This window comes from Marivita sp. S6314 (assembly GCF_023015985.1).
GTDB lineage: Bacteria > Pseudomonadota > Alphaproteobacteria > Rhodobacterales > Rhodobacteraceae > Marivita.
The window spans coordinates 620,656-730,879 of record NZ_JALKAO010000002.1 but is presented as its reverse complement, the minus strand read 5'-3'; the positions used below and the strand labels follow the sequence as shown (position 1 = coordinate 730,879).

Here is a 110,224-nt window from a genome sequence, read left to right as displayed (position 1 = left end):
CGGGGCATTCCGATCATCGTGCTGCTTTTATACGTGGCCTTTGTGCTGGCACCGGGTCTCGTGGCGCTGCGCAATACGGTGCTGGAGCCGCTTGGGTTTGAGCCCATCCGGACGCGGGAGTTTTCCCTTCTTTGGCGGGCGATCATTGCGTTGATGATCGGGTATTCGGCGTTTATTGCCGAGGTGTTTCGCGCCGGGTTGCAATCGGTTGACGAAGGTCAGATCGAGGCCGCGAATGCCCTGGGGCTCAAGCGCTGGCACCGATTCCGGTTCATCGTGTTTCCGCAGGCGATCCGCACGATCCTGCCGCCCCTGGGCAATGATTTCGTGGCGATGATCAAGGATTCCTCGCTTGTTTCGGTGCTGGGGGTTCTGGATGTGACGCAATTGGGCAAGGTCACGGCGGCGGGCAATTTCCGGTATTTCGAGACCTACAACGTGGTGGCGCTGATCTATCTGACGATGACGATCAGCCTGTCGATTGTCTTGCGCCGGTTGGAAGTTCGGTTGCGCAACCGGCCCTGAGCGCCCGTGGTCGCGTGGCATTGGCATATTTGGAAAAAGAAGAGGCGAGGGTTGGTTGCCCTTGGTCGGTGGCGCGCCTAGGTCTTTGGGGAAGATAGGAGAGACCTTATGACCAACCCGTTGCTGGAGACCTGGGAGACACCGTTTGGCCTTGCCCCGTTCGAACGGATCTCGGACGCTGATTTTGCGCCTGCAATCGAGGCGGCGATGGCGGAAGACCTGGCCGAAGTGGAGGCAATCGCGGCGTCTGAAGACGCACCGAGTTTTGAAAACACGATCGAGGGGCTGATGCGGACGGGGGCCAAGCTCGATCAGGTGTTGGGGGTGTTCTACAACCTGGCCGGGGCGGATTCGAACCCGGCGCGGGAAGAGATCATGCGGGAGTTTTCACCGAAGCTGGCGGCGCATTCGGCGGCGATTTATGGCAACACGGCGTTGTTTGAACGGATTGAGGCGGTCTGGCAGGCGCGCGACACGCTGGAGCTGACGGATGAGCAGCAGCGGGTGCTGATGCTGACGCGGCGCGGGTTTGTGCGTGCGGGCGCGGCGCTGGAAGGGGACGCGGCCGCGCGGATGAAAGAGATCAAGGGGCGGTTGGCGATCCTTGGGACGGCGTTTGGGCAGAACCTGTTGGCGGATGAGCGCGATTGGCAGCGGGCGCTGTCCGAAGATGAGCTTGAGGGCTTGCCGGCGTTTGTAGTGGATGCGGTGCGCGCTGCGGGTGAGGAGCGCGGGGCGGATGGGCCTGTTTTGACGTTGTCGCGGTCGGTGATTGTGCCGTTTTTGCAGTTTTGTCCGAACCGGAGCTTGCGCGAGGAAGCCTGGCGCGCCTGGGCGGCACGGGGCGCAAATGGCGGGGAGACGGACAATCGCGACGTGGCGGCAGAGATTTTGCAGTTGCGATCCGAGCGGGCGCGGTTGCTGGGATATGATGATTTTGCGTCTTACAAGCTTGAGACCGAGATGGCAAAAACGCCGGACGCGGTTCGCTCTTTGTTAATGGATGTCTGGCAACCTGCCAAAGCACGGGCCGAAGCGGATGCGGCCTTGCTGGAAGAAAGGATGGTTGCGGATGGTGTAAACGGGCCGTTGCAGGCCTGGGACTGGCGGTATTATTCCGAGGCGCGGCGGCGCGAGGAATTTGCGCTGAATGAAGCGGAGCTGAAACCGTATTTTCAGCTCGACCGGATGATCGAGGCGGCGTTTGCCTGTTCCAAGCGGTTGTTCGGGCTGGAGTTCAGGGCGCTGGATGTGCCGCTCTATCATGCCGATTGCCGGGCGTGGGAGGTCACGCGGGATGGCCAGCATGTTGCCGTGTTCATCGGTGACTATTTCGCGCGGGCGTCGAAGCGGTCGGGCGCGTGGTGTTCGGCGTTTCGGTCGCAGCGCAAGTTCCCGGATGTGCAGGCCCCGGTCGTTGTGAATGTGTGCAACTTTGCCAAGGGTGATCCGGCGCTTCTGTCTTACGATGATGCGCGGACGTTGTTTCACGAGTTTGGTCATGCGCTGCACCAGATGTTGTCGAATGTGACCTATGGCATGATCTCGGGCACGTCGGTGGCGCGGGACTTTGTCGAACTGCCCAGCCAGCTTTACGAGCACTGGCTGGATGTTCCGGAGGTGTTGCAGGAATTTGCCACCCATGCCGAGACCGGGGAGGCGATGCCGCAGGCATTGCTGGACAAGGTATTGGCGGCGGCGACCTATGACATGGGGTTCCAGACGGTGGAATACGTCGCATCGGCGCTGGTCGATCTGGCGTTCCACGAAGGCGAACCGCCTGCAGACCCGATGGCAAGGCAAGCCGAGGTTCTGGCCGGGATCGGCATGCCGGAGGCGATCATCATGCGCCATGCCACACCGCATTTTGCGCATGTGTTCACCGGTGACGGGTATTCGTCGGGGTATTATTCCTACATGTGGTCCGAAGTGATGGATGCGGATGCATTCGAGGCGTTTGAAGAGGCCGGTGGCGCATTTGATCCGGGAATGGCCGAGAAACTGGAGAAATTTATCCTGTCGGCGGGCGGGTCCGAAGAGGCGGATGTGCTGTATACCAAGTTTCGCGGGCGTATGCCGGGGGTTGACGCGTTGCTGAAGGGGCGCGGACTGGCGGCTTGAGCGGGGGACCCTCCGTGGACGGAGGGTCGTAAATGCGTTGACGCATTTACCGGGGTTCCTGGGGGATGTCCTCGGATTTGAGAAAGCGTTCGAAGGCGTCCAGATGGATGGCTTCGAACTGGCCAAAGGCCTGCATCCAGATGCTGGCATCCCGAAGCGCGTCGGGTTCGAGTTTACACCATTTCACCCGACCGCGTTTTTCCTGACTGATCAGGCCTGCATTGGCGAGAATGATCAGATGTTTGGAGATCGCGGCCAGGGACATCTCGAACGGGTCTGCCACATCTGTGACAGCCATGTCGTCTTCCAGCAGCATCGATAGAATCTGTCTGCGGGTTGGATCCGCAAGGGCGGCAAAGACAGTGTCGAGCGATTTCTCCATGAGTCCTGTCCTTACCAGCCACAGTGGTCAATGAATAGACAGCACAAGACAGGTGATCGGCAGGCCAACAATCGTGGCGGCGGCAACCGCTGCCGGGTTGTCGCCAATTGGCGTGTAGGTCAGGGCAGACAGGACGGGCAGGACACCGAGCGGGGTCAGCAAGGGCTGTCGCTTTGGTGGTCTACGCGCCGTGTTGTCCGGGCAGTTGACCGGAGATGGGGCAGATCGGAGACCGTTGCCTGGCGGCACACTCAACCGAAGTGTTGAATAACGGATACTGCCCTGTTTGCGCCAACGCGGGCTTACAGCGGAGTGAGTGCTGTCTTTGGTCAGTTTAAAAATATTATTTAACAATGAGTTACGCAAACTGCCTCACCGCGCCGCTGCGCCTTGACTCGGACCGTTCTGACCAATAGCACATGGCCAAAGTTCCGACCGAGGTGGGGCGCGTGACCGAGAGTGATCCAAAGCAGCGACTGGCCGAGCTGGAAGCGCGGATCGCGGCGGCCAAGGGGGCCGAGGAGAGCACGCCACATCAGGAGGAACACTATTCGCAGGCGCAGCATGCGTGGCGGATGGTGATTGAGATGGTGTCCGGTCTTGGGATCGGATTTGGCATCGGATACGGGCTGGACGCGATCTTTGGAACGCAGCCCTGGTTGATGGTGCTGTTTACATTGCTGGGCTTTGCCGCGGGGGTCAATGTGATGATCCGCACCGCGAAAGAGCTTCAGGTGAAGAAACTGGCCGATCTGGCCGGAGAGGATAAAAGGGGCGACAATGGCTGACGCAGCAAAAGAAGGCGGTCTTGTATTCCACCCGATGGACCAATTCATCGTAAAGCCGCTTTTTGGCGACGGTGCGGTGGGTATGTTCACCTTTACCAACGTTGCGCTGTGGCTGTTGCTGGCTGTGGCCTGCGTGGTTGCCCTGATGGTCTTGGGGACGTCCAAGCGCGCAACGGTTCCGACGCGGACGCAGTCGATCGCCGAACTGGCCTATGGCTTTGTCTACAAGATGGTTGAGGATGTGACCGGCAAGGATGCGGTGAAGTACTTCCCGTATATTTTCACGCTGTTCATGTTCATTCTGTTTTCGAACTTCCTCGCGCTGATCCCGATGTCGTTTTCGCCGACATCGCACATCGCCGTGACGGCGATCCTCGGTTTTGGCGTGTTCTTTGCGGTCACGATCCTGGGCTTTGTCAAGAACGGTGTCGGGTTCCTGGGCTTGTTCTGGGTGTCGAGCGCGCCATTGGCGCTGCGTCCGATCCTGGCGCTGATCGAGGTGATCTCGTATTTCGTGCGCCCGGTCAGCCACTCCATTCGTCTGGCGGGCAACATCATGGCGGGTCACGCGGTTCTCAAGGTGTTTGCGGGCTTTGCCGCGATCACGGTGGTTGCGCCGCTGTCCGTTCTTGGCATCACCGCGATCTACGCGCTTGAGGTGCTGGTCTCTGCGATCCAGGCCTACGTGTTTACCATTTTGACCTGCGTGTATCTGAAAGATGCACTGCACCCGTCTCACTAACGAACGGTGCGTGAAATTACGCACCCTACGCACTAACGCTAACTTCCAATCGTAAGGAGAATTCACATGGAAGGCGATCTCGCACACATCGGCGCAGGCCTGGCAGCAATCGGTTCCGGCGCAGCCGCCATCGGGGTGGGTAATGTTGCAGGTAACTACCTTGCAGGCGCTCTGCGCAACCCGTCCGCTGCTGCATCGCAGACAGCAACGCTCTTCATCGGTATCGCGTTTGCAGAAGCGCTGGGGATCTTCGCGTTCCTCGTCTCGCTCCTGCTGATGTTCGCCGTCTAAGCTTCGGACCAAATCCTTACGCGCGGGCGGTGCTGCAGTAACGCGGCCCGCCCGATGTAACGACACGTTCCGACGGAGGACGACATGGCAACCGAAACAACAGGCACAGCCAGTGCATGTGTTGGACCCGATGGCAGCGCCATTGGCATGCCACAGCTTTGCGCCGACTGGATGCCGAACCAGATTTTCTGGCTTCTGATCGCGCTCATCGCGATTTACTTTGTCCTGTCCCGCATCGCTTTGCCGCGCATTGCGGCGGTTCTGGCGGAACGGCAAGGCACGATTACAAACGACCTCGCAGCTGCTGAAGATCTCAAGCAGAAGGCTGTGGAGGCGGAAGAGGCCTACAACAAGGCTCTGTCCGATGCGCGCGCCGAGGCGCAGACGATCATCGCCCAGAACAAAGCCGAGATGCAGGCAGAACTGGATAAAGCCATCGCAAAGGCGGATGCCGAGATTGCTGCGAAAGCGGCGGAGTCTGAAAAGGCGATTTCGGATATTCGGGCCTCTGCGGTTGAGTCCGTTGAAGCTGTGGCAAAAGACACGGCCGGGAGTATCGTTGCGGCCCTGGGTGGGTCGGCTGACGACGCCACGGTTGCTGCGGCTGTTGACGCACAGATGAAAGGGTGAGCGCCATGCAACGTATCATGACCATTGCTGCCGCCACCCTGATGGCGGGCCCCGCATTCGCGGCAGGCGACAAGCCGTTTTTCTCGCTGGCCAATACAGACTTTGTTGTCACGATTGGTTTTCTCGTCTTCATCGGCGTGTTGCTGTATTTCAAGGTGCCATCGACATTGATGGGGCTTCTGGACAAGCGCGCCGAGGGCATCCAGTCCGAACTGGACGAGGCGAAATCGCTGCGTGACGAAGCGCAGGCGTTGTTGGCCTCGTACGAGCGTCGCCAGCGTGAAGTTCAGGAACAGGCCGACCGCATCATTGCGCATGCGAAAGAAGAAGCGGCGCTTGCCGGTGAGCAGGCCAAGGCGGATCTTGAGAAGTCGATCCAGCGCCGTCTGGCTGCTGCAGAGGACCAGATTGCGTCGGCGCAGGCCGGGGCGGTGAAAGAGGTCCGGGACCGGGCGATTGTGGTGGCGATCAAGGCTGCACAGGATGTCGTGGCCAAGCAGATGACGGCCAAGGCTGCGGCCAAGACCATCGACGACGCGATTGCCGAAGTGGGGCAGAAGCTGCACTGAGCGATGCTACACCCGAGTTAAGAAAAGCTCTGGCGATTGCCGGGGCTTTTTTCGTTGGGGGCGTTGCCCCCGCGCCTTTGGCGCTCCCCCAAGGTATTTGGGGCAAGAGGAAGATCAGGCGGTGGGCTGTGCCGGGACGCGTGCGCCAAACAGGGCAGAGCCGACGCGGATATGGGTGGCCCCGAAGGCGATGGCCTGTTCGAAATCGTCGCTCATTCCCATGGAGAGTTGGTCCAGCCCGTTGCGCTCTGCCAGTTTGCGGAGCAGCGAGAAATGCAGGGACGGGGTTTCGTCGACCGGGGGAATGCACATCAGGCCGTGCACCGGCAGGTCCAGCGCGCGGCATTCGGCGATGAAACTGTCGGTGTCGACGGGGGCAATGCCTGCCTTTTGCGGCTCTTCCCCGGTGTTGACCTGAATGAAGAGCGGCGGGCAGGTGCCGGTTTCCTGTGCCAGGCGGGCCAGGGTTTTGGCCAGTTTGGGGCGGTCGACCGTGTGGATCGCATCGAAGAGTTCAAAGGCCTGGCGGGCCTTGTTGGTTTGCAACGGGCCGATGAGATGCAGGTCAATGCCGTCATAGGTTTCCCGGAAGGCGGGCCATTTGCCAGCGGCTTCCTGCACGCGGTTTTCGCCGAAGCAGCGTTGGCCTTCCTGCAGCACGGCCTCGACCCGTTCGTTGGGTTGGACCTTGGAGACGGCAATGAGCCTGATCGTGGACGGGTCCCGGTCTGCGTCCTGTGCCGCCTTGGCGATGCGCGCTGTGATGTCGGTCAATCCCATGGTGTGTCTCCCCATGCGTCAAAGAAGGGTTTCAGATCGGCTTCGTAGCGCCGCCAGGCCTGAGCTGAGCTTTGGTAAATGGGCTGGCGGACCTGATGCAGGCTGAGTGTGTTTACGGTGCCGCCGGATTTGTGGAAGTCCAGACATTGGTCTTCCCAGTCAAGTCCCGCGGCGCGGATCAGGGTTTGTGAGCCTTTGACCGGATCGGCGACAAGATCCTCGTAGTGGATCTCTGCGAAGCGGTCGGGCAGCGTGTCGCGCCAATGCGCGATGACCTGTCGGAAGGCTTTGATGACGTCGGCAATGGCGGCGAGGTCATTGGCGTAGCGGTGGGTGCCGCCTTTGAAGTGGTTCTTGTAGATCGACACGGCGATATCGCGCGGATCGCGATGCACCACGATGAAGCGGGCGTTGGGCAGCGTGGCGTGCAGCAACCCGTAGATCATGAATGCCATGATGGATTTGTCGGTGAGCCACGGCGTGCCTTGGGTGGCGTGAGAGCTGTTGGCGGCGGAGAGCTGGTCGACAAAGGCCGTGAGCTGGGCGGGCGTGGCAGACGAGAGCGGACGCATGGCTGCGCCATCGCCGAACGTTTTATAGGCGCATTTGAGCGCGGTGGCCATTTCGCCCCCGGCTTGAACCTGGCTGTGGCTGGCGATGATCTGTTCGGCGAGCGTGGTGCCGGAGCGGGGCAGGCCGGTCACGAAGATCAGGCCCGGATCAGTGCCTTTTGCGTCGGGGATGGGGGTGATCTTGTCCTGCGCCTTGAGCACGGCCTGGCGTTCCTGCGCGCGGTCGCCCGGATCATCGGGCCAGACGGCCGCCTGGGCGGCATTGGCCTGACGCAGATGGGCGAAGACCTTGTCGGTCTGGCCGGTGTCTTCCATCACCTTGGCGAGCGCGAAATGGATGTGCAATTTGCCCTGCTGGGACAGCTTGGGATGTTTGGACAGGCGGCGCATGGCGGCGATCAAGGGATCGCCCGGTTTGAATTTCAGCGTGGCGGCCAGCATGCGATAGAGTTCGGCGTCATGCGGGTGCTTTTTGATCAGCTTTCGAAACAGCTTTTCAGAGGCGGCGAACTGTCCGGTGCGTTGCAGGTACAGCGCTTTTTCGGCCTGGTGTTTGATCGCGGTGGGGTTCTGCGCGATCTGGCGATCGAGCAGCATCAGGACTTGATCGTGATCTTCCAGCGCCGTGTAGGTTGCGATGGCTTCCGTCAGGATGACGGGGTCATCGGGGCGCAGGGACAGGGCGGCATCAATGGCGGTGCGGCGTTTGTCGGGATGGCCCATGCGCGCGGCGAGTCGCGCACGCTGAATGTGGATTTCGGGGCTTTTGGGGGCTTGCAGGGCGAGCCCGTCCAAGAGTGTGGACGCCTCTTTCCACTGTCCGGCCTGCGCCAGCCGCAGCGCTTTTTCATAGGTGATTTTCAAGGACTGCTGTGGCGGGACGTGCATCGTTGCCTCGTGCGTTTGCCACTAGCTAACGGGATGGCTCACAAAAGAAAAGAGCGGGCACATGGCCCGCTCTTCCCTTAACCAAGTCTGGTTATGAGCTATTAGAAGCTCATGGACAGACCGAGCGAGTAGCTGTCGCTGTCGCCGCCGCCGTCGAAGTCGCTGTTGCCATAGCCGAGGTGTGCAGCAAGACCGCCACCCAGGTCGTATGTTGCAGCTACACCGAAGCCGGAGCAGTCGCCACAACCCAGTGTCCAGTCTGTGTATTCACCGTAGTTCACACCAACGGACAGAGCGTTCATGGAGTAGCCTACGCCGATCGCCATGTGTGTCGCGTCGTCTGGGCCACCTTCGATGTCAGCCTGTGTGTAGTTGATCGCTGCGGAGAAACCGCCGCCGAACTTGGCGTCGAGGCTTACACCGACGAGATCAGCTGTGTCTTCCTGAGACTGGTAACCAAGACCAACACCGAGTGTTGTGCCACCCAGGTCCGCGGAGTAGCGAACACCGAGACCCCAAACTGGGTCGAGGGTGCCTGTGTCGTCGATTTCAGCGGAGAGACCGGCTGTGAAGCCAGCTGCGGAGTAGGATACGCGTGCGATCTGACCGTCGAACGTGCCGTCGAGGCCGGAGTTGCCGTTGTAGCCAGCGTGGGATGTTTCGTCATCCGCGATGGATGCACCCGCGAGAGCAACTTCCTGCAGAGCCGCGTCAAACGCGCCGTCTGTGTCGCCCATGTCGAGGCGCAGGTTGCCGTAGGACAGGAAGTATGTTTCGCCGCCCTGAGTTGTGTTGTCGAACGCGCCGTTTTCGTCGAGGTCAACCTTGGCACCGAATGCCAGGCCGCCGTCGGATTCGCCTGTCATGGAGAATGTGACGTCGATGTCTGTGTGCCACTGGTCAGTCGCATACTTGTCGCCACCGATGATACCGATTTCGGCATAACCTGTGATTGCGACTTCGGCCGCTGCGATCCCAGCAGTTGCTACCAGCGCGGTGGAAGCGAGAAGAAGAGTTTTCATGTTTTCCCTCATATGTACGTAAGGCCATATCGTTCCAGATGGGCCGGTTTAACGAAGCCTCTATGCTCCCGCCGGGGGGTTGTTTGCAAGTCAAGCAGAAGGCGGTCCGGGAACTTGGCGATCTGTGATGCTGTTTTGCCACAAGAATCGCGATGCGGTTTCCGCCTTAAAGAACACAGCCTTACGCGTGACCGCCAAGTTCGGCTTGTCGTGCATGGGTTCGGCTTGTATGCAAAGCGTGAGGCACACACGTAAACGAGGGCAAACTCCCATGGACCTTACACGTTTCAGGACAGGCTTTGCCATTGCTTTTATTGGAGCTTTTGCCTCTGGCTGTGGGATCTTCGGCGGAAATTCCGACCGCGAACCGGTCGAGACGCGCCCCGCCAATGACATCATGGACGAGATAATCGAGCAGCAGCGACCCAATCGGGCGCAGTCATCGTTGTTCGATTTCTTCCGGAATCGGAACGATGCCGGACAGGTCGGCGCGGTAAACAAATACATCTGGAATGCGGCGCTTGAGACGCTGGATTTCCTGCCTGTTCAGTCGGTCGATCCGTTCACCGGTGTAATCACCACGGGATTCGGCACTCCGCCGGGTGGCGGGCGTGCCTATCGGGCGACGATTCTTGTCAATGACCCGGCGCTGGATGCGCGGTCGCTGAACATCGCGTTGATGACGCGGTCCGGTCCGGTGAGCGCGTCGACTGTGCGTGCCGTAGAGGACGCGATCCTGACGCGGGCGCGGCAACTGCGACAGCAGGACAGCGGTTTCTAAGACCACTCCTTTCAGATTTGAGCGGTTGCCGGCGGCAGGGTCTAGTCCTGTGGCATGCGTACGGGATGTGCCTTGGCCAGGTCATCCACCCATTTCAGTTGCCGTGGCAGGCAAATGCGTTTGAGGTCGTAACGTTCGCGCACGACGCGTCGCGCCTGCGTTCCCAGAAGATCGCGCCGTTCCGGGGCATCAAGCAGGCTGCAGATGCTCTGTACGAGCGCGGTCCGGTCAAAGAAATCGACCAGAAGCCCGGTCTGCCCGTCGCTGAGCACCTCGCGCACGGGGGCCGTATCAGAGGCGACGATGGCGCATTTGGCGCTCATCGCTTCGAGCAGCGACCAGGACAGGACAAACGGGTAGGTCAGGTAGACATGCACTGTGCTGACCTGCAGGAGCGACAGGAAGGTCGGATAGGGCACGCGGCCAAGGAAATGCACGCGGGACCAGTCCACATCTGGGATCTGGTTGCGCGCCTCGTCGATGAAGATCTGTTTCCAGCTTTTGCCGTCGGGCGGCTTTGCGCCGTAGCTGGTGTCATCGCCGCCCAGCAGCACGACCTGCGCCTGCGGGCGTTGGCGCAGGAGATCGGGCAGCGCGCGCATGAACACGTGATATCCGCGGTAGGGTTCGAGATTGCGGTTCACAAAGGTGATGATTTCATGCGCCGGCGTGAGATTTCGCCCGTCCGGCAGGGTGAGAGTGGCATCGGGATTTGGCGTGACGTGATCGGTGTCGATGCCGTCATGACTGACCGTGATGCGGTTTTGATAATGTTCTGGATAGGTGCCGGCTTGGAATTGGGTCGGGCTGAGCCCGGCATCCATCACCTCTTCGTGCAGGCGGTTGTTGATGTTCTTCAGGCGCAATCGCAGGGCGTCACGGTCCGGGGTGGGGCTGGGAAATTCGGGGTCGAACCCGGTCTCGTCCCGGCCTGAGCGGTGATAGAGTTCGCAGTAGAGGCCGAGGCGCGCATCGGGCCAGACATCCTTGAGAAACAGGCTTTCGCCCCAGCCGTGATGGGCCAGGATCACATCGGGGCTGTAGCCCTGTTTTTTGAGCGCCATCGCCGCATCAAAGCAGCTGGTGCCGCGCAGAATCTTGGTTTCGAGATCAATCAGCCACGGGTGAATGCCGCGCGTGCTGGACCCGGTGACGGCATAGGGCAGGACGGTGATGCCCTGCCACTTGGTGGGTTCTTTAACCTTTGGGGTCAGGACAACCACCTGATCGCCCCGTGCGGCAAGCGCGGGACCAAGATGTTTGAACTGGGCGGGAAAATTCTGGTGGATCAATAATATGTTCATAGTCACCGAATACACACATGGGATGTCACAGGTATGCCTTGAAAAATGCGGTGTCACAACGGTTTGGCGGCAGGTTGCGACCCGCTTGTGCCAGATATGGGTGTGGTTCGGATATGTCTGGTCCGGGCGGCGGGCCTATTGTTCCCACTCGGCGGTTGCGCTGCGCCAAAGGGATGCGTCGGCGTCCCAGATACTGGCCGTCACGCAGGGGGTCGGGTTGATGCCGCCGCATTGTGTGCCGTGCACATCGGTCAGAAGCACACGGTCAGGGCCGCTGTTGGTAACACGCCAACCACGGTTGAGAATCGCGCCGACATGGTCGCCGATCAGGAAATGGGTCAGGCATCCGCCGGTGCCGCAATAAAGGGAGACGGCGGAAGAACAAAGAAAGCGCGCTTCGTCGAGGACCCAGTCAAGCTCGGGGTCACCATCAAGATCAACGCGGGAGACAGCGCCCCAATCAAGCGTAAAGGTTCCGTTTTCAAACGCTGCGCAGGCCGTGTCTGCGTCGGCGACCTTTGCCGCCAAGGCTGGAGGCAGGGTTTGCAGGTCTGTCGCCGCTGCGGCGATTGGACAGAACGCGGCGGCCAGGGCAGTCACGATTGATGCAAGCCGTTTCATGTTGCGGTCCTTTCGGGGCAGTCTGACAGGTGTGAGACATCGAGGCATGCCGGATGGAGTTTGTCCAGCTCTCCGGTGGTGTGCGTGAGTGGCAGGACTGGACCATCACGCAGCATCAGCCTATCACGCTGCCCAACATGAAGCCCACCACAAGGACACACCCCATGTCGCGTTACGAACCCTCGGCCATTGAACCGAAATGGCAGGCCGCCTGGGAAGAGCAGGGAACCTTCCGCGCTGTGCGCTCTGAGGACAAGCCGAAATACTATGTGCTTGAGATGTTCCCGTACCCGTCCGGACGCATACATATCGGCCATGTGCGCAACTATACGATGGGCGACGTGATCGCGCGCTACAAGCTGGCGACCGGGCATAATGTGCTGCATCCGATGGGGTTTGATGCGTTTGGCATGCCAGCAGAAAACGCGGCGATGGCGTCTGGCGGGCATCCGAAGGATTGGACCTATTCCAATATCGACACGATGGTCAGCCAGATGAAACCGCTGGGGTTTGGCCTTGACTGGTCGCGCATGTTTGCCACCTGTGATCCGGAATATTACGGCCAGCAGCAGGCGCTGTTTCTGGATTTCCTTGAGGCGGGTCTGGTCTATCGCAAGAACGCGGTGGTGAACTGGGATCCGGTCGATATGACCGTGCTTGCCAACGAACAGGTGATCGACGGCAAGGGCTGGCGCTCGGGCGCTGAGGTGGAACGGCGCGAGCTGACGCAGTGGTTCTTCAAGATCTCCGATATGTCCGAGGAACTGCTGGACGCGCTTGACAGGCTCGATGACTGGCCGGCCAAGGTGAAGCTGATGCAGGCCAACTGGATCGGCAAATCGCGCGGGCTTCAGTTTGCGTTCTCGACCATTGATGGCCCGGATGGGCATGACCGGATCGAGGTTTACACGACCCGTCCCGATACGCTCATGGGCGCGTCTTTTGTGGGCATTTCGCCGGACCATCCGCTGGCCAAACATCTTGAAAAGGACAATGCGGAACTGGCGGCGTTCAATGCCGAGTGCCGCAAAGGTGGGACCACGGAAGAGGCGCTGGAGAAGGCCGAGAAGAAAGGCTTTGATACCGGGCTGCGGGTGCGGCATCCGTTTGATACGGCGTGGGAATTGCCGGTCTATGTGGCGAACTTTATCCTGATGGATTACGGCACTGGCGCGATTTTTGGCTGCCCGGCCCATGACCAGCGCGATCTGGACTTTGCGCGGAAGTATGACCTGCCGGTGGTGTCGACCTATGCGCCGGTCTCGGACGAGGGCACGGATTTGCCCGAGGATGGCGGGGATGCCTATGTGCCGGCCAAGACCGAACGCGTGATCTATGTGCGCGGGTTCGCGGGCGAGACAGAGCAGACCGGGAATGAGGGCATCGACGCGGCGATTGCGTTTTGTGAAAAGAATGGCGTCGGCCATGGAGTGACCAAGTTCCGCCTGCGCGACTGGGGGTTGAGCCGCCAGCGTTATTGGGGCTGTCCGATCCCGGTGGTGCATTGCGATGCCTGCGGTGTGGTGCCCGAAAAGAAAGAGAACCTGCCGATTGCGTTGCCCTATGACGAGGACGGGAAAGCGATTGATTTCTCGGTCCCGGGCAATCCGCTGGACCGGCACCCGTCCTGGCGCAATGTGCCGTGCCCATCTTGCGGCAAGCCCGCACAGCGGGAGACCGACACGATGGATACCTTCGTGGATTCGTCGTGGTATTTTGCCCGTTTCACCGCCCCGCGCGCCGGGACGCCGACGAACATGGACGATGCGGCCTACTGGATGAATGTGGACCAGTATATCGGCGGGATTGAACACGCGATTCTGCATTTGCTGTATGCGCGGTTCTTTGCGCGCGGGATGCACCAGACAGGGCATTTGCCCGAAAGCGCGAAAGAGCCGTTTGATGCGCTGTTTACCCAAGGGATGGTGACGCACGCGATTTACCAGACGACGGGCAAGGATGGGCGGCCGGTCTATCATTACCCCGAGGACGTGGAATTGCGCGATGGCACGGGGTTTCTGAAGGACGGGACCGCGGTTCAGATCATTCCGTCGGCCAAGATGTCCAAGTCCAAGAACAACGTGGTCGATCCGGTGGCCATCATCGAGCAATACGGCGCTGACACCGCGCGGTGGTTCGTGTTGTCGGATTCGCCCCCCGAACGGGATGTGGAATGGACAGCCTCGGGCGCCGAGGCCGCGGCGAAGCATTTGAACCGGGTGTACCGGATTGCCGCTGAGGTGGCCGAGGCGAACGAGCCTGCGAACGATGCGGATGAAGCGCTGCTGCGCGAGATGCACAAGGCCATCCATGATGTGACCGGCGGGGTCGAGAGCTTTGGGTTTAATGCCTCTATTGCAAAGCTTTACGCGTTCACCAATGTGCTGGCCAAGTCAAAGGCCGGGTCAGACGCCAAGCGCCAGGCGACGCGGGTATTGGCGCAGCTGATGTCTCCCATGACGCCGCATCTGTCCGAGGAAGTCTGGGCGCTTTTGGGCGGTGAAGGTCTGATCGCCAACGCGCCATGGCCGGTGGCGGACGAGGCGATGCTGGTCGAAGATACCGTCACGATGCCCATTCAGGTGAACGGCAAGCGCCGGGACGAGATCTCCGTGCCCAAGGACATGGGCAAGGATGAGGTTGAAAAGCTGGCGCTGGCGACCGATGGTGTGGTGCGGGCGCTGGATGGGGCCGCGCCGAAAAAGGTGATCGTGGTGCCGGGTCGGATCGTGAATGTTGTGGCATAGACGCCAAACGCTTGTTGCCCTGTCCGCGCTGGTTGCGGCGGCGGGGTGCGGGTTTGCGCCCGCCTATGGACCGCAGGGCGGTGCGGCGGTGTTGCAGGACAATCTGCGCGTCACCGCCCCCAAGCGCCGGGACGGGTTCCTGATTGCGCAGCGGTTGGAAGACCGGTTCGGGCGCAATGATGGCGGGCGGTATGAGCTGACCGTCAGGCCCGAGATCCGGCGGCAGGGCTTGGCGACGTCGGTTGAAGGCACGACCAACCGGTTCCGGCTGACCGGGTTTGCCGATTACGCCTTGCGCGACACCGAGACCGGCACCGATGTGCGGCGCGGGCGGGTGACGAACTTCACCGGGTTTTCCGCCACCGGGTCCACCGTTGCGACCTTGGCGGCTGAGCGGGACGCAGCTGCGCGGTTGATGGTGATCTTGGCCGACGAGATCGTGGATCGGCTTGTCCTGTCTGCTGCGGGATTGCCGGCATGAAGCTGCCTCCACGCGAGGCGTCGGGATATTTTGCAAAACCCGATCCGACGAAGACCGGCATTCTGATCTACGGCGAAGACGCGATGCGGTTGGCGCTGAAGCGGCAGGAATTGATTTCTGCCCTGATTGGCCCCGAGGGTGAGGCCGAAATGCGGCTGACGCGCATTCCGGCGGCGGAACTGCGCAAGGAGCCCGCACTTCTGGGGGATGCGATCAAGGCGGTGGGGTTTTTTCCCGGCCCGCGCGTGGCATTTGTGGAAGACGCGAACGACACGGTCGCGCAGATCATTGCCGGTGCGGTTGAGGATTGGGCACCCGGCGATGCGCAGATCGTGGTGACGGGGGGGCAGTTGCCCGCGAAATCCAAACTGCGCAAGCTGTTTGAGGGGCATGCGAATGCCTATGCGGCGGCGCTTTATAATGATCCGCCGTCGCGCGCCGAGATCGAGGCAGAGCTGACGCGGGCCGGTCTGGCGCGACCTGACGGCGCGGCGATGGAGATGCTGACGTCTTTGTCGCGCGAGATTGATCCGGGGGATTTCCGGCAAACGCTTGAGAAGATTGCCTTGTACAAGCTGGGGGATGAGACACCGTTGACGCCGGACGAGGTGACGGTGTGCGCGCCGGGATCGACCGAGGCGGATCTGGATGATGTGCTCAATATCGTGGCCGAGGGGCGCACCGGCGAGATCGGGCCGGTGATGTCGCGCTTGGGGGCGCAGGGCACGGCGGCGGTGACCTTGTTGATCATGGCCACCCGGCATTTCCGGGCATTGCACACAGCGGCGTCTGATCCCGGTGGCGTGGGACAGGGCATGGGGCGATTGCGTCCGCCTGTGTTCGGGCCGCGCCGGGACCGGATGTCACGGCAGGCGTCGGGCTGGGGGATGCACCGGTTGGAACAAGCGTTGCACATGCTGCTGGAGACCGACCTGTCCTTGCGCTCTGCTGGGCAGCACGGACCTGCGCTGGCGATCGTGGAACGGTCGTTTATCCGCCTGTCGATGTTGGCGCGACGGTAGCGGGTGCCGGGCAGATGCCCGGCCTACGGAGGAGGGGATATGTACAAGCTGGTTGGTCTTCGCATGACGCGGGCGTTTCGCGCGCTTTGGATGCTGGAAGAGCTGGGCGTGCCCTATGAGCATGTGCCCGCAGCGCCGCGGTCCGACGAGGTGCGGGCGGTCAGCCCCCTGGGCAAAGTGCCGGTGCTGGTGGATGGCGACGTCGTGATCCCGGATTCGATGGCGATCCTGACATATCTCGCGGACAAGCACGGGGCGTTTACCCATCCGGCGGGCTCGGCGGCGCGGGCGCAGCAGGATGCCTGGACCTTTCGCATTCTGGACGAGGTGGATGCGGTTCTCTGGACCGCGGCGCGGCACAGTTTCGTTTTGCCGGACGCGGAGCGTGTGCCTGCGGTGAAAGACAGTCTGAAGGCCGAATTCGCGCGCAATATGGGGCAGATCGCGTCGGAAATGACATCGGAGTGCCTGATGGGGGCCGATCCTTTGGTACCGGATTTCCTGTTGGCGCACTGCCTGGGCTGGGCGCGCAACGCGGATTTCCCGGATGCGCCGGAGGTGTTGGTGGCGTATCTGCGGCGGTTGCGGGCGCGGCCGGCTTTCCAGCGGGCGGCGGCCTTGTAAAGGCTTTGGGCCTTGGAAAAAGGAGCGCTTGCGCGCGCTTGATGTCTCGGCGTCGGGCTGCGCCCTTTGGCCTCGGGCTGAGCGGCGACGCGACGCATCCGGCAGCGGCGCGCTGCGGCAGCGGATGCGTGTGCATATTTGGAAAAAGAAGATGAGAGGGCTTTATGCTTCCCATTCAACCCGACCGATTTCTGGCAGATCTTCACAGGTTGCGTGGCTTCGGCGCGTCGGGCGTGGGCAAAGGCGTTGTGCGCCCGGCCTATTCGGACGCGGATATCGCCGCACGCGCGTGGCTTGCCGAACGGATGCGGGAGGCAGGGCTGACGGTCCAGGTGGATCCGGTTGGATCGGTTTTCGGATTGGCGGAGGGGCGGTCTTTGCTGGTCGGATCGCATACCGACAGCCAGCCGGAAGGGGGCTGGCTGGATGGGGCATTGGGGGTGATCGCGGGATTGGAAATTGCGCGCGCCAGTGGTGAGGCCGGAGGGCCGCCGGTGTCGGTTGTGTCGTTTCAGGATGAAGAAGGGCGGTTTGGCGTGACCACCGGGTCGGCGGTGTGGTCCGGGACGGTCTCGCTTGAGGAGGCGGATGGGTTCGTGGATCGCGATGGTGTGCGATTCGGGGCTGCGCGCGCCGGGATGCCGGGACGGTCGGACAGGTTTGTGGACCCGGCGCGGTTTTCCGGGTTTCTGGAAATGCATATCGAACAGGGGCCGGTGTTGGACCGTGACGGCGAGGTGATTGGCGTGGTGGATGCCATTGTCGGGATCCGGGATATGGCGATCACCATTGACGGGGCGCAGAACCATGCGGGCACGACGCCGATGGCGCTGCGCAAGGACGCGTTTCAGGCCCTGGCGCGGTTCAACGCGCTGATCGCGGAGCGGTTTTGCAATGTCGTGACGCCGCAGACCGTCTGGACGATTGGCCATGTGGCCCTGCATCCGAATGCGGCGTCGATTGTGCCGGGGCGGGTGCGGTTTTCGATGCAATGGCGCGACGGGGATGCCGATCGGCTGAACCGGATGGCGGCGATTGTGCGGGATACGGCGTTGGAGGTGGCCGCGTCGGGCGGGTTCGAGGTTGGCTTTGGGCCGCTTTTGGCGCTTGAGCCGGTGACGATGGAGGCTGGGCTTCGCGGAGCGCTGGAGCAGGCGGCGGAGGCGGACGTGGCAGGGCGGTGGCGCGTGATGCCGTCCGGTGCGTTACATGACGCGACAAACATGGCGCGGTTGATGCCGGTGGGGATGTTGTTTGTGCCGTCGATCAACGGCATCAGCCATGCGTTTGCCGAAGACACGAACGAGGCAGACCTGGTGACCGGATTGCGCGTGATGGCGCGGGCGGTTGAGGCTTTGGGGAAATCGGCTCATCCGTGATAGGGTTGTGCAAGCGATGGGAGGGCGTGCAAATGGATGTCACCGCTTTGGCGTTTTACGCACTTGTGTGCGGGGTTCTTGGATGGGCCGCGCCACGATTGGGGGTGCCGCTGGTGCGGTTCGGGATCGGGGCGTTGGTCGGGATCATCGCGGCGTCCATTTTGCCGGTCGTGCGGGCGGTGATGGGGGGTTAATCCCAGTCGACTTCGCCCAGAAAGATGTAACCCGCCCCGTAGATCGTTTTGATCAGCCGCGGATTTTTCGGATCTTCCTTGAGCTTGGTGCGCAGCCGCGAGATGCGCACATCCATCGCGCGGTCAAAGCTGTCCCCGGCGGCTCCGCCCAGGGTATCTTGCATGTAATCGCGCGTGATCAGGCGGTTGGGGCGTTCCAGGAATAGCCGCAGCACCTCGCCTTCGGCATGCGAAAAGGGGGTTTCCGTGCCATCGGCGTTTTGCAGGGAGTAGCGGTCGAAATGCGCGGTCCAGCCGTTGAAGCGGGCGGTCTGGCGAGACGGTGTCGGGGCGCTGCGGGTGCGCAGACGGGCGCGGACGCGGGCGACGACCTCGGCCGGATCGAAGGGTTTGATGATGTAGTCATCGGCCCCGAGTTCAAGCCCGGTGATCTTGTCCTGCACCTGCGCGCGGCCCGAGATGATGATGACCGTGGCCCCCTGTTCAAGCGCCAGGCGGTGCACCAGGCTGAGCCCGTCGCGGTCGGGCAGGCCCAGATCAACGAGGCACACATCCGGCGTGGTGCGGCGCAGGTCGGTTTCGAAGTCTGCGGCGCGCGCGTAGGTTTTTGTATCAAAGCCCGCGTCCTGCAGGGCTTCGGACAACATCGCGCGGATGGCCGGTTCGTCATCGAGGATGGTGATCAACGGTTTGTTCATGTGTCTGTGATGTTGTGGCCGAGAAACGTGGCCAGATCCTGTTTCGTAAACGGTTTGGGCAGCACGGACGCGATGGTCAAGGCATGACGGTGACGCGGGTCCGTGGCAGGAAGAGAGGTTGTCAGATAAACAGGTCGGTCCGGCAGGGCCGCAACAAGATCGGTTCCGGGGGCGTCGCCTTCGATCGAGATGTCCGACAGGACAAATGCGATATCCGGCACACCCTGGGCCAAGGCGCGCGCTTCGGCCACGGAGGTGGCTTCGATCACGCTATGGCCCAGGCTGGTGAGCATCTCGCGGATGGTTGTGCGCAGATCGGGGCTGTCCTCGACCAGCAGAACAAGATCGTTGGCGTCATGCTGGGCCGCGTGGCGCAGCGGCAGCCGAAGGGTCACGCTGGCGCCACTGTCGGTATTGGCGAGCTTTAGCTGACCGCCGGCCAGCTTGGCGGTGTCGTAGACCATGGACAGGCCCAGACCGGAGCCCTTGTCGCCCTTGGTGGTGAAAAATGGATCCAGCGCATGTTGTAGCGCGTCTGGTGAAAACCCGGTGCCGGTATCGGTGACGGTGAAATCGATCCACGTGTCGCGGACATGCTGTGCTGTCAGCGTGATGCGGCCGGTGTCGCCGCAGGCGTCGCGTGCGTTCAGGATCAGATTGAGCAAGCTATCTTGCAACTGTCCCGGATCCAGCCGCGCCCGCCGGGTGATCGGGGTGGTGACATCAAGTTGGATCGACGGCGGCAAGGAGGGAGATGCGATGGTTTGAAGATCGTTCAGGAACCCCGCGATGTTCATGGGTTCGGGACGCCACTCTCTGTGCGAGGTGATATCGGCAATGCGGTTGAGCAGATCACCACCGCGGCGGGCCGCCTGGAGCGTGGCGGTGATCAGGGGTTCGGCGCTGTCGGGCAGCGGCATGCGGGCAAGCTTTGACTGCATCCCGAGGATGATCGTCAACAGGTTCGAGAAATCATGCGCCAGCCCGGAGGTCAGTTGCGCCGCCATTTCCCGACGGCGGGTCTGTTGCAGGGCGGCGCGGGCCTGGGTTTCTTCGGTGACGTCCATCGACAGAATATAGACGCCGTTTTCGGATTCGTCGGGGGTAAAGGCGACCCTGATGCGCCGGGAACTCAGGCTGTCGGTAAACTCGAATGTCGATGGATCACCGGACAGGGCCATCTGCAGATGAGGCAGGACGCGGGCATAGGCATCCTGGCCAAGCGCCTCGGAAATGTGCAGGCCATTGATCTGGGAGGGACGCCCCGGCATGACAGAGGACAGTTTTCGGTTGGAAAACGTGTATCGCCCGGAGCTGTCAACATGGGCGATATGGGCAGGCATCATTTCGGTTGTCAGTCGGGTGCGGGCCTCCATGTCCGTCAATTCGCGCTGGGCTTCTTCGAGCGCGGAGACGGTTGCGGCCAGCTTGCGGTTGGTTGCGGCGAGCTCTTCCGAGCGGGCGAGCACTTCTTCGGACAGAAGTTCGGACCGGGTGCGGAGCAATTGTTCCTGAGATTTGACCTCGGTGATGTCGGTATAAACCGTGACCCAGCCGCCTTGCGGCAACGGCGCGCCTTCGACGCTGATCGTGCGGCCATTGGCGCGGGGGCGTTCCATGTAATGGGGCTGAAAGGCCCGGGCCTGATCGACGCGGGTTCTGATGAACGTGTCGAGGTCATCTACGGTGCCGTATTCGCCTTGTTTCGCGAGGTGCAAAAGTGTTTCGGCGAAATCCGCGCCTGGCGTGGTCAGGTGGGTCGGCAGGTCGAACATTTCTGCAAATCGGGTGTTGCAGGCGGCCAGCTTGAGATCGCTGTCATAGATCGAAATCGCCTGACCGATCAGGTTGAGCCCGGCCTGGATCAGCGCGTCTGTGTTGTATGGCACGGTCTGTCCTCCCGGGTCCTTGGCTAACACTCTGCCTCATCGGCGCAAAGAGGCGCTGGGCGGCTGTTACAATTCGTTGGGATTGAGAAAACTTCAGGAAAAAGTTGACCCCCAGCCTAGGACCTGTCCAATCTTGACGCAGAATCGCGGCAACAGCGATCCGTTCGGGGCGACCCGGGCTATGGGAGGAAAAGTTTTGGCACATTTGACCGAGGGCGTAGAGGGTCTGCGCTCAATTCCCGCGTTATTGGCGCGCAATGTCTCGCAATTCGGGTCGTCACCGGCCTATCGCGAGAAGGAATATGGTATCTGGCAAAGCTGGACCTGGGCCGAGACTGCGAAAGAGATCGAAGCGCTGGCGCTCGGGTTGCTGAACCTTGGTGTGGAAGAAGGCGATTTCATTGCGATCATCGGGCGCAACCGTCCGTACCTGTACTGGTCCATGGTGGCGGCGCAGTCGGTGGGGGCCATTCCGGTGCCGCTTTACCAGGACGCGGTTGCGGAAGAGATGGAATACGTGCTGGACCATTGCGGTGCGCGGTTTGCGATCGTCAGTGATCAGGAACAGGTCGACAAGGTCATCGAGATCCAGGACGACCTGCACCAGTTCGAGCACATGATCTACCTCGATCCGCGGGGGTTGCGGAAATACGATCACCGGCGCCTGCACGAGTTTTCCCATGTTCAGGACCAAGGCCGCGCGGCGCGGGACGAGTTTACCGCCGAACTTGAGGCGCGGATTGCGAAGCTGGATTACGACAGCACCTGCGTGATGCTCTATACATCGGGGACGACGGGCAAACCCAAGGGTGTTGTGCTGTCGAACCGAAACATTATCGAGACTGCGAAATCCTCGTCCGAGTTTGACCACCTGAAGGTGGATGACGAAGTTCTGGCCTATTTGCCGATGGCCTGGGTGGGGGATTTCATCTTTTCGATCGGACAGGCGTATTGGTCGGGCTTCTGCGTGAATTGCCCCGAGAGTCCCGAGACAATGATGACCGACCTGCGCGAGATCGCGCCGTCCTATTACTTTGCGCCGCCTCGGGTGTTTGAGACGCAGCTGACGCAGATCATGATCCGGATGGAAGACAGTGGAGCCTTCAAGAAGAAGGTCTTTGACTACTTTATGGAGCACGCGCGCAAGGTGGGACCGTCCATCCTTGACGGGGAAAGCGTGAGCACGTTCGATCGGCTGAAATATCGCTTGGGCGAGATGATGGTGTACGGCCCGCTGAAAAACGCGCTGGGCTTTTCCAAAGTGCGCGTCGGCTATACGGCGGGTGAGGCGATCGGGCCGGAAATCTTTGATTTCTATCGGTCTTTGGGCATCAATCTCAAACAGCTTTACGGCCAGACCGAAGCGTCCGTGTTTATCACGCAACAACCCGATGGGGAGGTGCGGTCGGACACGGTTGGGGTGCCGTCGCCGGGTGTGGAGATCCGGATCGCCGAGAATGGCGAGGTGTTTTACCGCTCTCCGGGGGTGTTCGTTGAATACTATAAAAACGCGGATTCCACCGCCGATACGAAAGACGCGGAAGGCTGGGTTGCAACTGGGGACGCTGGATTTATCGAGGAATCCAGTGGCCATCTGCGGATCATCGACCGCGCCAAGGATGTGGGCACGATGGCGGATGGGGCGATGTTTGCCCCGAAATATGTCGAGAACAAGCTGAAATTCTATCCCAACATCCTTGAGGCGGTTGTGTTTGGTGCAGAACGTGACCGGTGTACCGCCTTCATCAATATCGACCTGACCGCCGTGGGCAATTGGGCGGAGCGCAACAACATCGCGTATGCGTCCTACCAGGAATTGGCCGGGCACCCCCAGGTTCTTGAGACGATCCAGGGGCATATTGAAGAGGTGAATGCCTCGGTTGCGCAGGATGAGATGTTGTCGGGGTGCCAGGTGCATCGGTTCCTTGTGCTGCACAAGGAGCTGGACGCGGATGATGGCGAATTGACCCGGACACGCAAGGTGCGGCGCAAGATCATCGGTGAGAAGTTCGAGGACTTGGTGAACGCGCTCTACGATGGGTCGCCTTCGGTGTATACGGAGACGGAAGTCACCTACGAAGATGGGCGCAAGGGCAAGATTAAGGCAACGCTGGAAATTCGCGATGCCAAGGTTGTGTCGGTGCCATCGCGGCAGATGGCTGCAGAATGAGTGGCATGCAGAACATGGCCGCTTGGTGTCAGCCCCCAGAATTTACTAGGCACGGTGAAGAATCTTCGTACGAAGATTCTTTGCAAACCCTAATAAATTGTGGAGCGCCGACTGGAAAATGGCAGGAGGTGCCTTGTGAAAGACACTGAAGGTTACGTCACCGCAGACGGGCGGCAAATCGGCGGCACCCTGATGGAGATGAAGAACATCACGCTTCGGTTTGGCGGCGTGGTGGCCATCCAGGACATTTCGTTCGACATCCGTGAAGGCGAAGTGCGTGCAATCATTGGGCCGAATGGCGCCGGTAAGTCGTCGATGCTGAACGTTATTTCGGGCTTTTACACGCCGTCCGAAGGGGAGGTCTGGTACAAAGGATCCAAGCGTCCGCCGATGAAGCCGTTCGAGGTTGCCCGTCAGGGTGTCGCGCGCACGTTTCAGAACATTGCGTTGTTTGAAGGCATGACCGTGCTCGACAACGTCATGACCGGGCGTCTCACCCACATGAACGCCGGGCTTGCGAGCCAGGCGCTGTGGTGGGGTAAGGCCCGGACGGAGGAAATGGAAAACCGCGAAAAAGTTGAGCGGGTGATTGATTTTCTTGAAATTCAGAACATTCGGAAAACCCCGGTCGGGCGCTTGCCATACGGGTTGAAGAAACGGGTGGAACTGGCGCGCGCGTTGGCGGCGGAGCCATCGCTGCTGCTGTTGGATGAACCGATGGCCGGGATGAACGTCGAGGAGAAAGAGGACATGAGCCGCTTTGTTCTTGATGTGAATGACGAATTCGGCACCACGATCTGCCTGATCGAGCACGATATGGGCGTGGTGATGGATCTGTCTGACCGGGTGGTCGTGATGGATTACGGCAAGAAAATCGGCGACGGCACGCCGGACGAGGTGCGCAACAATCAGGATGTGATCGATGCTTATCTGGGGGTGTCGCATGACTGATGTGTTGGCTTTGATGCGGGTAGGGGACCAAAAACATGTTTGCTGACATCTTTATCAATCCGTGGGTGGACATGTTCACCGCGCCGGATTTCCTGATGCAGGTGCTGTGGGAAGGTCTGGTCTCGGGCATTCTGTACGCGCTGATTGCACTGGGGTTCGTTCTGATTTTCCGGTCCAGCCGCATCTTCAACTTTGCGCAGGGCATCATGGTGGTGTTTGCGGCGTTGACGCTTGTCGGGCTGTTCTCGCTGGGCATTCCGGCCTGGATCAGCGTGGGGCTCACGCTGGCGGTGATGTTTGTCCTGGCGGTGACGATCGAGCGGGTTGTGTTGCGGCCGTTGGTGGGTCAGCCGGATATCATCCTGTTTATGGCAACCATCGGGATCACGCTGTTCCTGATTGGCTTTGGTGAGACGATTTTCGGCGGCGAAAACAAGGTGATGATCACCGAAGAGCTGGGCATTCCCACGGGGGATACGGTTCTTGAACCATTTGGCGGACTGCTGATCCTGCAGCATCTGGACATCACCGTTGTTGTGGTGGCGACGCTGCTGGTTCTGGGGCTGCTCGCGTTCCTGAACTATACGCAGATGGGCCGGGCGATCCGGGCGTTGGGTGATGACCATCAGGCGGCGCTGTCGGTTGGGATCTCACTACAGACGATCTGGGTGCTGGTCTGGTTCATCGCAGGCATCATCGCGCTGGTCACGGGCATCGCCTGGGGCGCGCGGGCCGGTGTGAGTTTTGCACTGGAGGTTATCGCGTACAAAGCGTTGCCGGTTCTGATGCTCGGTGGATTGGAATCAATCACCGGGGCCATCGTGGGTGGCTTGATGATCGGCATCCTTGAAAAGCTGTTCGAGATTTACTGGGGGCAACCGCTTTTGGGCGGCAATACCGAAACCTGGTTTGCATTTGTGCTGGCGTTGATTGTGCTTCTCTTCCGTCCGCAGGGGCTGTTCGGGGAGCGCATCATCGAAAGGGTCTAGCGCAGCGCGGGGCGCGCTGTTTGCAAGGCTGCCGGGCAGGATGCCCGGCCTACGAATACCGATGAAAGACGAGACAATGGCCAAATTGATCGCACTTCTGAACGTTATTGCCTGGTCCGGGTTCTGGGCCTTTGGCTATCTCGCCCTGTCCAGCGGGACAGAGGCGGGTGGTCAAACCGTGATCGCGATATTGCTCGCGGCGGCCGGGGGGGCGGCCGGGTTGTGGGCGTATTTCTGGCTGATCCGCCATTCCGAACTGACTGGCTATGCCAAACCGCGCAACAGGGCGGTGATCCATGAGGAGGAGACTGTCTGATGCTTTATCGCACGGCTGGACAATTCAAGACGAGCTACGTTGCGGATCAGGCGCTGTTCCCGGTGAAGCAGGATGCCGTGTTGCTGTGGCTGTTCCTGTTGCTGGGCTGGGTCATCTTTCCGCTGACCGCGTCGGAATTCGCCTTTCAGGCGTTGCTGATCCCGATCCTGATCTATGCGCTGGCGGCGATGGGATTGAACATCCTGACCGGGTTTGCCGGTCAGCTGTCGCTGGGGACAGGGGCGTTCATGGGGGTTGGCGCGTATGCGTGCTACAAGATGGTTACCATCTTTCCGGAACTGAACCCGATCATCGCAATCCTGCTGTCGGGGTTCTTCAGCGCCGGGATTGGTGTCGTGTTCGGCATTCCAAGCCTGCGGATCAAAGGGTTCTACCTTGCTATTGCAACGCTTGCCGCGCAGTTCTTCCTGGTCTGGCTGTTTGAAAAATGGTCGTGGCTTTACAATTACAACGCGTCCGGCGCGATCCAGGTGCCGAACCTTGAAATGTTCGGGATCTTTGTATCCGGCCCGCAGGCGTCGTCTGTGACGGAATACTATATCGTTCTGTTTGTTGTGACACTGCTGACCATTCTGTGCATCAACCTGACCCGGGGCAATCTTGGCCGGACGTGGAAAGCCACGCGCGACATGGACATCGCGGCGGAATTAATCGGCATCAATCTGATGAAGTCCAAGCTGACGGCCTTTGCGGTGTCATCTTACGTGGTTGGTGTTGCCGGTGCGCTGTACGTCTTTTCCTGGAAAGGCGCGGCAGAGCCGAACGTGTTCGACATTCCGCTGTCGTTCCAGGTGCTGTTCATCGCGATTATTGGCGGGCTGGGGTCGATCCTTGGCAATTACCTTGGCGCGATCCTGATTGTCGGTCTGCCGGTGATGCTGAACGTGATTGCAGGCACGCAGGTGTTCGAGATGTCGACGACGTCTTCGCTTTTGCTGGCGGCCTTGGTGGCGGGCGCAACCTTCCTGTTCTGGATTGCCCGCAGCATGTGGGGCATGGGGGCCGCAATTGGCTTTGGTGCCGTCACGCTGATCTACGGGTATGCGCAGCTTCAGGGCTTCCGCATCGAGTCTGCCTTGATCGAACATATCAATGTGATGATTATCGGCGCACTCATCGTCTTTTTCCTGATCATCGAACCACATGGGTTGAACCAGCTGTGGCGGTTGATCCGGGAAAAACTCATCATCTGGCCGTTCCCGCACTGATGCGGGGTGGCCCAAGACCAAGAAGCACATAGAAATACTTCGTTCCAATGGGAGGACACCAATGAAACACTTCACCAAACTGGCAGCCGCAGCGGCGCTGGGTACCGTTCTGGGAACGGCAGCCGTCGCACAAGAGCTGTACACGCCGAACCTTGCGTACCGGACCGGGCCTTTCGCGGCGACGGGCATTCCGCTGATGAACGGTCAGGCCGATTACATGACCCTGCTGAATGAACGCGATGGCGGCGTTGGCGGCATTCGGATCAATGCTGAAGAATGTGAAACCGGGTATTCCACCGAAAAAGGCGTGGAATGCTACGAAAAGACAAAGGGCAAAGCGATTGTGACGCAGCCCTGGTCCACAGGTATCACGCTGCAGGTTCTGCCGAAGACCAATGTTGACGAAATTCCGATCCTCGCACCGGGCTACGGCTTCTCTCCGATGGCAGACGGCAAGGTCTTCCAGTGGGCGTTCAACATGCCGGCCGGTTACTGGGATGCCGCGGATATGATCGTTCAGTTCCTGGAACAGGAAGGATCGCTTGAAGGCAAGAAGATCGCCTTTCTCCACCTGGACCACCCCTATGGCAAAGAGCCGCTTCCGTTGCTTGAAAAGCTGGCGGCTGACAAGGGCTTTGAGCTTCTGCCGATCCCGGTTGGCCTGAAAGAGATGCAGAACCAGTCGGCACAGTGGCTGCAGATCCGTCGTGAGCGTCCGGACAATGTTGTGATGTGGGGCTGGGGTGCGATGAACGCCGGGGCCATCACCGAAGCCGTGAAGACCAAGTTCCCGATGGAGAACATGATCGGCGTCTGGTGGGCGGGTCACGATGCGGACCTCAAGCTGGTTGGTGACGAAGGCAAAGGCTACAAGTCGATTTCCTGGTCCTTCCCGAACCCGGATGCGCCTGTGATGCAGCAGGTCAAGGAAATGGTCTTTGACAAGGGTCTGAGCCAGTCCAACGAAGAAGAGATGCAGGGCGTGTTCTATGGCCGTGGTTTGGTCATGTCGATGATCCTCGCAGAGGGCATCAAGAACGCGCAGGACAATTTCGGCACCACCGAAATTGACGCAACACAGTTGCGTTGGGGCCTTGAGAACATCAACCTCACCGAAGAGCGTATTGCTGAGCTGGGCATGGAGGGCATGGTGCCGCCATTCTCCACATCCTGTGCAAACCACACCGGCCATGCCGGTGGCTGGATGCTCGAATGGGACGGCGCGAAGTTCGTCAAAGCGTCTGACCTTCTCACGCCGAATGTCGACAGCTACGCGGACCTGATTGCGTCTGCCTCTGCGGAATACGCGACGTCGAACGCGCCGTGGGCGATGAACGAAGAGTGCTCGGCCACCAACTAAGGCCGACAGATCCCCGGCGGTTTCCCAAGACGCCGCCGGGGGCATTTGCATATTTGTAAAAAGAAGAAGAGCCATGCTGGACGCCGGACGCACCGACGAGACGCTTCTTGAAGTGAACAACATCGAAGTGATCTACAATCACGTCATCCTTGTTCTGAAAGGGGTGAGCCTGACCGTGCGCAAAGGCGGGATTACCGCTTTGCTGGGCGGCAACGGGGCTGGCAAGACCACAACGCTCAAGGCCATTTCCAACCTGCTGCATTCCGAGCGCGGCGAAGTGACCAAGGGGTCCATCCTTTACAAGGGTGACACGGTGCAGGGGCTGGACCCTGCGTCGCTGGTCAAGCGGGGGGTGATCCAGGTGATGGAAGGGCGGCACTGTTTTGAGCATCTGACGGTCGAGGAGAACCTGCTCACCGGAGCCTATACGCGCCGCGACGGCAAAGCCGCGATCGAGCAGGATCTTGAGATGGTCTATACCTATTTCCCACGTTTGAGAGAGCGTCGGAAAAGCCAGGCGGGCTATACCTCGGGTGGGGAACAACAGATGACCGCGATTGGCCGTGCGCTGATGTCCCGGCCAGAGACGATTTTGCTGGACGAGCCGTCCATGGGTCTGGCTCCGCAGTTGGTTGAACAGATTTTCGAGATCGTGAAATCAGTGAACGAGAATGAAGGTGTGTCGTTCCTGCTGGCCGAACAGAACACCAACGTCGCGCTGCGATATGCGCATCAGGGATATATCCTTGAGAGCGGGCGTGTGGTGATGGAAGGTCCGGCGGCGGATCTGCGCGAGAACCCGGATGTGAAGGAGTTCTATCTGGGGATGTCGGATGAAGGTCGCAAATCGTTCCGCGATGTGCGGTCTTATCGGCGGCGGAAAAGATGGCTCGCGTAGCGACCGAAGACAAGGTTGGCTGCCGCACCCCGGCAGAGGGCCGCGACGGTGTGACAAACATCCCAAAGTGGAAATTCGACGTGTTGCGGGACGCGATCCTGACCGTGCTGCGTGACGGGGATATCCGGTTCTCGGATCTGAAACCGCGACTTGAGGCGGTGTTGCCGGAGGATGTTCTGAACCGGCTTGGATCGCTTGGATGGCACGCGACATGCGTGAAACTTGAAATGGAAGTGCGCGGCGAGGTGGCCCGCGTCGAAGCGAAAGGGCCGCAGATCATGATGCTGGGCCGGAACGCGCCGAAAGGACAGTGAGATGAGCCAGTATTTCGATGCGCTTGAGACACGCAGCGCAGATGAGCGCCATGCCGCCCAGAGCGCGGCGTTTCTGGAGCAGGTCGCGCGGGCCAAGGCCGCGCCGGGGTCGTGTCTGGAGGCCGATGCGGAGGTGACGTCGCTGGAGGACATCACCAAGCTGCCGGTTTTGCGGAAATCGCAATTGGTGACGTGGCAGAAGGAAAACCCACCCTTTGGGGGGATGGCGGTCAGCAATATGGCCCATGTGTTCCAGTCGCCCGGCCCGATTTACGAACCCGGTGGCGTCAGCCATGACTGGTGGCGCATGGGGCGGTTTTTGCATGCCTGTGGTATTGGCAGCGGGGACATTGTTCAGAACTGTTTTGGCTATCACCTCACGCCTGCGGGAATGATTTTTGAAAACGGGGCCCGCGCGGTGGGGGCGGCCGTGTTGCCCGCCGGGACGGGGCAGACGGAGCTTCAGGCGCAGGCGGCGTTTGACATTGGCATCACAGCCTATGCGGGCACGCCGGATTATCTCAAGATCATTCTGGAAAAAGCCGACGAAATGGGCCTGCCGCTGAAGATCAGCAAGGCGGCTGTCGGAGGGGGCGCCTTGTTCCCGTCGCTGCGGCAATACTACGTGGATCGCGGGATTTCCTGTCGCCAGTGCTATGCGACGGCGGATCTTGGGAACATTGCCTATGAAAGCGATGCCGAAGAGGGGATGATTCTGGATGAAGGGGTCATCGTCGAGATCGTGACACCGGGCACCGGGGATCCCGTGCCCGAAGGCGAAGTTGGCGAGGTTGTCGTCACGACGCTGAACCCGGACTATCCGTTGATCCGGTTCGCCACCGGGGATCTGAGCGCGATTCTGCCGGGCCAATCGCCCTGCGGGCGGACCAATGCGCGGATCAAGGGCTGGATGGGTCGGGCGGATCAGACCACCAAGATCAAGGGGATGTTTGTGCGTCCCGAACAGGTTGCGGCCCTAGTGGCCCGCCATGCTGAAATTGACCGTGCGCGCGTTGTGGCCAGCCGGGATGGCGAGGTGGATGTGATGACGGTGCAGATCGAAACCTCGGCACAGGATGCCGCAAGTTTTGAGCCCAGCATTGTCGAGACACTGAAACTCAAGGGCAAAGTCGAACTGGTGCCGCCGGGCGCTTTGCCACGTGACGGGTTGGTGATCGAGGACGTGCGCAGCTACGACTGATCGTGAAGATGGGGTGTGTGCCGCGGTTTTTTTGCGCCGATATTGGATAACATACCCTGTTCATGCGTTACTGTGTTCAAAGACCAAAGGAACACAGCATGACCCGATTGCTTTTTACGATCCCTCTGATGCTTGGAATGAGCGTGCCGGCCTGGGCCGATGGCAGCAGCGTTCTGGTGATTGGCAACGGAGACGCGCGCGTTTTGCAGCGCGAAACCGGCAGCCGCGACCTAGGCGAGTTGCGCCAGTCATTTTCCGAAATCGCGACGCGGGTGAACACCGTTGCCGGGGCCAATCAACGCGGCATGCGCACGGCATTTCTGGCCTTTGCGCGCAACCTTGATGCCCGCACCGAAGATGTGACGCTGGTGTTGACGGGGCGCTTCGTGTCGACCGTGGCGGGCACCTACCTGATGCCTGCCGATGCTGACGGCGATGTCGGGTTGGTTCGGGTGCTGAACGAGGGATTCCCGCTGGATTCGGTCTACGCTGTTGCGGCGCAGTTTCCGGGGCGGGCGCTGATCGTGCTGGGCCAGACGGACGGGCGCGGTGATCTGGCCAGCGGGCTGTCGTCAGATATCCCGCATCAGGACATTCCGCAGGGGGTGACCGTGGCCACGGGCAATCTGCGCAATGCCATGCGGGTGGCGCATCGGTTGTCCGAAGGGGACACAGACAACGTTTTGTCGGTGATCCGGTCGGAGGACATGGCCCTGCATGGGTTTGTGCCGGACCGGCTTGCCCTGTTGCAGGGCGGGTCCGGTGATCTGCCGGTTGTGGTAGATCCCCCCCGGCAGGATCAGATCGCCGAGGATCGCGCCGCGTGGCAGGATGCGGTGCGGGCGGATTCCGAGGCCGGGTACCAGGCCTATATTCGGGCATTCCCCAGGGGCGAGAAGACCGCCGAGGCGCGGCAACGACTGACGGCCATTCAATCCGAGCCTTTCCACCGTGAAAAACGCGCCGAGGAGTCGCTCGAGCTGTCGCGCGATGCGCGGCGGGATATTCAGCGCGATCTGTCGCTGCTGGGGCACAACACGCGTGGCATTGACGGGATATTCGGGCGTGGCACGCGGGGTGCGATTTCGACCTGGCAGGAAGCCAACGGGCACACGGCATCGGGATACCTGACGGCGACGCAGATCGTGATGCTGGACCGGCAAGCGGACAAACGCGCGGCAGAGCTTGAGGAAGAGGCGCGGGAACGGCAGGCGGCGCTGGAGCGGGAAGACCGCGCGTATTGGGCCGAAACCGGATCGCGCGGGTCGGAAGGCGGATACCGCGCCTATCTTGAACGGTTCCCGGACGGTTTTTTTGCCGAGGTGGCGCAGGAGCGACTTGAAGAGATCGAGGCAGAGCGCAATGCGCTGGCCGAGGATCGCGACAAGGCGAGATGGCAGGTCGCGCGCCGTGAGGACACTGCCCAGTCGTATCGCGCGTATCTGTCCGAACGCCCGAACGGCGCGTTTGCCGGAGAAGCGCGGGCGCGGATCAACTGGCTGCAGCGAAATTCGGGCGCGCGCGAGATAGAACGGGCGGCAAAGGCGGCAGAAGATGCGCTGCGTCTGAATGCGGCGGGACGCCGTTTGGCCGAAGGGCGTCTGGAAGCGATTGGGCTCAAGCCCGGAGCCGTTGACGGCGTGTTCGATAAGGCCACACGTCGCGCAATCCGGCGCTACCAGAACGCGCGCAAGCTGCGGGTGACGGGTTATCTGGATCAGGCGACGATGGTGCGGCTGATGGCAGATTCGATCCTTCGGTGACTTAGTCCAGATCGGTCCACGGCCAGGGTTTCACATTGCTGGCCGCGGTTTGGTATCGCGCGGCCTTGGCCATCCAGATGCCAAGGTCGGTGCCGAAATCCGCCAGCCGTTCATTGGGCTGCTTGTTGTTCACCAGCATGACCACGAACTGGATGATCGTCATCGCCCCCAGCACCGTCTGCGCCAGCGAGATCATGATCGCGATCAGAATCATGTAGACCAACCGCAGGACAAGGGATTCGGATTTGTCTGGTTCGATCTGTTCGCCGTGCAGGCGGCCCGAAACCTTGTCGTCATCGGGAGGTGTCATTGCGCCGCTCCTTTGGTGTCACGCTGGATGTCGCGAGTGTATGCCGGTTTTGCTTGTGCCGCCAACGGGCTTTGCATCGTGGTCTCATGCCCCCGATGATCGACGGGTAGCGTCTGGGTGTCGGTCTGTGTCATGTCCGCGTCTTCGTGTGCTCTTCGATCATCGCCTTGTACAGTTGGCGGATCCTTTGGGTGACAGGCCGTTCACCGGTGCCAATGGGCTTTCCGTCGATACTGGACACAGGGGTCTGCGCGCCGAACGTGCCGGTCAGAAAGGCCTCATCCGCGCCGTAGGCTTCGTAAAGCGAGTAATTCTTTTCGAACACGGGAATATCATTGGCGCGGCACAGGTCGATCACCTTTTGCCGGGTCACGCCGTTCATGCAGTAATCCCCGGTCGAGGTCCAAACCTCGCCCTTGCGCACGATGAAGAAATTGCAGGCGTTTGTCGTATTCACAAACCCATGCGGGTCAAGCATCAAGCCTTCGTCTGCACCGGCCTGTTCGGCCTGAAGGCAGGCGATCACACAATTGAGCTTGGAATGGCTGTTGTACTTTGCGTCCTGGCTCATCGGCAATCCGCGCACCTGTGGCACCGTGGCAAGGCGAATGCCTTTGGATTGCAGCCCCTCGGCTGGTTTTGAGTGCTCCATGATGATCACCAGTGTCGGGCCGCTCTGGCTCAGGCTGGGATGCTGGAACGGTTTGACCTTTATCCCGCGCGTCAGCATCAACCGACAATGCACGTCTGTCGTCATACCGTTGGCGTCTGCGGTGCGGGTGAGGGCGTCCATGATGCCTGCGCGGTCCATGCCAACATCAAGCGACACCGCTTTGCAGGAATCGAAAAATCGATCCATGTGTTCGTCAAAGAACGCCCATGTGCCGTTGTAAAGCCGCATCCCTTCCCACATGCCGTCCCCCAGCATGAAGCCACTGTCATAGACCGACACTTTGGCGTCGTCCCGGTGAACAAGGTCGCCGTTCACGTAGATCTTGATATCGCGGTTGCGGGCGTCTTCTTCGGCGGTGTGCGTGGTATGCGAGTCTTCGGTCATGGAATTGCCTTTGAATGTAGAGCGGTCTTGCGGGGCATGATTTTGCGGGCGTCCTGACATCCTGTGTATCGCGGATCGCGGGGCAGAGACCATCCGCTCGTGGTGGGTGGTCCGGATTTGATACTGTCTGCACTAACGAAAAAAGCCACCCGAAGCGGGTGGCCTTTTCCATCATACTGCGGTTTCCGCTTAGCCCTGGCGGGCTTTGAACCGGCGCTGCGTCTTGTTGATGACGTAGACGCGGCCCTTGCGGCGCACAACGCGGCAGTCGCGATGGCGGTTCTTGAGCGAACGAAGCGAGTTCTTGACCTTCATGGGGTCTCTCCTCTTATCGCGGCGCGCGAGCGCCTTTGTGGTTGCGGATGCCCTGACCCGAAGGCCAAAGCGGCGAATTCAATGGTGGGCGATACAAGGTTCGAACTTGTGACCCCTTCGATGTCAACGAAGTGCTCTACCACTGAGCTAATCGCCCGTTTACCCTTGCGAAACCCGTGCCCCAATAAAAAGGGGCGCGAAATCGCGCGCCGGTGGGCCGGTCTATAAAAGGAGTCGGAACGGGGATCAAGGGCTTTTGGTCATAGAAAAAATCGGTCTATGTTGAGCGTACCGGAGGGCCTATGCCGAAAGTCGCCTACCATCTTGTTCAACCCGAAGCACACACCTCGCGTGTGGTGTTTGCGTCACCGCATTCGGGGCGCGACTATAGCTGGTCTTTCCTGCGTCATACGGCGTTGGACGAGGTCACGATCCGATCATCTGAGGATGCGTTTGTGGACCGGTTGTTTGACTGTGCGCCACAATTCGGAGCCGCGTTTATCAAGGCCGGTGCGCCACGTGCCTATATTGATCTGAACCGCAGTGCCGAAGAGCTGGACCCTGCGCTGATCGAAGGGGTGCGTCGGCAGACACACAACCCGCGTGTTGCGTCTGGTTTGGGGGTCGTGCCCCGCGTGGTGGCCAATGGGCGGCCGATTTACCATGGAAAACTGCCCTTTGCAGAGGCGGAACGGCGCATTGCGCAGTTTTGGCGCCCCTATCACGATCAATTGCGCAAGTTGATCAACACGGCACATGCGCGGTTCGGCGAAGCGATTCTGGTGGATTGCCATTCGATGCCGCATGAGGCGCTGGACGGTGTTGCCAAATCCGCGGCGCGGCGTCCGCAGATCGTGTTGGGGGACCGCTTTGGTGCGTCCGCCAGCCAGACGGTGGTCGATCAGATCGAAGCGGCATTTGTGGATGCGGGTTTCGTGGTGGCGCGCAATACGCCCTTTGCGGGGGCCTACATCACGCAGGCCTATGGACGCCCGTCGCGCGGTCAGCACGCAGTTCAGATTGAGATTGACCGGTCGATCTACATGGACGAGCGCGAGGTGCGGCCAAACGCGAATTTCCACAATTTTCGGAAACTCTTACGCAGCGTCATCGCGGAAATCGCCGCAACAGGGCAGGCCGACGAGATGCCGTTGGCGGCGGAATAGGCCTTATTCGACCAAAGCGATAAGCGCGTCTTTCAGCGATTGATCGTTGTCCAGGGAAAGCCGCACCGGCACGGTGAGCACTTTCATCCGAAAACTGTCGGGAAGGCGCACCGCATCTTTTTCGGTTGTGACCAACTGTGCGCCTGCTGCCTTGGCGTCATGTTCCAGACGGGTCATCAGAGAGGCTGTCAGCGGTTGGTGATCGTCCAGTGCCTCGGCGCGGACCAGATCAACGCCAAGCGTGCGCAGGGTGGCAAAGAACTTTTCCGGATGCCCGATGCCAGCAAAGGCGAGGCAGCGCAGGCCCTCCCACTCCATTCCGGTTTGCAGCGGGGCAAGATGGCCGGTGATATGCGGGATCGGGATCTGCGCCTGCCACTGATCTGCGAATCCGGCTTGCGCCGCCGGGTCGCCAATGGACAGCACGACCTGCGCGCGTGTCATGGCGTTCTGCACCGGTTCACGTAGGGGACCTGCCGGGATGCAGCGCCCGTTGCCGAAGCCTTTGTTGGCATCCACAACGATGATCGAGAGATCTTTGTGCAGGCTTGGGTTCTGCAACCCGTCATCCAGCAGGATCGCCTGAGCGCCGCTTTGCACCGCAGCGCGGGCGCCGGCGGCGCGATCTTTGGACACCCAGACCGGGCCAAACGCGGCCAGCAGCAGCGGTTCGTCCCCCACCTGTTCGGCGGTATGCTGTTTCGGGTCCACTTGCACCGGCCCGTCAAGCGACCCCCCATACCCCCGCGACACGACATGCGCGGTGATGCCCAGATCCGACAGCATCTGCATAAGCGCAATCACCGTTGGTGTCTTACCGGTGCCACCCGCGTTGACGTTGCCAACGCAGATCACCGGGACCGGCAATTTGGCCGGGTCGGTTGTGCGCAGGCGGCGGGCGGTCAGGGCGGCGTAGAGCGCACCAAGCGGCGACAGCAGGCGCGGCATCAGCCCGGGGCGGTCGGGCGGGGTGTCCCAGAAGGCGGGGGGCCTCATGGTTGGGCCTCCATCGCGTCAAGCCATTCATCCACCTGAGTCAGAACCAGATCGGCGGTTTCCGCACCCGAGGATACCACGTTCCATCCGGCATGTGCCATCGCCGCGGCGCGGTCCGGTGCGATCAGTTGTGACACTGCGGCGCTGAGCGTTTCCATGTCCTTGACGATGCGCGCGGCCCCGGCGCTGACAAGGCGCGAATAGGCGTCCAGATGCTTGCCCACATTTGGCCCGTACAGGATCGCCGAGCCCAATGCGGCGGCCATCATGGGCGATTGACCACCCGCTCCCGGTGTCAGCGAACCGCCGAGGAAACACAAAGGTGCCAATCGGTACCACAGACCCAGTTCACTGTCGTCGCCAGCCAGAAGCACCTGGGTGTTCTCGTCTGGCATATCCCCCTGTTCCCATCGCGCGAGTCGCAGGCCGACCTCTTCGCACAGCGCGGCCATCGCGGCTTCGTCCTGCGGGTTTTGCGGGCTGATGATCAGCAACAGCCGATGGGCCAAGCGCGCGGCACGGCGGTGCGCGCGCAGCACCGCGTCTGCTTCGCCCAGCAGGATATCGGCCGCCAGCCAGACCGGACGCCCCGCCAGAAGGTCGGTCATTTCCTCGTGCAGCCCGTCATGGCTGGTCAGCGGGAAGATCTCGGGCTCCAGGACAGAGGCGACCTCGATCTTGCTGTCCGGGATACCCAGCCGTCGAAGCCTCTGCGCTGCGGCTGCGTCTTGTGCGATGATGCTGTGAAACAGATTAAGCGCTGCGGCACTGGCATCGGGTACGAACCGCTTGGACGGTTGCCGCCACGGCGCGTCCGCGGCATCCACCAGCAACATGTGCGTTTTGGTGTTCGCGGTTTCGTGGATCAACGCCGGGCGCAGGCCGTTCCCGGCCCAGATCAGGATGTCGGGACACCAGTGTTGCAGAAAGCGCTGGATGTCGCTGAGCGATTCTGACGGGGGCGGGCCGACGGGCAGACCGGACATGTCAAAGCTGTCAGCCTCTGCCGCGTCACAGGTCAGCAAGAGCGAAAAGTCATCGCGCTGGGTGTGGAGGCGTTTTGTCAGGGTGGCCAGTGTTTCAAGACGCATCCGGGTGTCGCAGTGCAGCCATAGCAGCGGCCCTTCGGGGCGCGCGGGCCATGCGGCGGCGTCTACGATCAGCCGGTCCGGCCCTCGGGCCAGTGCCAGATAGGCGGTCAGACTGAACGGTCTGCGCACCAAATGGTTAGTCCTGCGCCTCGGGGGCGCTGGTGCTGGCATCGATCAACTGCTGAAGATCGCCCAGAAAATAGCGCATATGCGCGTTGTCTACGGTGCGTTGTGCCTCGTTTTTCCAGGCGTCATAGGCCGCGTCGCGGTCTGCGAAAATGCCGACGACATGGATGTTCTCAGGGTCTTTGAACACGTTTTCCGAGGGGGTCACCAGCTCTCCGCCAAAGACGATATGCAGATGTTGGCTCATGAAACGTTCCTTCATTGATATGTTGCGGTCAGCCTACGGGGCTGCGGGGGCGGGTCAAGCGGATCAGGGCAGGCTTTGTGCAATCAGGCCCTTGATGGACCGCGCATGGTCCGGGGTGGCGGAGCAGACATCCTCGGCCAGGGATTTGGCGTGGTCGAGCAGGTCTGCAGGCTCCACGATCCGGTCGATCAGACCCCAGGTCAGGGCGTCTTCGGTTGGGATCTTCTGGCCGGCCATCAGGATCATCTTGGCGCGTGATGGCCCGACAAGCTGGGCAAGGCGGGCGGGATCCGAAGGCTGTGGCAGAAACCCGAGTTTCATCACCGGGTAAAACACCTTTGTGCCTGGCACCGCGATGCGCAGATCGCAGGCCAGAACCATCCCCATCGCCCCGCCCGCCACGGTGCCGTTCAGGGCAGCAATTGTCAGGCCGGGATGACGCGACAGCGCGCCGGACAGGCGTTCCCAAAGCGGGCTCAGCGCCAGACCAGCCTTTGCCGCCTCAAGATCAGCCCCGGCAGAAAACACCTTTCCGATCCCGGTCAGAATGATGGCGCGTGCCGAACGGGCCTCTTCGACCCCGACACAGAGCTGTTCCAGCATCTCTGCGGTCAGCGAATTGGCTTTGTCCGGACGATTGATAGTTAGAACGCAAAGCGTGCCATCGTTGGAGACCTCGATCATACAAGGCCGACCTTTTTGCGAATGTTCTCATCCCGCAGCGAAATCTCTTCGCCCAGAAACCCGTCTGCCTCGGGGCCGCACATCCAGAGCAGGGCTTTGGCAGGCCAATCGGCGGGAATGTGATCAGACCAGTCCAGCTGGCTGACCGGGTTGATGCCGCTGGCCTTGATCTCCTTTTGCATCTGTGTGGCCACGGTGCCGGGTGACAGGCCCATGGCGCGGATGCCTTTGTCGGCCATTTCCTTGTGCAGGCACATCGTCAGCATCGCAGCACCCGCCTTGGAGGCGCAATAATGCGACCACGCTTCGACTGGCCCATGCGCCGCCCCGGAACTGATGGTCAAGACGGTGCCGCCCCCGGCGCGTTCCATTTCCGGCAGCGCGGCGCGCATGCCGTGGAACACGCCTTTGAGGTTGATGTCGATCACCTGTCCCCAGCCGTCGGGATCGGCGTCTTCCATGCGGGCAATCGGTTCGATGACGCCCGCGTTGTTGATCAGGATGTCCAGCCCGCCAAACGCGGTGACGCAGTTTTCGACGGCTTTTTCCATTTCCCAATAGCGGCTTATGTCGCAGGGGATCGCAACCGCCGCATTGCCGATTTCGCCAGCCAGTTCGGCGATGTCGTCAGCGGACCGGGCGATCAAAGCGACATTTGCGCCCGCGTTGGCGAAAACCCGCGCAGCTTCGGCTCCGATTCCGCGGCTCGCCCCGGTAATCAGCACTGTTTTTCCCGTTAAATCGGTCATGCGTGGTCCTCCTTGATCTGAACTGCAGTGCTACTGCGGTCCGGGCGCAGGGTCCAGCCACTTGACCCTGCCGTGCAGGAGGTCGAAGCTACGGTCGGGAATTTGAGGATAAGGAATTTGGACATGTCACGTTTCACGAAGCTCTCGACTTGCTCTGCCCTTGCGCTGGGCGTAGCGGCCGGTCCGGCGTTTGCCGATTTGACGGCGCAGGACGTCTGGGACGGTATGGAATCGGCGATGACGGGCTTTGGGTACACCGTGACCGCGACAGAGACGCCGACCTCTGACGGGCTTGATGTGACAGATGTGATGCTGACCTTCGATGTGCCGGACGAAAACAGCAAAGTGTCCTTTGGTGTGTCGTCGATTGACCTGGTGAACAATGGGGACGGGTCCGTGACGATGACCTTTCCGGCGTCGATGCCGATCATGATTGATGCCGCACCAGAGGGTGAAGACGATGTCAGCATGGTTCTTGAATACAACAATTCCGGGCTTGAGATCGTGGTCTCGGGCGACCCGTCCGCGTTAAACTATGCATACACCGCTGACTCGTTGTCCATGTCCCTGGCCGAGCTGATCGTCAACGATGAGGTCGTCGGGCGTGATGAGGCGCGGTTTGACTTTGCGCTGACCGGCATGACCGGCACCGCACAGACGGCGTTCGGAAACGGCACGCGGATCGAACAGGAGGTACGGGCGGAGTCGGCCCGGTATGAGATGGCCTTTAACGACCCCGAAAGCACTGACACCGCGCTGATTTCGGGGTCGATGCAAGGGTTGAGCATCGACAGCGCGACAACGCTGCCCGAAGGTTTTGATGCGTCCGCACCCGAAAGCCTGCTGACGGGTGACTTCCTTGCGCGCGGTAAATTTGATTACACGGACGGGGAAATGCAATTTGCCGGCACCGCGCCGGAGGGCACATCGAGCGGCACGACCCGTTCGGGAGCGGTGTCCCTTGAGTTCTCGATGGATGGGTCGCTCATCGCATATAACTTGTCCGCAACGGATCAGGCGGTCACAGTGACGGGCACCGAATTGCCGGTGCCGGTGTCTGTCAACGTCGCAGAAAGCGCGTTTAACGTGACGATGCCGATTGCTGCGTCTGATACGCCGGAAGACATGGCGCTCGGGATGACCTTTGGCGGGTTCGAAATGTCGGACGTGTTGTGGAACATGGTGGACCCGGCCGCTGCTTTGCCGCGTGACCCGGTCACCATTGCGCTGGACCTGACCGGAAAGGTGACACCGTTTGTCAGCCTGTTTGACCCGGTCGCTATGGCGCAACTGGAGGCCACCGGCGGCATGCCCGGAGAGTTGAACGCGTTGACGCTAAACGACCTGACGATCGAGGCCGCCGGGGCCAAGTTGGGGGGAACGGGGGCGTTCACCTTTGACAATACGGATTTGCAGACGTTTGGTGGGTTCCCACGCCCGAGCGGGGGTGTGGACTTTTCGCTGGAAGGGGCCAACAGCCTGATCGACAAACTGATCGGGATGGGCCTGATCACCAACGAAGACGCGATGGGCGCGCGTATGATGATGAGCATGTTTGCCGTGCCGGGGACCGGACCGGACAGCCTGAAATCGTCGATCCAGATCAATGATCAGGGACATGTTCTGGCGAACGGGATGCGCATTCAGTAGGCGTCCCGTCACGCGAACCATCTGGCACGAAGCGGTCTTTTACTCCCAGTAGCTAGGACCTGAGGGCGGGGAGGCCCACGCCTGTGGACTCGAACCCGCCATCGGCCGCGATGATCTGACCAGTCACGTAGGACGCCTTGTCCGAGGCCAAAAAGGTGATGACCTCGGCGATCTCTTGCTCTGACCCGTAGCGGTTCAGCGGGATGGCATCGTGGTAGGCGTCGATGATGTCCTGGCTGTGCACCGCCATGGCAAGTTTGGTGCGCACCGGGCCGGGGCAGACGCAATTGACGCGGATATTGTGTTCCCCGAGTTCCGCCGCGTGCTGCTTGGTCAACTGGATCACAGCTGCCTTGGATGTGCCGTAAGCGACGCGCAAGGTGGACGCGCGCAAGCCGCTGATCGAGGCGATGTTCACAACGCTGCCTTGCGTTTCCTTCAACGCGGCTGTTGCCGCTTGGGTGCAGAGGAACGTGCCGTCCAGATTGGTCGCCATCACGCGCCGCCACATGTCGAAGGTGCAATCGCCCGCGGGCCCGAACTCAGCAACTCCGGCATTGTTGATCAGCGCGTCGATGCGGCCGGACCAGCCAAGCGTCTGGTCCACGATGCGGGTGACATCTTCGGGAATGGAAATGTCGAGCGGCAGCAACAACGCGTTGTCCATGTCGCTGTGCAGTTCCAGCTCTGCCGTGTCACGGTCCACCATTGCAACGCGCCAGCCCCGTCCGAGGAAGAGCTTGGTGGTTGCCAGCCCGATGCCGCGCGCGGCCCCGGTGACGATTGCGCATTTCTGATCCATTCCGACCTCCCGTTTTCGGGGTTGTCGCATGGCGGGTAGCAGATGTCATCCGTGACCGGGTGCGGTGGTCCTAACCGGTTACCCGGCCATCAGGTCTGGTAGGTCGCCGTTTAACCCCGCCGCTTCGCGGATGAATCCGCGCCGGGCGGACGGGATCGCATTGATCACGGACATGCCAAGATCGCGTCCGGCGCGCAGGATCGGGTTGTCGTTGGAAAACAGCCGGTTGAACGTGTCTGTCGCGGTCAGAAGCGACGCGGTGTCAAACTTGCGCCATTGCTCGTACCGCATCAGAACCTGCGGGCTTGCAAAATCTTCGCCGCGTCGGTTGGCGTGTGAGATCACGTGCGCCAGCGCCGCAACGTCGCGCAGGCCTGCGTTCAGGCCTTGCCCGGCAATCGGGTGCATGCCGTGGGCTGCGTCGCCGATCAGGGCAAGACGATCATCCACGAACCGGTTCGCCACGGTCAGTCCCAGAGGGTAGGTGAACCGTTCTCCTGCCAGAGAGATCTTGCCCAGGAAATCGCCGAACCGGGGGCGCAGCACGGTCAGGTAATCGTCTTCGGACAATGCGTTGATGTCTTCCGCCAGATCGCTGCGTTCGCTCCAGACAATCGAGGAGCGGTTGCCAGTCAGCGGAAGGATCGCAAGCGGTCCCGATGGCATGAACAACTGATGCGCGACGCCGTTATGTGGCTTTTCATGTGCGATGGCACACACCAGCGCGGTCTGCGGGTAGTTCCATTCGGTGCGCTGGATCCCGGCGCGCAAGCTCGTGCCGCTTTTGCGCCCGTCAGCACCGACGATCAGGCGGCCCGACAGGGCCTTTCCGGAGGCGAGTGTGACGGTTGCGCCTGTCGGGGAGACGGTCTGGTCAACCACCGTTTCACCGGACAGGTGTGTCACCAAATCGTTTTGCGCCATCGCTTCCAGCAAGCTGCGGCGCAGGTAGCGGTCTTCGAGCATGTGACCCATCGGGCCTTCCTCGATTTCCGCACTGTTGAAATGCAGGCCAAGAAACACGTCGGCATCCCCGGCGCGCCCGTCGCTGACCTTGATTTCATGCATCGGTTGGGCATTGGCCTTGAGCCCGTCCCACAGATCCAGCGCGGCCAGCATGCGGACGGACGCTAGCGCAAGCGCATAGGACCGACCGTCGAAATTGTCACTGCGCCGCACAGCGTCCGGCCGGGCGTCGATCACGGTGCTGCTGAGACCGGCACGGGCGGCGGCAAGGGCCAGCGCTGACCCGTTTAACCCACCGCCAACAATCAGAATATCCGAAACGTTTGTCATGCCTTGTGATATGGACGCCCGGGCGGGATTGTCCATGCGCCTCTGTGCCGCTACCGTCCCGAAAACCGGGGGAGGGAGTTCGGACATGAGCGATTGGCACACAATGAGCGCGGCGGATCTGGGCCGCGGGATTGGTCGGGGCGAGATTGATCCGGTAGAGCTGACCCGAACGTTTCTGGACGCCATTGACGCGCATGAATTCGGAGACCGGATTTATGCCCGACTGACCCCGGATCGCGCCATTGCTGAAGCAACGGCCGCGCAAGAACGCGCGCGTCTCAATTTGCGGCGGTCGCCCTTGGACGGCGTGCCGATTTCATGGAAAGACCTGTTCGATACAGCCGGCGTGGTGACCGAGGCGGGCACGAAACTGCTTGAGAACCGGACACCCGACGCTGATGCGGAGGTGCTGGCCAATGCAACCCGTCAGGGGTTGGTGTGTCTTGGCAAAACGCATCTGAGCGAATTGGCGTTCTCGGGTCTTGGATTGAACCCGAAAACCGCGACATCGCCCAACGTGCATGATCCCGACAATGCGCCGGGGGGATCGTCTTCGGGGGCGGCGACCTCTGTGGCGTTTGGGCTGGCCCCTGCTGCCATCGGGTCGGACACCGGCGGGTCCGTGCGGGTGCCTTCGGCGTGGAACGACCTTGTTGGTCTGAAAACCACCTCGGGTGTTCTGAGCCTGAAAGGGGCGGTTCCGCTGGCGTCGCGGTTTGATACGGTTGGTCCGCTGTGCCGAACGGTGGAAGACGCGGCGCTGTTGTTCGCCGCTATGAAAGGTGACGCGCCCGTTGATCTGAATGCATCAACGTTAAGGGGTGCGCGGCTGGCGGTTCTGACAACAACCGCCTTTGACGATATCCGCGATGCGCCGAAAGCCGCGTTTGATCATGCGGTTGCGCGGTTCCGCGATGCCGGGGCAGAGATTGTCGAGGTCGCGGTGCCGGATGTGGAAGACGCGATGGCGCTGGCCCCGGTGCTGTATGGTTGTGAAACCTATGGGACCTGGCGCGATGTTATCGAGGCCAACCCAGACGCGATGTTTCACGAGATTCTTGCGCGCTTCCGGTCGGGCAAGGATTTTACCGGGGCTGATTATGTTGCGGCGTGGCGCAAACTGGACGCGTATCGCGCGGCCTATCTTGAGGCGACGGCGTCGTTTGACGCGGTGCTGTGTGCAACAAGCCCGATCACGCCACCGAATGTCGACCGGCTGCTGACGGACAGTGAGTACTACGTCACCGAGAACCTGTTGACGTTACGGAATACGCGGATTGGCAACCTGATGGGGCTGTCCGTTCTGACGCTTCCGACCGGAACACCGGCCTGTGGCGTGTCTTTGATGGCCAATCCACACGCAGAACGGCGGCTTTTGCGGCTTGGACAGGCGGCAGAAGAGGCGTTGGCCTGAAAGCCACAACTGCCTGACTCCCGTGTGCTTTTTCTGGACGCGCTGCCTCTGGCTATGTAATTTGGCTTCAAACAGGGCGCCAATGACCCTGAACTTGAGGCAGTAATGGTCATGTTTCCCGAGCGGTTCTCGAACCTACCGGCTTATGCGTTCCCGCGTCTGCGCGCCCTTTTGGACGTGCACGAACCGGGTGGTCCGGTGATCCACATGACCATCGGAGAGCCGAAACATGCCTTTCCGGCATGGATTGCGGATATCATCGCGCAGAATATGGCGGGCTTTAACAGCTACCCGCCGAACGAAGGCACACCTGAACTGCGCGCGGCCATCCGTGATTGGGTCACGCGACGCTATGGTGTGACGCTGGATGCCGACACGCAGATCATGCCGCTGAACGGCACGCGTGAGGGGTTGTACAATGTTGGCATGGCCTTGTGTCCCGAGACGAAGAACGGACAGAAGCCTGTCGTTCTGATGCCGAACCCGTTTTATCAGGTGTACCTGATTTCGGCGATTTCGGTGGCGGCAGAGCCGGTGTTTGTGAATGCAACCGAAGCGACGGGGCATCTGCCGGATTTCGAGAGCCTTCCGGATGATGTTCTGGACCGGACGACCATGGCCTATATCTGTTCCCCAGCAAACCCACAGGGGGCCGTGGCCGATCAGGATTATTGGGAACGCTTGATCACCTTGGCCGAAAAGCATGATTTCCGCGTTCTGGCGGATGAGTGCTATTCCGAGATTTACCGCGACGCACCGCCCGTTGGCGCGTTGCAGGTGGCGCGGGATATGGGCGCCGATCCTGAACGGGTTCTGGTGTTTCATTCCCTGTCTAAGCGCTCCAACCTGCCGGGCCTGCGGTCCGGATTTGTGGCAGGCGGGCCGGAGTCGATGAAGCGCATCCAGCAGTTGCGGAATTACGCCGGAACACCACTGCCCTTGCCGTTGCAGAAAGTGGCTGAAGCGGTGTGGGCGGATGAAGCACATGTCGACGAGAACCGGGCGCTTTATCAGGAAAAATTCGCTCTGGCGGATCGCATTTTTGGCAATGTGCCGGGATACCGGTCGCCAGACGCCGGGTTTTTCCTGTGGCTGCCTGTCGAGGATGGCGAGGCTGCGGCGCTGAAGCTTTGGACCGAGACGGGGGTGCGGGTGCTGCCCGGGGCGTACCTGTCGCAGGACACTGACGCCGGGAACCCCGGCAAAGGCTATATCCGGGTCGCCATGGTGGCCCCAATAACAGAAACCGAACGTGGCCTGACGCAGATCAGGGACTGCCTGTTTGGCAGCGAAGACCAATAAAGAGGCGAGCAATGGCATACCAGGCGCGGGGGCGAGACCCTCTTTTTGACAGCAATATGCAGGCCGCGATTGAAAAACGCGGCAAAGAGCTTGCGGGCTTTGTGCTCATGGCGCTGGGCGCGATGGCGGCGATGATGATCTATTCCTATTCGCCGCAAGACCCGAGCTGGCTGTCTGCGACCGATGCGCCGGTGCAGAATTGGCTGGGTCGCCCGGGGGCCTCGGTTGCGGCGCCTTTGTTCATGATCGTTGGCTGGGCAAGCTGGGGTCTGGCGCTTGTGCTGTTGGTCTGGGGTGCGCGGTTTGCGCTGCACAAGGGCGAAGAGCGCGCGCTGACCTGTCTGATCTTTGCGCCGATCTGGGTGGCGCTGGCGGCGGTTTACGCGGCTGGCGTGCCGGAAAGCAGCGCCTGGACCCATAGTTTTGGTCTGGGCGGCCTTTTTGGCGACATGATGATGGGATCGGTGCTGACGATCCTGCCCTTGGGCACGACGCTGGCGCTGAAGCTGATGATGGTGCTGCTGGGCGGCATTGTTCTGGTCATGGGGGCGTTTGTCCTTGGGTTCACCCGGGTCGAGCTGGCCCGTTTGGCCCGTTTCCTGCTGGTGGGCGTGATCATGGTTTACGCCACGCTCTTGTCGCTCTTGGGCAAAGGGGCCTCTGGGGCGGTTGGGGCCGCACGTCAGATGCAGGCCAAAAATGCCGAGCGCCGAGCCATTCGCGCGCAGGAAGAGGCGGAAGCCGCTGAATGGGCGGCCGCACAGGACGCTGTTGTGGCAGAGCCACGCGTGACACGTGTTGCTCCGCCTGTCGCATCGCCGGTTCAGCCAGAGGACAGTTTCGCAGACGCACCCGAACCCCAGGTCCAGCCGCAAAAAACCGGCTTTCTGGCCAAGATGCCATCCCTGATCCGTCGGGCCGATCCCGAGCCGGAATTGGTGGAAACCTATCCGGGGGGGGAATTGCCCGAAGCCTTGCCGGGGGATGATCGCGTGCGCGCCAAGATTGCCGATGCGATCAAGACCCGGGTTCGCCAAAGCACAGCCGTGACCTCGGCGGCGCACGCGCCGCTGACCAAGGGGCGGGGTCGTGGCCCTGATCCGTTGATCGTGCCGCCAAAACCAGCCTTGCCACCCGAACCGCCAGTGACCGCGCGTGCCGCTGCGCCGCTTCGGGCGGAACCACCGGTGACAGCGCAGCCGCAGACTGTGCGGACACCTGCCGCGCCGCAGATGGTGGATGAGCCCGAAGAGAACATCTTTGAAGACATGGCTGACTGGGATGATTACGGCGATGACGCACAGGCGTTTACACCGACGTCCCCCAGCCCGGCCCCTGTGCCGCAGCCGCAGGCCAAGAAGGTGGTGCAACAACCGACGCGCAAGCCGCTGCAACCGTCGAAACGCGCGCAGCAGGAAGCGCAGCCGCAATTGCAGTTTGAAGACCGGGATGCCGATTACGAACTGCCGCCGCTGGGCCTGTTGATGGATCCGGCAAATATCGAACGGCATCATCTGAGTGATGAAGCGTTGGAAGAAAACGCGCGGATGCTGGAGGCGGTTCTGGATGACTACGGGGTGAAGGGCGAGATCGTGTCGGTCCGCCCCGGTCCGGTGGTCACGATGTACGAACTCGAACCCGCGCCGGGTTTGAAAGCGTCGCGTGTGATCGGCCTTGCCGACGACATCGCGCGGTCGATGTCAGCGCTGTCGGCGCGTGTGTCGACGGTGCCCGGACGGTCGGTGATCGGCATCGAACTGCCCAATGAAAACCGCGAAATGGTGTCGTTCCGCGAAATCCTGTCGGCGCGGGACTATGGCGATGGCACGCAGAAACTGCCGCTTGCGCTGGGCAAGGATATCGGCGGTGATCCGGTTGTCGCCAATCTTGCCAAGATGCCCCACCTGCTGATCGCGGGGACCACCGGGTCCGGTAAATCCGTGGCCATCAACACGATGATCCTGTCGCTGCTCTACAAGCTGACCCCTGCGGATCTGCGGCTTGTGATGATCGACCCAAAGATGCTGGAACTTAGTGTCTATGATGGCATCCCGCATTTGCTGTCGCCGGTTGTGACCGACCCGAAAAAAGCGGTTGTCGCGCTGAAATGGGTCGTGGGCGAGATGGAAGACCGCTATCGCAAGATGTCCAAGATGGGCGTGCGGAACATTGACGGGTATAACGGCCGCGTTGCTGACGCGCTGGCCAGGAACGAGATGTTCGAACGGACGGTCCAGACCGGGTTTGACGACGAAACCGGGGAACCGATTTTCGAGACCGAGGAAATCCAGCCCGTCAAGATGCCTTATATCGTGGTTATCGTCGACGAGATGGCCGACCTGATGATGGTTGCGGGCAAAGAGATCGAAGCGTGTATCCAGCGACTTGCCCAGATGGCGCGGGCGTCGGGCATCCACTTGATCATGGCCACGCAGCGTCCGTCGGTGGATGTGATCACCGGCACGATCAAAGCGAACTTCCCGACGCGGATCAGTTTCCAGGTCACCTCCAAGATCGACAGCCGCACGATCCTTGGCGAAATGGGCGCGGAGCAGCTGCTGGGGCAGGGCGATATGCTCTATATGGCGGGTGGTGCCAAGATCACGCGCTGTCACGGGCCATTTGTGTCGGATGAAGAGGTCGAGGAAATCGTCACGCACCTCAAGGCATTCGGCCCACCCGAATACGTGAGTGGCGTGGTGCAAGGCCCGGATGACGAAAAGGCCGAAAACATCGACGCTGTGCTGGGCTTGAACACCGGGGGGAATACCGACGGCGAAGATGCCCTCTACGATCAGGCGGTTGGTATCGTGATCCGGGATCGCAAGTGCTCCACCTCCTATATCCAGCGCAAGCTGGCGATCGGCTACAACAAGGCCGCGCGTCTGGTGGAACAGATGGAAGATCAGGGTGTCGTGTCCGCCGCCAACCATGTGGGCAAACGCGAAATTCTGGTGCCGGAGCAATAAACGCGTGCTGGGCTGAAGCCCGGCCTACGCTATGCGCGTCGGTAGGCCGGCTGTAGGCCGGGCTTCAGCCCGGCACACGCGGATCTGATCGGCAAAAATCCCCGGTGCTATCGCATAACATCCGGTCCGCTGCCATATAGGGTCCAAGAGTTCCGAGCAGACAGGACCACACTCATGCGTTTTCTTGCCCTTCTGGCCACCCTTGTGCTGACCGCCGCTCCGGCCATGGCGCAACAAATCCCGCTCAACAGCCTTTCGACTTACCTCAACCAGCTGACCAGCGCTGAGGGCAGTTTCACCCAGATCAACGCGGATGGCACGATTTCAACCGGCACCATCTACCTACGGCGTCCCGGCAAGGTGCGGTTTGAATACAATCCGCCCGAACAGGCGCTGGTGATGGCCAACAACAATGCGGTTGTGGTGTTTGACAAGAAACTGGGGGGCGATCCGGAATCCTATCCGTTGAACCGGACGCCGTTGGGCTTGATCCTTGCGCGCAACGTGGATCTGTCGCGCGCGAACATGGTTACGGCGCATGGCTATGACGGCACCGCAACGACAGTGACCGCGCAAGACCCCGACCATCCGGAATATGGCAGTATCCAGCTGAAGTTTACCGGCAATCCGATTGAATTGCGCCAGTGGATCATCACCGATGACGGTGGCAGCCAGACAACCGTTATTCTGGGCGCGCTGGAGCGCAAGCAGCTTCCGAACCGCTTGTTCAATATCGAAGCAGAGCGGCTGGCAAACCAGTAGTGGTTTTGACGGCGCGCCGGGGTTATTCCCGGCGCACCGATGTCAGCCACCAGAAGCGCGCGGGCAGGGCAATGGCCGCGACGACCAGTCCCAGAGTGTAGCCCAACCATATGCCGACCGCGCCAAGATCAAGGATAAAGCCCAAAAGGTAACAGGCGGGCAAGGCAAGCGGCCAATAGGCTATCAGGGTGATTGCCGTGGGCGTGTTCATATCCGACATGCCGCGCAATGCGCCGAGGGCCGTGCCCTGAATGCCGTCTGCCACCTGCAGCAGGGCGACCATCAGGAACAGCAAAACGGCCAGTTCGATCACTGCGGGGTCGGTCGACATTGTTTCTGCCAACGTCCGTCCGGCCAATATGAACAATGCGGCCGACAGGGCCTGCCAGACCGTCACGATCAGGATCGAGGCCTTCAGGATGGATCGCAATCGGTCGCGTTGATCGCCTCCGACCGCGAGACCGATGCGGATAGAGGCCGCTCCGGCCATGCCGAGGGGGATCATATAGGCCACCCCGGCCAGCGCGTTGACGATCTGGTGGGCGGCCAGGGCTTCCGCGCCAAGCCATCCCATCATCAAACCGACAACAGCATACGCTCCGCCTTCGCCGGCATAGCCCAGACACAGGGGAAGCGCGTCCTTGAACTGGGTCCAGACGTCGGACCACGCCACCGACACCGTTTGACGGAAAGAGGCCATCGCCGGGGCGCGAACAAGAACGACACCTGCCGCGACCAGCGACAGGGTTTGCGACAGGATGCTGGCCAGGCCAGCCCCAAGGATGCCCCACCCAAACACATGGATAAACGCGTAATTCGCCGGGATATTGATCACCACCCCCACGTAGGACAGGGCCACCGCAGTCCAGGGGCGCCCCACCGCGTCGAACAGGGATTTCAGGCCGAAGAACAGGGTGAAGGGCACCATCCAGACCGCCATCGACACCCAGTATGGCAGCAGGATCGCCAGCACTTCGTCGGGCTGACCAAGCGGGCCGAGCAATGGATAGATGGCCAGCATCAACAGCATTCCGCTGCTGCCCCCCAGCAGGCACAGCACCAACCCGCTGCGCAGCGCGAGGGCCACGCGTTTGGGATCACGTGCGCCTTCGGCCTGGCTGATCTGCACTGAGATCACCGTGATCACGCCCCAGAGCGCCGAGATCACGACGATCAGCACAGCGGTTGTGATCCCCGCCGCGGCCAAAGGCACGGTGCCCAGCGGAGAGATCATCGCGGTGTCGACCACACCGATCAGCAATGCGGCGGCCAGCCCGACCATCAGGGGCACGGACAGGCGGATAAGGGGCCAGATTTCGGCGCGCGTGGACGCCGGAAGCGTGTTGGATTGGAATGTCATGGGTCACCTGCCCGGCCATTGCCCGGCACAAAGTCCAGAAAGAGAGCGTCAGGCTCTAGTTGTTCAGCGGGCATTCAGCCCTTGGACGGGGTCACCATGGGTCTGTCCTCAAAGACGGATCAAGTCCGGACTATGTACGGGAAGACGCGCCTTGCGTCCAGTCAGACGGCACCGCGCTCCGATCCGGTGCGGCGCGCTGGGTAGACGGCGGCTTATCGCAGACGCCGACACGCGGCGAGTTGGCTTTGATAGGTGATGGACCGCGCCGCCACCTCGTCGGCCACGCGCAAGAGCCATGCTTTGCGGTTGTAGCTGCCACGGGAAAAGCCGGTGCGGCCCTCGTGATAGGCAAGGTACTGGTTGCGGGCGTCGTTCAACGAGATACCAAGACGACGGTTTGATTCGGCCATGTACCATCCCATGAAGTCCGCCGCGTCGCGAATGTTGTTGCGCCGGGCGCTGCGCCGTCCCTGATCGTCCTTGTATTCCTGCCATGTGCCATCAAGCGCCTGACTGTAACCGTAGGCGGAGCTTTGCCGACCCATCGGGATCACGCCCAGTGTGTAGCGAAATGGCGTGCGCGCATCCGACTTGAATTTGCTCTCTTGATACATGGAGGCCATCTGCACATGCACCGGCACACCCCATTTGCGTTCCGCCGCGCGGAAGGCCGTTATATAGCCGGGGCGCTGTTGGAGGATGGAACACGCATTATCCAAGTTTCTAGGCGCCGACGTGCCGCCGCCGCCCCCACAAGAGGCCGCCAGCAAAACAATCACCAAGGCGCGAAAGAGTCTGCTCATCTGCCTCTCGCTTATCATTCGAAGGCAGTTTTTCTGCCTTTCGGGTTGCCGTGAGTGTAACGCAAACTCGGGCAGGGGGAAATCACATTTCCCGTCATTTCAGCGTCGGCGTTTCTCCGCTTGTCACCCTGTCTCAATTTATTACACAAACTGTTTCCCGGATTCGCGGCGCGTTAATTGGACAATTAGACGAAAATCGGGCAGGTATGTGGCAACGGACAGGACTCATGATCAGACAACGCGCAAAATACAATATTGGACAGGTCGTACGCCACCGCAGACATCCCTTTCGGGGCGTGGTGTTTGATGTCGACCCGGAATTCAACAACACCGAGGAATGGTACGAAGCCATCCCGGCGGACAGTCGGCCTGCAAAAGAGCAGCCGTTTTATCACCTTCTGGCTGAAAATGATCAGAGCTTCTACGTGGCCTACGTGTCAGAGCAGAACCTGATCGCGGACTATTCCGGTGAGCCTGTGGAACACCCCGACGTGCCCGACCTGTTCGGCGCGTTCGAAGATGGCAGCTATGCGCTGCATTTCCAGTACAATTAACGTCTCTCTTAGTTTCTCACGATACGGTAACCAGTAAGGGCTCCTCCTCGGGAGCCCTTTTTCATTGACGGTCCAGATGGTTAAGAAATCGGTCGATGTCCTGTTTGGGCAACCCCCAGTCACAGACAAACCGCCCCAGCAACAGCATTTCTGAGGGACCGGTGTGAAGGTCGCCGCCTTGCACGTCGTAGTCGAGGCCTTCGGCTTGCAGCGATTGATGGAGCGCGCGGGGCGCTTCGAAATAGATCATGTTTGCCTGCACCGCGTTGACGATGTGAATGTCAGCGCGTTTTGTCAGGCCGTTCAGAAGATACTGCGCATTGTCATTGGCGGCGCGCGCCAGCCTGCGCCAGAGATCATTGGTGAGGTAGGCGTGCATCTGGGCCGATAGGTAGCGGTGTTTTGACAGCAGATGCCCGCCGCGTTTGCGGCGCAGTTCAAATTCGCGTGCCTTGGTTTTGTCAAAAAGCACAACCGCTTCGACCCCGAGCAGTCCGTTCTTGGTGCCGCCAAAACTGACCGCGTCGACGCCAAGCTTCCACGACATCTCGGCCGCCGTACAGTCCAGCGCGACCGCCGCATTGGCAAACCGGGCCCCGTCAAGATGCACGGGAAGGCCATAGGATTTGGCGGTCTGGCACAGGGCGCTAAGTTCCGCGAGGCTGTAGACATTGCCACGTTCGGTCACTTGCGTGATGGTCACGGCCCCCCGTTGTGGCCCGTGCACACCCCGGTTTTCTTCCTCTTCGATCGCGTGTTTCAACGCTTCCGGCGTGAGTTTGTCACCGTCGCCCACGAGGGTCAGCTTTGCACCGCCGGTGAAAAACTCGGGTGCGTTGCATTCGTCCATATGCACATGGGCCAGCTTTGAGCAAAACACCGTGTCATAAGGATCAACGAGCGTGGCCAGTGCCAACGCATTGGCGGCCGTGCCGGTGGTGACCAGAAACACCTCGGCGTCAGGGGCTTCAAAGACATCCCGCACCTGCTGGCGCACGGTGGTCATCAGATCTTCGCTGCCATAGCCGCCCGTGTAGCCGGTATTTGCCGCAGTCAGCGCATCAAGAATTTCCTGCGGAACCGGTCCGCGATTGTCAGAGGCGAAATACATCAGATGGGCTCCTCGATGATGTGATCTTCCCAATCATCTTCGTGGACTTCGAATTCCGGCACGGTCTGGTCTTTGACCGACACGCCTGCGTCATGCACCGATTGCGGCGTGCCCGAGATCAGCGGATGCCAGTCAAACAGCGGTTTGCCTTCCCAGAGCAGCCGGTAGGCGCAGGTTTGGGGCATCCAATAGGCGTGATCATCAATATTGGTGGGTTTCAGCACGATGCATTCGGGCACGAACTGGTGGCGGATCTCGTATTGCGCGCATCGGCAGGTGCTGTCGTCAAACAATCGGCAGGCCACGCGGGTGAGTTCGACATGCCCGGTGTCTTCGTCTTCCAGCTTGTTCAGGCAGCATTTGCCGCAACCATCGCAAAGCGCTTCCCATTCGGCTTGCGACAGATCCTTGAGCGCCTTGCGTTCCCAGAATCTTGGGGCAAGCCCGGCGCGGTCGATTGGATCCTTGCTCATAACGCGCTCAGAATGCTCCGGGCCTTGGCGCAGTCGGCATCCATCTGGGTGATCAGCGCTTCAAGGCTGTCGAACTTGAGCTCAGGGCGCAAAAATTCCACCAGCGCGACCGAGACCGTCGCGCCGTAAAGATCACCGCTGAAATCGAAGATGAACGTTTCCAGGTTGGCGCGGTTTTCGCCGAACATCGGACGTACCCCAAGTGAAGCCGCACCGTGATAAGACCCGGCATGGGGGCCGTCCAGCACATCGACAAGCACCGCATAGACGCCGAATTTCGGAGGGTGCAAGCCGTCGATGGACATGTTGGCGGTCGGATAGCCCAAATCGCGCCCGCGCTGTTCGCCACTGATCACGGGGCCTTCAATGCGATGCCAGTGCCCCAGCATTTCTGCGGCAAGATGCGGATTGCCCTCGGACAACGCGGTGCGGATCGCGGTCGACGACACTGGCCCCGCCGGTGAGGCGACAAGATCCGCCACGGTCACGCCAAAGCCAAGGTCTTTGCCGAAGGCAACAAGATCCTCCACCGTGCCGGCACGGGCCTTGCCAAAGCAGAAATCGGCACCAACGACGACGTGGCGCAACCCAAGCCCGTCCGCGATCACCGTGCGCGCAAACTCCTGTGGTGACAGTTCGGCCAGCTGGGTGTTGAAGGTCAGCTCATACAGGATATCGACACCCAGTTTGCGCAGCCGGGTCGTGCGGGCTTCGGCGCTCATCAAGCGGAAGGCGGGGGCGTCGGGGGCAAAATATTCGCGCGGGTGCGGCTCGAACGTCAGGACACCCAATGGCGCGTCGGGTGCGGCGGCGCGGGCCTGCGCGATGACAGCCTGATGGCCGCAATGAACGCCATCGAAATTGCCGATCGCGACGGTGGCCCCTTTGTCGCTGGGCGACACGAATTGATAATCCCGGACGATTTTCATGCGGGCAGGACTAGCGGGGGCATTCGGTCAGTGCAATCCCAAGACCGGACTGCCGGGGGATTTTCCGATGTCGGAAAATCGAAGACGCGTCGACGCGTCTTCGCGCGCCGAAAACTCAGTCGAATTTGCGGGAAGGGGCCAGAACCTTGGCTTCGCCGATCAACACCTTTTTGCCATCGACCGAGCAGTGACAATCCAGCGTCACGCGGCGTTTGGCAATGTCGATGTCGACCACCTTGACCTCGGCATAGACAACGTCGCCCGGGCGCACGGGGGCCAGGAATTTCAGCGACTGACCCAGATAGACAGCACCATGTCCGGGCAGTTGTTCCCCGATCACAGCCGAGATCAGCCCCGCCGTCAGCATGCCGTGCGCAATGCGGCCTTCGAAGATCGTGTCCTGCGCGTAATCATCGTCAAGATGCACAGGGTTCCGATCGGTCGAGATTTGAGCAAACATCTCGATATCCATGTCCGTCACCTCTTTGCGCAGGTAACGGGACATGCCCATTTCGATGTCTTCGATGCAGATCGTTCCGCGTGGCAGGTTATCCAACATATTCACTCCACTCCCGGGCCGTAGAGTAATAAAAGATATCTCAAGCGCCCTGATTGGAAACTTTATTACTTTGCGACTGCAGAAAATCAAGTGTCGGATTGCCGCGTCCCGGAGTTTTCTGGCGAATCCGCAACGGTTTTTGCGGGTTGGGGCTGAAAAGCTGTGGGGTCACGCCACACATCCGCCGATTTGCGCCGCTGTGTGGCTGGTGCAAATCGTCACGAGAAGAGGATCGAAAGGGCTTTGCCGCAATGCGCAAACCGTCCGCCGCCCACCGTTTCGGTGGAGGTGGGATCAGCGCAGGAAGCCGATGCTGAACTGCGGTGAGATGCGTTCCTTGACAAGATACGCATCCAGCAATGCCGGGTCCGGTTGTGTGACTGTTCCGGTTTCGCGCGCCGCAAGACCGCCTGTGATGAACAGCGCGTCGATGTCTTCGCCCATCGCCCCGTCAATATCGGTGTGCGGGCCATCGCCGATGGCCAGGATCCGGGACGGATCCACGTCTTTGCCCAGCTCGGACAACCGCCTGCGTGCCAGATCATAGATCGGCGGATGCGGCTTGCCAAAATAGAGGCTTTCGCCGCCCATTTCCGTGTAAAGCTGCGCCAACGCGCCGGCGCACCACTCACGGGTGTCGCCACGGTCGACGACGATGTCCGGATTGGCGCAGAGCAGTTTCAGCCCTTTTTGCTTGGCATAAAGGAACTGCGGGCGATTGACGGCGGGATCGGCATGGGGGTCGAAGGGGCCGCAACACACGATGCCTTCGGCGTCTTCCAGATCGACCCGTTCGATTTTCACCGGATCCTTGATGAGTTCGAGTTCCTTGAAGAAGGATTCGTCAAAGGGTTGCCCCATGAACCAGACCTTTTCGCCCACTGCGCCCTGAAACATCGCCGCCCGCGCGCTGTCGCCACTTGTGGCGATGGTGTCATATGCCTCTTCGGGAACGTTGAGACGGACCAGCTGTTTGGCGACTTCGTGCCGTGAGCGAGGCGCGTTGGTCAGCAGGACAACAGTGCCGCCGCCGCGGCGGAACCCTTTGAGCGCGGCGACGGCTTCGTCATAAGCGCGAACGCCGTTGTGCACGCAGCCCCATAAGTCGACCAGAAGCACGTCATAGCGGTTGGCGATGTCAGCGAGCGAGTTGATGATCTGGGTCACGGGCGGTCTCCTGCAATCCTCTTGGCATACCGCAGCGACGGCTGTTCGCAACCCCCTGCTGTTGTTCAGTCACCAGATTTGGCGCAGGATCGGACGATGGCACTCATCTGGCATCTTCGCGTGTTTGTGGGTCTGGGCGCAATTTTCGCAGCGCTGTCAGAGCTTTGGTTTTACCCGATTGCGGATCTGCAAGGATTGCCAGTGCTTGTGGTGTTCTATGCGATTGCGGCGCATGCGGCGTTTTTAAGTGTTGCGCGGCTGGGCGGAGGTGGTGCACTCGGGGCGTATCTTGCTGCGGTGCTGCTGGGGTTTGCCATTGAAGGCATCCCGGTGTTCGAACTCTATTCCGCCCTTCCATTCACGCTGATCTGGACGAGCATGGCATGGCACGGGGTGGTGTCCGGCCTGATCGGCTTGTGGCTCTACCGCTATTTCTGGGCGCGCGGTGTGCCGTCATTTGTTGTCATGAACCTGTGTCTGGGGGCCTTTCTTGGGCTGTGGGGGGCATATTTCTGGGGCAGCGATCAGGACGGTCCGCGGTTTTTCGACCAAGTGCCGTTTGCCTTTGCGCTGTTTGCGGGTGGGCATCTGATCCTTGCCAATGCGCAACTGCCAAAGCCAACGGGTGACCTGATCATGTGGGGTATGGTCGGGATTGTGGTGGTCGGGTTTGGAGCCGGTGCGCTCTGGGTGATGTTCCCGATGTCCCTTGTGCTCCCCTTGGCCTGTGCGATTACGGTGATCGCGGTTCTTGGGGCCCGGTCTGCACAGTCTATGTGGGCACGTGTCCCGTGGCGTCGCAGTTGGGTGATGCTGCTGATGCCCGGTGCTGCGGCTGCAGTGTTTGCTGCATCGTCCGGTGCCGTTTGGGTGACTGAGCTCAATGCATATGTGATCCTGATCTTCGGACCGGTGTCGGTGGGTCTGCTTTTGTGGTGTCTGGGACGGGCTTTGTCTGCGCGCCTGTCAACCTCTGGTCAGCCACCAGGTCGCGGCGGCGCTTAGCAGCCAAAGCACGGGGATCTGGTTCAGCCGTGTGCGAAACGGTTCTTTCCGGGTTTTGTGCCGAAACCGGCGTTGCGCCAGCTTTGCGCCGAACCAGCCTCCGATAAAGGCATAGAACAAGAGAAGCCGTTCGGAGGCGCGCCATTCATTGGCAATGGCGCGCCGTTTGTCGAAAAGAAACAGCAGATAGGTCGCGCCGTTGATCAGAATCAAGACGGCAAGGGCGATCCCTGCCAATTCCGGACCAAGGCGGAGTTCCATCTGAAGTCAGATCAGACCTTCAGGTTTGGAATGATCTGTTTCTTGCGGCTGACCACGCCGGGCAGCACAACCGTGTCACCGGATACCGACGCGTCAAAGCTCTTCTCGGCCACGGTCTTGACCAGATCGTTGGGCACCAGCAGCGTGGCTTCTTCGTTCAGGATATCGACGACAAAGAGCAGCACCTGATCAACGCCGTCTTCTGCAGCGACATCAGACATGGTGGCCATCAGGCTGTCCTTGCGGTCGAGAACGGTCGCCGGGCTGGTGGTTTCCAGTACCGAGACACGGAACTTGGTGCCGTCGACCGGGTATTCCTTGCTGTCCATGCGCAGGAGTTCGGCATCAGAAAAGGCCGAGACGTCGGATTTCGCGGCGAACATGTCAGCGGCGAAATCGGGGATCGACACGCCGAGATCTTCGGCCAGCGCATGCGCAATGGCTTTGTCTTCCTGCGTTGTGGTCGGGGACCGGAATTCAAGCGTATCGGACAGGATGCAGGACAGCATGGCACCCTTGACGCCTTTTGGCGCTTGCGCGAGATCGTCGCCGATCATCTTCCACATGATCGTTGCGGTGCAGGCCAGCGGTTCGATGCGGATGTCGATTGGGCCTTTTGTTTCCAGACCGCCGACCAGCTTGTGATGGTCGATGATGCCGCGGATATCGGCGCTGTTGATCGCGTCAGGAAGTTCCGCCGGATTGTTGGTGTCGACGATGACAACGGGCTGGTCTGCCGCGACATCCGTGATGATTTCCGGCTTATCAAGACCCCAGTGCTTGAGCACAAACGCGGCTTCGGTGTTGGGTTCGCCAAGAAGCACTGGCTTGGCGTCTTCGCCTTTGATCTGGTTGAGGTACCAGGCCCAGATAATCGGGCTGCCGGTGCTGTCGGTGTCGGGGGATTTGTGTCCAAAAACGAGGGTGGTCATGTCGATCCTCTGATCTGTCATAGGCGAAGTCGCGCGCCTTATATGGCGCGCGATCCGGGATGTCACCTGTGTCAGTTTGTGCTTAGTTTGCGACCTGTTCCCGCAGGATGGATGCGGTCAGCGAGATCAGCAGGTAGATGCCTGAGAACACAAGGAAGGTCAGCAAGGTGTTTTCGAACGACCTTGGATAACTCGGGTCTTGCGAAGGTAGCGGATACACAGACGTGGTCAGATAGCGTGCCTGGCTGTCCGCGTCGCGGCGGGCTTGATCAAGCCGTTCAAGCGCTGCTGCCAGCATCATGTCCCGGGTGGCCAGATCTGCCTCGGCCAACTGGATCTGGACCGCGGTTTCCGCAAGGGATCCGACACCTTCGGTTGCCTGCGTCATCTCGGTGTTGATCTCGTCGCGCAGCGCTTCGAGCCGCCGGATGTCGGCCTCGACACCTTCAACGCGGCTCCGGTTTGGACGGGCGTTGTCCATCAGGGCCTGCAATTGCAGGTTCTTGTCTTGAATCTGTGTCTCGACCGTTTCGATCCGGCTCTGCAGTGCCGAAATCCGGGCGCGCGGGTCCAGAACGGTGCCTTCTTGTTGCAGACGGACAAGCCGTTCCTGCGCGTCGCGGCGGGCCGCTTCGGCATCTTGCAGGCCGAGTTGGGCGTCCTTGACGGCATTTTCCCGTTTTCGGGCCGACAGGTTATCGACCCGTTCCTCGGCATAGCCGATCAGCGCGGTCGAGAAATTGGTGGCAATCTGCGGGTTTGCCGCAGCGACTTCCATGCGGATCACACCTTCGGTCGGATCGTACCCGATCTGTACGTATTTCTTGTACAGTTTGAACATGTCTTCCGCCGTCGCATCGGGCTCAAGCCGGTGCAGCGGATCTATGTCGGGTTGCGAGAAATGCGCTTTGAAGCCCTCATCGCCGTCCAGACGCAGCATCGCGTCCTTCGAGGTCAGGTAGCTTTGAACCGCAATCGCGTCTTGATTGGTGGCAAACTGGGTGCCGGAAAACAGCCCACCCATCGCGCCGCCGGCGGTTTCTGCCTTGAGGATCAGAAACTCGGACTTGGAGGCGTACATCGGTGTGGCCACGGAAAAGAAGTACCAGCCTGCAATCACTGTGGGCAGGAACACAAATGCAGCCAGCCGGGTGAACAGCATGCGCAGACGCCGGTTCCGACGGCGCGCCATGTCTTTCTGAATGGCCGTGATTTCCTGTGCGCGGCGTTCCGCCGGGCTTCGGCTGTCCGTGGCGGGCAGGGTGTTTGCGTCCGTCTTGACGGTTTGCGGCAATTGCGGCTGAACCGCCAGCGGTTGTGACGGGTCTTTCGCCTTGGCCTTGGCCTTGGCCTTGGGCTTGGCGGCGTCCGGCACCATCAGATCAAGCGCGTTTTCCCGCTGGAAGGGATCAATGCCCTTCAGGCGCAACAGGTAGACCGCTTCGAAGTCCGAATTCGGGTTGAGGCCGTTTTTCTGCGCGATCCGGCGGGCCATGCGCAACTGGCGGCCGGTCAGCCCTTCTTCGCGGATCGCGGCAAGGGCCTTTTCAACACCGCCATCCGCAGGCCGTGCAACGCGTTCGGGTTCGACCCGCGAGGCGGACTGCGATGGGGAATGCCCCGCTGCAGCCACCTGACCGTTTCCCGGCCCGGAGGTGGGGGCGGTCGCGCTGCGACGAATGCGGAAGCGTTTAGCTTTGGGTTTCATAGTCATAGAGCTGTTTCGCTTCTTCCAGGGTGTCGAACATGTGCAACTGGCCGTCGCGCAGGACGGCGGCGCGGTTGGCGAACCGCGCCAGCGTTTCGGGTTGGTGCGAGACGATGATCATCGTCGTTGTGCGCAGGCGTTCGGCAAGGATGTCACCGGCCTTGCGGTTAAACTCGACATCCGTGTAGGTCGGCATGCCTTCATCCACGAGGTAGATGTCAAATTCCAGCGCCAGCATCAGGGCAAAGCTGAACCGCGCCCGCATACCGGATGAATATGTGCCCAGCGGTTGGTCGAAGTATTCACCAAGATCGCAGAGCCAGCGACAATAGGCTTCGACGTAATCCGGATCGATCCCGTACAGCCGGGCGATAAAACGCGAGTTTTCCATCGCAGTGTGCTTGGTCACGACGCCGCCCATGAAGCCCAACGGGAACGACACGCGGCTGGTCTTGCGGATCTGGCCCTCGTCAGGTTTTTCGAGCCCCGCCATCATTTTGATCAGCGTGGTTTTTCCTGTCCCGTTCGGGGCCAGAATGCCCAGCGACTGCCCGATGTCGACACGGAACGACGCCCGGTCGAGAATCACCTTGCGGTGCGAGCCCGTCCAGAACGACTTGCTGACGTTATCGAATTCCAGCATCGAAACCCCGATTCACATCCGTACAGGAATTGCACGGTATGGTTTCCGAAGGGTTTAGATTTCGACTTTGACTGGATTGTGGCCAATCCCTGCCAATTTCCGGGTATTGTCTCTGATCCGGGCGAGGCTGCCGCAACGGAATGCAGGGCAGGCGCGAAAGGTCAGTTGTTTGATCGTTGCGCCAGGTGGTGCAGGGTCAGATCGGTCGCGAAATACTCTTCCAGACGCGCCCGAAGGCCGGGCGGAAGAAAGCTTTCGATGCTGAGCGTTTTTGCATTGGGCAAGTCCGCTGGCCGCGCGTCAGGTGCATATTTGTGATACACGGGTTCGCTGGTTTTTTCGCGGGATACATTCATGCGCGGGAGTTCGATGTCCTGACCGATATGGGCCCGAAGGTCATCGGCAAGCCTGTCCAGCTGTTTGACGTCATACACATGCGTAAAGGGAATGTGACCGAAGTATTCCGATTGCGGACGCCAATGCGCGTTCAGTCGCTCGGGCTGTTCGGCAAGGATGTATTCGGCAAATTCCCGGAAGGTCAGGCCTGTATCGAAATCCTCGGGGGTCAGGTCGTCTTTCTGCAAAACCGCCTGATAGACGGGGCCGATTGTCGGCGCCTGTCCGGGGATATTCCGGTTATAGACAAACTTTTCGACATAGACGCTGACCAGCCGGTCCAGAGGGTTCCGGATCGCCACAAAACGCATCCAGGACGGGTCGGACAGGGCCAGTCTGATCTCGTGGTCAGGGCGATCTTCGAACTGTAACCCGGTGTTGTTCGCGTCCAGTTTGTGGTGAATGTCCTCGCCCGGTTCCGGTTCGACACCGCCCAGGCTGGCCACCATCCGCTTGAGCGAGGAACACGCGTTCTTGGCGATGGGCAGGTAGATCAGCTTGTGATCATCCACCATCATCGCCTGACAGGTGGGCGGGCGTTTCAAGGGCGACGGGATGTGGCTAAAATCGTAGGGATGCGCAGGCTGGTGGGGTGCGTTCGGTGGCGTCGGGGACGCGGAACGCGGCGCGAGTGTCTGGCGCAATTTATCGATCAACGATTGTGCCAAAACCCGATCCTCCCAATTGGCGCGGCGTTATCTGCGCAGGGTTGCGACCTACTGAACTTTAGCGGGCCGTAAGGTCAAGACATAAACGATTTGCGCGATTGACCATGGGCCATGCCGCGGGCGTCTTTCCACGCCGTGCGAGAGCGGGATTGTGATTGGAACGGACCGATTCGATGGCCTTAAGGGTGTCGGTTGAATGAGAGGCGTGACGCCAGAGCGTTGCGCGACCCACTGCGCTTGTTGCATTGGTCGGTCGTTGTTAGCGTCGCAATGGTCGCAAATATTCCGGAAAGCGACGTAAGCGCGGGCGGTTGAGACCGCTTTGTGGCGGATTAAGACGCGAGACTTCGGCGGGCAACCGCTGCAATGTAAATCTGGCTATTCGTGTTGCAATGTCTGACGCAACGCGTTTTAGTTTCGTCGATAAGCGGAAAACATCCGCAGACTAAACAGGGGGTGCGTTTTTTGCCTGACTCGTCAAACACTGACGCGTTCGTCGAATTCGAACGGGTGCAAAAAAGTTACGACGGCGTTCAGCTGGTCGTGAAAGATCTTAACCTCACCATGCCAAAGGGCGAGTTTCTGACGATGCTCGGACCCTCGGGTTCGGGCAAGACAACCTGCCTGATGATGCTGGCGGGTTTTGAAACCGCCACACATGGTGACATTCGGCTGGATGGCCGACCGATCAACAACATTCCGCCGCACAAGCGCGGCATCGGGATGGTGTTCCAGAACTACGCGCTGTTCCCGCATATGACGATTGCCGAGAACCTCAGCTTCCCGCTGGAAGTGCGGAAGATGGGCAAGTCGGACCGCGAAGCCAAGGTCAAGCGAGCGCTTGATATGGTCGAGATGGGCGCCTTTGGCGGTCGTCGCCCGGCGCAATTGTCCGGCGGTCAGCAGCAGCGGATCGCGCTTGCCCGCGCGCTGGTGTTCGAGCCGGAGCTGGTTCTGATGGATGAACCGCTGGGCGCGCTTGACAAGCAGCTGCGCGAAAAGATGCAGTTCGAAATCACGCATCTGGCGCACCGTCTGGGTATCACCGTGGTTTACGTGACGCACGACCAGACAGAGGCATTGACCATGTCGGACCGCGTTGCCGTTTTCGATGATGGACGTATTCAGCAGCTGGCGCCGCCAGATGAGCTGTACGAAAAGCCGCAAAACAGCTTTGTCGCGCAATTTATCGGTGAAAACAACACGTTGGAAGGCGTGGTCCGCGAAATCAAGGGCAACCAGTGTCTGGTTCAGCTGGATGGTGGCGAACTGATTGATGCGGTTCCCGTCAATGTCAGCGAAGTGGGGGAACGCACCCGCGTGTCGATCCGCCCCGAACGGGTCGAGTTCAACAAGGACCGTCTGCAGGAGGGTGTTCACACGCTCAAGGCCGAGGTGCTGGAATTCATCTACATGGGCGACATTTTCCGCACGCGGCTCAAAGTGGCGGGCAATGATGAGTTCGTCATCAAAACCCGGAACGCGCCGGATCAGGTGCGTCTGGAGCCGGGTGCGCAGATCGAGATCGGCTGGCTGCCGGAAGATTGCCGCGCACTGGATGCCGCAAAGTAAGTTGTTCTGTCGTTCGGGCGCTGGTCGCCCGGATGCCATCACAGGTGTTGTTTGGTCGATCCGACGAACAGCACCGATCGTCATAAACGGATCGAATGGGAGACTATGAATGAAACTGACAAAAACACTTTTGGCAACCAGCGCACTCACCGTTGCTGCCGCAGGTGCGTATGCAGCAGGCCACGGCATGTCCGACAGCATGACTCTGGTCAGCTGGGGCGGCGCATATCAGGAAAGCCAGGATAAGGCGTATCTTCAGCCGTATCTCGCGATGAACGAAGGCGTGTCCGCATCCTGGGACGAAAGCTCTGCTGAAGCGGTGGCCAAGCTGCGCGCGATGAACGAAGCAGGCAACATCACCTGGGATCTGGTGGACGTCGTGGCGTCTGACGCCATGCGTCTGTGCGACGAAGGTCTGGCGATGGAAATCGACCACGACGAAATGCTGGCCGCCGCGCCGGATGGCACATCGGCGTCTGACGATTTCGGCGACCTGATCGTTTCCGACTGCTTCGTCCCGCAAATCGTGTACTCCACGACCTTCGGCTACCGCACAGACATGGTTGGTGACACACCGCCGTCGACTGTCTGTGACGTGTTCGATCTTGAAGCCTATCCGGGCAAGCGTGCGCTGCAGAAGCGTCCGATCGACAACATGGAGTGGGCTCTGTACTGCGATGGCGTCGAAAAGGACGCGATCTATGACACGCTGAGCACAGACGAAGGCGTTGACCGCGCCCTTGCCAAGCTTGACACGATCAAGAGCGAAGTCGTCTGGTGGACCGCTGGTGCGGAAACACCGCAGCTTCTGGCCGACGGCGAAGTCGTGATGGGTTCGACCTTCAACGGCCGTCTCTTCTCGGCGATTGCAGAGCAGAACCAGCCGATTGGTATGCTGTGGGACATGCAGTCATTCGACCTTGACGGCTGGATCATTCCTGCCGGTCTGTCCGATGAGCGCAAGGCGCGCGCGCTGGACTTCCTGAAATTCGCAACAGACACGCAGCGTCTGGCGGATCAGGCCAAGTACATCTCTTACGGTCCGGCACGCGCCTCTTCGGCACCGCTGGTCGGCAAGCATGAAACGCTTGGCATCGACATGGCGCCACATATGCCAACCGATCCGGCCAACGCATCCAACGTTCACATCTATGACTACGAATGGTGGGCCGACAACCGCGACGATCTGGATGCAAAATTCCAGGCGTGGCTGGCACAATAAGCGCTGCGAGGCGGGGTTAACCCGCCCGACGCAACCGGGGCAGACCAGTGGTCTGCCCCAATCAGACGGGGACAGCATTCATGCCGAAAGGCGATATCATTGACCGGATCAAGGATGGCGGGTCAGACGCTTACACGGACAAACCTGCGCGTCGCGCAAGGGGTCAGTCCGGTGCGCGCATCCGCGTTTTGAAGCCGACCAGTCAGTCCCCAACGTTCAAAGGCCACGCAGTACACTGCCGGGTCGATATGGAAATTTCCGAAACACCCCTCGCGCAGCGCGCGTTTGACGCCCCTGATTTCCAGGGCATCGCCAGTCTTCGCCGCAGCAGCGCAACATGCACCAGACTTTTTGTGGAAGGTACGCCATGACGGACGCAACAAGCTCCCAGACCCCCGGAGGGGCGGCACCAAATGACGGCAGGGATGCATCAGGCCAGATGATCGCCGCTGATGGTCGTCCGCTCAAGAAAAGCCTGGCACGGGCACTGCGTGCACAGAAGCTGCGCGCGCTGGCGCTGATTGCCCCGCTTTTGCTGTTCGTGCTCATCACGTTTATCGCGCCGATTGCGGACATGCTGTTCCGGTCGGTCGAGAACCAGATCGTGTCCGACACGATGCCGCGCGCCACCGAAGCCTTGCAGGACTGGGACGCAAATGCCGGTGAATTGCCGCCGGAAGAGGTGTTTGAAGCGGCCTATTACGATCTTTTCATTGCCGCTGAAAACAAGGCACACACACGGCTTGGGTCGCGTTTGAACTACGAAGAGTCCGGTATGTCCTCGATGTTCCGCCGCGCGGGTCGTGGTCTGGATGACATCGGTGAGGTGTATCAGGACCAGTTCAAGGACCTGAACGGGGATTGGGACGAAGCGCGCCCCTGGGCCGAGTTGATGGGGGATGCGACTTGGATTTCACAACTTGAATCCTGGGATGGCGAAAGCACCGCGCCCCGCGTGGCGTTGCGGGACGATATCGAGGCCCTTCTGCCGCGCACCGCTGAGGCCTATCAGATCTTTGCGGAGTTCGTTCAAACAGTGGATGAAGACAATCCGCTGGAAGAAGAGCCGTGGACCATGGTGCACACCGCGCTCTATCAGGATCTGCTGGACGTCGATGTGTCGGGGTATTCCGGGCCACGCGCGGACATGCTCAAGGCCGCGGATGCTTTGGTTGCCGATCCGACGTTCGAGACGATCACCTTCAAGGACGGTTTTGAAGAGATCGACGAAGACTGGCTGCTTCTGGAAAACTGGCGGGTCATCAAGGCGTACAGCCCGGATTACACGATCGGGTATTTTGCGACCGCCGCCGACTTGGAAAAGACACCGGACGGGATTTCGCTCCGGGATGAAGATGAGCGCATCTACGCGAAGCTGTTTCAGCGCACGTTGTTCATGAGCCTTGTCATCACGGCGTCTTGCATCTTGCTGGGCTATCCGATTGCATACCTTCTATCGAACCTGCCCATGCGGACGGCCAACCTGTTGATGATCCTTGTTCTGCTGCCGTTCTGGACGTCTTTGCTTGTGCGGACGTCTGCGTGGAAGGTGATGTTGCAGAATCAGGGTGTGATCAACGACACGTTGGTGTGGCTGGGCATGGTGGCCGATGACGGGCGCTTGCAGATGATCAACAACCAGTTCGGCACGATTGTTGCGATGACGCATATCCTGCTGCCGTTCATGATCCTGCCGATGTACTCGGTTATGTCGACCATTCCGCCCTCTTATGTGCGTGCGGCCAAGTCTTTGGGGGCGACCAACTGGACAACGTTCTGGCGGGTCTATTTCCCACAGTCTGTGCCGGGCATTGGTGCGGGATCGATCCTCGTGTTCATCCTGTCGATTGGCTACTACATCACGCCGGAAATCGTCGGCGGGACATCGGGTATCTTTATCTCGAACCGGATTGCCTATCACATTTCCAGTTCACTCAACTGGGGCCTTGCTGCCGCCTTGGGGTCAATCCTGCTGGTGGTCGTGTTGGCGCTCTACTGGGCCTACGACCGGATCGTCGGCATCGACAACGTGAAATTGGGGGGCTGAGCCATGTCGGAAGCCATACTCACACCGATTGAGAAAAAGCCGATCGGCTTCACGATGGGCACGCTGGCGGCAGCCGGGGCATTCCTGGGGCTCTTTGTCGGTACCGCGCAGGGGTCGGGATTGCTTGGCATTGTTGTCGGGGCGATCCTTATGGCCGCACTGGCGTTCCTGGCGATGCAGGTGCTGGGCGAAGAGATGGAAAAGCCCGTGCGCTGGACGCTTATTGGCGTGGCAGGTCTTGCCGGGTTCTTCCTCAGTGGCGTTCCGGGCGCTATTCTTGGTGCGCTGTTCGGCTGGTTCTTTGGCTGGTTTATCTACTGGATAGGCATGGGCCGCTACCGCGCGCATCTGGTGCCGTATCTGACCGGTGGCCAGGTGTTGTGGCACTATAGTTTCCGGGTGCTGTGCGGCGTGATCTTCTTTTTCCTGATCACGCCCATCGTGGTGGTGATGCCACTGTCGTTCAACGCGCAGGACTTCTTTACCTTCACGCCTGAAATGCTGCGGTTCGATCCCGAAGGCTATTCGCTAAAGCACTACCGCGACTTCCTGACGAACACGGAATGGACGAGCGCGGTGAAAAACTCGCTGATGATCGCACCGGTCGCGACGTTTATCTCGGTCACGCTCGGCACTCTGGCCGCCATCGGACTGAGCCAGTCTCATGTGCCGGGCAAACGGGCGATCATGGCCATTCTGATCTCTCCGATGATCGTGCCGCTGATCATTTCGGCAACCGGCATGTACTTTTTCTATTCCAAGATCGGGATTGTCGGCACCTATTGGGGCGTCGTTCTGGCCCACGCTGTGCTGGGTATTCCCTTTGTGATCATCACCGTAACCGCAACGCTGGTGGGCTTTGACAAGTCCCTGACGCGGGCGGCTGCGAATATGGGTGCGAACCCGGTGACGACCTTCTTCAAGGTGCAGATGCCGCTGATCCTGCCGGGTGTGATTTCGGGTGGATTGTTCGCGTTCATCACGTCGTTTGACGAAGTTGTGGTGGTTCTGTTCATCGGCTCTGCCGAATTGCAGACGCTGCCATGGCAGATGTTCACCGGCCTGCGCGAACAGATCTCGCCAACGATCCTGGCGGCGGCCACGATCCTTGTTGCGATCTCGATCTGTTTGCTGACAGCGGTGGAGATTCTGCGCCGTCGGTCCGAACGGCTTCGCGGGATGTCGCCGGGCTAACCCGCGCGGATCAAGTCTATGACACGACCGTCGCGGTGTTCGCTCACCGCGACGGTTTTCTTTTGCGAGGGGAAGGGATTGCGTGGGGTCATGTCGGCAAACACGTCCGTGGCCGAGATCATCGGCACTCCCGCCGTTCGTAGCGCCGGTTTCAACCAATCCCACTTGTCGGAGGCAAAGGTCACTCCGGCTTCGGTGACAACCAGATCCACCGACGATCCGGGCGTTGTTCGGTGCAAAACCGACGGAACAGCCTTTGGCCCGCCGCGCGCACGGGTGGGTGTGGTCACGATGGTCAGGCGGGCGTCCTGTGCCACGTCGCTGTGTCCGCCTGATCCCCCGATGATGCGTCCGTCGCTGGTTGTTGTGACGTTGACATTGAAGGCGCGGTCAACCTCTGTGGCCCCCAGAACGGCGCAGGCCAATTGTCTGGAAACCGCATCCGTACGGGCCGGGCTGGCATACTCGGACGCTGATATCCCCATATGATCAGGATCGGTGGCATAGGATCGGGCCGAGACCAGATCAAAGGCTTGCACGTCTTGTAGCCGGGTAAACAACCCCGCATGGTGCATGTCGACCAGGGGCGCCGTGATCCCGCCGCTTGCGAAATCGCCTTTCATCTGTGCCGCGTGCATCAAGGGGGCCAGGGCGTTTGCGGTGGCCAAAGAGGTCGCGCCCGCGCCGGTTTGAAAGCTGAAGGCAGGATCGTTCCGGAAGGCTTCGAACACCACGCGCGCGGTCATCTCTGCGATCTTCTGACCTTGGGCATTGGGCGGCTTGGCAGTTGTTCCCGACGTGATTTGGGTCGCGTCGCCAAGGCTGTCGACCTGTGTGATCTGGTCAATCCGCAGCGCTGGAATGCAGATGCGCGGAAGCGGTGTGCGCGAGGCGTCGGTGACGGCGATCACGTAACGGGCGTGGGCTGCATCGACCATCGCATACCCCAACGGACCACAGGCCGACCGTCCGATTGCACCGGTGATATTGCCTGCATCGTCAACGGCGGGGGCGGCGATTATAGCCAGATCAATCGGCAGTCGCCCGTCTTCGATTGCCGCGGCCCGCCCGCCATGGGTTTGCAGAACGGCAGGCGTCGCAAGGTGGCCTGCGCGCACCGCATCTGCCACCGGGCCGTTCATGTAGCTGGTTGTGATCCGCGTGATTACGCCGCGCTGGATCAACGGCACCAAGGCAGCGTGGCAGGGGAAAATTGACGATGGCGCGATGTGCAAATTGCGCAGGCCCATCTTCGCGCAAAGCTGAAGCGCATGGGCCATTAGAGCGTCGCCGTTGCGCAAATGGTGGTGAAACGACAGGACCGCGCCGTCGTGCAGATCGGCACGCTCTAGTGCAGTAAGCAGGTTCGGGACTGTTTTGGGCTGGGTAGCAGGACGCGCCATGCGCCGGGGCGGCAAGGCAAGCGGCGCGTTCGTCCAGGGGGTGACCGGGCCATAGCCTTCGAGAAAGGCAGGCAGGCCCGGTCGGGGCTCCATTAAAGGCGAACCAGCTTTTCGTAGCTTTCCGCGATATCGCGGGTCAGGGCGCCGACGTCGAATGTATAGTCGCCAATCTGGCCAACCGGGGTGACCTCAGCGGCGGTGCCCGTCAGCCAGCACTGTTCGAAGCTTTCCAGCTCTTCCGGCATGATGTGGCGCTCATGAACGGTCACGCCGCGTTCTTTGAGCATGCCAATCACGGTCTGGCGGGTGATCCCGTTGAGGAAGCAATCGGGGTCAGGCGTGTGCACTTCACCGTCTTTGACGAAGAAAATGTTCGCCCCTGTCGCTTCGGCCACGTAGCCGCGATAGTCGAACATCATGGCGTCGGAACAGCCTTTGGCCTCGGCCGCGTGCTTGGACATGGTGCAGATCATGTAAAGACCGGCTGCCTTGGCGTGGCTGGGGATCGTTTCGGGCGACGGGCGCTTCCATTTGGAAATGTCGAGCTTTGCGCCCTTCATCTTGGCGTCACCGTAATAGGCACCCCATTCCCACGTCGCGATGGCCAGACGGACCGGGTTGCGCGCAGAGGCGACACCCATGTCTTCGCCGGCACCGCGCCACGCCATGGCGCGCACATAGGCGTCGGTTTGACCGTTGGCTTCCAAAACCGCCTTCTTGGCCGCTTCGATTTCGTCCACCGAATAGGGGATTTCGAAATCAATCATCTGGGCCGAGCGCTTCAGTCGTTCGGAATGTTCCCGCGATTTGAAGATCTTGCCGTTATACGCGCGTTCGCCTTCGAAAACCGAACTTGCATAATGCATGGCGTGGGTCAGAATGTGGACATTGGCCTCGCGCCAATCGACCATCTGGCCATCCATCCAGATTGTTCCATCGCGATCATCATATGTTCCGGCCATGTCATCTCTCCCTACCCGGATTTTCAAAAATTGCGCAAGATAGGTCCGGATCGGACATAAAGTTGCGCCAAAACTGGGATTCGCTACCATTTGGTCCTTGGAATGTCAACAAGACTGACGTATTTTCGGGAGCAACGAAAAGACCGATGGGACGCAAAAAGACCATGGCAGAGGGACATCCCCCCAGCGCCGCGAGCGGACAGGCCTTGCTTTATCTCACCGATGAGCAATTGCGGCAGGGCATTGAGGCGATGTTCTTTGCCTATCGCGGGTTCACCGCCGATCCTGACCGTATCCTTGAGGGCATGTCTTACGGGCGCGCGCATCACCGTGCGCTGCATTTCATCCATTGCGCGCCGATGACAACGGTGAACAACCTGCTGGCCATTCTGGGGGTCACCAAGCAATCGCTGAACCGTGTGTTGCGGACCCTGATCGAAGATGGTCTTGTCGAAAGCCATGTAGGTCGCAGCGATAAGAGAGAACGGCATTTGACATTGACCGAAGCGGGACAGGCCCTTGAACGGCAATTGTCGGACGCCCAGCGTGCCCGGATGCGGGACGCGTTCCGCAAAGCCGGACCAGAGGCCGTCGCAGGGTTCAAAACGGTGCTGGAAGCGATGATGGATGACGATATGCGCCGCGCGTATCTGGCTTTGAGGGAAGGTCGTTAAGAGTATGGATCCAGACGCACATCTGCTGATTGTCGATGATGATGAGCGTATTCGTGGGCTGTTGCAGAAGTTTCTCATCCGGAACGGGTTCCTGGTCAGTGCCGCGCGCGATGCCGCGCATGCGCGCCGTATCCTGTCGGGGCTCGATTTCGATCTGATCGTGCTGGATGTGATGATGCCGGGTGAGGACGGGATCAGCCTGACGAAGGGCATTCGGGAAACGTCGACGACGCCGATCCTTTTGTTGACAGCGCGGGCCGAAACCGAAGATCGCATCGCAGGGCTTGAGGCCGGGGCTGACGATTATCTGGCAAAACCGTTCGAGCCCAAGGAACTGCTGTTGCGGATCAATGCCATTCTGCGCCGGATGCCCGAACAGATTGCCGATGATGGTGCACCGAAATACCTGAGCCTAGGCCCCATCCGCTATGACACCGAGCGCGCCGAGATGTGGCGTGGTGAAGATCTTGTGCGGCTGACCTCGACCGAGATCCAGTTGATGAAAGTGTTTGCGGCCAAGCCCGGTGAGGCACTGAGCCGGTCGCAACTGGTCGAAGAACTGGGCCGGGATCGCGGCCAAAGCCAGGAACGTGCGGTCGATGTTCAGATCACCCGCCTGCGGCGCAAGCTTGAGGACAACCCGAAACAGCCGCGCTATTTGCAGACGGTGCGCGGTGCCGGGTATATGTTGGCACCCGACTGATCCGTCGGATTGAGATACTATTAAGAAAAAAGCAGGGGGGCTGCGCATGGCGACGGCGTTGATCACACATGCAGATTGTCTGGAACACGTGACACCGGATGGGCATCCGGAACGCGTGGCGCGGCTGGAGCATGTTCTTCATGTGCTTCAGGATCTGGACCTACAGCGCGAAACGGCCCCCGAGGTGGACGACGCCCATCTGCGCTATGTCCATCCGCAATCCTATATCGACGGGATCCGGGCATCGCTGCCCTCCGAAGGGCGGCACCAGATTGATGCCGACACCTGGGCGTCACCGGGAACCGGACGCGCGGCATCGCGTGCGGCAGGAGCCGTGGTCAAAGCCGTGAACATGGTTCTGGATCAGGAGGTCAGAAACGCCTTTTGTGCCATTCGGCCGCCGGGCCATCATGCGGAAAAGTCGACGGCGATGGGGTTCTGCCTGTTCGGGAATGCCGCGATCGGGGCGAAACATGCACTTGAAGCGCATGGATTGTCTCGTGTGGCCGTTGTGGATTTTGATGTCCATCACGGCAACGGGACGCAGGACCTTCTGTGGGACGAAGTCCGCGCGCTGATCATCACAAGCCAGCAAATGCCGCTTTGGCCCGGAACTGGTGACCCATCGGAACGTGGTGCGCATGACAACGTGCTGAATGTTCCTTTGCCGCCGCGCTCTGGCGGGGCCGAGATGCGGGCGGCTTATGAAACGCAGGTGTTTCCCCGCCTGCGGGAGTTCGCGCCCGAGCTGATCATCCTTTCGGCGGGCTTTGATGCGCATCAGGACGATCCCCTGGCCGAATTGCAGTGGTCGACCGAGGATTTCCGCTGGCTGACGCAAGAGCTTTGCGCATTGGCGGCCGAGATTTGCGACGGGCGGGTCGTCTCGACTCTGGAAGGGGGGTATGATTTGTCTGCCCTCGCCGCGAGTGCCCGCGTGCATGTGGAAGAATTGATGGAGGCCGCAAAGTGAGCGACACGCCTGTAGATGAAATGAGCTTCGAAGCGGCGATGGCCGAGCTTGAAAAGGTTGTCGGGCAACTGGAACGCGGCGATGTCGCGCTTGAGGAATCCATCGCGCTTTATGAACGTGGCGCGGCGTTGAAAAAACGCTGTGAGGCCAAGCTGAACGAAGCGCAGGAAAAGGTCGCCGCGATCACACTGGACGCTGACGGACAACCGACCGGAACGACGCCCGTCGATCCCCAATAGGGTGCGGCGTGTTCAAGGACGTTCTGACATCTGACGCGGCCCGGGTTCAGGCGCATTTGCAAACCGTTCTCGCGGGACAGACGACGCTGCCGGTGATCGAGGGCATGCGCTATGCTGTGGCCGGTGGCAAAAGGCTGCGGGGCTTTCTGGTGATGGAAAGTGCGCGGCTGCATGGGGTGCCCGAGGCGCAATCGGTTTGGGCCGCGTCTGCGATCGAAGCAATCCACGCCTATAGCCTTGTGCATGACGACTTGCCCTGCATGGATGATGACGACCTGCGGCGCGGGCAACCCACCGTGCATCGCAAATGGGACGAAGGCACAGCAGTGCTTGTCGGGGACGCGCTTCAGACGCTTGGGTTCGAACTTGTGCTTGACCCTGCATGCCATGGCGATGCGTCTGTACGCGCCGATCTTGCGCTGAGCCTTGCTCAGGCGTCGGGTCGCGCGGGGATGGTGATGGGCCAGGCCCTTGATATCGCCGCCGAAAGCGCGGATGCGCCGCTGACGCTGGCGCAGATCACCGATCTTCAGGCGGGTAAAACCGGCGCGCTGATAGTCTGGTCCGCCGAAGCGGGGGCGCGGCTGGCGCAGGCGGACCGGGCCCCACTGACCCGATACGCAACCGCGCTTGGCCTTGCCTTTCAAATTGCGGACGACATCTTGGATATTGAAGGTGACGAAACGACGGTCGGAAAGGCGGTTGGCAAAGACGCGGATCGCGGCAAAGCCACGTTTGTCTCCTTGTTGGGCCTCGACGGCGCAAAGCGACGTGCGCGCGACTTGGTCGCCGAAGCCTGTGATGCCTTGTCGCCCTATGGGGCGCGGGCGAATACCTTGAATGACGCGGCGCAGTTCGTTATCTCGCGCGACACCTAACGCGACCCGGAGGCGCGGATCATGTCCCTGAATTCAGATACGCCGCTGCTTGATACCGTCACATCCCCCGCTGGTCTCAAGCGGTTCTCGGATGCGCAGCTGGAACAGCTGGCCGATGAGCTGCGCCGCGACACCATCGCTGCGGTGTCCCGTACCGGGGGGCATCTGGGGGCGGGTCTTGGCGTTGTGGAACTGACGGTTGCGCTGCACGCGATTTTCGACGCGCCGCGCGACAAGATCATCTGGGATGTGTCGCACCAGTGCTATCCGCACAAGATCCTCACCGGACGCCGCAATCGGATGGATACATTGCGCCAGGAAGACGGTCTGAGCGGTTTTACCAAACGGTCAGAATCTCCGTATGATCCGTTCGGGGCGGCCCATAGCTCAACATCCATCTCTGCGGCGCTGGGGTTTGCCGTGGCGCGCGATCTGGGCGGGGCGTGTGACACCGGGCATGGCGATGCCATTGCAGTGATTGGCGATGGCGCGATGAGCGCAGGTATGGCCTATGAGGCGATGAACAATGCCGGGCACCTGAAAAAACGCCTGATTGTCATCCTCAACGACAACGAAATGAGCATCGCGGCACCCACCGGGGCGCTGTCGTCCTATCTGACCCAGCTTTATGCAGGTGCGCCGTTCCAGGATCTCAAGGATGCCGCCAAGGGTGCGGTCAGCTTCCTGCCCGAGCCGTTCCGCGAGGGCGCCAAGCGGGCGAAGGACATGCTCAAGGGAATGGCGATTGGCGGGACGCTGTTCGAAGCGCTTGGGTTTTCCTATGTGGGCCCCATCGACGGGCATGATCTGGACCAGCTGCTGCCGGTCCTGCGGACGATCAAGGATCGCGCGGACGGGCCCATTCTGCTGCACGTGGTGACCAAGAAGGGCAAGGGCTATGCCCCTGCGGAAGACGCGGCGGACCGGGGCCATGCGCGGGCGAAATTTGATGTTCTGACCGGCGAACAGAAAAAAGCACCATCCAACGCGCCAAGCTATACCAAGGTGTTCGCACAGGCGCTGATGGAAGAGGCGGCGGACGACCAGATGATTTGCGCGATCACGGCGGCGATGCCGGACGGCACGGGTCTTGATCTGTTTGCAGAGCGGTACCCATCGCGGACGTTCGACGTTGGTATCGCCGAACAGCATGGCGTGACGTTTTGTGCCGGATTGGCGGCCGGGGGGCTAAAGCCGTTCTGCGCGATGTATTCGACGTTTCTGCAGCGCGGTTATGATCAGGTTGTGCATGACGTGGCAATTCAGCGGTTGCCGGTGCGCTTTGCCATCGACCGGGCCGGTCTTGTCGGGGCGGACGGGGCGACCCATGCGGGCAGCTTTGATATCGGCTATCTTGCCAACCTGCCCGGTTTTGTCGTCATGGCGGCAGCGGATGAGGCCGAACTGAAACACATGGTTGCAACCGCCGTGGCGCATAATGATGGCCCCATCGCATTCCGTTATCCGCGCGGCGAAGGGCAGGGGGTTGAGATGCCCGACCGTGGCCGGGTGCTTGAGATCGGCAAGGGTCGGATGATCCGCGACGGCCAACAGGTGGCGATTCTGTCGTTTGGAACGCGGCTTGGTGAAGTGCTGACCGCATGTGAGGCGTTGCAGGCCAGGGGGATCACTCCAACGGTTGCGGATGCGCGCTTTGCCAAACCGCTGGATCGGGATTTGATCCTGAAACTGGCGGCAGAGCACGAGGCGCTGATCACCATCGAAGAAGGCGCTGTTGGCGGGTTTGGCAGCCATGTGGCGCAGCTTTTGTCGGATGAAGCGGTCTTTGATGACGGTCTGAAATTCCGCTCCATGGTGTTGCCGGATATCTTTATTGATCAGGCCAGCCCGGCGGCGATGTATAGTGTCGCGCAGCTGAATGCCGAACATATCGAGGCAAAAGTGCTGGAGGTCATGGGTGTGGCGACGATGGGCAAGCGGGCCTAGAACAGGCCCGTGATCAGCCGCAGCACGAAGACCAATGTGCCGGCCAGCACGCTGTAGCCGGCAATCAGGACAAATCCATCGCGCACCATCAGCGCAAAGGCGACAAGCGCGACACCCCCGGCGCTGATGGAGGTGAACATCGGCACGATTTCCAGAAACGGCCATGTCGCGGCGACCGTCATTACCGCCAGCAGGGCGATCCTGTCGAACGGGGGGGCTGTCAAAAGGATCAACCGATTGCGACTGTGCCGGTCAAGCCAAGCCGCCGGTTTGCGCAGGTAGCCCACCGCGCGCTGCAACTGTTCCGGGCGCAAGGTGCGCTTGGCCAGAAACTGCGGCAGCCAGATATGCCGACGTCCGAAAAACGCCTGTGTGGCAATCGTCAGGATGATCAGCCCGCCGAAGGTCGGCATGAAAGGGATGATCGACAGCGGTGAGACAAGGATCAAAGAGGGGACCAGCAGGATGGCCCCGAAAGACCGTGGTCCGACGCGGTTCAGCATCTCCTGAAAACTGAGCGACAGGGCCGGATCGTTCTCCACATCCCGCACCCCGGTGTCTGCATGCTCGGGGTCCAGAACGTCCAGCACCGCGCTTAACGTCCTTGGCGCGTCTGCCTCGGTGGTCACGCCGGCGAGCCTTCCGCGGCAAGAACGGCGGCAAGCCCCTGCTTGTAGTCCGGGTACTTCAGTTCGACCCCCAGATCCTGCTTGATCCGATCGTTTCGAACGCGTTTGCTTTCGGCATAGAAACTGCGGGCCATGGGGGTGAACTCTGCCTCTTCGTACGGAATTTCCGGTGGCGGATTGACGCCAAGCAAATGTGCCGCGTATTCGATAACGTCCTGTGGCGGCGCCGGGTCATTGTCGCAGACGTTATAGACCGTTCCTGGCGCGGGATGGGTCATGGAGGCCTCAAGCACCTGTGCGATGTCCTCGACATGGGTGCGGCTAAAGACCTGACCTTCCTTGATGATACGCCGGGCGGTGCCGTTTCTGACCTTTGAAAATGGCCCGCGACCGGGTCCGTATATCCCGGCAAGCCGGAAGATATGAAGCGGCAGATCGGGAATATCTGACCAAGCCGCCTCTGCCGCAACGCGACGGCGTCCGCGTTCGGTGGCTGGCGTCAAAGGTGAGGTTTCATCCACCCAAGCGCCCTGGACATCGCCGTAGACGCCAGTTGTGGACAGATACCCCACCCAATCCAGTCGCGCGGCCTGCGCGGCAACATCGGATCCGATCAGGGCCAGCGTTGGATCGCCGGTTTCGTCGGGTCCAGCAGAGATCAGAACGTGGCTTGCATGCTCCAGCCACGGCAGGATCGCGTTGCGGTCCCATAGGATCGGCGTGATGCCTTGAGCGCGTAGCCTGTCGAACTTGTCGGGGTCGCGCGTGGTGCCAGCGATGCGCCATCCCTTCGGAACAAGTCGTTTTGCGAGATAGGCCGCGCTGTATCCGTGGCCCAGCGAAAGGAGAGTGTTTTCCATGGCTCAGAAGGTGGGGAGATACACGGAAAATACAAGCCGCTTTCCCATCCCCGAAACCGGATCACGCCGCGTAGTCAGACCCTTCGTCATCCAGGATGCATTTCAGTTCCGCCAGGTGTCGCAGATCCTGCTCCGGATAGGTTTCAAGCTCTTGCGCCGTTTTTTCCGCGATCTCGTCCGACAACACCTTGAGCGGCAGTCCGGTTTGCAGCGCGCGGATATAGGTCTCGGCCGCGCGTTCGAAATAATACAGGCGATTGAACGTGTCAGCGACGCTGTCCCCGATCACCATCACACCGTGGTTGCCCATGATCATGACTTTCTGCTTAGGATCGGTCAGCAATTGCGCGCAGCGTTCGCCCTCGTCTTCGAAGGCCAGGCCGCCGTAATGGCTGTCGATGACATAACGGTTGAAGAAGGTGGCACAGTTCTGGTCGATGGGCGGCAGGCGGGGGTCCTCCAGGCAGGCCAGCACGGTGGCATGGATGGAATGCACATGCATCGCGCAGCGGGCATGCGGGCAGTGCCGGTGCAGGCCGCCATGCAGGCCCCATGCTGTGGGATCGGGCGCATTGGGCCCTTCAAGCGTTTCGGGATCATTGGCATCCACAACGATCAGATCGCTGGCCTTGATCCGTGAAAAGTGCATCTGGTTCGGGTTCATCAGGAACTTGGTGCCGTCGTCGTTGATCGACAGGCTGAAATGGTTGGCCACGCCTTCGTGCATGTTCAGCCGTGCGGTCCAGCGAAAAGCGGCGGCCATGTCCACCCGCTCTGTCCAGTGGTCCATATTGGGGGCGAATTGGGCAACAGTCATCGGTGAACTCCTTAGCGAATACGCTTGTCAAAGCGGGCGAGACGGCACCCAGGCATAGCCATCGGGGCACAACAGATAGCATTCCCGCAGGCCATGCGGCTTGTCCGTTGGGGGCTGCAGGACTGTGAAACCCGCAGCGTCGGCTTTGTCAAAAGCCTCGTCGGGATCCGTGTCGTAAAGCCGGATTTCCACACCCGCCCCGCGAGGCGGGTTTTCGGGCAAGAGCCCAAGCAGCGGATTTGCCCCATAGGTGCCGTCGGAATGCAATTGGAACACCTCGGCCCCGTAGCGCATGATTGCGAAATCGGCTGACACCCGGTGGGCCGTCATGCCAAAGACCTGCACCAAGCGGCCTGACATGGCCTGCACATCGCGGGTCAGGATGTTAAGCCCGATGCCCCGCAGGCTTGCGCCAAACGCCTCTGCCGATACCGTTTCGTAATCCATCAGCGCTCTTATGCCCCCCGCCGTTCTACGCAGCTTGATCCCCGGCCATGGACCTGTCAACCTGCCGCGATAACACGCAAAGACCTAGAAAGGCAGCGCATGCAGGACCGTTCAATCAATCTGGAAATTCACAGTCCCGAGGCCCCGACACCAGAGCGGTTTGATGATGCAAAACAGGCGGTGGATCGGTTGTGCGACCTATACCGCCTTGCGACGGATTTTCTGAGCAGCACCTTCCAGACCGCAATGGAACAGGGGCATCCCGGCGTGCGGTACCGGGCGTATTATCCCGAGGTGCGGATCACCACGACCACCTTTGCGCAGGTCGACAGCCGCCTGAGCTTTGGGCACGTGTCGCAACCCGGAACACATGCGGCCACCATCACGCGCCCGGATTTGTTTCGCTGCTATCTGGAGCAGCAGATCGGCCTTTTGATCGAAAACCATGGCGTGCCGGTGGAAATCCAAGTGTCCGACACGCCCATGCCGGTGCACTTTGCAGTGGCCAATGAGGCGTCTGTTAATGTGCCGCAGGACGGTGCGGCGGACTTTATCCTGCGCGATGTGTTCGATGTGCCCGATCTGGCCACGACAAACGACGACATCGTCAACGGCGTTGCAAAGCCTACTTTGGACGGAGCGGAACCGCTTGCACCATTCACAGCGCAACGGATTGATTATTCGCTGGCGCGTCTGGCGCATTATACGGCAACCGACCCGGAGCATTTCCAGAACCACGTTCTTTTCACCAACTACCAGTTCTATGTCGCCGAGTTTGAAGCCTATGCGCGGGCACAGCTGGCTGATCCGGACAGCGGTTACACGGCTTTTGTCAGCACCGGGAATGTCGAGATCACCGATCCCAACACACCCATTCCCGCAACCGAAAAAATGCCGCAAATGCCGACCTATCACCTGAAACGGGACGGCGGCGCAGGGATCACGCTGGTCAATATCGGCGTTGGTCCGTCGAACGCGAAAACGGCCACGGATCACATCGCTGTCCTGCGTCCCCATGCATGGCTGATGGTGGGCCATTGCGCCGGGCTGCGCAATTCGCAAAGCCTTGGCGATTTCGTGCTGGCGCATGCGTATCTGCGCGAAGACCGGGTGCTGGATGACGACCTGCCGGTCTGGGTGCCGATCCCCGCGCTGGCGGAAATCCAGATCGCGCTGGAGCGGGCGGTTGCCGCCGAAACGCAGCTTGAGGGCTATGATCTCAAGCGGATCATGCGAACGGGCACGGTGGCCAGCGTCGACAACCGAAACTGGGAATTGCGAGACCAGCACGGACCGGTGCAACGGCTGAGCCAAAGCCGGGCGATCGCGCTCGACATGGAAAGCGCGACCATTGCGGCCAACGGATTTCGCTTCCGGGTGCCTTATGGCACCCTGCTGTGCGTCAGTGACAAGCCCTTGCACGGCGAACTGAAGCTGCCCGGAATGGCGTCGGATTTCTACAAAACGCAGGTCGCGCGGCACCTGATGATTGGCATTCACGCGATGGAACAGCTGCGAGAGATGCCGCTGGAACGCATCCACAGCCGGAAATTGCGCAGTTTTGAAGAGACGGCGTTCCTCTGACCGATTCTTGTTTTGGCCAATCGCAGCGCCCCTTTCCCTAGCGTCACTCCTTGAATCCTGTGGATAAGGGCTAAAAATAGCCGAAATCCCTTGTTTTTATGCTACCAGCCGTTGTGTTACCTACCAATATACGGTTAGTTTTTGGCGGTGAGGCCCTACATCGGGCAGTGAAGGAGACCACGAAATGGCGAAACCAATGACTAAGACCCAGCTTGTGGCCGCTTTGGCCGAAGAAATGGGCAGCGACAAGAAATCCGCAAGCGCGGCGCTGGATGCCATCACAGGCATCATCACCAAGGAAGTGTCTGGCGGCGGTGCCGTGACCCTTCCCGGCGTTGGCAAGATCTACTGCCGCGAGCGTCCAGAGCGTATGGTGCGCAACCCGGCGACAGGTGAACAGTTCAAGAAGGAAGCGGACAAGGTGGTCAAGATGACCATTGCGAAAGCTCTCAAGGACAGCGTGAACGGCTAATTCCCGTTTTCATCTGCGAAGAAAAAAGGCCGCGTCAAAGCGGCCTTTTTTGTGCCTAACCGGTTTTGTCGGTTCCCGGCGTATCGTGCATCAGGCTGTTGATTTTGGACGCGGGGATGTCTTCGTTTTTCCAAAGCGGGACACCCGTTGCTAGAACCGACCGTCCCATCATATGCGCGCCAATGGGGGCGGTGAGCAGGATAAACAGCACAATCGCGATGACGCGGATGATGATGTCGGATGTGCCGAACACGACCGCACACCCGGCAAGGATCAGCCCTGTCGACAGGGTTCCGATCTTGGTCGAGGCGTGCATGCGGATCAGGACATCCGGCATCCGCACAAGGCCAAGCGCGCCGATGACAGCAAAGACGCCGCCAAGAATGATCAGGATGCCTGCAATCGTCTCACTCATTGCGGTTCTCCTCTTGATTGCGGAACGTGTTGCGTTCGGCGAAGCGCGCCAGCGCGACCGTGGCCAGAAAGCCGACCAGCGCCAGCACCAGCGCGACGTCCAGAAACGCAGCCGTGTCATAGCGCACGGCCGCCAGACCGCAGAAGGCGACAATCGCAACCGTCATGAAATCCAGCGCCACCACCCTGTCCTGAAGGCTTGGCCCCTTGACCATGCGGATAAAGGCAAGAACGACCGACGCGACGACGCACATAAAGCCGATCTCAAGGCTCAGTTCCAGAAACCCATCCATTATGCGCCCTCCACAGCGTCAATCACCCAGCGCTCCATGCCGTTTTTCATGCTGGCCACCAGCGCGTCCTTGTCATCTGCAAACATTGCATGAACGATCAGTGTCTTGCGGTCTTCGCTGACATCAATGCTGAGCGTCCCGGGCGTGAGCGAGATCAGGTTGGTCACCAGCAAAATACCGGTGTCGGTTTTGACATCCAGCGGCATCTCGATGATCGCGGGGTTTGACCGGTGTTTTGGCGTCAGCACGTCCATCGCCACTGCAAGGCTTGAAACGATCAGTTCGTAGTGGAACATGATGATCAGCTTGATCCACGCCGTAACCCGTTTGAAATAGGTGCTGTTGCCGATCAGGGGTTGGATCATCCACAGCGCGAAATAGCCGATGATGAAGCCGACGATCAGCGCGCTGAGCGATACGGTGCCGGTAAAGGCCACCCAGCAGATCGCCAGAACAAGGTTCAGTCCAAACGCGTTCATGACGGGTCTCCCAGCACGGCGGTGATGTAAGCGGTTGGATCAAGCAACTGGGCGGCAGAGCGTTCGGCAAACTGCACAAAGGCTTCTGGCATGGTGCCAATGATCACCGTCAGCATGGCAAGTCCCGCAATCGGGATCAGGAACGCCGCGCGGTCGCGGGTCGACAAGCGCGACAGCTTTGGTTCGATCCCGTCCGGATGTGGTTCCCAAAACGCTTGAGCCCAGATCTTGGTCATCGAATAGATCGTCAGCAAGCCAACGGCGAGGGCGACAAAAGCGATGAACCACGCCTGAACATCCAGCGCCGCCTTGACCAGAAGGAACTTTGCCCAGAAGCCGGACAAAGGCGGGAAGCCGGCCAGCGAAAATGCGGGCACCACGAACAGGATGGCAAGCAGAGGTGCGGATTTATAAAGCCCGCCAATGCGCCCCAGCTCGGTTCCGCCAGCAATCCGCTGTGCGACCCCCGCGATCAGGAACAGGTTTGCTTTGACCACGATGTGGTGCACCAGGTAGAACACCGCGCCGACCAGCGCCAAGGGGGTCAGCAGGGCCAAGCCGAGGATCATGTATCCGATCTGGCTGACGATGTGGAATGACAGGATCTTGCGCATATCGCTTTGCGCGGCGGCGCCCAGAACGCCAACCACCATCGTCAGCACGGCCACCCACAGCAGGATCGTATGGGTGAAGGCAGTGTCGTGGTCGAACACCAGCGTGAACATCCGAATGAGCGCATAGACCCCTACCTTGGTCAACAAACCGGCAAACACCGCAGAGACCGAAAACGCGGGGGTGTGGTAAGACGCCGGAAGCCAGAAGAAGAGCGGGAACACCGCCGCCTTGACCCCGAAGGCGATCATGAACAGCACCGCGACAATGGTCAGCAACCGCTGATCCGCAGTGTCGACGGCCGACGCCAGGTCCGCCATGTTGAGCGTCCCGGTCATGCCATAGAGCAGGCCGATGCCGGTCAGGAACATGATGGTGGAGATGAGGTTCAGCGCCACGTATTTCACGCCACCGTCGATCTGCTCGGGCCGCCCGCCGAGCACCAGAAGGCCGAAGGACGCGATCAGCATAACTTCGAACCAGACGTAGAGGTTGAACAGATCGCCTGTCACAAACGCACCGACCACACCGGCGATCAGCATGTTGAACAGTGCGTGGTAGCCGAGGCGCTCCATCTTTTCGTCGACATCGGCCAGCGCATAGATGGATACGGCAACCGCCACGATGGCGGTGATCAGGACCATGACCGCAGACAGCAGATCGGCAACCAGCGTGATACCGAATGGTGCCGCCCAGCCGCCCATCTGGCCTGCCACGACCCCGTCTCGCAGGACGGTGTTCATCAGGACAATCGACGCACACAGCAGAATGGCGGAGCCGATGATCGAAATCCACCGCCCCACTGGCATGTTGCGCGTCAGAAAGGCCGCGACCGCAGTCAGGAACGGGATCGCGATGGGAAGTGCTAGAAGCCAGCTCACTTAGGCGTCTCTTCAGGTTCGGCGAGACGCATCTCGTCGGGTGTCAGGGAATTGAGCGAGGTCCACGCGCGGAAGACGAGGACAATCGCAAAGGCGAAGAGACCAAAGCCAATCACGATGGCGGTCAGCACAAGCGCCTGTGGCAGCGCGTTGGCCGCGATGACCGGAGCATCGGCCCCTACCGGGATCAGCGGCGGTGCACCATCGGTCAGACGGCCCGCAACAAAGATCGTCAGGTTCGCGGCGTTCGAAATCAGGACCAGCCCGAAGATAAAGCGCAGGAGATGGTTGGACAGCATCAGATAAACTGACGCGGCCACCAGCACCCCGATGGTTATGGCGAAAAGAACCTCCATCAGATTTCCTCCTCCATCGCAAAGACAAGCGTGAGGACGGACCCGAACACCACGAGATACACACCGATGTCGAAGACCAGAACCGACGACAAGGGCAGGCCCTTGTCGTCTTCGGTTGCCCCGATGAACAGCCATTGTCCGGTAAACAGCGCGTCTCCGAACACCGCGGCGAACAATCCGGCGGCAAGGGCGATGCCCAGACCCCAGACAGCGATGGTCTGTGGCAGCACACGCAGCGCTTTGCGGGCCTCTCCAACGCTGCAGCCGATGGCATAGAGCACAAAGCCTGTGGCCCCCGTCAGCCCGCCGATGAACCCGCCACCGGGTTCGTTATGACCGCGCAGCATCATGTAGACCGAGAAGACAAGCAAAAGCCCGGCAAGGTAGGAGGTTCCGGCCCTGAGGATCACAGAGTTCATTTCTCATCTCCTTTGCGGGTGGTGCGCAAAAGGGCGTAAGCCGAGAGCGCGGCAATCACGACCACGGCTATTTCGCCAAAGGTGTCGAGTGCGCGGAAATCCACGAGGATGACGTTGACGATGTTGCGCCCATACGCTTCGGGCCAGCTTGTGACCTCGAAATACTCGGTCAGGCGCAGATCAAGCGGGGACGACACAACCGAGATCAGGATCAGGCTGACCGCAGCGCCCACCGCGACGGACAGGACCGCGTGGTTAAGACGGAATTCCATCTTCGGCAGCAGCGGCAGCCGCAGCATGACAACAGCAACCAGAACGACGATCAGGGTCTCAACAAGCAATTGCGTGATCGCCACGTCGGGTGCGCTGAACACAATAAAGATCAACGCGATGCCGATCCCCACGACGCCGAGTGCCGCAATCGCCGCGATGCGGGAATTGGTGAACAGGGTCAACAGGGCACCCGCCGCGATCAGCAGCGCGATAGAGGTGTGCTTCCATTCGACATCCGACAGATCGACGGTGATCGCGGGCAGGCCGGTATAGAGGAACGTCAGGAATATCCCGGCCGCGATGGTAAGGAACGTGACGTAGGTATAGCTGGACAGCCTGCCGTTCTGGACAATGTTGGTCTGCCACTTCGCAAAGGCCTTGAGCGCGTCCAGAAAGCGATCCCACCCACGATCAAGGTTTGGCAGCGCACTGAACACACGTTCGATCACGGCGCGGACCTGCACATGGAAGGCATAGATGATCAGACCCAGCACAAAGGTCGCGATGCTCAGAACCAGCGGGATGTTCACACCGGCCCACAGCTTCAGCTCTTTGGCTTCTTCGATCTGGCCTGTCAGGGACAGTACGGTCGGGTCGATCAGCGCGGTTTGCAGAAGGTCAGGGTAGATGCCGAACAACGCCCCCAGACTGGCAAGGATCACCGGACCCGCCAGCATTTGCCACGGCGCTTCCTTGGGGGACTGGGTCGACGGCACTGTGCCGCGCCAGAACGGGCGGAAGGCGACAACGCCTGCGACCGCAAGCATCAACGAGTTCGCAAGCAGCGCAGCACCGGCCACCAGCACAGGCTCGGACGTGACTGCAATTGCACCCGCGTATTTCAATTCTTTGCCAATGAACCCAAGGAAGGGGGGGAAGCCTGCCATCGACATGGCGGCCAGTGCCGCGGCGACGGTGGTGACCGGCATCAACCGGGCCAAACCGCCAAGCTGGTCGGTTTCGCGTGTGCCGGTGGATTTGTCGATACAGCCGACAATCAGGAACAACGACGCTTTGTAGAGCGAATGCACAATCAGAAAGGCGGCGAAGGCTGTCATGGCGTAGCCGGACTCTTGCCCCAGAAACAGCGTCAGCGTTCCAAGCGCCATCAGCGTGGTGTAGGCCAGCGCTTGTTTCAGGTCGGTCTGCCGCAGCGAGAGGAAGCTGGCAAATACAGCCGTGACAGCACCGAAAATCGTCAGCGTCCAAAGCCAGATATCGGTGCCCGACATGGCCGGGTGCATCCGGGCCATGACGTAAACTCCTGCCTTGACCATGGTGGCGGAGTGCAGAAATGCGCTGACCGGGGTCGGCGCGGCCATCGCATTGGGCAGCCAGAAGTGAAAGGGCACCTGCGCCGATTTGGTGAATGTGCCCGCCAGCAGCAGGATCAGGATCGGCACATAAAGTGCATGTGCCTTGAGCGCCTCGCCCATGGTCAGGATTTCGGAAATGCTGGACGTGCCGGTGATGGCCCCCAACATGATCAGGCCCGCAAGAAACGCCAACCCGCCTGCACCTGTGACAAACAACGCCTGAAGCGCGTTGCGGCGGCTTTTTTCGCTGTCATGCGAAAAGCCGATCAGCATGTAGGATGTAAAGGTCGTGAGTTCCCAGAAGACGAACAGCAAAATCAGATCGTCCGCCAGCACGAGTCCCAGCATCGACACCATGAACGCCGTCAGAAACAGCGCAAAACGGGCGTATTGCGGATGCCCCGCCAGGTAGGTGTTGGAGTAAAGCAGCACAAGCGTCCCGATACCGGAGATCAGAAGCGCGAAGGTCAGGCTTAACCCGTCGACCAGAAACGCAAATTCAATCCCAAGCGACGGAATCCAAGGCGCTGCAAAACGGATCGCTTCAAGCCCGGCGATGGTGGGCATCAGCGAAACAAAATACGTGAAAAGCGCGGCGGCAAAGAGAACCGGAACGATGCCGACCCATCCATTACCGCGCGCGTTATGTGCTACACCGTCAGCCATCAGTTTGTCCGTTCTTCAGTGCCGGGTTCAATCGGTGATACAAAGCCGTGCGCTTTGACCGTCAGAACCGAACAGGTCACGTTGTTAAGGATTGTTTCAGCGGTGTTGCCAATGAACAGCCCGGCCACACCGGTGCGCGCCAAAGTTCCCATGACAATCGTATCAATACCTTCTGCCGCCACATGTTCGGTAATCACGTCCGCCGCAATCCCTTTGATATGCAGCACGCGCATAAAGTCATCCGCGTCCGTGAAATCCGCGATCAGGGTCTGCAGCCGATCTTCGCTTTGCTTTTGTTCCTGCGCGACCAGCCGGTTGATGTCATCTGCCGGGATCTTCGCCAAACCGTGGCGCAGCGCGGCTTCCTCTTTCAGCGTCCAGGCATTGACCACGTCCAGTTTGGCCCCGTCATTGCGGGCCAGCGATGTCGCCAGTTCAAGAATGGTGTGGTTCAGCCGATTGCGCGCCTCGTCCGACGGGTGCGGATCGACGGCGGCCATGATGCGTCTTGCCCGTGGTTCAGATGCCGAATTCAAAACCCAAACGGGGCAGGGGCATTTGCGCAGCAGATGCATGTCCGCCCCGGGAAAGAAGGGCCGACCCGCAGCGCGATGCGCGCCCTTGATCACCAGATCGTGCTTGTGGCGCAAAACCTGGCGAATGATCTCGATAAACGGTGTGCCGATCAGAACGGAGGTTGTCACCTTGACGCCCTTGCTGCGCAGGTCGTCGGCGCGGGTTTCCAGCTTGCTGCGATGCACAGAGATTACGGTGTTGCCAATCTCGTCACTGCCAAGGCCGGGGATCATCGTATACAGCTTGGACAGGTCACTTGCCCCACCGCTGTCAATCGTATCGACAAGGGTGACGCGCGCGTCGTTGGCCTTGGCCAGCCAGCACACGCGGTCCAACGCCTGTTCATATGCGCTTTGTTCATCGCACACGAACAATATGTTTTTGAATCGCCGCATCGCGCGCTCTCCCTCACCCACTGCACGAGATAGGGTTGCGCGGGTCATTGACCAAATCGAAAGTGAACGTATTCTTGATAGAAGTTTTCTATTACGGGGCGGGCCATGCCGACACTCCAACAATTGCGCTACCTTGTAGCCGTGTCAGAGCATCTGCATTTTCGGCGCGCCGCTGAAGCCTGCAATGTCACGCAACCGACGCTGAGCGCGCAGATCAAGGATCTGGAAGCGCGTCTGGGGACAGCCTTGGTGGAGCGCAGCCGTACCAAGGTCTTGATGACCCCGACAGGGAAAGAGGTGGCCGAACGCGGTCGGCGTATTCTGCGCGAGGTCGCGGAAATCCATGTTATCGCCAAGGCCGGTCAAAGCGTGTTGTCGTCGGTGATCCGCATCGGGGTGGTGCAGTCCGTTGGGTCCTATTTCCTGCCATTGGTCATCCCGGATTTGCACGCGCAGTACCCCAAGCTGGGCTTGTATGTGCGCGAAGGGTTGCCGGATGTTCTACTGTCCAGCATCGAAGACGGATCGCTGGATCTGCTGTTCTTCCCGCTGCCTGTGAGCCGCGCGGAATTGGAAACGCAATCGCTGTTCCGCGAGCCGATTCAGGTGGTTATGCCCGTGGATCACAGACTGGCGCCAGAGCCGGAAATTGACCCGGCCATGCTCAAAGGAGAAACGATTCTGTCGTTGGAGCCGGGGCACAAGCTGTATGAACTGGTTCGAAAAATCTCGGAAGACTACGGCGTTGACCTGTCACATGATTACGAAGGCACCAGCCTTGATACATTGCGCCAGATGGTGGCGACGGGGATGGGCGTTTCCCTTATGCCCGCGCTTTACGTGAAATCCGAAGTGGCGCATCAGGATCTGGTCGTCGCAAGACCGTTCCGAGGCACCGCGCCGTCGCGCACAATCGGGATGATCTGGCGCAAAGGCACATCGCGACAAGACGAATTCCGGCTGCTCGCAGACATCATCTGCGCCACGCTCAGCGATCGCGCGCCAGAGATCACGGTGCTTGGGAACGTGTCGCGCCGCTAACGCGCAGAACATCGCGACAATTCGGGCGGTCTCGTAAACGACGCGCTTTGAGCGGGCTGATGTTAAAAAAGGGAATTTGGTGGAGCCTAGGGGGATCGAACCCCTGACCTCTTGCATGCCATGCAAGCGCTCTCCCAGCTGAGCTAAGGCCCCGTGATGCGCGTTGGATTACGCAAAGCCGGGGGCGGGATCAAGCGTGATTCCGCCCCCATGCAAAAATTAATCGTCGTCTTCGCTGGCAACGTCCGCAATCTCGTCCAGCGAGACGTTGTCATCCTCGTCGTCGTCCAGAACATCGTCGTCTTCGAGTTCGACATCGACATCATCATCGTCCAGAACATCCACCTCTTCGGTTTCTTCAGCTTTCGCTTTGCTCTGACGGTCGGCTGCGTCGGCAGCAATCATGCGTGTCTTGCCTGTCTCAACCTCAACAACCTCACCGGTATATGGGCTGATGATCGGGTCGTTGTTCAGGTCATAGAACCGCTTGCCAGTGGTCGGGCAAACGCGCTTGGTGCCCCATTCTTCTTTTGGCATGGGTCATCCCCTTCAATTGCGTGGTCATATCGACAATCTGCGCCAACTGCCATAACACCGAACCAGTGTCAAAGGCTTTGCGGCACGGATTTGATCGAGCGGCATATGGGCCTCAGAACTCTCCCCGGCAACCCTGAAATTCCTCTTAAGCTGCGCAAGAACGCGCGGGCGCGTCGCATGACGTTGCGGATTTCGCGTGTTGATGGATCCGTGACCCTGACGGTTCCGCGCGGCGTGTCCGAACGAGAGGCGCTGGCCTTTGCAGCCGAGCAACAGGATTGGGTGCGGGGGCATCTGGCCAAACAGGCCGCACAGGTGCTGGTCTCGCCGGGACATGATCTGACGGTTGCGGGCCAGCGGTTCGCGTTGGTGCAGGGTACATCCAAACGGTTGCGCGCGGGCAACGGCGTCATTGAACTGCCGGAGCCGGTGGAAAAAGGACGCCGCCACCTTCTGGCATGGCTTAAAGAGCAGGCCCGCGCCGAACTAAGCCGGGCGTCGGACAGGTATTCAGCACAGCTGGGCAAACCCTATACCCGCCTGACCTTGCGCGACACGCGGTCACGATGGGGGTCGTGTTCGTCGGCGGGCGCGCTGATGTATTCTTGGCGACTGGTTCTCGCGCCGCCTCGGGTGCTGGACTACGTCGCGGCGCATGAAGTTGCGCATTTGGCAGAGATGAACCATTCACCGGCCTTCTGGCGTGTGGTCGAACAGCTTTATGGTCCGCACAAAGACGCGCGCGTTTGGCTGCGGCATGAAGGCCCACATCTGCACCGCTTTAGGTTTGAGGCTTGACGGGTCGCAGTGCTGTGATCACGTTTCAGTATGAGTGTTCTGCAACGCCCCACCGAACCCAAGCTGTCGGCCCATGATCGCGTGTATCGCGGTCTTCGAAACCGGATCATGCTGGGCCAGATGTCTCCGGGTGAACCGTTGACCCTGCGCGGGATAGGCCGCGAATTTGATGTTTCGATGACACCTGCGCGCGAATCGATCCAGCGGCTGGTGGCGGAAGGGGCCTTGTCGATGTCGGCATCGGGACGCGTGTCGACGCCTGAATTGTCGAACGACAGGATCGAAGAACTGGCCGCCTTGCGCGCGTTGATCGAGGTGGAACTGGCAAGCCGCGCGCTGCCGCGGGCGCATCTGGCGCTGATTGATCGGCTGCAGGCGATCAATGGAACGATTGCTGACGCCGTGTCCAATCGGGATGCGGTTGGCTACATCCGGACCAATCTGGATTTCCACCGTACATTATACCTGCGCGCGCAGGCCCCCGCGATGCTGGCTATGGCGGAAACCGTCTGGTTGCAATTGGGGCCGACCATGCGGGCGCTTTACGGGCGTTTGCGGCGGACCGAAGCGCCACAATTCCATCGCCTGATCATCTCTGCGCTGAAGGCCGGGGATGAACCCGGCCTTCGTTTGGCTGTCCGGTCTGATGTGACACAAGGCCTGCGTCTGCTGACCGGGTAAGTCGGACAGTGCTGTCCGACCGTCTGGGTTAGTGCGCCATGAGAACCGGCACTTCGGAGGTTTCCAGCATGTTGCGTGTCGCGCCGCCAAGGATCGCTTCGCGGAAGCGCGAATGCCCGTAAGCCCCCATGATGACCATATCTGCGTTCATGTCCGACACATGACGCCGCATCACGTCGGACACGCGGGGCAGGGTTTTGGACAGCACGTCAATTTCAACCTTCACACCGTGCCGCGCCAGGTATTGCGACAACTGCCCGCCGGGATCGGACCGGTTCGGTCCGTGCGTCGGCGGATCGATCACAACGATATGCGCGCATTGGGCGGTCTTCAGGAAGGGCAGCGCAGCCCGGACCGCGCGCAGGGCCTCTGCGCTTTCGTTCCACCCGATTGCTACGCGCTCCGGAACTTTTAATTCCGGTCCGCTGATCGGAAGTACCACCACAGGTGATTGCCCTTCGAACAGCGCGCCTTCGACAACCGGTTCGAGTTCGATGCCACGGTCGTCGCCATACGGGCGCGGCACAATCGTCAAATCCGAGAATCGGGCATGTGACGCCACGAACCGGGCGATATCCGCCAGTTGGCACACTGCATCTGTTACGCGATACAGGACGCCCTGACCCTCAAGCTGCCCCTCGGCGGCCTTGCACATCTCTTCGGCTTCGCCGCGCGCCTGATTGAGCGTTTCCTGCAGAACCGCCGCGTTCATGCCGGCGTAGTAGTAGCCCGTTTGGGTCCGGTCCACGCCCAGACACACAACATCCAGATGTGCGTCCACCGCCTTGGCCATGCTCACCGCCTGACCAATCGTATCCTGAAGGTGTGCTTTATCCGTGACAACAGCGAGAATTGTTTTGAAAGACATCATTGGTCCCCTCGTCTGAAAAAGTCTTCAAATAACAGCTTCTACGCTTCTGAATCGCTCTGCTTTGATACCCATCAAGAAACTGCGCAAAATCTATTGATGCAGATCAAGGATACGTTTGATCGGATTCCGCATTAAGGCCCCAGTCTAAAAACCGCCCGCATGGCTGTCGAATCGTGTGGGTATGACGAAGGGACGAAAAATGTTGAACTATATCAAGCTGATCGCGCTTGGTTTGATCACGCTCTTTGCGATGATCGCGGCCAGTTACGCGCGCGATTTAGCCTATCAGGTTCATGCCATATTGATCATGGCTGTATCTGCTGGGCTTTTCCTCTGGACACTGCGGCAAACGGATGAACCGGTGCCTGCGGCGGTCCTCGAAGCAAGTTACATGGACGACGTGGTCCGCTACGGCGTGGTCGCGACGGCATTCTGGGGTGTGATCGGGTTCCTGGCGGGAACCTTTATCGCGTTTCAGCTGGCCTTTCCGGGGCTCAATTTTGATTGGGCGCAAGGATACATGAACTTTGGGCGCTTGCGTCCCTTGCACACCTCGGCGGTGATTTTTGCGTTTGGCGGCAATGCCTTGATCGCAACATCGTTCTATATTGTGCAGCGGACCAGTGCTGCACGGCTTTGGGGCGGGAACCTCGCCTGGTTCGTGTTCTGGGGATACAACTTGTTCATCGTCCTTGCGGCGACCGGCTATGTGCTGGGCGGAACGCAGTCCAAGGAATACGCCGAGCCTGAATGGTACGTTGACCTGTGGTTGACCATTGTCTGGCTGGCCTATCTGGCCGTCTTCCTTGGCACGATCATCAAGCGCAAAGAGCCGCATATCTATGTGGCCAACTGGTTCTTCCTTTCGTTCATTGTCACGGTTGCGATGCTGCACGTGTTCAACAACCTGAGCATTCCGGTGTCGATCTTCGGCTCCAAGTCGGTTCAGGTGTTTGCCGGCGTACAGGATGCGATGGTGCAGTGGTGGTATGGCCACAACGCTGTGGGCTTCTTCCTCACTGCGGGCTTCCTGGGCATGATGTACTACTTCATTCCGAAGCAGGCTGAACGTCCGGTCTTTAGCTACAAGCTGTCGATCATCCACTTCTGGGCACTGATCTTCCTCTATATCTGGGCCGGTCCGCACCACTTGCACTACACCGCGTTGCCGGATTGGGCCTCGACCCTCGGCATGGTGTTCTCGATCGTGCTCTGGATGCCCTCATGGGGTGGCATGATCAACGGTCTGATGACGCTGTCTGGCGCATGGGACAAGCTGCGCACCGATCCGGTGATCCGGATGATGGTGATCTCGCTTGGCTTCTACGGCATGTCCACGTTCGAAGGCCCGATGATGTCGATCCGTGCGGTGAACTCGCTGTCGCACTACACCGACTGGACCATTGGTCACGTGCACTCTGGTGCTCTTGGCTGGAACGGGATGATCACCTTCGGGGCGCTCTACTTCCTCGTGCCGAAGCTCTGGAACAAGCAGCGGCTCTATAGCCTCAGCATGGTCAGCTGGCACTTCTGGCTCGCCACCATCGGCATCATTCTCTACGCGGCCTCGATGTGGGTCACGGGGATCATGGAAGGCCTGATGTGGCGTGAAGTCGACGCAAACGGGTTCCTCGTGAACAGCTTTGCCGACACCGTAAGCGCCAAGTTCCCGATGTACGTTGTGCGTGGCTTGGGTGGGGTGATGTACGTCGCCGGTGCTCTGATCATGTGCTACAACCTGTGGATGACTGCGACACGTGGCCCGGCGAAAGACACCGCCGCGTCGCCCGCAGCCGTCGCAGCCGAATAAGGAGGGCTGAGACAATGGGTATCCTTGATAAACACAAGGTTCTTGAAACCAACGCGACGCTCTTGCTGATCTTCAGCTTCCTTGTCGTGACCATCGGGGGGTTGGTGCAGATCGTGCCACTCTTCTACCTCGAAAACACCATCGAAGAGGTGGACGGGATGCGTCCCTATACGCCGCTCGAACTCGCTGGCCGTGACATCTATATCCGCGAGGGTTGCTATGTCTGCCACAGCCAGATGATCCGCCCCATGCGGGACGAGGTTGAGCGGTATGGCCACTACTCACTGGCGGCAGAGTCGATGTATGACCACCCGTTCCAGTGGGGCTCCAAGCGGACAGGGCCTGACCTGGCCCGCGTCGGTGGCCGCTATTCGGATGACTGGCACGTTGATCACCTGCGGGATCCGCAATCGGTTGTGCCGGAATCGATCATGCCGAAATACGGCTACCTGGAGGCAACGCTTCTGGAAGGTGAACATATCGGTGACCTGTTGGCGACCAACGCATTTGTTGGCGTGCCTTACAGCGAAGAGATGATCGACGCGGCGCAGGCGGATTTCCGGGCGCAAGCTGATCCGGACAGTGACTTTGACGGTCTGCTTGAGCGGTACGGCGAAAACACCAATGTGCGCAATTTCGACGGGCAGCCGGGTGTCTCTGAAGCCGACGCTTTGATCGCCTATCTGCAGATGCTGGGCACCTTGGTCGATTTCTCGACCTTCACGCCTGACGCAAGCCGTTAAGAGGAGGGCTGATCATGGAAACATATTCATTCCTCCGCGAATTCGCCGATAGCTGGATGCTTCTTGTGTTGTTCTGTTTCTTCGTGGCGGTGATCCTTTGGGTCATCCGTCCCGGCAGCAACACAACGCACCGCGACACCGCAGGCATCCCGTTTCGCAACGAAGACAAACCCGCCGCATCCAAGGAGGCGAGGCCATGAGTGATAAAAAAGACGACGACCTTGATTATGAAACCACCGGTCACGAGTGGGACGGGATCAAGGAATACAACAAGCCTCTGCCGCGCTGGTGGCTGTGGACCTTCTACGCCACGATTGTCTGGGGGGTGATCTACACCATCGCTTATCCGGCATGGCCGGGAATCAGCGCCGCAACGCCGGGTCTTCTCGGATACTCGACGCGCGCGGAAGTGGCTGAAGACATCGCACGGTTCGAAGACGCCAATTCCGGGATCAACGCCCAGCTGGCATCTGTTGAACTAACCGCGATTGCCGATGATCCAGAGCTGGTTCAATACGCCCAAAACGCCGGTGCAGCTGTGTTCCGCACGTGGTGTGCCCAATGTCACGGCTCGGGCGCGGCTGGGGCCAAGGCCTCGGGGTATCCGAACCTGCTGGACGACGACTGGCTTTGGGGCGGTGACATCGAGGCGATCCACGAAACCATTGCTCACGGCATTCGCAACGAAAACGATCCCGACGCCCGGTATTCGGAAATGCCCGCGTTCGGTGACATGCTCGAAGGCGAAGAGATTGCGCAGGTGGTGAACTACGTGATGTCGCTGTCCGGCGAGCCACAGGATGCGTCGATGGTTGAAGCGGGTGAAACCGTGTACCTCGACAACTGTGCCGCCTGTCACATGGACGACGGCACGGGTGACCGTTGGCAGGGCGCGCCGAACCTGACGGATGCGATTTGGCTCTATGGCGGGGATTACGACACCTTGCATGAAACCGTGACCTATTCCCGGTTTGGCGTGATGCCCTCATGGGCGGATCGTCTGAGCGAAGCCGAAGTGCGCGCCGTCGCTGTATATGTGCACGGCTTGGGCGGCGGCGAAGCCACCGAGTAAACAACACCTTGTGACAGCCCGGCCATATTGGGCCGGGCTGTCACGCTTTGTCGCGTTGGTTTGACCACAGGATTGACGAGACCATCGCCTCACCCTTTTGACATCCGCCATCGCTGACCGCGCCAAGGCCATCGCGCCGCGCGGTTTTTTTGCGTCTGCCCGTACCAGATCGACGGGGGCTGGTAGACAATCGGATCAATCATTTCCAATCCTCCCACCGCCGCGGAACAGAGTTCGCGCCAAGCTCTTCGCCATACCAAGAGCGGTGTGTGTCGCGGTGGGGCCGCTTGGTGGGAATGCCCGTTGCGCGGAAGTAGGTTTTTGCAAGAACACCGTACATGTCTGTCTCCGATCGTTTGATGTGGACTGTCTGTAAACTTGCCAATTTTCCGATTTCATGCGAGTCAGCGAATTATCCATTATGTAAGTTTGAATTACATGTTGAATTGGTCCCAACTGCCGTCGCTATCCGCTCTTCGGGCGTTTTGCGCCTTTGTACAGCGCGGATCGGTGGCAGACGCCGGCGCGGCGCTGAATGTCAGCCACGCGGCCATTTCCCAACAATTGCGCGCGCTTGAGACCCATCTGGGCACTCCGCTGTTTGACCGATCAAACCGGGCGCTGGAGCTCACCCCCGAAGGTCAGGATCTGGCGCGGGCCTTGGAAGACGGGTTTGGCCGGATTGCGGCAGGGGTCGAAGCGCTGTCTCACACCGAGGCGCATCGGCCGCTCAACATTGGCTGCACGCCGACCTTTGCCAGCGCGTGGCTGATGCCGCGGCTTGCCGGGTTTCAGGCAGACCATCCGGGCATCGACATGGTGATGTCGCCCAGCCCGTCGCTTGTTGATCCCGCACCCGGCGGTATCGACGTTGCGATCCGGTATGGCACCGGGGATTGGAAGGGGCTGGACAGCGTTGAACTGATGGCATCGCCCGTCGTGGTTGTGGGCGCGCCAGCCTTGTTCAAAGGGGATACCCCGAAAACACCGGCCGATCTGATCCGGTATCCTTGGCTGGAAGAGCTGGGCACCCATGAATCATCCTCGTGGTTGGCCGGACAAGGCCTTCAAAACGAACGTGTTTTGTCCCGCACCGAGGTGCCCGGAAACCTGATGATCGACGGAGCGCGCAATGGGCAGGGCATTGCGGTGACGACGCGAATCGCGGTGGCGGAAGACATCGAGGCGGGTCGGCTTGTCGCGGTTTTCGAAGAACGACGCGACGCGGGGTACCATCTGGTCACCAAACCCGGTGTGCATCGCCCGCCGCTGAAGGCGTTTTTACGGTGGATTTTGCGCGAAGTCAGAAAAACGTGACTTAAAGATACAGTATTTGATGCAGGTCAAAGTCTGGCACCGGACGGGCTGAGAAAAGACACTCAAGCCAATCCGTTGTAGGAGCCAACCGTCTCGTGTCGCAGTCAGAAAACCAGACGCCGCCAAGCCTTTACGCAGCGCGCGAACCGATCTTTCCCAAAAAAGTGTCGGGCAGTTTCAGAAGCCTGAAGTGGATCATCATGATCGTCGCTTTGGGCATCTATTACATCACCCCCTGGATTCGCTGGGATCGTGGCCCGCAATTGCCGGATCAGGCGGTTCTGGTGGACCTTGCGCATCGCCGGTTCTTTTTCTTCTGGATCGAAATCTGGCCGCATGAATTTTACTTCGTCGCCGGTCTTCTGATCATGGCCGGGTTGGGGCTGTTCCTGTTCACCTCGGCCCTGGGCCGGGTCTGGTGTGGTTATGCCTGCCCGCAAACGGTCTGGACTGACCTGTTCATCGCCGTTGAGCGCTGGATCGAAGGGGACCGGAACGCGCGGTTGCGCCTGCATCGCCAGAAAAAGATGGATGTCCGAAAGATTCGCTTGCGGCTGACGAAATGGGCCGCCTGGTTCCTGATCGCACTGGCAACCGGGGGCGCGTGGGTGTTCTATTTCGCTGATGCGCCAACCCTGCTGGTCCAACTGGTCACATTCCAGGCGCATCCCGTGGCCTACACCACGGTGCTCTTGCTGACGGCGACAACCTTTTTCTTTGGTGGGTTTGCCCGCGAACAGATCTGTATTTACGCCTGCCCCTGGCCCCGCATTCAGGCGGCGATGATGGATGAAGACACCCTGACCATCGGCTACCGCGAATGGCGTGGCGAACCGCGCGGCAAGCATCGCAAGGGCGAAAACGCCGATCAGCTGGGCGATTGTATCGACTGCATGGCCTGCGTGAACGTCTGCCCCATGGGGATCGACATTCGCGACGGGCAGCAGATGGAATGTATCACCTGCGGTCTGTGCATTGATGCCTGTGACGACATCATGGAAAAAATCGGCAAACCGCGTGGTCTGGTTGACTACCTTGCACTGTCGGACGAGCCACGCGAACGGGCCGGAGAGAAGCCGCGCACACCATGGTTCCATATCTTCCGTGTGCGGACGATGATGTATACCGGCCTGTGGGCGCTGGTGGGTGTCGGGCTTGTCTTTGCCCTGTTCATCCGCCCCGAAATCGAACTGAGCGTGGCACCTGTCCGCAATCCGACCTTTGTGACCCTTTCTGACGGGTCAATCCGCAACACATACGACGTGCGTTTGCTGAACAAGCATGGCGAAGACCGTCCGTTCCGTGTCTCGATCACCGGGCATCCGGCGCTGCGGGTCCAACTCGAAGGGACACCGTACGAGACCGTCAACGTGACCGCGAACCAGATGCATCTGCAACGCGTCTATATCGTGGCGCCACCCAACTCTGTTCCGGCCCGCGACGAACGGACGGATGTGCGCGTCTGGGTCGAGGACCTGACAAGCGGCGCCCGCGCCCATAGCGACACGATCTTCAACGGGAGTTCAAACTGATGGCAAAAGAACGCAAATTAACCGGCTGGCACGCGCTTGCCATCTTCGGGGGCTGCTTTGCCGTGATTATCACGGTCAACCTGTTCCTCGCCTACTCTGCCGTTTCGACCTTTCCGGGGCTGGAAGTGAAGAACTCTTATGTCGCCTCGCAAAACTTCGATGATCGCCGCGCCGATCAGGAAGCGTTGGGGTGGACGGTCTATGCAGAGGCCAAGGGCGGGCTGCTGATCCTGAGCATCAAGGATGCCGAAGGCCGTCCTGTTCAGGCCGGCACGCTTGACGCTGTTCTGGGGCGGGCCACCCATGTGCAGGATGACCGCAGCCCGGATTTTGCCTTTGATGGCAAAGCCTACGTGGCCCGCGAAACCCTGCGCCCCGGCAACTGGAATATCCGGATGAAAGCCACCGCATTGGACGGCACCCCGTTCGAACAGCGCGTCATTCTGCACGTCGAGAGTTGATCCATGACGGTTGCGATGCGCCCCCCAACCTCGGCATGTCCCGCATGTTCTGCCGCACCCGCCGCAGAGGCTCTGGCCGAAGCGGCGCAGCCCAAGGACGTGAACATTGTCCTGTCGCTGCCGTCGATCCATTGCGCGGCCTGTATCTCGGGTGTTGAACGGGCGTTGAATGCCCAAGACGGCGTGCTGGGCGCGCGGGTGAACCTGACGTTGAAACGGGCGCAGGTCGAGGCGCGGCCCGACCTGACCGCAGAGGATCTTGTGCGCGTTCTGGAAGCGTCCGGATATGAGGCGCATGAACTGGATGCAACCGCACTGCGGGCGACCGAAACCGACAAGGCGGGCCGGGATCTGCTGATGCGGCTGGCGGTTGCCGGGTTTGCCGCCATGAACGTGATGCTTTTATCGGTCGCCGTGTGGTCCGGGGCGGATGGCCCGACGCGGGATATGTTCCACTGGATTTCCGCAGCGATTGCTTTGCCGACCATCGCCTTTTCTGCGCAGCCGTTCTTCAAACACGCCTGGACCGCGCTCAGGGCAGGGCGGCTGAACATGGATGTGCCGATTTCGCTGGCGATCCTGCTGGCTGTTGCCACGTCGCTTTGGGAAACCTCCCTGTCGGGCGAACACGCCTATTTTGACGCCGCCATCACGCTGACGTTTTTCCTGCTGGCCGGTCGTTATCTGGATCACCGCACCCGGGCCGCCGCCCGGTCTGCGGCCGAGGAACTGGCCGCACTGGAAGTGCCCCGCGTTGCGCGGGTGACGGCAGAGGGCGACGAAGAACAGGTCGCCATGTCGGACCTGGTGATCGGCGATTTGGTTCGCGTGCGTCCCGGCGGACGGATGCCCGTTGACGGAGAGATCGTGGACGGACACTCCGAATTGGACCGATCGCTTCTGACCGGCGAAACACGCCCTGTCTACGCGTGCCCCGGACAGGTGGTCAGCGCGGGTGAGGTCAATCTCACGGGTCCCTTGACCATTCGGGCCACCGCAGTGGGGCGCGACACGTCATTGCACCGGATGGCCGACCTCGTGGCGGTGGCGGAATCCGGGCGCTCTCGGTACACGTCGCTCGCCGACAAGGCCGCCAAGCTGTACGCGCCCGGGGTGCATATCCTGTCGGCCTTGGCCTTTGTCGGATGGTATGTCTACACCTTTGATCTGCGCACCGCGCTGAATATCGCCGCTGCCGTCCTGATCATCACCTGCCCTTGTGCGCTGGGCCTTGCGGTGCCTGCTGTGACAACCGCTGCTTCGGGTCGTCTGTTCCGCAAGGGCTTGCTGATCAAGGATTCCACCGCGCTTGAACGGATGGCGCAGGTGGACACCGTTGTGTTCGACAAGACGGGAACGCTGACCGCGGGAACACCCGAAGTCACCAATATCGGCGATCATTCGCGCCGCAATCTGGGCATCGCGCTTGCCTTGGCCGAAGGCTCGTCTCACCCGCTGTCGCAGTCCTTGGCGCAGGCGATCCTGTCCGCCGGGGTCAAGCCCGAGACAGTCACCAACCTGACCGAGATCCCCGGACACGGGGCGCAAGGGGTTTGGAAAGGGCAGACCGTGCGACTGGGGCGCGCAAGCTGGGTTGGCGGGGGCGACAGCAACGTCACCTCTGCATGGCTGCGTATCGGAGAGGTCGCTGCCGAACCGTTCTACTTCGAAGACCAGATCCGCGACGGGGCAGAAGCCGTGGTGTCGCAATTGCAAAAAGACGGCTACGACGTTGTTCTGATGTCAGGTGACACAACGCCTGCCGTCGAAGCCTTTGCACATCGTTTGGGTATCCGGAAATGGATCGCCGAGGCTTTGCCACAGGACAAGGCCGCCAAGATTGACGAGATGACAGATGCAGGCGCGCATGTGCTGATGGTGGGGGATGGTCTGAATGACACCGCTGCCTTGGCGGGTGCCCATGTGTCGATCTCTCCGGCCTCTGCGCTGGATGCGGCGCGTGTGGCGTCGGATGTTGTTCTGCTGGGCAACTCACTTGAGCCAATTTCCGACGCGGTGGCGACATCGCAAACCGCTATCAAACGCATCCGTCAGAACTTCACCATCGCAACATGGTACAACATCATTGCGGTGCCACTGGCGATTGCCGGTCTGTGCTCGCCCCTGATTGCCGCCTTGGCGATGTCGACCTCCTCGATTACGGTGTCGTTGAACGCTCTACGTCTTAAGTGATCGGACCTGACAATGAATGTGCTTGCCTACCTCATTCCGGTATCCCTGATCTTGGGAGGCATCGGGCTTGTGGCGTTTGTCTTTACCGTCAAAGCCCGGCAATACGATGACCCGGACGGGGCCGCCGAACGTATTCTATCCGATGATTACGATGATCGTCCGAAACCCTGATACCGGGATCAGCCGGGTCCAATCATGAAACAGGTGACCTGACGCGCCTGAAGTCGGCGACAGGCCAGATCCGCGCTTTCGCGGGTCAGCCCCATGAAATTCGCATCAAACCCGCGCGCGCCGTTCACGACCTTGCGCAATGATCCGTCCAGCGTCGCCATTTCCGAAAGCGCGGTCTTGAGCAACGCCTTTTCGGCGGCAAAGCGGCTTGGGTAGCGTCCGACATTGATCCCCCAATGCCGCCCGCCAGAGGTCGAGATCCGCGTCACAACTTCGCTTTCGCGCGCGACGACGGGCTGCGCGGGTTGCCGGGTAGAGGCCGACGCCAACACTATGGTGCGGGGTCGCACGACGGGCTTTACAGAGGCGCTGGGCGCTGTCTTTGCCGCCGCCGCGGTCGCGCTGGCGGCTGTTGCGGCTTTGGCTGAGGCCACGGGCAGGGCGGCCTGTGCAGAGGTTGCCGCGACTTCCTGAACCTCTTCGGTCTGCACTTCGGCCAGCACTGATTGAATGTCTTCCTTCAACTCGGCCACAAGCGCGTCCGGCAAGACCGGTTCGGCCACGGGCCGGGCGGTCGGGCGCAGGCTTTTTGTCACGGCTGCCGCGACAACCCGAATGGATTTGGCGCGCGTGTTGGTCGACGGAGTCTGGCTTTTGGCGATGACGGTTTCAGTTGTGCTTTTGCCGACGCGCCCCATATAGGGCGGCTTGCGCGGCGTGCGCAGCGCCATCCGCGTTGGTGCGCGGTTGAACCCGAGATCCATCAGCTTGGCCACCTGCGCGTTGCGCGATGCGGTAGAGTTGCCCCCGAACACGGTCACGATGATGCGCTCGGACCCGCGCTCGGCAGAGGCTGTCAGGTTGAACCCCGCGGCGCGTGTGTAGCCTGTCTTGATCCCGTCTGCGCCACGGTAGCTGTTCAGGAAACGACGGTTTGTGTGCGCGACGCGCTTGATGCCGGCATCCGCGCTGCGGCGTGAAAACAGATTGTAATACTGCGGGTAGTCATAAAGCACATGGCGACCCAGGATTGTCATGTCGCGTGCCGTGGACATGTGACCACTTTCGGTCAGGCCATGCGCGTTTTTGAACGTGGTGCGGCTCATACCCAGGGCTTTGGCCGTGCGGTTCATCCGGCGCGCGAACGCCGCTTCCGACCCCGAGATAGCTTCGGCGATCGCGGTCGAAGCGTCATTGGCCGATTTGATGGCCGCCGCCCGCACAAGATAGCGCAACTGAATCCGCGACCCGGGACGCAGGCCCAGCTTGGAGGGAGGCTCTGCCGCCGCCTTCTTTGAGATGCGCACCTTGGTGTCCATGCTGATCTCGCCGTTCTGGACGGCTTCGAACACAATGTAGAGCGTCATCATCTTGGTCAGCGATGCCGGATGCAGTCGCGTATCCGCGTTCCGCGCGTGCAGAACTTCGCCATTGCGCGCGTCCATCACCAACGCCGCATAAGGCGCAGCCATGGCGCTGATCGGCACCAGAATGGCCAACCAAATTGCAGTGATTACGTACAGGCCCAATCGGCCCGGCAATTTATGCCGTCCCGTCACTATATCCGCCTCTTCTGCCTCATGCCGCCGGATTTTTCCGGTCAGCTTTATTATTGCGAGTAGGCTAACACATGAGGTGAGGCCGATAAAGGTCTTATTTTTATACCTTTTCTGACGAAATTGGAGCGGCATCCCGCAACATCTAGGGGGTTCTTTTTCGGCACTTACTAGTGAAGCCAATGTGGCAGGAATGTGGCAAAGGTCTTCAGCCGATTTCCGCCACCAGATCGGGCAATGCCCCCAGATTCTCTATCGCGTGAAACCGTGGGCTGTCGGGCGGATCGGCCTTTTCCAGATCCCATACCAGATCATGCGGAACAAAAACGCCCCAACTGCCGGCCTGAACCGCAGGAACCACATCTGACTTCATCGAATTGCCCACCATCATGGCGCCCTCGATGCCGCCCTGCAGCGGCGCAAAGACCGTTTGATACGTGGTGACCGATTTGTCCGAGACGATCGAGACATCGTCGAACAGCTCTCCCAGGCCCGATTGCGCGAGCTTGCGTTCCTGATGGAGCAGGTCGCCCTTGGTGATCAACACCAGCCGGTGCGTTGACGACAGGGTTTCAACCGTGTGCTGAACATGCGGCAAAAGCTCGATCGGGTGCGCAAGCATGTCTTGCCCGGCATCCAGAAGCTGTTGGATCACGTGCCCGGGAACCGCGCCGTCCGTGACGTCAATAGCGGTTTCGATCATCGAAAGCACAAAACCTTTCACACCGAAACCATAGTGACCGATATTGCGTCTCTCGGCGGCCACCAACCGGTCGTGCAGCAAGGATTTGTCTGTATAATCAGACAGTAAATCTTCAAACCGGTCCTGCGTCAGCTTGAAGAAACGCTCATTGTGCCAGAGCGTGTCATCCGCATCGAACCCTATGGTTTTCAGCTTCTGCGCCATAACCGTGCCACGCCCCTCTTTTCTCACCGTCAGGACAGGTTATATAGTGGCGTCAGGATAAGGAACCCAAGGTAACCAACTCCGCATGACCCAGATGACACCCGTGATCGCGTCCACCAGCCCCAAGGCTGGGCCTCCGTCGAACGAGGACAACGACACCGGTGTCGTTGTCGAAACGCGTGCCAAGACGAAACGGCCACCGCTTTATAAGGTGATGCTGCTGAATGACGACTACACGCCGATGGAATTCGTCGTCCATGTTCTTGAGCGGTTTTTCGGCATGACCCATGCGCAGGCGTTTGAAATCATGCTGACGGTTCACAAGAAAGGTGTCGCCGTCGTCGGGGTCTTCAGCCACGAAATCGCGGAAACCAAAGTCGGACAGGTGATGGATTTTGCGCGGCGTCACCAGCACCCATTGCAATGCACGATGGAAAAGGAATAACCGGGCCTTTTCCCGGACTTTGCCATGACCCTTCCCAGACTTGACCACGCGTTGCAGACAGCCGCGCTTGAGCTGCCGCCGGACGCACGGCTGGCGTTTCTAGAACCTAATGCTGAGTTTGACGTCACCGCCTTCGAGGGCGCGTCCGTGCAGGTTCAGCAAAATGACAAGCCCGGTTACGACAGGTTCGCAGCGCTTGGTGCAACGGTGGCCACGCATGTCGACGGTCCTGTGGATGTGGTGCATGTCACCCTGCCACGCAGCCGTGAACTGGCGCGGGGGCTGATCGCACAGGCCCAGGAGATTGCGCCGGAGGGTCTCGTGATCGTTGACGGCGCGAAAACCGATGGGATTGACCCGGCGCTCAAGGCCGTGAAAGCGCGCACCGAAATTGACGGGCAATTGTCCAAGGCGCATGGCAAGCTGTTCTGGTTCCGCGCAAGCGACGCGTTTTCCGACTGGACCCTGCCCGCACCCGCGCCGGTGACAGAGGGCTGGATCACTCAACCGGGCGTCTTTTCCGCCGACGGTCCGGACGCGGGGTCACAGGCGCTTGTCGCGGCGCTGCCGCCATCGCTCAAGGGGCAGGGGGCTGATCTTGGCGGTGGATGGGGGTTCCTCACGCGGCATCTGCTCGCGCTGCCGAAGGTGACACATGTGGAGTTCGTCGAAGCCGACCACCGCGCCCTGACCTGTGCGAAACTCAATCTGGACGATGACCGTGTCGCCTTTCACTGGGCAGATGCCACCACATGGGGTGCGCCTGCCAGTCTGGACTGGGTGGTGACCAACCCTCCGTTCCACACGTCCCGAACGCCGGACGCATCGCTGGGACAGGCGTTCATCGCCTCGGCGGCGCGGCTGTTGAAACCCAAGGGCCAGCTGATCCTGGTGGCCAACCGCCACCTGCCATATGAAACGACGCTGGCAGCGCGGTTTGTACATGTGAAGGAATTGGAGGGAGACGCGCGCTTCAAAATCCTGCATGCTGAGCAACCAAGATCCCCCGACCGGTCAGGCGCAAGCAGACGGCGTTGAAGGAGGCTTAGGCCCAATGTCATTTTCGATCGAAGGCAAAACCGCCATCGTCACCGGGGCCGCAAACGGCGTTGGTCTGGCCATCGCGCGGCATTTCGTGGATCAGGGGGCAAACGTCATGTTTGCCGATATGGACGAGGCGCGCCTTTGCCATGAATGTGGGGATATCGCCGAAGATGACGGCAATATCCGCTACTTTGCCGGGGATTTGCGGGAACGTCTGACGCTGGCCAACCTGCTGTCGGCGACCATCGATTCCTTTGACCGGGTCGACATCCTGATCAATGGCAGCCGTCAGGTGCTGCCCTCCGATCCCCTTGATCTGGACGACACGTCGTTCGAGACGCTGATGATGCAGAACGTGACGAACACTTACCGCCTGTCCCAGATGGTGGCCAAACGCATGATCAAGCAGGCCGCCGGCAAGGAAGAGGGGCAGGCGGGGGCGATTGTGAACCTGTCTTCGATTGCCGCCCGTCGCACTCTGCCGCAATTGTTGTCTTATTCGGTCTCAACCGCCGCGCTGGACCAGTTGACGCGGTCGCTTGCCGTGGCCTTTGCCGAGTACCGCATCCGGGTGAATTCCGTGGCGCTTGGGTCCGTGATGTCGGCCAGCCTTCAGGACGCTTTGAAGCATAACGGCGATTACCGCGAAGAGATCGAAGAAAACACGCCTCTGGGTCGGATCGCCAGTCCTTCTGAATTGGCAGAAGCGGTGCAGTTTCTGGCCTCTGACGGAGCCGGATTTGTCACCGGGCAAATCATGACCGTTGATGGTGGCCGCACCTTGCTTGATCCGGTGGGGGCGCCGGCGCACTAAAGCCGGGCGCAACGTCGCAAGGTGTTGCTCTGCCTTGTGATTCCGGACGGAGTATAGTGTTCTGCCGAAAACACAGGACAGTGCTATGACGGATTCCTTTGACGCTCAGAAAACCCGCGCCTCGGCGTGGTTCCGGGACCTTCGCGATCAGATCGTCGCGTCTTTTGAAGGGCTGGAAGACAGCCACGATACCGGCCCACTCAGCGATGCTGCTGCGGGACGGTTCGAGGTCACGGAAACCAAGCGCACCTCCGAGGACGGCTCGGACGCGGGCGGCGGATTGATGAGCGTGATGCGCGGCGGTCGGGTGTTCGAAAAAATCGGGGTGAACGTTTCGACGGTGTACGGAACGCTGGGCGAACGCGCGCAGATGGCGATGGCAGCGCGCAAGGGCATTCCCGGCATGAAGGACGATCCGCGCTTCTGGGCCTCCGGGATCAGCCTTGTTGCGCATATGCAGAACCCGCATTGCCCGGCGGTGCATATGAACACCCGCATGTTCTGGACACCGCATGCTTGGTGGTTCGGTGGCGGCTCGGACCTCAATCCCTGCATCGAATACGATGAAGACACGGCGCATTTCCACGCGACGCAAAAATCGCATCTCGATCCGCATGGCTCGGCGCATTACCCGAAACTGAAAGACTGGGCCGACGAATATTTTTACGTCCCGCACCGGGGCCGGGCCCGTGGCGTTGGCGGTATCTTCATGGACGATCACAACACCGGTGATTGGGAAAACGACTTTGCCCTGACGCAGGATATCGGCCGTGCCTTCCTGCCAGCGTTTGTGCCACTGGTCGAAAAGCGCCGGGTGCAGGATTGGTCGGATGCCGACAAGGATGCGCAGCTGGTGCATCGCGGGCTCTATGCGGAATACAATCTGGTCTATGACCGGGGCACCAAATTCGGGCTGGAAACCGGGCATGATGCCAATGCGGTTCTGATGAGCCTGCCTCCGCTGGCCAAATGGGTGTGAAGCCCTCGGACCGGATCAATCGCCTGACCTACGCGTCCCGCCACGCGCCGGACGCAAGGCCGTCCAGCGACCATTCACCAACCGACCACCGCACCAGCCTGAGGCACGGTAACCCGACATGCGCCGTCATGCGCCGCACCTGGCGATTGCGGCCTTCGGTGATCGTCAGTTTGATCCAGGCGTCTGGCACGGTTTTCCGAAACCGGACCGGAGGCACCCGTTCCCAAAGATCCGGAGGGTCGATCCGCGCAACCTCTGCCGGTCGCGTGGCCCCGTCTTTCAACGTCACCCCCTTGCGCAACTGATCAAGCTGGGCGTCGGTCGGCGTGCCCTCGACCTGCGCAAGATAGGTTTTGGGGGAACGGAATTTCGGGTTGCTGATCCTGGCTTGCAGCTTGCCGTTATCGGTCAGAACTAGCAGGCCCTCGCTGTCGCGATCCAGCCGCCCTGCCGGGTACACGCCGGGAACTTTCACGAAATCCGAAAGCGTTCGGCGGGGTGACCCTTCCGTGCCTTTGTCGGTGAATTGCGACAGCACATCGAACGGTTTGTTGAACAGGATGATGCGCGTCATGCGCCCGCACCGCGTTTTGATGCGAAAAACTCTTTCAACAGCTGTTCTGCCTCGTCCGCGCACAACCCGTCATAAATCTCGGGTCGGTGGTGGCATTGGGCATGCGAAAACACTCTTGCGCCATGCGCTGTGCCGCCCGATTTTGGGTCACCGGCCCCGTAATAAAGCCGCCTGATCCGGGCATTTGAAATAGCGCCCGCACACATCGGGCAGGGCTCAAGCGTCACGTACAGATCATGTGTGCCCAGCCGTTCCACTCCCAGCGCGTCACATGCGGCACGTATGGCCAGTATTTCGGCATGGGCCGTCGGATCGTTGAGTTCCCGCGTCCGGTTGCCAGCCGAGGCCACCACTGTGCCGTCTGCCGCAACCACGACCGCACCGACGGGAACCTCCCCCCGTGCCGCCGCAAGGCGCGCCTCGTCCAACGCAAGGTCCATATTTGACCGAAACACCATTCCCGCGTCATAGACCGCGCAATCACCTTTCCCAAGGCTCTTATTTCGACTAAGCCGCAGGTCATGACCGACAAAACGCCCCCCGGTGATCGCATCGCCAAAGTTATCGCCCGTGCCGGGCTTGCCAGCCGTCGTGAAGCCGAACGGATGATCGAAGAAGGCCGCGTGACCGTAAACGGCAAAAAGATCGACCGCGCGGCGTTGAATGTCACGGCAGACGACAAGATCACGGTAAACGGGAAACTGGTCGGTGCCCCGGACGAGCCGCGCCTGTGGCTGTATCACAAGCCAACCGGCTTGGTGACGACCAACAAGGACGAACAGGGCCGCGCCACCATTTATGACGAACTGCCCGATACGCTTCCCCGGGTCCTGAGCGTCGGACGGCTCGATCTCAATTCTGAAGGCCTGCTGTTGCTGACCAATGATGGCGAGGTGAAGCGCAAACTGGAATTGCCATCGACCGGCTGGTTGCGAAAGTACCGCGTGCGCGTCAAGGGCCGTCCCACGGACGAAAGCCTGGAACCGTTGCGCAAGGGTCTGGTGATCGAGGGCGAGAAATTCCAACCGATGACGGTCTCTCTGGATCGCCAGCAGGGGGCCAACGCCTGGCTGACCATCGGCCTGCGCGAAGGCAAGAACCGCGAGGTGCGCCGTGCCGTGGCGGACCTGGGCCTGACGGTGAACCGGCTGATCCGCGTATCTTACGGGCCGTTCCAACTGGGGCAACTCAAACCCGGTCAGGTCGAAGAGGTCCGTCGCAAGATCATGCGCGACCAGTTGGGCCTTGATGCGCCGTCTGCGGATAAGGGCGGTACTGCTCTGAAATCAAAGAAAAATACCGTGCGCAGAAATACGCGCCCGGCACGGCCGAAAAAGTCTCCCTGAACTTTCCCTGATCGCGCCCATATTCCGCCCGGATTCGCAGTGATTTTGGCGGCATGGTTATAACGTTTCTGACATCGATGATCCTTGTCATCTCGGTTCTGTTGGTTCTGTCGAACCTTGGAACGGTTGTTGATGACACGGCCAAGGCCGTGCGTGGCGCGATGCAGCGGTTGCGGGTGCATGGCGGGCTGGCGTCATTTGTCGCCTTTGGCGTGCTCTGGATCACCATCTTTGGATTGGGGTTCGTGTGATGGACGTGCAGGCCAATTCCCTTGTGGATTACAACAACAGCGCGGCTCTTGGAAAATCCGCGCCGGTGCACAACGTGCCGGTGGGGTTCATGGTGCTGGCAACCTGCCCGCTGATCCTGTGGCTTCTGGACGGTACGGTCGCGGGCTTTGCCTCTGCGATCCTGATTATCGGTCTGTTTGCGGTTGGCATGGTCTTCTTGTCCATCGGTCAGAAAAATCACCTCGCCTACGATCAGGCCGAGGTCGCCGCCCGTCCGCGCGTGCCCTTCAAGCTTTTGGGCAGCGCCATCGTGGCGCTGGTTGTCGGCTTGCTGGCCACCGCGAAAATCGGGCTGCCGACCGTGCCAGTGTTGATCGGTTGCGCCACATTCATTCTTTGCCTGGTGTCGTTCGGCCTTGATCCGATGCGGGACAAGGGCCTGAACAACCCGGTTGTGCGCCTGCGCCTTGCCAATCAGAGATTGTACCAGAACTGCGAAGACCGGTTCGAGGCGATTCTGGCCGATTTGCATGCACTACAAGACGATGACCTGTCTGGTCGTGCGCGCACAATTTCGGACACGATTCTTGGGCTTCTGGCGACGGTCGATTTCGAAACGCGGACGTTGCAGAAGATGTCGGGACCGCTGGAAAAGCTGCTGTCCAAGATGGAGGCAGAGACCGACGCCTTGCTGGAACGCGAATTGTCCCTGTTCGAACGGCGCAAGTACCAAACCAAGATGCAGGCGCTTGCCGACGCGTTCGAGGCCCGTGCCCGAAAAAGCGGCATTGCCCATGGGCGCAACAGCTTTGAACTGCAGGCGGATCTGCTTTTCGACCGGATGCAGCGCAATCGGAGCGCATGAGCGGATCTGCGCCGACTTCCCCCTAGTAAGCCCCAAGCACATCCCCTAAGTTTCTATCGAGACTAGGGAAAGGGTGTTTGATGTCCGGTGCCGGCCTGCAACGCGTCAGCTATGTGTTGCTCATTATCCTGCTGTTTGGCGTCACCAGCGGTTGGCTGGGGGGGCTTTAACCGTGGCACAACGCTATGGCGGCAAATACAGCCCGGATGGCGCGTCTGACAGCGCGCCCACACCGCCCTCAAAGGGGTTCAAAGGCGCGACCGTCAATCCGGTTGGGGCGCGGTCCAACATCCTGTTTATTCCCCCGATTGTTCTGGCGGCGACATCGCTGAACGAAGGCGCCATTGGGCTGGGTCTTGGCCTGCTCGGTGCCGGTGTCCTGCTTCTGGGGGCATGGCTGTTGCGGAGTGGCCTGACGGCCGAGGCCGAATACAACGCCCGCAAAGTGGCCCGGCGTCCCGCCTTTCCGCGTAAGGCCGCATCGGGCGTCCTGACCGGGCTTGGTGTGGCAATTGCGGCGTATGCCAACGAACCCGGCCTGATCGCGCCGGTGATTTTCGGCACAGCCGCAGCCGCCCTGCATTTCGGGGCGTTTGGATTTGACCCGATGCGCGACAAGGGCATGGAAGGAATCGACACCTTCCAGCAGGATCGCGTTGCGCGCGCCGTGGACGAGGCCGAAGGATATCTCAACGCGATGCGCGATGCGATCAAACGATCCGGAAATCGCAGAATGATTGCGCGCGTCGAACAATTCCAGGTCACGGCGAAAGACCTGTTTCGCACGGTCGAGGAAGACCCCCGCGATCTGACAGGTGCCAAGAAATACCTGAGCGTCTATCTGATGGGCGCGCGGGACGCGACGATCAAGTTTGCCGACGTTTATGCCAAGACAAACGATCGCAAGGCGCTCACGGATTATGAGGCGCTGCTTGATGATCTGGAAACCAATTTTTCGGCGCGCACACGCAAAATGCTGTTGGATGACCGGTCGGATCTGACCGTGGAAATCGACGTCTTGCGCGACCGGCTTCAGCAAGAAGGCGTTCGCATTGAACGCACCAGCCAATAACGCACACAATAAGTTTTAGGGGAACCATCCATGTCCGACACAGTCCGCGCAAAAGCCCAAGACGCGCTTGCTTTGGTTGAAGAGGTCAACGCCGTTATTCTGCCCGAACCCAAAC

General features: G+C 60.3%; 117 protein-coding genes and 2 tRNA genes (2 of these 119 running past the window's edge). 65 read left to right on the top strand and 54 right to left on the bottom strand.

The annotated features are described in order from the left end of the window. Positions 1 to 525, top strand: partial view of an amino acid ABC transporter permease gene (locus MWU54_RS08110; RefSeq protein WP_247082017.1) — the 3' portion only. The gene continues 267 nt to the left of window position 1, outside the view; only the last 525 of its 792 coding nucleotides appear in the window; its start codon lies beyond the left edge, outside the window; it ends in the stop codon at positions 523 to 525. Positions 526 to 633: 108 nt separating this feature from the next. Further along, positions 634 to 2,646 (top strand): M3 family metallopeptidase, encoded by a 2,013-nt coding sequence (locus tag MWU54_RS08105; RefSeq protein WP_247082016.1) that lies wholly within the window; start codon positions 634 to 636, stop codon positions 2,644 to 2,646. A gap of 46 nt (positions 2,647 to 2,692) precedes the next feature. Here MWU54_RS08105 and MWU54_RS08100 read toward each other — a convergent pair whose 3' ends face one another. Continuing rightward, complete coding sequence (locus tag MWU54_RS08100) at positions 2,693 to 3,028, bottom strand: metalloregulator ArsR/SmtB family transcription factor (RefSeq protein ID WP_247082015.1); 336 nt, start codon at positions 3,026 to 3,028, stop codon at positions 2,693 to 2,695. Between the two features lie 27 nt (positions 3,029 to 3,055). After that, the gene (locus tag MWU54_RS18730) at positions 3,056 to 3,190 is read right to left on the bottom strand and encodes a hypothetical protein (RefSeq protein WP_281496005.1); all 135 of its coding nucleotides are present in this window, start codon (positions 3,188 to 3,190) and stop codon (positions 3,056 to 3,058) included. 257 nt (positions 3,191 to 3,447) lie between these two features. On the opposite strand from MWU54_RS18730, the gene MWU54_RS08095 reads away from it, so the two are divergent. From MWU54_RS08095 to MWU54_RS08075, 5 genes are all read left to right on the top strand, one after another. Next, entirely contained in the window at positions 3,448 to 3,816 is a 369-nt protein-coding gene (locus MWU54_RS08095) for an AtpZ/AtpI family protein (RefSeq protein ID WP_247082014.1), read from the top strand. Continuing rightward, positions 3,809 to 4,558: a F0F1 ATP synthase subunit A gene (locus MWU54_RS08090; protein ID WP_247082013.1), complete on the top strand. Its 750-nt coding sequence runs from the start codon at positions 3,809 to 3,811 to the stop codon at positions 4,556 to 4,558. Before MWU54_RS08095 ends, MWU54_RS08090 begins: the two co-directional genes overlap by 8 nt. Positions 4,559 to 4,624: 66 nt before the next feature. Then, positions 4,625 to 4,849 carry a F0F1 ATP synthase subunit C gene (locus tag MWU54_RS08085; protein ID WP_072775827.1) on the top strand — a complete coding sequence of 75 codons (225 nt, stop codon included), beginning with the start codon at positions 4,625 to 4,627 and terminating at the stop codon, positions 4,847 to 4,849. An 84-nt stretch (positions 4,850 to 4,933) separates the two neighbouring features. Continuing rightward, positions 4,934 to 5,479: a F0F1 ATP synthase subunit B' gene (locus MWU54_RS08080; protein WP_247082012.1), complete on the top strand. Its 546-nt coding sequence runs from the start codon at positions 4,934 to 4,936 to the stop codon at positions 5,477 to 5,479. Beyond that, positions 5,476 to 6,048, top strand: coding sequence for a F0F1 ATP synthase subunit B (locus tag MWU54_RS08075; protein ID WP_247082010.1), 573 nt, complete (start codon positions 5,476 to 5,478; stop codon positions 6,046 to 6,048). Before MWU54_RS08080 ends, MWU54_RS08075 begins: the two co-directional genes overlap by 4 nt. A 114-nt stretch (positions 6,049 to 6,162) precedes the next feature. Here the strand turns inward: MWU54_RS08075 and MWU54_RS08070 are convergent, their stop codons facing one another. The 3 genes from MWU54_RS08070 to MWU54_RS08060 form a co-directional block, all read right to left on the bottom strand. Continuing rightward, positions 6,163 to 6,828 (bottom strand): YggS family pyridoxal phosphate-dependent enzyme, encoded by a 666-nt coding sequence (locus MWU54_RS08070; protein WP_247082008.1) that lies wholly within the window; start codon positions 6,826 to 6,828, stop codon positions 6,163 to 6,165. Continuing rightward, positions 6,819 to 8,288 (bottom strand): sulfotransferase, encoded by a 1,470-nt coding sequence (locus tag MWU54_RS08065; protein WP_247082006.1) that lies wholly within the window; start codon positions 8,286 to 8,288, stop codon positions 6,819 to 6,821. Before MWU54_RS08065 ends, MWU54_RS08070 begins: the two co-directional genes overlap by 10 nt. A gap of 101 nt (positions 8,289 to 8,389) precedes the next feature. Further along, a complete protein-coding gene (locus MWU54_RS08060) occupies positions 8,390 to 9,310 on the bottom strand; it encodes a porin (protein ID WP_247082004.1) in 921 nt (306 codons plus the stop codon). Positions 9,311 to 9,707: 397 nt separating this feature from the next. On the opposite strand from MWU54_RS08060, the gene MWU54_RS08055 reads away from it, so the two are divergent. Next, positions 9,708 to 10,091 (top strand): DUF3576 domain-containing protein, encoded by a 384-nt coding sequence (locus MWU54_RS08055; RefSeq protein ID WP_247082218.1) that lies wholly within the window; start codon positions 9,708 to 9,710, stop codon positions 10,089 to 10,091. Positions 10,092 to 10,132: 41 nt separating this feature from the next. On the opposite strand, the gene MWU54_RS08050 is transcribed toward MWU54_RS08055, so the two are convergent. Both MWU54_RS08050 and MWU54_RS08045 read right to left on the bottom strand, forming a co-directional pair. Next, positions 10,133 to 11,395: a glycosyltransferase family 4 protein gene (locus MWU54_RS08050; protein WP_247082003.1), complete on the bottom strand. Its 1,263-nt coding sequence runs from the start codon at positions 11,393 to 11,395 to the stop codon at positions 10,133 to 10,135. A gap of 135 nt (positions 11,396 to 11,530) precedes the next feature. Then, positions 11,531 to 12,016 (bottom strand): hypothetical protein, encoded by a 486-nt coding sequence (locus MWU54_RS08045; protein ID WP_247082002.1) that lies wholly within the window; start codon positions 12,014 to 12,016, stop codon positions 11,531 to 11,533. A gap of 164 nt (positions 12,017 to 12,180) precedes the next feature. Here MWU54_RS08045 and leuS point away from each other — a divergent pair, with 164 nt between their 5' ends. The 6 genes from leuS (at position 12,181) to MWU54_RS08015 (ending at position 18,463) form a co-directional block, all read left to right on the top strand. Beyond that, positions 12,181 to 14,763, top strand: a complete 2,583-nt coding sequence (gene leuS / locus MWU54_RS08040; RefSeq protein ID WP_247082001.1) for a leucine--tRNA ligase — start codon at positions 12,181 to 12,183, stop codon at positions 14,761 to 14,763. After that, positions 14,750 to 15,244: an LPS assembly lipoprotein LptE gene (gene lptE / locus MWU54_RS08035; protein WP_247082000.1), complete on the top strand. Its 495-nt coding sequence runs from the start codon at positions 14,750 to 14,752 to the stop codon at positions 15,242 to 15,244. The genes leuS and lptE overlap by 14 nt, the downstream gene beginning before the upstream one ends. Beyond that, positions 15,241 to 16,266: a DNA polymerase III subunit delta gene (gene holA / locus MWU54_RS08030; RefSeq protein ID WP_247081999.1), complete on the top strand. Its 1,026-nt coding sequence runs from the start codon at positions 15,241 to 15,243 to the stop codon at positions 16,264 to 16,266. The genes lptE and holA overlap by 4 nt, the downstream gene beginning before the upstream one ends. 39 nt (positions 16,267 to 16,305) lie before the next feature. Then, positions 16,306 to 16,890 (top strand): glutathione S-transferase, encoded by a 585-nt coding sequence (locus MWU54_RS08025; protein WP_247081998.1) that lies wholly within the window; start codon positions 16,306 to 16,308, stop codon positions 16,888 to 16,890. Between the two features lie 164 nt (positions 16,891 to 17,054). Continuing rightward, positions 17,055 to 18,269, top strand: coding sequence for a hydantoinase/carbamoylase family amidase (locus MWU54_RS08020; protein ID WP_247081996.1), 1,215 nt, complete (start codon positions 17,055 to 17,057; stop codon positions 18,267 to 18,269). Positions 18,270 to 18,301: 32 nt separating this feature from the next. Beyond that, on the top strand, positions 18,302 to 18,463 hold the full coding sequence (locus MWU54_RS08015) for a hypothetical protein (protein ID WP_247081994.1): 162 nt from the start codon (positions 18,302 to 18,304) through the stop codon (positions 18,461 to 18,463). Here the strand turns inward: MWU54_RS08015 and MWU54_RS08010 are convergent. Beyond that, positions 18,460 to 19,161, bottom strand: a complete 702-nt coding sequence (locus tag MWU54_RS08010) for a response regulator transcription factor (RefSeq protein WP_247081993.1) — start codon at positions 19,159 to 19,161, stop codon at positions 18,460 to 18,462. The genes MWU54_RS08015 and MWU54_RS08010 overlap by 4 nt on opposite strands. Continuing rightward, complete coding sequence (locus MWU54_RS08005) at positions 19,158 to 21,050, bottom strand: PAS-domain containing protein (RefSeq protein WP_247081992.1); 1,893 nt, start codon at positions 21,048 to 21,050, stop codon at positions 19,158 to 19,160. Before MWU54_RS08005 ends, MWU54_RS08010 begins: the two co-directional genes overlap by 4 nt. A gap of 205 nt (positions 21,051 to 21,255) precedes the next feature. Here MWU54_RS08005 and MWU54_RS08000 point away from each other — a divergent pair, with 205 nt between their 5' ends. The 10 genes from MWU54_RS08000 to MWU54_RS07955 all read left to right on the top strand — a co-directional run bounded on the left by MWU54_RS08000 (position 21,256) and on the right by MWU54_RS07955 (position 32,241). Beyond that, a complete protein-coding gene (locus tag MWU54_RS08000) occupies positions 21,256 to 23,220 on the top strand; it encodes an AMP-binding protein (RefSeq protein WP_247082217.1) in 1,965 nt (654 codons plus the stop codon). Positions 23,221 to 23,412: 192 nt separating this feature from the next. Continuing rightward, complete coding sequence (locus tag MWU54_RS07995; RefSeq protein WP_247082216.1) at positions 23,413 to 24,171, top strand: ABC transporter ATP-binding protein; 759 nt, start codon at positions 23,413 to 23,415, stop codon at positions 24,169 to 24,171. A gap of 35 nt (positions 24,172 to 24,206) precedes the next feature. Next, positions 24,207 to 25,160 (top strand): branched-chain amino acid ABC transporter permease, encoded by a 954-nt coding sequence (locus tag MWU54_RS07990; protein WP_247081991.1) that lies wholly within the window; start codon positions 24,207 to 24,209, stop codon positions 25,158 to 25,160. A gap of 76 nt (positions 25,161 to 25,236) precedes the next feature. Continuing rightward, entirely contained in the window at positions 25,237 to 25,476 is a 240-nt protein-coding gene (locus MWU54_RS07985) for a hypothetical protein (RefSeq protein ID WP_247081990.1), read from the top strand. After that, entirely contained in the window at positions 25,476 to 26,705 is a 1,230-nt protein-coding gene (locus tag MWU54_RS07980; RefSeq protein ID WP_247081989.1) for a branched-chain amino acid ABC transporter permease, read from the top strand. Before MWU54_RS07985 ends, MWU54_RS07980 begins: the two co-directional genes overlap by 1 nt. Positions 26,706 to 26,766: 61 nt before the next feature. Next, positions 26,767 to 28,065, top strand: coding sequence for an ABC transporter substrate-binding protein (locus tag MWU54_RS07975; protein WP_247081988.1), 1,299 nt, complete (start codon positions 26,767 to 26,769; stop codon positions 28,063 to 28,065). Positions 28,066 to 28,138: 73 nt separating this feature from the next. Continuing rightward, complete coding sequence (locus tag MWU54_RS07970; RefSeq protein WP_247081987.1) at positions 28,139 to 28,963, top strand: ABC transporter ATP-binding protein; 825 nt, start codon at positions 28,139 to 28,141, stop codon at positions 28,961 to 28,963. Then, positions 28,951 to 29,277 carry a hypothetical protein gene (locus tag MWU54_RS07965; RefSeq protein WP_247081985.1) on the top strand — a complete coding sequence of 109 codons (327 nt, stop codon included), beginning with the start codon at positions 28,951 to 28,953 and terminating at the stop codon, positions 29,275 to 29,277. Before MWU54_RS07970 ends, MWU54_RS07965 begins: the two co-directional genes overlap by 13 nt. A gap of 1 nt (position 29,278) precedes the next feature. Beyond that, positions 29,279 to 30,478, top strand: coding sequence for a phenylacetate--CoA ligase family protein (locus tag MWU54_RS07960; protein ID WP_247081984.1), 1,200 nt, complete (start codon positions 29,279 to 29,281; stop codon positions 30,476 to 30,478). A gap of 98 nt (positions 30,479 to 30,576) precedes the next feature. Beyond that, on the top strand, positions 30,577 to 32,241 hold the full coding sequence (locus tag MWU54_RS07955) for a peptidoglycan-binding domain-containing protein (RefSeq protein ID WP_247081982.1): 1,665 nt from the start codon (positions 30,577 to 30,579) through the stop codon (positions 32,239 to 32,241). Between the two features lies 1 nt (position 32,242). On the opposite strand, the gene MWU54_RS07950 is transcribed toward MWU54_RS07955, so the two are convergent. The 4 genes from MWU54_RS07950 to MWU54_RS07935 all read right to left on the bottom strand — a co-directional run bounded on the left by MWU54_RS07950 (position 32,243) and on the right by MWU54_RS07935 (position 34,080). Continuing rightward, positions 32,243 to 32,551, bottom strand: coding sequence for a DUF4389 domain-containing protein (locus MWU54_RS07950; RefSeq protein ID WP_247081980.1), 309 nt, complete (start codon positions 32,549 to 32,551; stop codon positions 32,243 to 32,245). A gap of 130 nt (positions 32,552 to 32,681) precedes the next feature. Beyond that, entirely contained in the window at positions 32,682 to 33,608 is a 927-nt protein-coding gene (locus MWU54_RS07945) for an aminotransferase class IV (protein ID WP_247081979.1), read from the bottom strand. A 189-nt stretch (positions 33,609 to 33,797) separates the two neighbouring features. Then, on the bottom strand, positions 33,798 to 33,923 hold the full coding sequence (ykgO, locus tag MWU54_RS07940; RefSeq protein ID WP_008562923.1) for a type B 50S ribosomal protein L36: 126 nt from the start codon (positions 33,921 to 33,923) through the stop codon (positions 33,798 to 33,800). 82 nt (positions 33,924 to 34,005) lie between these two features. After that, a tRNA-Val gene (locus MWU54_RS07935) sits at positions 34,006 to 34,080 on the bottom strand. Between the two features lie 145 nt (positions 34,081 to 34,225). Between MWU54_RS07935 and MWU54_RS07930 the strand changes: the two genes are divergently transcribed. Beyond that, positions 34,226 to 35,089, top strand: coding sequence for an N-formylglutamate amidohydrolase (locus tag MWU54_RS07930; protein WP_247081977.1), 864 nt, complete (start codon positions 34,226 to 34,228; stop codon positions 35,087 to 35,089). A gap of 3 nt (positions 35,090 to 35,092) precedes the next feature. Here the strand turns inward: MWU54_RS07930 and lpxK are convergent, their stop codons facing one another. The 5 genes from lpxK to MWU54_RS07905 all read right to left on the bottom strand — a co-directional run bounded on the left by lpxK (position 35,093) and on the right by MWU54_RS07905 (position 38,982). Further along, entirely contained in the window at positions 35,093 to 36,085 is a 993-nt protein-coding gene (gene lpxK, locus MWU54_RS07925) for a tetraacyldisaccharide 4'-kinase (protein WP_247081976.1), read from the bottom strand. Continuing rightward, on the bottom strand, positions 36,082 to 37,305 hold the full coding sequence (locus MWU54_RS07920; protein WP_247081974.1) for a glycosyltransferase N-terminal domain-containing protein: 1,224 nt from the start codon (positions 37,303 to 37,305) through the stop codon (positions 36,082 to 36,084). The genes lpxK and MWU54_RS07920 overlap by 4 nt, the downstream gene beginning before the upstream one ends. A gap of 7 nt (positions 37,306 to 37,312) precedes the next feature. Continuing rightward, a complete protein-coding gene (locus MWU54_RS07915; protein WP_247081972.1) occupies positions 37,313 to 37,549 on the bottom strand; it encodes a DUF4170 domain-containing protein in 237 nt (78 codons plus the stop codon). Between the two features lie 63 nt (positions 37,550 to 37,612). Beyond that, positions 37,613 to 38,233, bottom strand: a complete 621-nt coding sequence (locus MWU54_RS07910) for an enoyl-CoA hydratase/isomerase family protein (RefSeq protein ID WP_247081970.1) — start codon at positions 38,231 to 38,233, stop codon at positions 37,613 to 37,615. Next, entirely contained in the window at positions 38,230 to 38,982 is a 753-nt protein-coding gene (locus MWU54_RS07905; RefSeq protein WP_247081968.1) for an SDR family oxidoreductase, read from the bottom strand. The genes MWU54_RS07910 and MWU54_RS07905 overlap by 4 nt, the downstream gene beginning before the upstream one ends. A gap of 123 nt (positions 38,983 to 39,105) precedes the next feature. Between MWU54_RS07905 and MWU54_RS07900 the strand changes: the two genes are divergently transcribed. Next, positions 39,106 to 40,632, top strand: coding sequence for a DUF2125 domain-containing protein (locus MWU54_RS07900; protein ID WP_247081966.1), 1,527 nt, complete (start codon positions 39,106 to 39,108; stop codon positions 40,630 to 40,632). A gap of 52 nt (positions 40,633 to 40,684) precedes the next feature. Here MWU54_RS07900 and MWU54_RS07895 read toward each other — a convergent pair whose 3' ends face one another. Both MWU54_RS07895 and MWU54_RS07890 read right to left on the bottom strand, forming a co-directional pair. Next, entirely contained in the window at positions 40,685 to 41,434 is a 750-nt protein-coding gene (locus MWU54_RS07895) for an SDR family oxidoreductase (RefSeq protein ID WP_247081964.1), read from the bottom strand. Between the two features lie 78 nt (positions 41,435 to 41,512). Further along, entirely contained in the window at positions 41,513 to 42,766 is a 1,254-nt protein-coding gene (locus tag MWU54_RS07890; protein WP_247081962.1) for a UbiH/UbiF/VisC/COQ6 family ubiquinone biosynthesis hydroxylase, read from the bottom strand. Positions 42,767 to 42,815: 49 nt separating this feature from the next. On the opposite strand from MWU54_RS07890, the gene MWU54_RS07885 reads away from it, so the two are divergent. From MWU54_RS07885 to MWU54_RS07870, 4 genes are all read left to right on the top strand, one after another. Next, a complete protein-coding gene (locus tag MWU54_RS07885) occupies positions 42,816 to 44,144 on the top strand; it encodes an amidase (RefSeq protein WP_247081960.1) in 1,329 nt (442 codons plus the stop codon). Between the two features lie 111 nt (positions 44,145 to 44,255). Further along, complete coding sequence (locus MWU54_RS07880; RefSeq protein ID WP_247082215.1) at positions 44,256 to 45,446, top strand: aminotransferase class I/II-fold pyridoxal phosphate-dependent enzyme; 1,191 nt, start codon at positions 44,256 to 44,258, stop codon at positions 45,444 to 45,446. Positions 45,447 to 45,457: 11 nt separating this feature from the next. Next, a complete protein-coding gene (locus MWU54_RS07875) occupies positions 45,458 to 48,415 on the top strand; it encodes a DNA translocase FtsK 4TM domain-containing protein (RefSeq protein ID WP_247081958.1) in 2,958 nt (985 codons plus the stop codon). Positions 48,416 to 48,589: 174 nt separating this feature from the next. Further along, on the top strand, positions 48,590 to 49,177 hold the full coding sequence (locus MWU54_RS07870) for an outer membrane lipoprotein carrier protein LolA (RefSeq protein ID WP_247081956.1): 588 nt from the start codon (positions 48,590 to 48,592) through the stop codon (positions 49,175 to 49,177). A 22-nt stretch (positions 49,178 to 49,199) separates the two neighbouring features. On the opposite strand, the gene MWU54_RS07865 is transcribed toward MWU54_RS07870, so the two are convergent. Beyond that, positions 49,200 to 50,537 carry an MATE family efflux transporter gene (locus MWU54_RS07865; protein ID WP_247081954.1) on the bottom strand — a complete coding sequence of 446 codons (1,338 nt, stop codon included), beginning with the start codon at positions 50,535 to 50,537 and terminating at the stop codon, positions 49,200 to 49,202. 212 nt (positions 50,538 to 50,749) lie between these two features. After that, a complete protein-coding gene (locus tag MWU54_RS07860; RefSeq protein ID WP_247081952.1) occupies positions 50,750 to 51,340 on the bottom strand; it encodes a transglycosylase SLT domain-containing protein in 591 nt (196 codons plus the stop codon). 227 nt (positions 51,341 to 51,567) lie between these two features. On the opposite strand from MWU54_RS07860, the gene hspQ reads away from it, so the two are divergent. After that, positions 51,568 to 51,894, top strand: coding sequence for a heat shock protein HspQ (gene hspQ / locus MWU54_RS07855; protein WP_247081950.1), 327 nt, complete (start codon positions 51,568 to 51,570; stop codon positions 51,892 to 51,894). A 61-nt stretch (positions 51,895 to 51,955) separates the two neighbouring features. On the opposite strand, the gene MWU54_RS07850 is transcribed toward hspQ, so the two are convergent. The 5 genes from MWU54_RS07850 to MWU54_RS07830 all read right to left on the bottom strand — a co-directional run bounded on the left by MWU54_RS07850 (position 51,956) and on the right by MWU54_RS07830 (position 56,133). Beyond that, a complete protein-coding gene (locus MWU54_RS07850; RefSeq protein WP_247081948.1) occupies positions 51,956 to 53,005 on the bottom strand; it encodes a beta-eliminating lyase-related protein in 1,050 nt (349 codons plus the stop codon). Further along, positions 53,005 to 53,478 carry a YcgN family cysteine cluster protein gene (locus MWU54_RS07845; protein ID WP_247081946.1) on the bottom strand — a complete coding sequence of 158 codons (474 nt, stop codon included), beginning with the start codon at positions 53,476 to 53,478 and terminating at the stop codon, positions 53,005 to 53,007. The genes MWU54_RS07850 and MWU54_RS07845 overlap by 1 nt, the downstream gene beginning before the upstream one ends. Continuing rightward, positions 53,475 to 54,407, bottom strand: a complete 933-nt coding sequence (locus tag MWU54_RS07840) for a bifunctional riboflavin kinase/FAD synthetase (RefSeq protein WP_247081944.1) — start codon at positions 54,405 to 54,407, stop codon at positions 53,475 to 53,477. The genes MWU54_RS07845 and MWU54_RS07840 overlap by 4 nt, the downstream gene beginning before the upstream one ends. Before the next feature lie 115 nt (positions 54,408 to 54,522). After that, positions 54,523 to 54,966, bottom strand: a complete 444-nt coding sequence (locus MWU54_RS07835; RefSeq protein WP_247081942.1) for a MaoC family dehydratase — start codon at positions 54,964 to 54,966, stop codon at positions 54,523 to 54,525. Between the two features lie 294 nt (positions 54,967 to 55,260). Then, a complete protein-coding gene (locus MWU54_RS07830; protein ID WP_247081940.1) occupies positions 55,261 to 56,133 on the bottom strand; it encodes a TIGR01459 family HAD-type hydrolase in 873 nt (290 codons plus the stop codon). Positions 56,134 to 56,229: 96 nt separating this feature from the next. Here MWU54_RS07830 and MWU54_RS07825 point away from each other — a divergent pair, with 96 nt between their 5' ends. Next, positions 56,230 to 57,138: a hypothetical protein gene (locus tag MWU54_RS07825; protein ID WP_247081938.1), complete on the top strand. Its 909-nt coding sequence runs from the start codon at positions 56,230 to 56,232 to the stop codon at positions 57,136 to 57,138. Here the strand turns inward: MWU54_RS07825 and MWU54_RS07820 are convergent. The 5 genes from MWU54_RS07820 to MWU54_RS07800 all read right to left on the bottom strand — a co-directional run bounded on the left by MWU54_RS07820 (position 57,100) and on the right by MWU54_RS07800 (position 61,734). Beyond that, complete coding sequence (locus MWU54_RS07820) at positions 57,100 to 57,399, bottom strand: DUF1294 domain-containing protein (protein WP_247081936.1); 300 nt, start codon at positions 57,397 to 57,399, stop codon at positions 57,100 to 57,102. The genes MWU54_RS07825 and MWU54_RS07820 overlap by 39 nt on opposite strands. Before the next feature lie 11 nt (positions 57,400 to 57,410). After that, positions 57,411 to 58,331, bottom strand: a complete 921-nt coding sequence (locus MWU54_RS07815; protein WP_247081934.1) for a manganese-dependent inorganic pyrophosphatase — start codon at positions 58,329 to 58,331, stop codon at positions 57,411 to 57,413. Between the two features lie 82 nt (positions 58,332 to 58,413). After that, entirely contained in the window at positions 58,414 to 60,045 is a 1,632-nt protein-coding gene (locus MWU54_RS07810; protein ID WP_247081931.1) for a capsule biosynthesis protein, read from the bottom strand. Next, positions 60,023 to 60,682 (bottom strand): ATP-binding cassette domain-containing protein, encoded by a 660-nt coding sequence (locus MWU54_RS07805; protein WP_247081929.1) that lies wholly within the window; start codon positions 60,680 to 60,682, stop codon positions 60,023 to 60,025. The genes MWU54_RS07810 and MWU54_RS07805 overlap by 23 nt, the downstream gene beginning before the upstream one ends. 161 nt (positions 60,683 to 60,843) lie before the next feature. Continuing rightward, positions 60,844 to 61,734, bottom strand: a complete 891-nt coding sequence (locus MWU54_RS07800; protein ID WP_247081927.1) for a sulfotransferase family 2 domain-containing protein — start codon at positions 61,732 to 61,734, stop codon at positions 60,844 to 60,846. A 477-nt stretch (positions 61,735 to 62,211) separates the two neighbouring features. Here MWU54_RS07800 and MWU54_RS07795 point away from each other — a divergent pair, with 477 nt between their 5' ends. The 4 genes from MWU54_RS07795 to MWU54_RS07780 all read left to right on the top strand — a co-directional run bounded on the left by MWU54_RS07795 (position 62,212) and on the right by MWU54_RS07780 (position 67,781). Further along, positions 62,212 to 63,318 carry an ABC transporter ATP-binding protein gene (locus tag MWU54_RS07795; protein WP_247081925.1) on the top strand — a complete coding sequence of 369 codons (1,107 nt, stop codon included), beginning with the start codon at positions 62,212 to 62,214 and terminating at the stop codon, positions 63,316 to 63,318. A 109-nt stretch (positions 63,319 to 63,427) separates the two neighbouring features. Beyond that, positions 63,428 to 64,540: an extracellular solute-binding protein gene (locus MWU54_RS07790; protein WP_247081923.1), complete on the top strand. Its 1,113-nt coding sequence runs from the start codon at positions 63,428 to 63,430 to the stop codon at positions 64,538 to 64,540. Positions 64,541 to 64,907: 367 nt separating this feature from the next. Then, on the top strand, positions 64,908 to 66,587 hold the full coding sequence (locus MWU54_RS07785; RefSeq protein ID WP_247081921.1) for an ABC transporter permease: 1,680 nt from the start codon (positions 64,908 to 64,910) through the stop codon (positions 66,585 to 66,587). A gap of 3 nt (positions 66,588 to 66,590) precedes the next feature. Beyond that, positions 66,591 to 67,781, top strand: a complete 1,191-nt coding sequence (locus MWU54_RS07780) for an ABC transporter permease (RefSeq protein ID WP_247081919.1) — start codon at positions 66,591 to 66,593, stop codon at positions 67,779 to 67,781. On the opposite strand, the gene MWU54_RS07775 is transcribed toward MWU54_RS07780, so the two are convergent. Together MWU54_RS07775 and MWU54_RS07770 are read right to left on the bottom strand one after the other, a co-directional pair. Then, a complete protein-coding gene (locus tag MWU54_RS07775) occupies positions 67,778 to 69,277 on the bottom strand; it encodes a citrate lyase subunit alpha (protein ID WP_247081918.1) in 1,500 nt (499 codons plus the stop codon). The genes MWU54_RS07780 and MWU54_RS07775 overlap by 4 nt on opposite strands. Beyond that, positions 69,277 to 70,146: a branched-chain amino acid aminotransferase gene (locus tag MWU54_RS07770; RefSeq protein ID WP_247081917.1), complete on the bottom strand. Its 870-nt coding sequence runs from the start codon at positions 70,144 to 70,146 to the stop codon at positions 69,277 to 69,279. The genes MWU54_RS07775 and MWU54_RS07770 overlap by 1 nt, the downstream gene beginning before the upstream one ends. A gap of 164 nt (positions 70,147 to 70,310) precedes the next feature. Here MWU54_RS07770 and MWU54_RS07765 point away from each other — a divergent pair, with 164 nt between their 5' ends. From MWU54_RS07765 to dxs, 6 genes are read left to right on the top strand one after another with little or no spacing between them, the layout of a single operon-like run. Beyond that, complete coding sequence (locus tag MWU54_RS07765) at positions 70,311 to 70,820, top strand: MarR family transcriptional regulator (RefSeq protein ID WP_247082213.1); 510 nt, start codon at positions 70,311 to 70,313, stop codon at positions 70,818 to 70,820. 4 nt (positions 70,821 to 70,824) lie between these two features. Next, positions 70,825 to 71,523 carry a response regulator gene (locus MWU54_RS07760; protein ID WP_247081916.1) on the top strand — a complete coding sequence of 233 codons (699 nt, stop codon included), beginning with the start codon at positions 70,825 to 70,827 and terminating at the stop codon, positions 71,521 to 71,523. Positions 71,524 to 71,569: 46 nt separating this feature from the next. Beyond that, a complete protein-coding gene (locus MWU54_RS07755; protein ID WP_247081915.1) occupies positions 71,570 to 72,496 on the top strand; it encodes a histone deacetylase family protein in 927 nt (308 codons plus the stop codon). Continuing rightward, a complete protein-coding gene (locus MWU54_RS07750) occupies positions 72,493 to 72,735 on the top strand; it encodes an exodeoxyribonuclease VII small subunit (protein ID WP_247081914.1) in 243 nt (80 codons plus the stop codon). The genes MWU54_RS07755 and MWU54_RS07750 overlap by 4 nt, the downstream gene beginning before the upstream one ends. 8 nt (positions 72,736 to 72,743) lie before the next feature. Beyond that, on the top strand, positions 72,744 to 73,613 hold the full coding sequence (locus tag MWU54_RS07745; protein WP_247081913.1) for a polyprenyl synthetase family protein: 870 nt from the start codon (positions 72,744 to 72,746) through the stop codon (positions 73,611 to 73,613). 21 nt (positions 73,614 to 73,634) lie between these two features. Then, positions 73,635 to 75,560 (top strand): 1-deoxy-D-xylulose-5-phosphate synthase, encoded by a 1,926-nt coding sequence (gene dxs, locus MWU54_RS07740; protein ID WP_247081912.1) that lies wholly within the window; start codon positions 73,635 to 73,637, stop codon positions 75,558 to 75,560. Here dxs and MWU54_RS07735 read toward each other — a convergent pair. The 4 genes from MWU54_RS07735 to MWU54_RS07720 all read right to left on the bottom strand — a co-directional run bounded on the left by MWU54_RS07735 (position 75,557) and on the right by MWU54_RS07720 (position 78,313). Next, positions 75,557 to 76,189, bottom strand: coding sequence for an exopolysaccharide biosynthesis protein (locus tag MWU54_RS07735; protein WP_247081911.1), 633 nt, complete (start codon positions 76,187 to 76,189; stop codon positions 75,557 to 75,559). The two genes, dxs and MWU54_RS07735, sit on opposite strands and share 4 nt — an antisense overlap. Further along, a complete protein-coding gene (locus tag MWU54_RS07730; RefSeq protein ID WP_247081909.1) occupies positions 76,186 to 77,049 on the bottom strand; it encodes an SDR family oxidoreductase in 864 nt (287 codons plus the stop codon). Before MWU54_RS07730 ends, MWU54_RS07735 begins: the two co-directional genes overlap by 4 nt. 61 nt (positions 77,050 to 77,110) lie before the next feature. Next, the gene (locus MWU54_RS07725; protein WP_247081907.1) at positions 77,111 to 77,866 is read right to left on the bottom strand and encodes a class II aldolase and adducin N-terminal domain-containing protein; all 756 of its coding nucleotides are present in this window, start codon (positions 77,864 to 77,866) and stop codon (positions 77,111 to 77,113) included. Positions 77,867 to 77,893: 27 nt separating this feature from the next. After that, positions 77,894 to 78,313: a VOC family protein gene (locus MWU54_RS07720; RefSeq protein ID WP_247081905.1), complete on the bottom strand. Its 420-nt coding sequence runs from the start codon at positions 78,311 to 78,313 to the stop codon at positions 77,894 to 77,896. 99 nt (positions 78,314 to 78,412) lie between these two features. Between MWU54_RS07720 and MWU54_RS07715 the strand changes: the two genes are divergently transcribed. Together MWU54_RS07715 and MWU54_RS07710 are read left to right on the top strand one after the other, a co-directional pair. Next, positions 78,413 to 79,897 carry an AMP nucleosidase gene (locus MWU54_RS07715; RefSeq protein ID WP_247081903.1) on the top strand — a complete coding sequence of 495 codons (1,485 nt, stop codon included), beginning with the start codon at positions 78,413 to 78,415 and terminating at the stop codon, positions 79,895 to 79,897. A gap of 184 nt (positions 79,898 to 80,081) precedes the next feature. Then, positions 80,082 to 80,369: an HU family DNA-binding protein gene (locus tag MWU54_RS07710; RefSeq protein WP_247081901.1), complete on the top strand. Its 288-nt coding sequence runs from the start codon at positions 80,082 to 80,084 to the stop codon at positions 80,367 to 80,369. A 55-nt stretch (positions 80,370 to 80,424) separates the two neighbouring features. On the opposite strand, the gene mnhG is transcribed toward MWU54_RS07710, so the two are convergent. Genes mnhG through MWU54_RS07670 form a run of 8 tightly spaced genes read right to left on the bottom strand, consistent with a single transcriptional unit; the run spans position 80,425 to position 87,049 of the window. Further along, on the bottom strand, positions 80,425 to 80,784 hold the full coding sequence (gene mnhG, locus MWU54_RS07705; protein WP_247081899.1) for a monovalent cation/H(+) antiporter subunit G: 360 nt from the start codon (positions 80,782 to 80,784) through the stop codon (positions 80,425 to 80,427). Next, on the bottom strand, positions 80,777 to 81,076 hold the full coding sequence (locus MWU54_RS07700) for a monovalent cation/H+ antiporter complex subunit F (RefSeq protein WP_247081896.1): 300 nt from the start codon (positions 81,074 to 81,076) through the stop codon (positions 80,777 to 80,779). Before MWU54_RS07700 ends, mnhG begins: the two co-directional genes overlap by 8 nt. Then, complete coding sequence (locus tag MWU54_RS07695; RefSeq protein WP_247081894.1) at positions 81,076 to 81,555, bottom strand: Na+/H+ antiporter subunit E; 480 nt, start codon at positions 81,553 to 81,555, stop codon at positions 81,076 to 81,078. The genes MWU54_RS07700 and MWU54_RS07695 overlap by 1 nt, the downstream gene beginning before the upstream one ends. Beyond that, complete coding sequence (locus tag MWU54_RS07690) at positions 81,552 to 83,048, bottom strand: Na+/H+ antiporter subunit D (RefSeq protein WP_247081892.1); 1,497 nt, start codon at positions 83,046 to 83,048, stop codon at positions 81,552 to 81,554. The genes MWU54_RS07695 and MWU54_RS07690 overlap by 4 nt, the downstream gene beginning before the upstream one ends. Further along, positions 83,045 to 83,404: a Na+/H+ antiporter subunit C gene (locus MWU54_RS07685; protein WP_247081890.1), complete on the bottom strand. Its 360-nt coding sequence runs from the start codon at positions 83,402 to 83,404 to the stop codon at positions 83,045 to 83,047. The genes MWU54_RS07690 and MWU54_RS07685 overlap by 4 nt, the downstream gene beginning before the upstream one ends. Further along, a complete protein-coding gene (locus tag MWU54_RS07680; RefSeq protein WP_247081888.1) occupies positions 83,404 to 83,823 on the bottom strand; it encodes an MnhB domain-containing protein in 420 nt (139 codons plus the stop codon). The genes MWU54_RS07685 and MWU54_RS07680 overlap by 1 nt, the downstream gene beginning before the upstream one ends. After that, positions 83,820 to 86,078 carry a putative monovalent cation/H+ antiporter subunit A gene (locus MWU54_RS07675; protein WP_247081886.1) on the bottom strand — a complete coding sequence of 753 codons (2,259 nt, stop codon included), beginning with the start codon at positions 86,076 to 86,078 and terminating at the stop codon, positions 83,820 to 83,822. The genes MWU54_RS07680 and MWU54_RS07675 overlap by 4 nt, the downstream gene beginning before the upstream one ends. Further along, the gene (locus MWU54_RS07670; protein WP_247081884.1) at positions 86,078 to 87,049 is read right to left on the bottom strand and encodes a universal stress protein; all 972 of its coding nucleotides are present in this window, start codon (positions 87,047 to 87,049) and stop codon (positions 86,078 to 86,080) included. The genes MWU54_RS07675 and MWU54_RS07670 overlap by 1 nt, the downstream gene beginning before the upstream one ends. Positions 87,050 to 87,154: 105 nt before the next feature. Between MWU54_RS07670 and MWU54_RS07665 the strand changes: the two genes are divergently transcribed. Next, a complete protein-coding gene (locus MWU54_RS07665) occupies positions 87,155 to 88,090 on the top strand; it encodes a hydrogen peroxide-inducible genes activator (protein ID WP_247081882.1) in 936 nt (311 codons plus the stop codon). A 77-nt stretch (positions 88,091 to 88,167) separates the two neighbouring features. Here MWU54_RS07665 and MWU54_RS07660 read toward each other — a convergent pair. Further along, positions 88,168 to 88,243: transfer RNA gene (locus MWU54_RS07660), tRNA-Ala, on the bottom strand. Positions 88,244 to 88,309: 66 nt separating this feature from the next. Further along, positions 88,310 to 88,627, bottom strand: a complete 318-nt coding sequence (locus tag MWU54_RS07655) for a TIGR02300 family protein (protein ID WP_247081880.1) — start codon at positions 88,625 to 88,627, stop codon at positions 88,310 to 88,312. Between the two features lie 105 nt (positions 88,628 to 88,732). Here MWU54_RS07655 and MWU54_RS07650 point away from each other — a divergent pair, with 105 nt between their 5' ends. Together MWU54_RS07650 and MWU54_RS07645 are read left to right on the top strand one after the other, a co-directional pair. Next, entirely contained in the window at positions 88,733 to 89,425 is a 693-nt protein-coding gene (locus MWU54_RS07650; RefSeq protein WP_247081878.1) for a SprT family zinc-dependent metalloprotease, read from the top strand. A 30-nt stretch (positions 89,426 to 89,455) separates the two neighbouring features. Continuing rightward, complete coding sequence (locus tag MWU54_RS07645) at positions 89,456 to 90,106, top strand: GntR family transcriptional regulator (protein ID WP_247081876.1); 651 nt, start codon at positions 89,456 to 89,458, stop codon at positions 90,104 to 90,106. A 28-nt stretch (positions 90,107 to 90,134) separates the two neighbouring features. On the opposite strand, the gene MWU54_RS07640 is transcribed toward MWU54_RS07645, so the two are convergent. After that, entirely contained in the window at positions 90,135 to 90,974 is an 840-nt protein-coding gene (locus tag MWU54_RS07640) for a universal stress protein (RefSeq protein ID WP_247081875.1), read from the bottom strand. Between the two features lie 202 nt (positions 90,975 to 91,176). On the opposite strand from MWU54_RS07640, the gene ccoN reads away from it, so the two are divergent. Genes ccoN through ccoP form a run of 4 tightly spaced genes read left to right on the top strand, consistent with a single transcriptional unit; the run spans position 91,177 to position 94,602 of the window. Continuing rightward, on the top strand, positions 91,177 to 92,787 hold the full coding sequence (ccoN, locus tag MWU54_RS07635; RefSeq protein ID WP_247081874.1) for a cytochrome-c oxidase, cbb3-type subunit I: 1,611 nt from the start codon (positions 91,177 to 91,179) through the stop codon (positions 92,785 to 92,787). A gap of 14 nt (positions 92,788 to 92,801) precedes the next feature. Further along, entirely contained in the window at positions 92,802 to 93,530 is a 729-nt protein-coding gene (gene ccoO / locus MWU54_RS07630) for a cytochrome-c oxidase, cbb3-type subunit II (RefSeq protein WP_247081873.1), read from the top strand. A 14-nt stretch (positions 93,531 to 93,544) separates the two neighbouring features. Beyond that, positions 93,545 to 93,730, top strand: a complete 186-nt coding sequence (locus tag MWU54_RS07625; RefSeq protein ID WP_247081872.1) for a cbb3-type cytochrome c oxidase subunit 3 — start codon at positions 93,545 to 93,547, stop codon at positions 93,728 to 93,730. After that, complete coding sequence (gene ccoP, locus MWU54_RS07620; protein ID WP_247081871.1) at positions 93,727 to 94,602, top strand: cytochrome-c oxidase, cbb3-type subunit III; 876 nt, start codon at positions 93,727 to 93,729, stop codon at positions 94,600 to 94,602. Before MWU54_RS07625 ends, ccoP begins: the two co-directional genes overlap by 4 nt. A 199-nt stretch (positions 94,603 to 94,801) precedes the next feature. Here ccoP and MWU54_RS07615 read toward each other — a convergent pair whose 3' ends face one another. Then, entirely contained in the window at positions 94,802 to 94,942 is a 141-nt protein-coding gene (locus MWU54_RS07615) for a hypothetical protein (protein ID WP_247081870.1), read from the bottom strand. 98 nt (positions 94,943 to 95,040) lie between these two features. Between MWU54_RS07615 and MWU54_RS07610 the strand changes: the two genes are divergently transcribed. From MWU54_RS07610 to ccoS, 5 genes are all read left to right on the top strand, one after another. Continuing rightward, on the top strand, positions 95,041 to 95,919 hold the full coding sequence (locus MWU54_RS07610) for a LysR family transcriptional regulator (protein ID WP_348647624.1): 879 nt from the start codon (positions 95,041 to 95,043) through the stop codon (positions 95,917 to 95,919). 95 nt (positions 95,920 to 96,014) lie between these two features. Beyond that, positions 96,015 to 97,451, top strand: a complete 1,437-nt coding sequence (gene ccoG / locus MWU54_RS07605; RefSeq protein WP_247081868.1) for a cytochrome c oxidase accessory protein CcoG — start codon at positions 96,015 to 96,017, stop codon at positions 97,449 to 97,451. After that, entirely contained in the window at positions 97,451 to 97,912 is a 462-nt protein-coding gene (locus MWU54_RS07600) for a FixH family protein (RefSeq protein WP_247081866.1), read from the top strand. The genes ccoG and MWU54_RS07600 overlap by 1 nt, the downstream gene beginning before the upstream one ends. A gap of 3 nt (positions 97,913 to 97,915) precedes the next feature. After that, positions 97,916 to 100,105 (top strand): heavy metal translocating P-type ATPase, encoded by a 2,190-nt coding sequence (locus tag MWU54_RS07595; RefSeq protein ID WP_247081865.1) that lies wholly within the window; start codon positions 97,916 to 97,918, stop codon positions 100,103 to 100,105. A 12-nt stretch (positions 100,106 to 100,117) separates the two neighbouring features. After that, positions 100,118 to 100,276, top strand: coding sequence for a cbb3-type cytochrome oxidase assembly protein CcoS (ccoS, locus tag MWU54_RS07590; protein ID WP_247081864.1), 159 nt, complete (start codon positions 100,118 to 100,120; stop codon positions 100,274 to 100,276). A gap of 8 nt (positions 100,277 to 100,284) precedes the next feature. Here the strand turns inward: ccoS and MWU54_RS07585 are convergent, their stop codons facing one another. Continuing rightward, positions 100,285 to 101,748, bottom strand: a complete 1,464-nt coding sequence (locus MWU54_RS07585) for a D-alanyl-D-alanine carboxypeptidase family protein (protein ID WP_247081863.1) — start codon at positions 101,746 to 101,748, stop codon at positions 100,285 to 100,287. 292 nt (positions 101,749 to 102,040) lie between these two features. Beyond that, on the bottom strand, positions 102,041 to 102,739 hold the full coding sequence (locus MWU54_RS07580; protein WP_247081862.1) for an HAD family hydrolase: 699 nt from the start codon (positions 102,737 to 102,739) through the stop codon (positions 102,041 to 102,043). A 94-nt stretch (positions 102,740 to 102,833) separates the two neighbouring features. Between MWU54_RS07580 and clpS the strand changes: the two genes are divergently transcribed. From clpS to hemF, 4 genes are all read left to right on the top strand, one after another. After that, on the top strand, positions 102,834 to 103,184 hold the full coding sequence (gene clpS / locus MWU54_RS07575; protein ID WP_247082209.1) for an ATP-dependent Clp protease adapter ClpS: 351 nt from the start codon (positions 102,834 to 102,836) through the stop codon (positions 103,182 to 103,184). Between the two features lie 24 nt (positions 103,185 to 103,208). Next, complete coding sequence (locus tag MWU54_RS07570; RefSeq protein ID WP_247081861.1) at positions 103,209 to 104,222, top strand: methyltransferase; 1,014 nt, start codon at positions 103,209 to 103,211, stop codon at positions 104,220 to 104,222. Positions 104,223 to 104,238: 16 nt separating this feature from the next. After that, complete coding sequence (locus MWU54_RS07565) at positions 104,239 to 105,042, top strand: SDR family oxidoreductase (RefSeq protein ID WP_247081859.1); 804 nt, start codon at positions 104,239 to 104,241, stop codon at positions 105,040 to 105,042. Positions 105,043 to 105,127: 85 nt separating this feature from the next. Further along, positions 105,128 to 106,021 carry an oxygen-dependent coproporphyrinogen oxidase gene (gene hemF / locus MWU54_RS07560; protein WP_247081857.1) on the top strand — a complete coding sequence of 298 codons (894 nt, stop codon included), beginning with the start codon at positions 105,128 to 105,130 and terminating at the stop codon, positions 106,019 to 106,021. 28 nt (positions 106,022 to 106,049) lie between these two features. Here hemF and MWU54_RS07555 read toward each other — a convergent pair whose 3' ends face one another. Next, complete coding sequence (locus tag MWU54_RS07555) at positions 106,050 to 106,595, bottom strand: pseudouridine synthase (protein ID WP_247081855.1); 546 nt, start codon at positions 106,593 to 106,595, stop codon at positions 106,050 to 106,052. Further along, positions 106,592 to 107,053, bottom strand: coding sequence for a nucleoside deaminase (locus MWU54_RS07550; RefSeq protein ID WP_247081853.1), 462 nt, complete (start codon positions 107,051 to 107,053; stop codon positions 106,592 to 106,594). The genes MWU54_RS07555 and MWU54_RS07550 overlap by 4 nt, the downstream gene beginning before the upstream one ends. A 63-nt stretch (positions 107,054 to 107,116) precedes the next feature. Between MWU54_RS07550 and MWU54_RS07545 the strand changes: the two genes are divergently transcribed. The 5 genes from MWU54_RS07545 to MWU54_RS07525 form a co-directional block, all read left to right on the top strand. After that, positions 107,117 to 107,941 carry a pseudouridine synthase gene (locus tag MWU54_RS07545; RefSeq protein WP_247081851.1) on the top strand — a complete coding sequence of 275 codons (825 nt, stop codon included), beginning with the start codon at positions 107,117 to 107,119 and terminating at the stop codon, positions 107,939 to 107,941. Positions 107,942 to 107,994: 53 nt separating this feature from the next. Next, positions 107,995 to 108,192, top strand: a complete 198-nt coding sequence (locus tag MWU54_RS07540; protein WP_247081849.1) for a hypothetical protein — start codon at positions 107,995 to 107,997, stop codon at positions 108,190 to 108,192. Then, entirely contained in the window at positions 108,192 to 109,037 is an 846-nt protein-coding gene (locus MWU54_RS07535) for a hypothetical protein (RefSeq protein ID WP_247081847.1), read from the top strand. Before MWU54_RS07540 ends, MWU54_RS07535 begins: the two co-directional genes overlap by 1 nt. 172 nt (positions 109,038 to 109,209) lie before the next feature. Beyond that, entirely contained in the window at positions 109,210 to 110,109 is a 900-nt protein-coding gene (locus tag MWU54_RS07530) for a 5-bromo-4-chloroindolyl phosphate hydrolysis family protein (RefSeq protein ID WP_247081845.1), read from the top strand. A 30-nt stretch (positions 110,110 to 110,139) separates the two neighbouring features. Beyond that, positions 110,140 to 110,224: the 5' end (the start) of a toxic anion resistance protein gene (locus tag MWU54_RS07525; RefSeq protein ID WP_247081843.1), read on the top strand. The gene runs 1,115 nt beyond the window's last position; only the first 85 of its 1,200 coding nucleotides appear in the window; it begins with the start codon at positions 110,140 to 110,142; the stop codon falls past the right edge of the window.

What these genes read in the sequence shown, in the direction of transcription:
- MWU54_RS07760 (WP_247081916.1), top strand. Translation starts at nt 70,825, where the DNA reads ATGGATCCAGACGCACATCTGCTGATTGTCGATGATGATGAGCGTATT.
- MWU54_RS08080 (WP_247082012.1), top strand. Translation starts at nt 4,934, where the DNA reads ATGGCAACCGAAACAACAGGCACAGCCAGTGCATGTGTTGGACCCGAT.
- ccoO (WP_247081873.1), top strand. Translation starts at nt 92,802, where the DNA reads ATGGGTATCCTTGATAAACACAAGGTTCTTGAAACCAACGCGACGCTC.
- MWU54_RS08045 (WP_247082002.1), bottom strand. Translation starts at nt 12,016, where the DNA reads ATGAAACGGCTTGCATCAATCGTGACTGCCCTGGCCGCCGCGTTCTGT.
- ccoN (WP_247081874.1), top strand. Translation starts at nt 91,177, where the DNA reads ATGTTGAACTATATCAAGCTGATCGCGCTTGGTTTGATCACGCTCTTT.
- MWU54_RS07960 (WP_247081984.1), top strand. Translation starts at nt 29,279, where the DNA reads ATGAGCCAGTATTTCGATGCGCTTGAGACACGCAGCGCAGATGAGCGC.
- MWU54_RS07950 (WP_247081980.1), bottom strand. Translation starts at nt 32,551, where the DNA reads ATGACACCTCCCGATGACGACAAGGTTTCGGGCCGCCTGCACGGCGAA.
- MWU54_RS07870 (WP_247081956.1), top strand. Translation starts at nt 48,590, where the DNA reads ATGCGTTTTCTTGCCCTTCTGGCCACCCTTGTGCTGACCGCCGCTCCG.
- ccoS (WP_247081864.1), top strand. Translation starts at nt 100,118, where the DNA reads ATGAATGTGCTTGCCTACCTCATTCCGGTATCCCTGATCTTGGGAGGC.
- MWU54_RS07890 (WP_247081962.1), bottom strand. Translation starts at nt 42,766, where the DNA reads ATGGACAATCCCGCCCGGGCGTCCATATCACAAGGCATGACAAACGTT.
- MWU54_RS08065 (WP_247082006.1), bottom strand. Translation starts at nt 8,288, where the DNA reads ATGCACGTCCCGCCACAGCAGTCCTTGAAAATCACCTATGAAAAAGCG.
- lpxK (WP_247081976.1), bottom strand. Translation starts at nt 36,085, where the DNA reads ATGAGGCCCCCCGCCTTCTGGGACACCCCGCCCGACCGCCCCGGGCTG.
- MWU54_RS07965 (WP_247081985.1), top strand. Translation starts at nt 28,951, where the DNA reads ATGGCTCGCGTAGCGACCGAAGACAAGGTTGGCTGCCGCACCCCGGCA.
- MWU54_RS07580 (WP_247081862.1), bottom strand. Translation starts at nt 102,739, where the DNA reads ATGGCGCAGAAGCTGAAAACCATAGGGTTCGATGCGGATGACACGCTC.
- MWU54_RS07670 (WP_247081884.1), bottom strand. Translation starts at nt 87,049, where the DNA reads ATGCGGCGATTCAAAAACATATTGTTCGTGTGCGATGAACAAAGCGCA.
- MWU54_RS07545 (WP_247081851.1), top strand. Translation starts at nt 107,117, where the DNA reads ATGACCGACAAAACGCCCCCCGGTGATCGCATCGCCAAAGTTATCGCC.
- MWU54_RS08025 (WP_247081998.1), top strand. Translation starts at nt 16,306, where the DNA reads ATGTACAAGCTGGTTGGTCTTCGCATGACGCGGGCGTTTCGCGCGCTT.
- MWU54_RS07860 (WP_247081952.1), bottom strand. Translation starts at nt 51,340, where the DNA reads ATGAGCAGACTCTTTCGCGCCTTGGTGATTGTTTTGCTGGCGGCCTCT.
- leuS (WP_247082001.1), top strand. Translation starts at nt 12,181, where the DNA reads ATGTCGCGTTACGAACCCTCGGCCATTGAACCGAAATGGCAGGCCGCC.
- hemF (WP_247081857.1), top strand. Translation starts at nt 105,128, where the DNA reads ATGACGGATTCCTTTGACGCTCAGAAAACCCGCGCCTCGGCGTGGTTC.
- MWU54_RS07645 (WP_247081876.1), top strand. Translation starts at nt 89,456, where the DNA reads ATGAGTGTTCTGCAACGCCCCACCGAACCCAAGCTGTCGGCCCATGAT.
- MWU54_RS08100 (WP_247082015.1), bottom strand. Translation starts at nt 3,028, where the DNA reads ATGGAGAAATCGCTCGACACTGTCTTTGCCGCCCTTGCGGATCCAACC.
- MWU54_RS07865 (WP_247081954.1), bottom strand. Translation starts at nt 50,537, where the DNA reads ATGACATTCCAATCCAACACGCTTCCGGCGTCCACGCGCGCCGAAATC.
- MWU54_RS08090 (WP_247082013.1), top strand. Translation starts at nt 3,809, where the DNA reads ATGGCTGACGCAGCAAAAGAAGGCGGTCTTGTATTCCACCCGATGGAC.
- MWU54_RS07985 (WP_247081990.1), top strand. Translation starts at nt 25,237, where the DNA reads ATGGCCAAATTGATCGCACTTCTGAACGTTATTGCCTGGTCCGGGTTC.
- MWU54_RS07850 (WP_247081948.1), bottom strand. Translation starts at nt 53,005, where the DNA reads ATGTATTTCGCCTCTGACAATCGCGGACCGGTTCCGCAGGAAATTCTT.
- MWU54_RS07600 (WP_247081866.1), top strand. Translation starts at nt 97,451, where the DNA reads ATGGCAAAAGAACGCAAATTAACCGGCTGGCACGCGCTTGCCATCTTC.
- MWU54_RS07880 (WP_247082215.1), top strand. Translation starts at nt 44,256, where the DNA reads ATGTTTCCCGAGCGGTTCTCGAACCTACCGGCTTATGCGTTCCCGCGT.
- MWU54_RS07625 (WP_247081872.1), top strand. Translation starts at nt 93,545, where the DNA reads ATGGAAACATATTCATTCCTCCGCGAATTCGCCGATAGCTGGATGCTT.
- MWU54_RS07715 (WP_247081903.1), top strand. Translation starts at nt 78,413, where the DNA reads ATGCAGGACCGTTCAATCAATCTGGAAATTCACAGTCCCGAGGCCCCG.
- MWU54_RS07825 (WP_247081938.1), top strand. Translation starts at nt 56,230, where the DNA reads ATGGCACTCATCTGGCATCTTCGCGTGTTTGTGGGTCTGGGCGCAATT.
- MWU54_RS07900 (WP_247081966.1), top strand. Translation starts at nt 39,106, where the DNA reads ATGTCACGTTTCACGAAGCTCTCGACTTGCTCTGCCCTTGCGCTGGGC.
- MWU54_RS07570 (WP_247081861.1), top strand. Translation starts at nt 103,209, where the DNA reads ATGACCCTTCCCAGACTTGACCACGCGTTGCAGACAGCCGCGCTTGAG.
- MWU54_RS07930 (WP_247081977.1), top strand. Translation starts at nt 34,226, where the DNA reads ATGCCGAAAGTCGCCTACCATCTTGTTCAACCCGAAGCACACACCTCG.
- ykgO (WP_008562923.1), bottom strand. Translation starts at nt 33,923, where the DNA reads ATGAAGGTCAAGAACTCGCTTCGTTCGCTCAAGAACCGCCATCGCGAC.
- MWU54_RS07980 (WP_247081989.1), top strand. Translation starts at nt 25,476, where the DNA reads ATGCTTTATCGCACGGCTGGACAATTCAAGACGAGCTACGTTGCGGAT.
- MWU54_RS07970 (WP_247081987.1), top strand. Translation starts at nt 28,139, where the DNA reads ATGCTGGACGCCGGACGCACCGACGAGACGCTTCTTGAAGTGAACAAC.
- MWU54_RS07790 (WP_247081923.1), top strand. Translation starts at nt 63,428, where the DNA reads ATGAAACTGACAAAAACACTTTTGGCAACCAGCGCACTCACCGTTGCT.
- MWU54_RS07595 (WP_247081865.1), top strand. Translation starts at nt 97,916, where the DNA reads ATGACGGTTGCGATGCGCCCCCCAACCTCGGCATGTCCCGCATGTTCT.
- MWU54_RS07835 (WP_247081942.1), bottom strand. Translation starts at nt 54,966, where the DNA reads ATGTTGGATAACCTGCCACGCGGAACGATCTGCATCGAAGACATCGAA.
- MWU54_RS07780 (WP_247081919.1), top strand. Translation starts at nt 66,591, where the DNA reads ATGTCGGAAGCCATACTCACACCGATTGAGAAAAAGCCGATCGGCTTC.
- MWU54_RS07990 (WP_247081991.1), top strand. Translation starts at nt 24,207, where the DNA reads ATGTTTGCTGACATCTTTATCAATCCGTGGGTGGACATGTTCACCGCG.
- MWU54_RS07555 (WP_247081855.1), bottom strand. Translation starts at nt 106,595, where the DNA reads ATGACGCGCATCATCCTGTTCAACAAACCGTTCGATGTGCTGTCGCAA.
- MWU54_RS07995 (WP_247082216.1), top strand. Translation starts at nt 23,413, where the DNA reads ATGGAGATGAAGAACATCACGCTTCGGTTTGGCGGCGTGGTGGCCATC.
- MWU54_RS07700 (WP_247081896.1), bottom strand. Translation starts at nt 81,076, where the DNA reads ATGGATGGGTTTCTGGAACTGAGCCTTGAGATCGGCTTTATGTGCGTC.
- MWU54_RS08050 (WP_247082003.1), bottom strand. Translation starts at nt 11,395, where the DNA reads ATGAACATATTATTGATCCACCAGAATTTTCCCGCCCAGTTCAAACAT.
- MWU54_RS07720 (WP_247081905.1), bottom strand. Translation starts at nt 78,313, where the DNA reads ATGGATTACGAAACGGTATCGGCAGAGGCGTTTGGCGCAAGCCTGCGG.
- MWU54_RS07755 (WP_247081915.1), top strand. Translation starts at nt 71,570, where the DNA reads ATGGCGACGGCGTTGATCACACATGCAGATTGTCTGGAACACGTGACA.
- MWU54_RS07775 (WP_247081918.1), bottom strand. Translation starts at nt 69,277, where the DNA reads ATGGAGCCCCGACCGGGCCTGCCTGCCTTTCTCGAAGGCTATGGCCCG.
- MWU54_RS07875 (WP_247081958.1), top strand. Translation starts at nt 45,458, where the DNA reads ATGGCATACCAGGCGCGGGGGCGAGACCCTCTTTTTGACAGCAATATG.
- MWU54_RS07640 (WP_247081875.1), bottom strand. Translation starts at nt 90,974, where the DNA reads ATGTCTTTCAAAACAATTCTCGCTGTTGTCACGGATAAAGCACACCTT.
- ccoP (WP_247081871.1), top strand. Translation starts at nt 93,727, where the DNA reads ATGAGTGATAAAAAAGACGACGACCTTGATTATGAAACCACCGGTCAC.
- MWU54_RS08010 (WP_247081993.1), bottom strand. Translation starts at nt 19,161, where the DNA reads ATGAACAAACCGTTGATCACCATCCTCGATGACGAACCGGCCATCCGC.
- MWU54_RS08070 (WP_247082008.1), bottom strand. Translation starts at nt 6,828, where the DNA reads ATGGGATTGACCGACATCACAGCGCGCATCGCCAAGGCGGCACAGGAC.
- MWU54_RS07540 (WP_247081849.1), top strand. Translation starts at nt 107,995, where the DNA reads ATGGTTATAACGTTTCTGACATCGATGATCCTTGTCATCTCGGTTCTG.
- MWU54_RS07725 (WP_247081907.1), bottom strand. Translation starts at nt 77,866, where the DNA reads ATGACTGTTGCCCAATTCGCCCCCAATATGGACCACTGGACAGAGCGG.
- MWU54_RS07550 (WP_247081853.1), bottom strand. Translation starts at nt 107,053, where the DNA reads ATGGTGTTTCGGTCAAATATGGACCTTGCGTTGGACGAGGCGCGCCTT.
- MWU54_RS07730 (WP_247081909.1), bottom strand. Translation starts at nt 77,049, where the DNA reads ATGGAAAACACTCTCCTTTCGCTGGGCCACGGATACAGCGCGGCCTAT.
- MWU54_RS07805 (WP_247081929.1), bottom strand. Translation starts at nt 60,682, where the DNA reads ATGCTGGAATTCGATAACGTCAGCAAGTCGTTCTGGACGGGCTCGCAC.
- MWU54_RS07895 (WP_247081964.1), bottom strand. Translation starts at nt 41,434, where the DNA reads ATGGATCAGAAATGCGCAATCGTCACCGGGGCCGCGCGCGGCATCGGG.
- MWU54_RS08095 (WP_247082014.1), top strand. Translation starts at nt 3,448, where the DNA reads ATGGCCAAAGTTCCGACCGAGGTGGGGCGCGTGACCGAGAGTGATCCA.
- MWU54_RS07565 (WP_247081859.1), top strand. Translation starts at nt 104,239, where the DNA reads ATGTCATTTTCGATCGAAGGCAAAACCGCCATCGTCACCGGGGCCGCA.
- MWU54_RS07615 (WP_247081870.1), bottom strand. Translation starts at nt 94,942, where the DNA reads ATGTACGGTGTTCTTGCAAAAACCTACTTCCGCGCAACGGGCATTCCC.
- MWU54_RS07845 (WP_247081946.1), bottom strand. Translation starts at nt 53,478, where the DNA reads ATGAGCAAGGATCCAATCGACCGCGCCGGGCTTGCCCCAAGATTCTGG.
- hspQ (WP_247081950.1), top strand. Translation starts at nt 51,568, where the DNA reads ATGATCAGACAACGCGCAAAATACAATATTGGACAGGTCGTACGCCAC.
- MWU54_RS08105 (WP_247082016.1), top strand. Translation starts at nt 634, where the DNA reads ATGACCAACCCGTTGCTGGAGACCTGGGAGACACCGTTTGGCCTTGCC.
- MWU54_RS07770 (WP_247081917.1), bottom strand. Translation starts at nt 70,146, where the DNA reads ATGGCCGGAACATATGATGATCGCGATGGAACAATCTGGATGGATGGC.
- MWU54_RS08055 (WP_247082218.1), top strand. Translation starts at nt 9,708, where the DNA reads ATGGACGAGATAATCGAGCAGCAGCGACCCAATCGGGCGCAGTCATCG.
- MWU54_RS07695 (WP_247081894.1), bottom strand. Translation starts at nt 81,555, where the DNA reads ATGAACGCGTTTGGACTGAACCTTGTTCTGGCGATCTGCTGGGTGGCC.
- mnhG (WP_247081899.1), bottom strand. Translation starts at nt 80,784, where the DNA reads ATGAGTGAGACGATTGCAGGCATCCTGATCATTCTTGGCGGCGTCTTT.
- MWU54_RS07975 (WP_247081988.1), top strand. Translation starts at nt 26,767, where the DNA reads ATGAAACACTTCACCAAACTGGCAGCCGCAGCGGCGCTGGGTACCGTT.
- MWU54_RS07710 (WP_247081901.1), top strand. Translation starts at nt 80,082, where the DNA reads ATGGCGAAACCAATGACTAAGACCCAGCTTGTGGCCGCTTTGGCCGAA.
- MWU54_RS07655 (WP_247081880.1), bottom strand. Translation starts at nt 88,627, where the DNA reads ATGCCAAAAGAAGAATGGGGCACCAAGCGCGTTTGCCCGACCACTGGC.
- MWU54_RS07840 (WP_247081944.1), bottom strand. Translation starts at nt 54,407, where the DNA reads ATGAAAATCGTCCGGGATTATCAATTCGTGTCGCCCAGCGACAAAGGG.
- MWU54_RS07765 (WP_247082213.1), top strand. Translation starts at nt 70,311, where the DNA reads ATGGCAGAGGGACATCCCCCCAGCGCCGCGAGCGGACAGGCCTTGCTT.
- MWU54_RS07675 (WP_247081886.1), bottom strand. Translation starts at nt 86,078, where the DNA reads ATGGCTGACGGTGTAGCACATAACGCGCGCGGTAATGGATGGGTCGGC.
- MWU54_RS07915 (WP_247081972.1), bottom strand. Translation starts at nt 37,549, where the DNA reads ATGAGCCAACATCTGCATATCGTCTTTGGCGGAGAGCTGGTGACCCCC.
- MWU54_RS07910 (WP_247081970.1), bottom strand. Translation starts at nt 38,233, where the DNA reads ATGATCGAGGTCTCCAACGATGGCACGCTTTGCGTTCTAACTATCAAT.
- MWU54_RS07610 (WP_348647624.1), top strand. Translation starts at nt 95,041, where the DNA reads ATGTTGAATTGGTCCCAACTGCCGTCGCTATCCGCTCTTCGGGCGTTT.
- MWU54_RS07535 (WP_247081847.1), top strand. Translation starts at nt 108,192, where the DNA reads ATGGACGTGCAGGCCAATTCCCTTGTGGATTACAACAACAGCGCGGCT.
- lptE (WP_247082000.1), top strand. Translation starts at nt 14,750, where the DNA reads ATGTTGTGGCATAGACGCCAAACGCTTGTTGCCCTGTCCGCGCTGGTT.
- MWU54_RS07585 (WP_247081863.1), bottom strand. Translation starts at nt 101,748, where the DNA reads ATGGCTGCGCCTTATGCGGCGTTGGTGATGGACGCGCGCAATGGCGAA.
- MWU54_RS07955 (WP_247081982.1), top strand. Translation starts at nt 30,577, where the DNA reads ATGACCCGATTGCTTTTTACGATCCCTCTGATGCTTGGAATGAGCGTG.
- MWU54_RS07680 (WP_247081888.1), bottom strand. Translation starts at nt 83,823, where the DNA reads ATGAACTCTGTGATCCTCAGGGCCGGAACCTCCTACCTTGCCGGGCTT.
- MWU54_RS08020 (WP_247081996.1), top strand. Translation starts at nt 17,055, where the DNA reads ATGCTTCCCATTCAACCCGACCGATTTCTGGCAGATCTTCACAGGTTG.
- MWU54_RS07885 (WP_247081960.1), top strand. Translation starts at nt 42,816, where the DNA reads ATGAGCGATTGGCACACAATGAGCGCGGCGGATCTGGGCCGCGGGATT.
- MWU54_RS07820 (WP_247081936.1), bottom strand. Translation starts at nt 57,399, where the DNA reads ATGGAACTCCGCCTTGGTCCGGAATTGGCAGGGATCGCCCTTGCCGTC.
- MWU54_RS07785 (WP_247081921.1), top strand. Translation starts at nt 64,908, where the DNA reads ATGACGGACGCAACAAGCTCCCAGACCCCCGGAGGGGCGGCACCAAAT.
- MWU54_RS07650 (WP_247081878.1), top strand. Translation starts at nt 88,733, where the DNA reads ATGGGCCTCAGAACTCTCCCCGGCAACCCTGAAATTCCTCTTAAGCTG.
- MWU54_RS07945 (WP_247081979.1), bottom strand. Translation starts at nt 33,608, where the DNA reads ATGACCGAAGACTCGCATACCACGCACACCGCCGAAGAAGACGCCCGC.
- MWU54_RS08015 (WP_247081994.1), top strand. Translation starts at nt 18,302, where the DNA reads ATGGATGTCACCGCTTTGGCGTTTTACGCACTTGTGTGCGGGGTTCTT.
- MWU54_RS07905 (WP_247081968.1), bottom strand. Translation starts at nt 38,982, where the DNA reads ATGACCGATTTAACGGGAAAAACAGTGCTGATTACCGGGGCGAGCCGC.
- clpS (WP_247082209.1), top strand. Translation starts at nt 102,834, where the DNA reads ATGACACCCGTGATCGCGTCCACCAGCCCCAAGGCTGGGCCTCCGTCG.
- MWU54_RS07810 (WP_247081931.1), bottom strand. Translation starts at nt 60,045, where the DNA reads ATGACTATGAAACCCAAAGCTAAACGCTTCCGCATTCGTCGCAGCGCG.
- MWU54_RS07665 (WP_247081882.1), top strand. Translation starts at nt 87,155, where the DNA reads ATGCCGACACTCCAACAATTGCGCTACCTTGTAGCCGTGTCAGAGCAT.
- MWU54_RS08060 (WP_247082004.1), bottom strand. Translation starts at nt 9,310, where the DNA reads ATGAAAACTCTTCTTCTCGCTTCCACCGCGCTGGTAGCAACTGCTGGG.
- MWU54_RS07815 (WP_247081934.1), bottom strand. Translation starts at nt 58,331, where the DNA reads ATGACCACCCTCGTTTTTGGACACAAATCCCCCGACACCGACAGCACC.
- MWU54_RS08085 (WP_072775827.1), top strand. Translation starts at nt 4,625, where the DNA reads ATGGAAGGCGATCTCGCACACATCGGCGCAGGCCTGGCAGCAATCGGT.
- dxs (WP_247081912.1), top strand. Translation starts at nt 73,635, where the DNA reads ATGTCCCTGAATTCAGATACGCCGCTGCTTGATACCGTCACATCCCCC.
- MWU54_RS07685 (WP_247081890.1), bottom strand. Translation starts at nt 83,404, where the DNA reads ATGGAGGTTCTTTTCGCCATAACCATCGGGGTGCTGGTGGCCGCGTCA.
- holA (WP_247081999.1), top strand. Translation starts at nt 15,241, where the DNA reads ATGAAGCTGCCTCCACGCGAGGCGTCGGGATATTTTGCAAAACCCGAT.